The sequence below is a fragment of the Nocardiopsis quinghaiensis genome, from assembly GCF_008638365.1.
GTDB classification, from domain to species: Bacteria; Actinomycetota; Actinomycetes; order Streptosporangiales; family Streptosporangiaceae; genus Nocardiopsis; species Nocardiopsis quinghaiensis.
Genome location: NZ_VWVU01000008.1, coordinates 1 through 115,343 on the forward strand (window position 1 = coordinate 1; position 115,343 = coordinate 115,343).

Below are 115,343 nucleotides of genomic sequence, written 5' to 3' on the forward strand. Positions count from 1 at the left end.
ATCACGCGGGTGCTCCAGCGGATCCTGGCGCTGACCGCCGCGATCTGGCACAACGATCGCACCGGCCAGCCGGTCCTACGCTCTTTGACGGCCTACGACCACTGACCCCTTGGAATCACTCATCTAGGCGAGCCGGTGGACGCGCGTTCCCCCGCACGTCGGGCGACGGCCCCGGACCCGGCCGGAGGCGGACGTCCGGTCAGGGACGCCCCGACACGGGCGCGGTCACGGCGCGCCAGGGCACCGGGCTGGACATGACCATGGTGCTGGAGGGACGGCCGTGTTCGGCGAGTCTGTCGATGACCTCCTCGAAGTGCTCCATGGAGCGGACCGCGATGAGCAGTACGCAGCAGTCGTCCCCGGTCACCCGGTGGACCTGGAGGATCTCCGGAAGTTCCAGCGAGGAGCGTTCGCGCAGCAGGCAGTGCGCGCCGAAGCACTCCATGCGCACCAGCGCGGTCACCGGCAGTCCGGCTGCGGCCGGGTCCACGTGCGCGTGGTAGCCGGTGATCACCCCGCGGTCGGTGAGGCGGCGTACGCGGTCGGCCACGGCGGGCGCCGACAGGTTCACCCGGCGGGACAGCTCGTTGTAGGACAGCCGTCCGTCCTGTTGGAGCTCGGAGAGGATGCGCTGGTCAACACCGTCCAACGGGGTCGCCAAACGTGAGGCCATGCTTTGTGCTCCCAAGGTCGAGGGACGCTATCCCTTACGAATGCTAAACCAATGCCCGGAATGCGTGCCCAGTGGCCATTCCTTTCGAGGGCGCTGTTGTCCGATGATGTGACCTCACGCGTACGGTGCCGTGCGCGGGAGGGGATCCCTCCCGGCGGCGCCGTGACCGCGCGACCGTCCACGCGAGTCCGACAAGGGGTTTCCATGCTCTCCACCACCGCCCAGCAGTGCCCGTACGCCGAGGGGGCCGACGCGGCCGATGCGGCCGACGCGGCCCGGGCGCGGCGGGACGGAGCCGGGCAGGACGAGACCGGGCAGGACGGGCCGACCCTGTCCTTCGACCGGAACACCCCCTATGTCGACTACACCGGTATCGACACCCTGCTGGGCCTGCAGAGGCCGCGCACCGACGAGCCCGCCGAGTCCTCGTTCATCATCGCCACCCAGGTCATGGAGCTGCTGTTCGCCCTGGTGCAGGAACGCTGGGAGGCAGCCCGCGACGCGCTGGAGGCCGACGACGTGCCCGGTGCCCTGGCCTGGCTGCGCCGCGCGTGCAACGCCCAGGACGTGCTCAAGGACTCCTGGGGCCTGCTCGCCGACATGACGCCCACCGAGTTCAACCGGTTCCGGGACTCCTTCGGCGAGGCCTCGGGCTTCCAGTCCTATGGCTACCGCAAGCTGGAGTTCCTGCTCGGCAACAAGTCCGCCGCCATGATCCGCCCGCACAAGGCCATGAGCGGTGTCGTCGACCAGCTCACGGCCCTGCTGGAGCGTCCCAGCCTCTACGACGCCGCGCTGCGCCTGCTGCACCGCCGCGGCCTGCCGGTTCCCGACGACCGGGCCGAGCGCGACTGGACCCGGCCCTACGAGCCCAGTGCCGCGGTCGAGAAGGCCTGGGAGGCCGTCTACTCCGACGACCGGCCCGGGAACGACCTGTTCCTGCTGGCCGAGGCGTTGCTCGACGTCGCCGAGCGGGTGACCGGGTGGCGGCACCGCCATCTCGTCGCCGTCAAGCGCACGATGGGCGGCAAGACCGGCAGCGGCGGCTCCAACGGCCTGACCTGGCTGGCCCGCAACGCCGAGCAGGACGTCTTCCCCGAACTGTGGTCCCTCCGCAGCACCATCTGACCCGTTCGCCCGCCCTTTCCGTTCTCCCTCTCCGGGCCGTGGTTCCTCCTCGGCGCCGCCTGCCCGCTCCCGTGTCCCCGTCCGTACCGCTCTGAGGAAGCAGGACCCCATGATCCCCACCACCCGTGAGGACTGCGCCGCGCTCGACGAGGCCGACCCCCTCGCCGCCTTCCGGGAGGAGTTCGTCCTCCCGGAGGGTGTGATCTACCTGGACGGCAACTCGCTGGGCGCGTTGCCGCGCTCCACCCCCGGCCGGGTCGCCGACATGATCGAACGCGAGTGGGGGCGCGACCTCGTCCGCAGCTGGAACGACGCCGGGTGGTGGGACAAGCCGCGCACTCTGGGCGCCAAGATCGCACCGCTGGTCGGAGCCGGCCCCGACGAGGTGGTCGTCGGCGACGGCGCCTCGGCGAACCTGTTCAAGACCCTGGTCGCGGCGCTGCGCATGTCCGACCGCTCGGTCGTACTGGGTGAGGAGGGCAACTTCCCCACCGACCTGTACGTCACCGAGGGCGCGGCCGCACTCGCGGGCGCCACCCAGCGGCGCGTGGACCCCGACGGCCCCGGACTGGCCGGGGCGCTGGCCGCGGGGGACGTCGCGGTCCTGCTGCTCAGCCACGTGGACTACCGCAGCGGCATCCTGCGCGACATGCCGGGCATCACCCGCCTGGCCCACGAGCACGGCGCCCTGGTGATCTGGGACCTGTGCCACAGCGTGGGCGCGGTCCCCGTCGACCTGTCCGGCAGCGGCGCGGACTTCGCGGTGGGGTGCACCTACAAGTACCTCAACGCCGGCCCGGGCGCCCCGGCGTTCCTGTACGCCGCCCGGCGCCACCACGCCGTGGCCGACCAGCCGCTCAGCGGTTGGCACGGGCACGCACGCCCGTTCGACTTCAGTGCCGGCTACGAGCCCGCGCAGGGCGTGTCGCGGTTCCTGAGCGGTTCGCAGCCGCTGGTGGCCGACGCCGCGCTGGAGGCGAGCCTGGACGTGTGGGCCCGGGCGGACCTGGACCGGGTGCGCGCCAAGAGCCTGGCGATGACCGACCTGTTCCTGGACCGCGCGGCCAAGGCGGGGATCTCCTCGATCACGCCGTCGGAGCACGGGCGGCGCGGCAGCCAGGTCGCCCTGGTGCAGCCGGAGGAGGGCTCGGGGTACCCGATCGTGCGGGCACTCATCGAGCGCGGTGTGATCGGCGACTTCCGGGCCCCCGACGTCATGCGGTTCGGGTTCACGCCGCTGTACCTGCGCTACGTGGACGTGTGGGACGCCGCGGCGGCCCTGCTGGAGGTCGTGGAGACCGGTGAGTGGCGCCAGGAGCGCTTCGCCCTGCGCGCCCAGGTGACCTGACACCGGACGGCCGCCGGGGCCGGCCGGACATCGGCGTATGGCGAGGGCCACGCGCGGACCCGCCCGCCGTCTTCGGGCGGGTCCGTAAATCCCTCCTGACAAGGGATTCTCCGCTTTTTCGACCCCTTCTACGTCCCTGTTCGTAACGTATTGCGGCAGACACGCAAAGTCATTTTACCCGCAAGGTCGCACACTTTACCCAAAGGGTGGGTTAGGGTCCTCGTGATCGGTTCGTTATTACCTCTTGACGAACCGTTGCCGAGCCCTTGACCGGCTGTGCGCCGCAAGGGAGTCGAGACCTCTTCTCGGGACCAGGGCCGCACGAATCCACGTGCCTGTGCCAGCGGAGACACCTCCCGTTCCCGCCCGTCCTCGCCGCCAGCGACGCGGGAGAACCCTGCCATGACACGTCCCCCCGCCCCCGCGGGGGGCGCATCCAGCGTGCCCGCGTGGTGGACGCGTCGTGTCCGCGGTCTTCTCGGCCCTGTCGTCTACCCGGTCTTCACCTCATGAGCAACGAAACCCCGATTCAGTACGGCGGAGTCACCGCGACCTATTTCTGGGACGACGGTTCCGGTATCCAAGGAGACACGGGAGCCCCCGCAAGTGGGGAACCCATGCAGAAGGGCCTGTTCTCCAGTCCCAGTTGGCCGCTCGGCACCGAGGGCTACATCGTCTACGAGGGCAAGAAGGCCGAGTTCTTCATCGGCGACCGCGGTCCGGGCGCCCCCTCCCAGAACTGTGACGTGCTGCTCGACCTGGACGGCAAGACCTTCGCCGAGATCACCGGTGAGACCTGGGACGACTCCAGCTACACCGTCAGTGGCGGCAACGGCCACCTCGAGGTGGAGTACTACATCACCGAGTGGGGTGACGGAAACGGCACCGAGGGCGCCCCGCACCCCTTCCAGCAGCCCGGGAACACGTGCGAGGACGCGGTCTCCCCGATCCCTGAGGAGGCCCTGCCCCAGGAGGAGCAGAAGGCCGACGGGGAAGAGGAGCAGGAGTCCGCCGAGGAGCCCGAGGAGAAGCCCTCGGAGGAGGAAGAGGCTCCCGGGAAGGCCACCGACGACGGCTCCGGGCAGGAGGCCGCCAAGCGGGAGCGGTCCGAGGAGGGCGCCGCCACCGAAGGTGACGGCGGGGACGGCGGTGTGACCGCGGAGACCGCCGCCAACGACCTCTCCGGCTTCCAGCTCATGGGTTCGGACGGCGCCGTGGGCGGTACCGGGCTGCTGGCCATGGCCGTCGTCCCGGTCCTGCTGATCGCCCTGTTCCTCGTCTGGACCCGCCGCCCGTCCGGCGCGCACGCCGGTGCGAACGGCGGGGGCAGGGGCAGGGGCAGGGGTTTGACGGCCCAGAGCAGCGGCCGTCACAGCCTGGGCTCGCGCCGCAGCTCCGCGGTCGACAGGCTGCGCGGCGGATGACCGCGGACGGGCGGCCGGGGAGCCGTTCCCGGGGACCCCGCGGAACGGACGCGGGGCCGCGGCGACACCACGCGGACGCGTTCGGTCGGGGGTGTGGACGGGCCGGCGGTCGCCGTTGACCGCGCCGCCCCGTCCTCCCCGGCCATGCGCTCGCGCACGAGGGCGGCGACCCTCTCGGCGTCGGCGCCGAAGGCGGCCAGGGCCCGGTCCGCCTCCCCGTCGTTCCCGAGCGCGCCCTCCGCGCGCAGCAGGGCCTCCGTGCGCAGCAGCGGGTCGCGCTCGGTCCAGTAGGCGACCTCGGCGCCGTCCCGGTAGGCGCCGGAGCCGGTGTGCGGGTCCAGCCGGCAGGTGACCGCCTCGACGATGGCGGGCCCGCCTCCGGACCGCGCCTCGGCCAGCGCCCGGGAGACCACGGCGTACACCGCGGCCGCGTCGTTGCCGTCCACGTGGTAGCCCTTCACCCCGTAGCCGCTCGCCCCGGGATCCAGGGCAGGTGCGGCGGGCCGGTGCGGGGACACGCTGGTCGCCCAGTGGTCGTTCTGCACGAGGAAGACCACGGGGGCGTTCCACACGGCGGCGAAGTCGTAGGCCTCGCGGGCGTCGCCCCCGCTGGTGGCGCCGTCGCCCATCAGCGCGAGGGCGGCCACGTCGCGGCCCTCGCGGCGCGCGGCGTAGGTCAGTCCCACCGCCTGGGAGGCGTTCGTGGCCAGCGGGGTGCACTGCGGCGCGCAACGGTGGCGGCGGGGGTCGTACCCGGCGTGCCAGTCGCCGCGGAACAGGGTCAGGGTCTGCGCCGGGTCGACCCCGCGGGTGATGAGGGCGACGCTGTCGCGGTAGCTGGGAAAGAGCCAGTCCTGTTCCGACAGGGCCAGCACACCGCCGACCTGCGCGGCCTCCTGCCCCGTCGAGGACGGGTACACGGCGAGGCTGCCCCGGCGGGCGAGTGTGCCGGCCTGCTGGTTGAAGCGGCGTCCGATGACCATCGCGCGGTGGAGGTCGGCGAGCCGGGCGGGACCGGGAGCGGTGAACAACGGGTGTCCCACACGCCGGCCGTGCCGGTCCACGAGGCGTACGGGCTCCGTCGAGGGGAGTGGAGGAGCCTGAGATCGCCCATCGGTGTGCTTCATGTCTTGAATATGAGGTGAATAACCCCATATTGTCGATATCTCCACTCCGATGCTGGACGAACTGCCCAGTAGTGCGGCCCGGCGACCCGGATGTTCTCATTCGATCATCGCGCGAGCGGTATGAGGTAAGACACATGGCCGTACAGTTGGACGACACCGACCGTCGCATCATCTCCCTGCTCCGCGGCGACGGACGCATGTCCATCCGCGCGGTCGCCGAACAGGCGCACATCTCCCGCGCCAACGCCTACTCCCGACTCGAGCGCCTGCGCGGCGAGGGCGTCATCCGCGGGTTCACCGCCGTCATCGACCCCGAGAAGTACGGCACCGCCCTGTCCGCCTACGTGTCCGTGCGCATCGAACAGCACTCCTGGGAGCGTTTCCGCGGCTATCTGCGCGACATCCCCGAGGTCGACCACGCCGCCCTGGTCTCGGGGGACGTCGACCTGCTCCTGCTGGTCCGCGTGACCGACGCCGCGGCCCTGCGCACCTTCGTCCTCGAACGCCTCCAGCGCCTCCCCGAGGTGAAGAGCACGCAGACCATGTTCATCCTCGACGAGCCCCCCCTTTAGGAGGGGACCTCCGGGCGCCGCGGGAAAGGATCCACCGAGCCGCCGACTGGACCTTGGTGCGTCTTCGGGGCACTTCTAGTCTGGCCCCATGCCTGAGTACCGCGTGGTCGACGCCTTCACCGACCGGCCCCTGGCCGGGAACCCCGCCGCAGTCCTGGTCCTGGACGGGGACTACCCCGACAGCTGGGCGCAGGGGGTGGCCGCCGAGTTCAACCTGTCCGAGACCGCCTTCGTCCGCCCCGTGGACGAGGAGGGGGCCGACTACGAGCTGCGCTGGTTCACGCCCACCGTCGAGATCGACCTGTGCGGGCACGCGACCCTGGCCACCGCCCACACCCTCGCCGAGCGCGGCGTCCCCGGCCCCTACCGCTTCACCACCCGCAGCGGAGTCCTCACCGTGACCGAGCGCGACGGCCGGCTGTGGATGGACTTTCCCGCCAAACCCCCGAAGCGGGCCGAGGCGCCCGGGGGGCTGGCCCGGGCCCTCGGAGCCGAACCCCTGTGGGTGGGCCTGGGCGGGGAGGAGGACCTGCTGGTCGAGCTCGCCGACGAGGACACCGTGCGGGGCCTGGCCCCCGACACCGCCGCGCTCGCCCGGATGCCGTACCACCTGGTGATCGTCACCGCGCGGGCCGACGACGGGCCCGACTTCGTCTCCCGGGTCTTCGCACCCAACATCGGCGTATCCGAGGATCCGGTCACCGGCAGGGCGCACACCGTGCTCACCCCGTTCTGGGCCGAGCGCCTGGGCCGGAGCGCGCTGACCGCGCACCAGGCCTCCGCGCGCGGCGGCGACCTTCTCCTGGAGGACCGGGGCGAGCGCGTGCTGATCGGCGGCGAGGCGGTGTCCGTGGCCACGGGGACCCTGCACCTCCAGGTGGGGCGCGACCAGCCGGAGGAGCCCTCCGTGGAGCGGTGGACCACCAAGGAGGAGATCGCCGCCGTCCGCGAGCGCCTGGAGGCGGAGCACCCGGGCTGGAGGAGGCCCGCCGCCTACGGGGTCGGTCTCGTACGCGGTGGGGAGACCGTGTTCGCGCTGACCAACAAGGGCGGCAACTACCTGCCCGCGGTGGTCCTGGCCCGGGTGGCCGGCCACCGGCGCGGCACCGCCAGCCGTCCCGTCTCCACCGGCCAGTTGGAGGCGGCCGTGGCGGAGCTGGCCCCGGCCGAGGCGTGCACGGAGTTCGAGCACCCCAACCTGTACCACTGGCGGGAACTGCTCGGCAGGGTCGCCGACGGAGGAGGGGAGCTCGTCGCGGTGTTCGTCGACGACCTGGCCGACGAGCCCGTGGACGATCACGACCGGGCCCTGCGCGTCGCCCTGGAGGGATGAAGGGGCACGCGACCCGGAGGGCCGACCGGGTACGACGGCCGCCGGGAAGGTCCCGTTGACCGTCGAAAGCGCACCTGGGCCGACGAAATCCGGGTTTCCCCCGCGCACGGCCCCGACTTCCGGTAGAACTGAACCGAGGCACCTCCCCACCCCTCCCGGGGAGGTGCCCGCCGCACTCCCCGGCGCACCCCCTTGGTGCCGGAGGGGTCTGTGGCACACCCCCCGAGAGATCGGCCCCGGCGCCCCCCGGGGCCGATCTCGTCCCCGGACCCCTTTCCGGGCTGTCCACAGGCTCTCTGCGAGGAAACCGCGAAACGCCTAACCTGGCCGGAGCAGCGGATAGCGACACCCAGGGGGACAGCCATGACGGGACGGTACGGGGGCGGCCAGGGGCGCCGGCACGGCGGCGGTGGAGGCCGCGGCGGCGGGCGCGGGCCCGAGCCCGAGCCCATCGGCGGCGTCCGCGACGAAGCCAGGCTCTCCAGCGAGCTGCTGCGCATGGACGGGGCCTCATACGGGCGTTACAAGTCCCTCAAGGGGGACTGGGACTTCGGCGACTTCACCCTGACCGTGGAACGGGTCCAGGCCGACCCGTTCGCACCGCCCTCGCGCGTGCGGGTGCTCGTCCCGGACACCGGTATCCCCAAGAGCGCCTGGGGCGACCCGGTGCGCCGCCGCGCCACCGCCGACTACCTGGGGCGGCGAGCCCGCAGGCTGTTGCGGGGATCGCTGCTCAAGATCGACACCGGCGGCCAGGAGGTCATCGAGCGCTCCTCCTGTCAGCTCACCGACGGCGGTATCGACCTGCGCATCGGCATCGACCTGCCCGGGCACGGCCGCCGCATCGACGGCCGCACCGCCGAGCGCGAGCTGTGCCGGACCCTGCCCGACCTGGTCGACGACCTGGACTGGGAGGAGATCGACGTAGAGGAGGCCGTCGCCTTCGCCGACACCGTCGCCGACACGGTCGCCCTGCGCGCCCGGCTGGCGGAGAGGAACCTGGTCGCCTTCGTCGCCGAGGGAGCCGTCCTGCCCCGGCGCAGCGGCGTCAGCGACGAGCCCATGACCCGGGGCGCCGTGCCCTTCGACCCACCCGAGAGCCTGAGGGTGAGCGTCGACCTGCCGCACCGGGGCACCGTGAGCGGCATGGGAGTCCCCGAGGGCATCACCCTCATCGTCGGGGGCGGCTTCCACGGCAAGTCCACGCTGCTGCACGCCCTGGAGCGCGGTGTCTACGACCACGTGCCCGGTGACGGGCGCGAACTTGTGGTGACCAGGGACGACGCCGTCAAGATCCGCGCGGAGGAGGGACGCCGGGTCGAGCGCGTGGACGTCAGCCCCTTCGTGCGCAACCTGCCCACCGGCGCGGACACGAGCGACTTCCGCACCGAGAACGCCTCCGGATCCACCTCGCAGGCCGCCAACATCTGTGAGGCCGTGGAGGCGGGGTCGCACACGCTGCTGGTGGACGAGGACTCCACCGCCACCAACCTGATGATCCGGGACGAGCGCATGCAGGCCCTCGTCCACGGCGACCGCGAGCCCCTGATCCCCTTCATCGACCTCGTCCGGCCCCTGTACCGCGAGCACGGGGTCTCCACGGTCCTGGTCATGGGCGGTAGCGGCGACTACTTCGACGTCGCCGACCAGGTCATCATGCTCGACGCCTACCACCCGCACGACGTCACCGAGCGGGCACGGGAGCTGGCCCACGAGCGCGTCGACGCCGGCTTCGCCCTGCCCCGAGCCCGGGTGGTCGAACCCGCCTCCGTGGACGACACCACCGCGCGCGGCCGGGGCAGGATCAAGCGCCGCGACACGGACGTGCTGGTGTTCGGCGAGAACGACATCGACGTGCGCGCGATCGAGCAGTTCGCCGACCCCGGTCAGATCACCGGAGCCGGTCTCGCCCTTCGCGCACTCGTCGGCGGCCGTCACCTGGACGGCACCCGCACCCTCGCCGAGGCGCTCGACTCCCTGGACGAGGCCCTGGACAGAGGGGGCGTCACGCTGCTCGGCTCCGACTTCGGCGGCGACTACGTCCTGCCGCGCCGGTACGAGGTCGCCGCCGTCCTCAACCGGCTGCGCGCCCTGCGGGTGGCCGGGCAGCGCTGACGGGGAAGGGGTGCCCCGCCGCGTGGTGGGGCACCGGTCCGGTGTGGGGATGCTCCCGCGCTTCAGCTCCGGGGGGACCGGCTCCCACCGGTCCGGTGTGGGGATGCTCTCGCGCTTCAGCTCCGGGGGGACCGGCTCCCATCGGTCCGGTGTGGGGATGCTCTCGCGCTTCAGCTCCGGGGGGACCGGCTCCCACCGGTCCGGTGTGGGGATGCTCCCGCGCTTCAGCTCCGGGGGAACCGGATCGGTATTGTGGAAAAGCAGGGCACAACACCCCAGGCGGCACCAAGCCGGACCTGCCCGGCCGTGTCCCGACCGCCGGGTGAACGCGGGCCCTGTGACCCCGACCCTTTTGGAGACGAGAACCCGGTGCGTGATTCCGCAGACCTGTACGAACTCCACCCTGGCTTCGACGACGTCGCCGGGCTGGCGATGCTTGTCTGTCTGGACGGCTTCGTGGACGCCGGACACACCGGACGCCAGATGGTCACGTCGCTGTTCGATCGACTCACCGCGGAGGAGATCGCGACCTTCGACACCGACCGCCTCGTGGACTACCGGTCGCGCCGTCCGATGATGACCTTCGTCGAGAACACCTGGACCGCCTACGACACGCCCAAACTGGCTCTGTACCGGATGCACGACGAGGAGGACGCCCCCTTCCTGGTCCTGCACGGCCCGGAACCGGACCGTGAGTGGGAGGCCTTCGCCGCCGCCGTCGGCCGGCTCGTCGACCACTTCTCCGTCACGCTGTCCATCAGCACCCACGGCATCCCCATGGCGGTCCCGCACACCCGGCCGATCACGGTCACCCCGCACTCCACCCGCCCCGAGCTGGTCGAGGGACACACCCCGTGGATCGGCCGTGTCGAGGTGCCCGGCAGCGCCACCTCGATGCTGGAGTACCGGCTGGGCGAGGGAGGCCACGACTTCGTCGGCTACGCCGTCCACGTGCCCAGCTACCTGGCCCAGTCCCAGTACCCGCGCGCGGCCATCGCCGCCACCGAGTACGTGGCCGGGGCCACGGGTCTGGTCCTGCCCACCAGCGAGCTGGAGGAGACCGCCCGGACGACCGACGTCGACATCGCCGAACAGGTCGCGGCCTCCGAGGAGGTCCAGCGCGTCGTGGCCAACCTGGAGCGCCAGTACGACGACATCATGTCCGCGCGGACCGACCCCGAGGAACGTCCCACGCTGCCGCTGGCCGACGACGAGGCCAAACTGCCCACCGCCGAGGAACTCGGCGCGGAACTCGAACGCTACCTCGCAGAGCGCGAGGGCGACGGAAACGGATGACCGTGTTCTACCAGATTGTCTTCCGCTCGGTCCTGCGCCGCATGGACGCGGAGAAGGTCCACAAGCTCAGCTTCGCCGCGTTGCGCGGTGTGGCCGCCCTTCCCGGCGTCGCCGCCGCGATGGGCAGGGTCCTCGGGCCGCGTGAGCCGGAGCTGACCGTGCACGCCCTGGGCCGGGAGTTCCCCGGCCCGCTGGGGCTCGCGGCTGGCTTCGACAAGAACGCTGAGAGCCCCTCCGGCCTGGCCGCGCTCGGCTTCGGCTTCGTGGAGATCGGCACCGTCACCGCCCAACCCCAGCCGGGCAACCCCAAGCCGCGCCTGTTCCGGCTGGTGGGGGACCGTGCGATCGTCAACCGGATGGGCTTCAACAACGAGGGCTCGGCCCTGGTCGCCGAGCGCCTCCACCACCAGCTCGGCGGACGCCGTCCGGTACTGGGCGTCAACATCGGCAAGACCAAGGTGACCCCCGAGGCGGAGGCCCCCGCCGACTACGCCGTCAGCGCCCGGAGCCTGGCCCGCTACGCCGACTACCTGGTGGTCAACGTCAGCTCGCCGAACACGCCGGGGCTGCGCGACCTCCAGGGTGTGGAGCGGCTGCGCCCGCTCCTGGCCGCAGTGCGCGGGGCCCTCACCGAGGCCGGTCACCCGGATCTGCCCCTTCTGGTCAAGATCGCCCCCGACCTCGCCGACGAGGACATCGACGCCGTCGCCGACCTCGCCCTCGCCGAGGGGCTCGACGGCATCATCGCCACCAACACCACGATCTCCCGCGAGGGCCTCACCGCCTCCGCCGACCAGGTGGAGGCCGCCGGTGCGGGTGGCCTGTCCGGCGCCCCGCTCAAGCGGCGCTCCCTGGAGGTGCTGCGCCGCCTGCGCGCCCGCGTGGGCGACCGCGTCACCCTGGTCGCCGTCGGCGGTGTCGAGACCCCCCAGGACGCCTGGGCCCGCATCCGCGCCGGAGCCACACTCGTGCAGGGCTACACCGGTTTCGTCTACGGCGGCCCCTTCTGGCCCCGCCGCATCCACCGGGGCCTCGCCCGGCTGGTCCGCTCCGCCGGTTACCGCTCCATCGGCGAGGCCGTCGGCGCTGACGTTCCCGCACCGTCGGGTACCGGGAAACAGCCGGACTCCGTGTGAGGGGGAGCCCGCGCCCTCCTCCGTGCGGGTCGGCGGCGCCGGACCCGCCGGCTCCGGGGAGCGGGGGCAGGCGTTCACCCCGCGGCTGTCAGACCAGGCCCCCGGGCGGGTAGCTCTCGCCCACCTCCGGGCCGCCGTAGACCTGGCTGACGGTCGCGAACGCGTACCCCTGCCCACGTAGCCGCTCGATGATCTCCGGGGCCGCCGCCAGGGTCGGTGACAGGGTGTCGTGCAGCAGCACCACCGCGCCGGGCTCGGCCTGTCCCACCACGCTCTCCACGATCTCGTCGCGGTTCGTGTCGGTCCAGTCCTCGCTGTCCTGGCTCCACAGGATCTCGGCCATGCCCTGCCTGCCGATCTCCCCCAGCACCTCCGGCGAGCTGTCCCCGAACGGCGGCCGGAACAGCTCCACGGTGTGCCCCGTCTGGCGGCGTACCATCGCGCTCACCGCGGCCACCTGGCCGGTCAGCTCCTCGTCGGCGAAGTGCTTCGGCATGTGTTCGTGCAGGTCGTTGTGGCTGCCGATCTCGTGCCCCTCGGCGTAGGTGCGCCGCAGCACACCGGGCCGGGTCAGGGCCGGGTCGCCGTTCAGGAAGAACGACGCCGTCACGTCCTCCTCCGCCAGCAGGTCCAACAGGTGCGGTGTCGTCTCGGCCGGGCCGTCGTCGAAGGTCAGTGCGATGCACTTGTCCTTCGCGCAGTCCACGTCCGGGTCACCGGCCGAGACCACCCCCGGTGCCACCGGCGGAGAGCCCGGGCCGGTGGACGGAGGGGCCTCCACGGCCAGCACGGGCTCCTCGACCAGCGAGGCCCTCCGCGCCCGCTCACCCAGGTCGGACAGCAGCGGGAGGGCCTGCTCCGAGGGCACGACCGCGACCATCCGGCCCGGTTCCGACGTCGGCGGATGGCCCTCCACGACCGGGGACAGGTGCCCGTCGTCGAACTCCACGACCAGGTCCCCGTCGGTGTTGAACCCCATCGAGTCGTACGTGCGCATCACCGGGTGCAGGCCCTCCACGTCCACGTCCTCCTCGTGGGCGAACACCCCGCGGACGATTCCGTTGAGCTTCTCCAGCGCCGCGCCGTCGGCCAGCAGTTCCGTCGCGTACGCGGTGTGGCCGGTGGCCGTGTCGTACCAGTACGTCCCGTATCCCTGGCGCAGCCCGTGGTAGTCCTCCTCGGTCCGCACCAGGCGAACGCCCAGCACGCCGTGTCCCGCGGCGACCACCTCCCACCCGATGTCCAGGCTCACCGGGTTCCGGCTGGCGCCGCGGAAGTCCCGCACCTCCTGGTCCACCCGAGCCGCCAGCCCCTGGGAGAAGGACCCGGCCCCCGTGAACCGCGGGTAGGCGACGTTGATCTCCAGGCCCTCCGGCCGGTACGGGTGCTCTCCGAAGTCGTCCGCGTCACCGCGCCACTCGGTGACCTCCTCACCCGCCTCGTCCAGCAGGACCGTGATCAGCTCCGGATCCCCGACCCCGGAGGCGGCCTCCTGGACGTCGCAGGCCGCCAGCGGCAGGACCAGCGCCGCCAGCACGGCCGCGGGCCACCGTGGCCTGCGCTCCCGCGGTCCGCGCCCCCCGCCCACCGGACACCGGACGGCCTCACTCGGACGAACTCGGGTCGACGACAACACCGGACTCCCTCATCCTCGTGCGGATGCCAACGTGGCTGATGGGAGCAACATAGAGGACGTCGTGCCCGGTCCCGTGGAGGTGACCGCATGTGGTCACCTCCACGTGTCTGGGCGTTCTCCTACACGTCCTCCTCGGAGACGTCGGGGACCCTGTCGACGTAGACCTCGCCGGGGGTCGTGGTCCCGAGCAGCTGGGACACGGTGACCATGGTGTACCCGCGCGCGTCCAGCTCCCCGACGACCGTGTGGGTGGCGTCGATGGTGGTGCCGTGGATGTCGTGCATGAGGATGATCGCTCCGTCGGAGGCGCCCTTCAGCACCCGGTCGCGCACCACCGAGGCGTCCCGGTCCTTCCAGTCGAGGGTGTCCACGCTCCACAGGATCTGGGCCAGGCCCAGATCGGCGGTCACCGACGCCACGCCGTCGTCGGTGGAGCCGTACGGCGGACGCATCAGGTCCATGGTGTATCCCGTCTCGCGGTACACCAGCGCCTGCACGGTGTTCAGGTCCGAGCGCACCCGTCCCGTTCCCAGGCCGGCCAGGTCGGGGTGGTTCAGGGTGTGGTTGGCCAGCTCGTGCCCCTCGGCGTAGGCGCGCCGCACCGTGTGCGGGTGCTCCATGACCGGGTGTCCGGTGAGGAAGAACGTGGCCCGCGCGTCGTACTCGGCCAGGACGTCCAGTAGTTCGGAGGTGCGTCCGCCCGGGCCGTCGTCGAAGGTCAGCGCCACGCACTTGGTGCCGGGGTCGGAGCAGTCGACGCCGTCGTCGACCGGGTACAGCTCCCCGACCCCGGGGCCGTCGCCACCGCCGTTCCCGGCTGTCTGGGCCGGGGCGCTGACCTCGAAGTCCTCGACACCCACGGTCGCGGCGTCGCGCACGCGCGCGCCCAGTTCGGACAGCAGCGCCCCGGCCTCCTCGGCGTCGACCACCGCGTACGTGCGGCCCTCCGACACGGGTGCGACCTGTCCGGCGTCGAACTCCACGACCAGGTCACCGCCGGGGTTGAACCCCATCGAGTCGTACAGGGAGCTGATCGGGTGGATGACGTCGGGATCGGCGGAGCCGCCGTCCCCGTTCCCCACCGCCTCGCGCACCAGGGTGTTGAGCCTCTCCAACTCCTCCTGCCCGGCGACCAGGGCGGTGGAGGGATGGTGTTCGGCGGTGGCGGTGTCGTACCAGTAGGTGGTGTACCCCTCCTTGGGCCCCTCGGAGTCGGTCTCGACCCGTGTCATCCTGACCCCCACCAGGCCGCCGCCCGCCGCGGTCAGGTTCCACTCCGCCTCGAAGGAGACCGCGCCGGGGCTCGCGGCCTCGAAGGCGTGCGCCTCGTCGTTGAGCTCGCGCTCCAGGAAGTCGGCCAGTGGCTCGGCGTTGGGGATGACCGGGTAGGCCACCGAGGCGGGGATCCCGCCGTCGTAGGCCAGTTCGGCCTCCTCAACGCCCACCACGTCCGCCGCGTCCACCACGGTCAGCCCGTCGGGCTCGCCCTCGGCCGGGGGCGGTGCCTCCTCCTCGGCGGAGGACACCGATGTTCCGTCCGTGGACGGGTCGGCTTCACCGGAGGGCCGGATCGCCAGTAACACCATCCCCGCCAGGACCAGGAGCGCCACCAGAATCGTGATGAGGGGATGGTTAGGAGCCATGGTCGGATGGGACTGCTTGTTCACCAGGGGATCTCCACGTTCATCGTCAGACGAACGTCCGCGGGGAGCGACAGGGGGAGGCTCGCCCGCGCAACGCTTCACACCGGGTGTGACGCCGGTCGTGCGCCAGGAGTTCACGGACACAGGGGTGGAGTGCGCGCCGGATACAGGGGCGAACGACGCTCCCTATACTTGCAGCCGTGGAAGGTACACGTGCCACCCCGCGATCCGGGCGGTACCCGGTGGGGGAGGGGCGTGTCGCAAGAGGGAACCCGGTGCGACTCCGGGACTGCCCCGCAGCGGTATGGGGGAACGAGCGTCGCCACAAGCACTGGTGACCCGGCTGGAAGGGCCGGAGACCGGGAAGCGGCGGCCAGTAGGAGGAGCGGTGTCCGCACCGCCCGCGCCCCCGAGTCCGAAGACCTGCCTCCACCCGGCGGCGCGCACGTGCCGTCGGTGGTCCCGTGCCCCGAGGGAGGGCCGAGGGCGGTGGCGGGTGCGCGCGCTCACGGGCGCGTTCATCGGTGTGCCCGCTCCTCGCTCCGTCTCGCGGCCGGTACCCGGCTTTCGACGAGGGAGAGAAGCTCATGACCGAGACACCCAGGACTCCGGAGGCCGCCGCCTCCCCGGACGCGCCCCGACCCCTGGTGCGCTCCACCGTGCACGGCTACCCGCGCATCGGCCCCGACCGGGAGCTCAAGCGCGCCAGCGAGTCCTACTGGAGGGGTGAGACCAGCGCCCAGGAGTTGGACGCGGTCGCGGCCGACCTGCGCCGGGGCGTCTACGCCCGGCTGCGTGAGGCCGGCGTGGACGACATCCCGTCCAACACCTTCTCCTACTACGACCACGTCCTGGACACCGCGGTCCTGTTCGACCTCGTCCCCTCCCGCTTCGCTCCGCCCGCCGCCGCGGACCACCGGGACGAGGAGCTGCGCCGCTACTTCGCCCTCGCCCGCGGCGAGCAGGGGGCCCCGCCGCTGGAGATGACCAAGTGGTTCGACACCAACTACCACTACCTGGTCCCCGAGCTCTCACCGAGCACCCGCCCCCGCCTGGTCGGCGACAAGCCCGTCGCCGAGTTCCGTGAGGCCGCCGAGGCGGGGTTCCACACCCGTCCGGTCCTGGTCGGCCCGCTCACCTTCCTGATGCTGGCCAAGGCCGCCGACGACGCTCCCGGGGGATGGGAGCCCATCGGCCTGCTCGACCAGCTCCTGGACGCCTACGCCCGACTCCTCGGCGACCTGCGGGCCGCTGGCGCCACCGAGGTCCAACTGGACGAGCCGATCCTGGCCACCGACGAGGGCCGCGCCGCCGTCGACCGCCTGGAGCGCGTCTACCAGCGCCTGGGTTCCCTCTCCGACCGTCCCGCACTGCTGGTCTCCGCCTACTTCGGCTCCATCGGCGCGCCCGCCCTGCGCGTCCTCAAGGACTCCCCGGTCGAGGCCGTGGGCCTGGACCTGGTCACCGACGACGAGGGTGTGGACGACCTGGCGAAGGTCTCCGGTCTGGGCGCCACCCGCCTGGTCGCGGGCGTGGTGGAGGGCCGCAACGTCTGGCGCACCGACGTCCCGGCCGCCGTGGCCACGCTCGGTACGCTGCTCGCCCTCACCGACGAGCTGTCCGTGAGCACCTCCTGCTCCCTGCTGCACGTGCCCCTGGACCTGGACGCCGAGACCTCCCTGGCCCCCGAGCTGCGCGGAGCCCTGGCCTTCGCCGCGCAGAAGGCGGGAGAGGTGGCCCTGCTCGGCCGCGTGCTCTCCGAGGGGGCCGAGGCCGAGTACGCCGGAGAGGACGGCGTCCGTCCCCCGGCCTTCACCGACGCCCGCGTGCGCGCACGCCTCGACGCACTGGGACCGGAGGCCTACGAGCGGCCCCAGGACCGCGGCAGGCCCACGGAGACCCCGCTCACCACGACCACGATCGGATCGTTCCCGCAGACCCCGGAGCTGCGCCGGGCCCGCGCCGCGCACCGGCGGGGAGAGCTGGCCGAGGACGCCTACAAGCGGATCCTGCGCGCGGAGATCGACCGGGTCATCGCGCTCCAGGAGGAGATCGGCCTGGACGTGCTCGTGCACGGTGAGCCCGAGCGCAACGACATGGTGCAGTACTTCGCCGAGCAGCTGGAGGGCTACGCCACCACCTCCCACGGTTGGGTGCAGTCCTACGGTTCGCGGTGCGTGCGCCCGCCGATCCTGTTCGGCGACGTCTCGCGTCCCGAGCCGATGACGGTCGAGTGGACCACCTACGCCCAGTCGCGCACCGACAAGCCGGTCAAGGGCATGCTGACCGGCCCGGTGACCATGCTCGCCTGGTCGTTCGTGCGCACGGACCAGCCGTTGGGCGAGACCGCCCGCCAGGTGGGCCTCGCGCTGCGCGACGAGGTCGCCGACCTGGAGCGCGCCGGGATCCGCCACATCCAGGTGGACGAGGCGGCCCTGCGCGAGCTGCTGCCGCTGCGCGGGGAGCGGCGCGGGGAGTACCTGGACTGGGCGGTGAACTCCTTCCGCCTGGCCACCTCCGGGGTGTCGCCGTCCACGACCATCCACACGCACATGTGCTACTCGGAGTTCGGGCTGATCGTCGACGGGATCGAGGCCCTGGACGCCGACGTCACCAGTGTGGAGGCGGCCCGGTCGCGCATGGAGCTGGTACGTGACCTCGGCAGCCGCGGCTACAAGCGCGGGATCGGCCCGGGCGTGTACGACATCCACTCGCCGAGGGTGCCCTCGGCGGAGGAGGTCGAGGGTGCGCTGCGGCTGGCGGTCGCGCACATCGACGCCGGGAACCTGTGGGTCAACCCGGACTGCGGTCTCAAGACGCGCGGCTACGCCGAGGTCGAGCGGGCCCTGCGCAACATGGTGGAGGCGGCACGCCGGGTACGCGCCGATCTGCCCTAGTAGTACTTCGTCAGGTTGCTGCGTTCGCGCCGCGGGTGCGAACCAGGGGGTCCCCTTCGCGCTGATCTTGCTCCTGGCGTCACCGCGGAGCGCCGACAGTGCCCTCGGGGGCAAGATCACCGAGGTCCGGAGCTCTCTCCCCCCGCACCGGCGACGTTTCCGGTCAGCCACTGGGCCGGGCCGTACCCGGCCGGGGAGGGCGCCACGGGAGAGGGGGGCGCGGCGGCCCCCCCCGCCCCCCCCCCCCCGCCCCCCCCCCCCCCGCCCCGGCCCCCCACCCCCCCCGCCCGGGGGGCGGCCCCCCCGGGGGGGGGGGGGGCCGGGGGGGGGGGGGGGGGGGGGGGGGGGGGGGCCCGGGCCCCCCCCCCCCCCCCCCTCTCCCATGCCATGCCGTCCAGGGACCGGTCAGGTACCGACCACGGCCAGTGCGTCGGCGCCGGCGTTGAGCATGATCTCCTCGACGTTGTCGGGCATGACCAGGTCCTCCGAGGAGTCCTCCTCGCCGAAGGGCGGGTGCAGCTGGTACTCGATCCGGACGTTGAGGTTGGCGGTACGGATCATCAGCACGGCCTGGGGGACCTTGTCGCCCAGGAAGTCGTACTTCGTGAGGACGTAGTGGGCCTCGTCACCGAGGTCCACGTCCTTGCTCTCCTCCACGTCCTCGGCCTTGTAGTAGTCGATGTAGGGGTCCTCGCCGGTGGACTCCTGGACGTTGGCCTTGTAGTCGTTCTCGGCGGCCTCGACGGAGTCGGACGCGGAGTAGGGGGTCTCGTAGACGATCTCGAAGGCCGCGTAGCCCTCGGCCGGGTTGCCCTCGGGGAGCGAGGCCTCCAGGGTGTCGCAGTAGGAGTTCTCGTCCCGGACGGACTTGTTGCCGCCGTCCTGGATCAGGAAGTCGGAGATCACCTGGTCGGTGAAGGCGTCGCAGGGCTCGGCCGGCACGGCGTAGGGAGGCTCGCCCGCGGGGGCCGCGCCGGCGCCGGGCTCGGGCTCGGGCTCATCCCCGCCCTCACCGCCGCCGGCGGTGGTCTCCTCGGCGCTCTGGGAGGGACCGGGGTCGGGCTCCGGGGCGACCTGGTCGTTGCCGCCGCCGTTGGTGACGAGCATGACCACGACCGCGATCACCAGGACGATGATCACGGCGCCACCGCCGATCACGACCCACAGGCCGGCCTTGCCGCCGCCCGAGGGCTGCGGCGGCTGTGGGGGATAGCCGGGGCCGCCAGGGCCCATGGGGCCGCCGGGACCGACGGGGCCGCCGGGGTAGGGCGGCTGGCCGCCCGCGTACATCTGCTGTTCCGGAGAACCGGGGAAGCCCGCGGGAGCACCGTAGCCGGGCTGCCCGCCGGTGTTGGGAGCACCGTAGCCGGGCTGTCCACCGGTGTTGGGAGCACCGTAGCCGGGCTGTCCACCGGTGTTGGGAGCACCGTAGCCGGGCTGTCCACCGGTGTTGGGGTCGCCGTAGGGCTGGCCGAAGGGCGGCTGGCCCCCACTGTTGTCCCCGCCACCGTAAGGATTCTGCGGCGGCTGGTTGTAAGGTCCGTTTTCGCTCATGGCTCCCCTCGCCCGTGTGTGCTGACCGTGTTGTCTGGGACGCGTGTGCGCGCCGGTGGGTTCTCACGACTTCCCGCGCGGCCCTGCCGTGGGCGAAAGCGGGGGCGTGGGGCGGGGCTTTCCCGTGTCCGTGAGGAGGATTCCGGCAGACCGGGACACCGGCCACCAGGGTGGGGGACGGAGGGTCGAGGGATTCCTCGAGCCGGGCCGGAACGTGTGCATCCTAGCCGTGACCAAGGACTCGAGGGCAGGTCGGACGGGGGGCGGAGGGGTGAATCGTCACTGTTTTGTGTCGGTTGTGCGGGAGCTCGTCGCGCACGTGACGCAACCGTGATTCCGGGTGGTGGACGTACGTGCCCTGCCCGGGGTAGAGGGGGCGTCTCCGCGATCGGTGCTCCTGACCGCAGGTGTCCGCCGGTCCGTCGCCTCGCAGCCGGGCCCGGGGTCACCACATCGAGATGTGCACGTGGTCGAAGTGGTTCTCGGTGATGTTGCCGCGGTCGGCCATCGGACGCCAGTCCGTGTCACCCCGGCGCGTGTCCCAGATCTGCTGACGGTAGATGACGTACATGATCTCCAGGTCCTCGGCGTTCTCCCTCGCCCACTCCGCGATCGCCCAGCCCCGGTCGACCTGCTCCTGTGAGGGCATGCTCCCGTTGGGGTCCACCATGAAGTCGCAGGCCCGGCCCTTGGGGTGCTCACCGACGATCCAGCCGCCGACCTCCCGGTAGCAGCCCACGCCGCCCACGTTCTCGCCCTCGCCGAACTTCTCGATGACCAGTGCCCGCATCTGCTCGGTGCGCGGGGTGATGCTGTAGGGGCCGCCGATGGGCTGTTCGGGGTGGGCGGCGATCATCCGCTGCACCTCCAGACGGCGGTCCTCCAGTTCCTGGAGGTCCTCCTCGACCTGCTCCAGCCGCTCCTCGGCGGTCTCCTGGGCGGTCTCGTCACGGCTCAGCGCCTGGGAGAGACGGTCGATCTTGTCCTGGTTGCTGGTGGACAGGTAGTCGATCAGTACCGCCCGGTCGATGACCTCGTCGGGCTCGGTCCCGGCGAACAGCGACATCGACAGGTCGATCCCACCGCTGGTGTAGGTGGCCACGGCCAGGGACCGCACCTGCTCGCGCGAGGCCTCCACGTCCTCACGGGTGCCCTCGGCGCGCTTCTGGGCGAGCTCGGCCTCCTGGATGACGCCCTCCATGTCGCGTAGCTCGCCGTTGTACTCCGCGCTCAGGGTATCCGCGCGCTCCTTGAGGGAGCTCATGCTCTCGGGGTCCATCGGAACCGCTGAGGCGGCCGCCTGGGGAAGGAACAGGAAGGCCCCGAGCAGGGCCACCGCGAGGGCGGCGACCCGCGCGCGACCGGGGCGGAGGAGTGCGGGGAGGGCGGCGGCCATGGCCTCGGCCCGGTCGACCCAGGTGGGGTCGGTGGGATCGGGAGCCCAGAAGTCGGCGAAATCGTCCACTCGGCTCTGGTGGTCGGACTGCACGATGTGGTCGCTCCTTGAACCCGCTCGCGTCCTCCCGGCGGGCGGCGGGAGCGCGGCGGGTACTGTTTCTCGTCTTTCCCGGACGGAGGCCGCGGTCGTCGGTGCGTCCGGCAGCCCCGACCTCCCACGCACCTGCGGGTGGGAGGGCGGGAGGAATGGGACGGTCATGAGTGTAGGCACTCGCGCGGGGATCCGGGAGAGAGCAGGACGATTCCACCGTGCGACGAGAGCCTTGGTGTGGCCCACATAACTTAGCCATAAGGGGCAAATCCGGCGAACTGACTCATACACCCATGGTTGTGTTGGGGGCGTGATGGATCCCGCGTACGACCAAGCGCCCACCGCGCCCACCTGGGCGGACGCCACCGCTGAGACGTCGATGGGAAGACCGTGATTGACGCAGTGGGCCTGCACAAGGCCTACAGGTTGAAGAAGCACCGGGTGAACGCCCTGAACGGGATCGACCTGCACGTCGAACCCGGCGAGATCTTCGGTGTCGTGGGCCAGAGCGGCGCGGGCAAGAGCACCCTGCTGCGCTCGGTCAACCTCCTGGAGCGCCCCGACGCCGGAACGGTCCGCGTCGCGGGCGAGGAGCTCACCGCGCTGCGGGGCGCCCGCCTGCGCGCGGCCCGTCGCGGCATCGGCATGGTCCACCAGCACTTCGCCCTGCTGTCCTCGCGCACCGTCGCCGGCAATGTGGGATTTCCCCTGGAGGTCTCCGGCGTCGACCGCGCCCGCCGCCGGGCGCGCGTGGGCGAACTCCTCGACCTCGTGGGACTCGGCGACAAGGCGCGCGCCTATCCCTCCCAGCTCTCCGGCGGCCAGAAGCAGCGGGTCGGCATCGCCCGCGCGCTGGCCTCGCGCCCCGAGGTGCTGCTCAGCGACGAGGCCACCTCCGCTCTCGACCCCGACACCACCGAGTCCGTTCTCGACCTGCTGCGCCGCCTGCGCGACGAGCTCGGCCTGACCATCCTGCTGATCACCCACGAGATGAACGTGATCAAACGGATCTGCGACTCCGCGGCGATCATGGAAGCCGGTGGGTTCCGCGAGTCCGGCCGGGTCCTGGACCTCATCGGCACGCCCGGCTCGCTGCTGGCGCGGTCGCTCTTTCCGCTGCCCGCGCACAGTGGCCCGGACACGGTCTACGTCACCTACCCGCGCTCCTTCGACGAGCCGCTCATGTCCGAGCTCACCCGCCGTTTCGACGTGGACGTCAACATCCTCGGCGGCGGTGTGGAGGAGGTCGCCGGGCAGTCCGTGGGCCGCCTGAGCGTGGACCTGCGGGGAGCTCGCCGGGACCGGGCACTGACCTTCCTGTCCGATCACGGACTACTGGTCGAGGAGGCCGCGAAGTGAGCACCGATCCCTCCCCCCTCCTCGCCGCCGCGTCGGGGAACGCGAGCGCCTGGGACTCCGTCGCGGCCTTCGTCCGGGCATGGCCCGCCATGTGGCCCGACCTGTGGCTGGGTACCCTGGACACCGTCTACATGGTGGGGTGGGCGGTCGTCTTCAGCGTTCTCATCGGTCTGCCGCTGGGCGTGCTGCTGGTGACCACCGACAAGGGCGGCCTCACCCCCGCCCCGGCCGTGCGCAGCGTGCTCAGCGGGATCGTCAACATCGGCCGCTCACTGCCGTTCATCGTGCTGATGGTGGCGGTGCTGTCCCTGACCCGTTTCCTGGTGGGCACCACCCTGGGCCCCACGGCCGCGGTCGTGCCCCTGAGCATCGGCGCGATTCCCTTCTTCGCCCGACTGGTGGAGACCTCCCTGCGCGAGGTGGACCGCGGGGTCGTCGAGGCCGCGCACGCCATGGGCACCCGCCGCTCCACCATCGTGGGCAAGGTCATGCTGCCCGAGGCGCTCCCCGGCCTCATCGCGGGTCTGGTGATGACCGTGGTCACCCTCATCTCCTACTCGGCGATGGCCGGTGCCATCGGTGGCGGTGGTCTGGGCGACCTGGCCATCCGCGAGGGGTACCAGCGCTTCAACGACCACTACCTGTGGGCCACCGTCATCCTGCTCATCGCTGTCGTGCAGATCGTGCAGAGCCTGGGCGACCTGATGGTGCGCAGGCTGTCCCGGCGTTGACGGGAGCCGTCGGCCGGGGCGGCGGGGCGCTTCCCCCACGAGTGGTCCTGCCGGCACGGGGGGAGGACGTCGACGAACAGGACTCCCGTGAGGACTCCACCGAATGATGTCTGACAAAAACTCATATCGGTCGATGCTTCGCAGAAGCTCACGAAGGATACGATCTGGCGGGCGTCAGGGAGCGGCGCCACCACCACCGCTTTCGGCCCGTAACGGTTGGGTTGCGGTGCCAGTTGCTTTGATTGACATCAAGGTACTTCTCTGTTTCTTTTATGGGAGCGCTCCCAAACGATGTCCCCTCGTCATGGAAGGTGCGTACACAAGCAGTGAGCAACCGCAACGATTTCCCCGAGGGCTTCCTCTGGGGGGCGGCCACCGCCTCGTTCCAGATCGAAGGCGCCACGACCGCAGACGGCCGGGGCCGCAGTATCTGGGACACCTTCGCCGAGACCCCCGGCACGATCCTGGGCGGAGACACCGGCGACCCCGCCGACGACCACTACCACCGCTACGCCGAGGACGTCGCGCTCATGAGCCGGCTCAACCTGGGCGCGTACCGTTTCTCCGTCGCCTGGCCGCGGATCCTCCCCGAGGGTGCGGGCGCCGTGAACCAGGCCGGGATCGACTTCTACGACCGGCTGGTGGACGCCCTCCTGGAGGCCGGGATCCAGCCCTGGGCCACCCTCTACCACTGGGACCTGCCCCAGGCGCTGGAGGACGCGGGTGGCTGGCCCCACCGTGACACCGCCTACCGCTTCCGCGACTACGCCCAGGTCGTCGCCGACGCCCTCGGCGACCGCGTCAGCAACTGGATGACCATCAACGAGCCCTGGTGCTCGGCCTTCCTCGGCTACCACAACGGCCACCACGCGCCGGGCCACAAGGACGCGGCGGAGGCCCTGGCCGCCGCCCACCACCTGCTGCTCGGCCACGGCCTGGCGACCGAGGCGATCCGCTCCACCGGGAACACGGCCCGGGTCGGCCTGGCCCACAACCAGGCGGTCATCCGCCCCCACGGACCCAGCGCCGCCGACGCGCGCGCCGCCCGCCGCGCCGACGCCGTGCGCAACCGCGTCTTCACCGACCCCCTGCTCAAGGGCCGCTACCCGGCGGACCTGAGGGAGGACCTCGCCGACGTCAGCGACTTCTCCTTCCTCGTCGACGGGGACATGGACATCATCTCCGCCCCCATGGACTTCCTGGGCGTCAACTACTACTCGCCCGAGTTCGTCGCCGCCTCCGCCAAGGGCCTGGACCCGGCCCTGGTCAGCGGCGAGGGCGGTGCCTGGCTCGGCGCCGAGCCCGAGGAGGTGCACGTCTCCCAGGGGCTGCCCGTCACCCACATGGGCTGGGAGATCGACCCCACCGGCCTGTACGACGTGCTCATGCGCCTGGCCGGGGAGAGCGGCGGCATCGACCTCTACGTCACCGAGAACGGGTGTGCCTTCGAGGACACCGTCACCGAGGACGGCGAGGTCAACGACACCGACCGCGTCGACTACTACGAGGGCCACCTGAGGGCCGCCAAGGAGGCCGTCCAGGCCGGAGTGCCCCTGCGTGGATACTTCGCCTGGTCACTCCTGGATAATTTCGAGTGGGCGTGGGGATACTCCCGCCGGTTCGGGATCGTGCACGTCGACTACGAGACCCAGAAGCGGACGGTCAAGGACAGCGGGCACTGGTACGCCGAGCTGGCCAAGACGGGAAGTTTCCCCGAGCGCTAGAGCGGGTGGACCACGGACGACGGTGGGGTGCCTCACGGGGCGCCCCACGCGGTCGTTCCCGGCGGGTACGACAAGGGTGCCCGCCGAATACGCCGCGGCCCGGGGCAGGACGCCGGGCCGCGGTACAAGATCCCAGAGGGAGCCTCGAAGTGGCCAAGAGCGGTGATGGTCGGAAGCGTCCGACCCTGGAGATGGTGGCGCAGCGTGCCGGGGTCGGCCGCGGTACCGTCTCGCGTGTGATCAACGGCTCCGCCCAGGTGAGCCCGCGTACCCGGGAAGCCGTGCACAGCGCGGTCGCCGAACTCGGCTACAGCCCGAACCAGGCGGCTCGCACCCTGGTCACCAGGCGCACCGACACGATCGCGCTCGTCGTCTCCGAGCCCCGTGACCGGTTGTTCGCCGACCCCTTCTTCGCCGACATCATCCGCGGTGTGAGCTCGGTCCTGCACGAGCGCGACCTGCAGCTGATGCTCACCACGGCCCGCACCGAGTCCGAGCACAAGCGCGTGGGCGACTACCTCAGCGGCTTCCACGTGGACGGGGCGCTGCTGGTGTCCCTGCACCGCGACAACCCGCTCTCCGCCCGCCTGGCCGGTTCCGGTGTGCCCGTCGTGCACGGCGGACGCCCCCACTCGCCCGACCAGCCCGCGCCCTTCTGCGTCGACATCGACAACATCGGCGGCTCCAAGGAGGCCACCAAGCACCTCCTGGAGCGCGGATGCCGACGGGTGGCCACCATCACCGGCCCCCAGGACATGAACGCCGGTGTGGAGCGGCTGCGCGGCTACCGCGAGGTCATGTCCTCCGCAGGGATCGAGGTCGACGACAGCCTCGTCATCCAGGGCGACTTCAGCGTGGACGGGGGCGCGGCGGCGATGGAGCGGCTGCTGGACAGCGGCGCGAACCCCGACGGGGTGTTCGTGGCCTCCGACATGATGGCCATCGGCGGACTGCGCGTGCTGCGCTCCCGCGGCCTGCGCGTGCCCGAGGACATCGCCCTGATCGGTCACGACGACACCGTCATGGCCCAGCACAGCGATCCGCCGCTGACCACCATCCACCAGCCCACGGTGCAGATGGGCCAGGAGATGGCGCGGCTCCTGGTGGACGTGGCGATCCCGCGCGAGAAGGAGACCGAGACGATCATGCTCGACACCCACCTGGTGGTGCGCGCGTCCGGCTGAACGGGCCGTGGCGGACGGCCCGGAAGGGCTCTGACCCGCCCGTTCGCGCCGCTCCCCGCTGGACGCGCACGCGGCCGCTGTGCAAGGCTGGTCGCGATTTCGCGGGAGACGGTGGGAGCGCATGGACCCGATGCGGGAACCGACACACGCCCGGTGTGCGATTTCCTCGTGCGGATGGTGCGAGCAGGACGGCGTCGACTGCCGGTTCTGCTCCGGAACGGGCTGGTGGCGGCCGGAACAGCCGCACCGGGACGGCAGCGGGGTGATCGTCTGGCTCCGGATCGACGAGCCCTGCCGCGGTTGCGCGGGGACGGGCAAGGAGCACAGCCCGACCGCCGCCCACTAGCGAGGCCGCTCCCGCGGTGGACAAGGAGGCACACATGCGCTGGGTGACCTATCTGTCGCCGAGCGGCGGCGGCGAGCGCCTCGGCGCCCTGGACGAGGGCGACGTCCTGGGCAGCCCCGGTTCCGAGCGCCTCGCCGACCTGCTGGAGGCGGGCGACGACGCCCTCGGCGCGGCCCACGGGCGCGCCGTCGACGCGCCGATCGAGATCATCGTCGAACCGGAGGCGCGTATGTGCGCTCCGGTGGTGCCGACGGCCCCGGTGGCCGTACGGGCGGGCGACGACGTGTGGGAGGTCGCTCCCGGACTGGTGCGGGGCGCGGACGACGCCGTGTCGCCCGACGCGTGCTCGGCCAGGGTGGGCGTGGCCGCCGTCGCAGGGGGAGGGGGACCGGCGAGTGCCTACACGCCCGCCTGCCTGTGGCTGGACCGGACGGGGCGACCGGTGCAGCTGAGTCTGGGCCCGGTGCTGGTCACCGCCGACGAGGTTCCGGGGGAACCGCTGCGGATGAGCGCCTCGGTGGACGGTCGCGAGCTGGGCCGCGGACTGGTCGACCCCGGCCACGAGTGGCTGGTGTCCGGTCCCGCGGGCGTGCGCGCGCTGCTGCCGGTGGCCACCCCGCCGCTGGAGACCGACGACGAGTTGTTCGTGGACGCTGACGCGCTGGGCACCTTCGAGGTCCGGGTCGGCTCCCAGGTCTGAGCGGTGCCGTCCGTCCCTAGGCCGTGAACTCCCAGTGCCAGGGCTCGAAGCCGCCGCGGGCCCACGCGGGGTTGTTCCAGCCGTGGTCGGGGGCGTTGGCCAGCATCCACCCGTGTTCGGGCGTGCCCAGCCGGTTCACGCCACCGCACAGGTCCACGGCCACGCCCAGCCCGTGCTGGCTGCTCCCGGGCTCGGCGGCCATACCGGGCAGCATCTCCTGGAACAGGCGCACCTGTTCGTGGTAGGGCCGGTAGGAGTCGGCCACGCACATCGGCCGCCCGAACACCCGCCGGTAGGCGCCGTCGAGCTCGATGAAGGCCTCGGCGGCGTCGGCCCGCAGCCGCTCGCCGGGCTGGGGCAGGGGGCACAGCGCCGACTCCGGGATGCGTCCGTTGGCGTGGACGGCCACGTCGCCGCCAGTACATCCGCTGTCCGTATTCTCCGTTGTGAAGTGCGCCTCCCCGTCACTTTTCTTCTTTTTGTCATTGTGCCAATGATTATTGTCGCCTTTTGTGTTCCCCGACGCCGAGCGCGCGTCCAGTAGTGCCTCCTCGCGCCGTTTCTCCTCGGCCTCGGCGTCGCGCACCTCCGCGAGCCGTGCCTCCAGCCGGGTCTGCTCCTCCAGCATCTCCTCGACCGCGGCCTCCTGGTCGGCGACCGCCCGCACGGCCTCCTTCCGGGCGGCGGCCGCGGCCTCGACCGCCTCGGCCTGCTCCTGTTCGGCGGTCTCGGCGATTCCGGCGAGGGTGCCCGTGGCCACGCGCGCGGCCTCGGCCCGGTCCACGTCGGCCTCGCGGTGTTCGCCCAGCAGGGTCAGGTAGGCGCCGCGTTCGAGCATTCCGGCGGGGCCCTCCGGGCCGGCCCAGGCGTTCACCATGCCCAGGTCACCACCCTTGTAGGCGGTGGCGGCCTGACGGGCCGCGGCCAGGCGCGCCGTCTCGCCGCGCTCGTCGGCCCTCTCCGCGCGTTCGTAGGCCGCCTCCCTGCGCTCGGTCAGACCGTCCAGGCGCTCACGCTCGGCCTGGTAGCGCCCGATCTTGGCGGAGGCCTCCTGGCGCAGGGTCTCCATGTCCGCGCGCAGTACGGCCAGTTCCACCCGCACATCACCCAGCGTGGCCACCTCGGCGGAGTCGTCGGCGTCCCCGGGCACGGCGGTGGAGAGGGCCAGGAGCACCGCCATCCCCACCGGGAGCGCGGTGGTGACCGAAAAGGCGTGACGGGAACCCCTCCGGGTTCGTGCACGCGCGGAACCCTTCGCTTGTGCTCTATCACTGAGCGTGTCCGAGTCAGGGCATGACGAGGGACGCATTTTCGCTTCCTCCCCGGGACCTGCGTATACGTCTTGTCACGATGTCATGTCAGGGTGGTGTTGATGAGGAAGCTGGTGGTGTGTCCTAAAAGTTACCTCGGTGCCCCTTGGGGTTTCGGCCCCCATGTCTGACCTGGTGGATTGGTCATAATGCCGACATTGTGGGCATTATGGGGCTGGGCAAACGAAGATGATCTTGCCGATCGCCGTCAAACCGCCGAAGCGAGTCCTTCGCGCCCATTGATACGCTATCCACCGCACGCGCACCTACACGGAAACCTTGGGGTGTGCGGCTCTTCTCCTCCCAGGCGAGTCCGGCGGACAGTCTTCACATCTCCCCACATTCCCCACCGCTCCCGGTTCGGTGGACCTTGGTCTATACCGGCTTTCCCGAAGATTCTTCGGTCGGAGTGGTCGGCCCCTGGGGTCCAACCAGCCGCTCGAAGCGGTGACACGAAAGGTTGCGAGGGTCCGTGTCGACACGAGCGACGAAAAACGGGGCCAGCGCGCAGAGCGAGGCAGCGCAGGCCGAACATGCCGATGCCACGCCCCAGCGCAGAGCCGACTGGTGGCGGCCACGTAACTGGCGGGTGCGTTCCCGACTGGTGGCCCTCATCGTCATCCCCACCGCGGTAGCGCTCGCGCTCGGTGGTCTGCGGGTCTATGAGGCGGCGGTCTCCACCGTCACCCACGCCCACATCCAGGACCGCGCCGAGGTGGGCGTCCTCATCGTGCAGCTGGCCAACCAGCTGGGCCGTGAGCGCTCCGTCAGCGCGGTCTACATCTCCGACAACGCGGACCCCGAGCGGCGGTCGGACGAACTGCGCCAGCAGATGGAGGAGGAGCGCGACGCCTCCCGGGACCTCCAGCAGTCCCTCAACGCCAGACTGGAGGACATGGGCGAGGTCGACGGCAACGCCTCCGTCCGCCTGTCCACCATGCGCAGCCAGGTCTCCACACTGGACTCCCTGCGCACCGAGGTCGACGAGACACGCATCACCGTCCTGCCGGTCGTCACCAAGTACCGGACGATCACCCGCGCGCTGACCGAGTTCAACCAGACGATCGCGGACGCGACCGGAGACACCGCTCTACGTGAGAGCGTGCGCACGCTGACCGCGCTGTCCAACGCGCGGGACCAGCTCTCGTACGAGACCGCGCTGATGAGCCACGCCCTGTCCCGGAACACGATGACCGGCGGCATCGCCGAGGCCATCGACTCCAGCCGCGCGCGCTACGAGAACGAGATCTCCAACTTCGTCCAGGCCGCGGACGAGGAGCAGCGCACGCTCTTCGACGACAACTTCACCGGTCTGGAGGTCAGCCAGGTCTCCACGATGCGCATGCGCGTCATGTACCGCGCCGACCGCGAGGCCGACCTCACCGGTGTGACCGCCAACGACGGCCCCGAGGACTACAGGGACATCGCCGCCATCGCCCTGGAGCGCCTCCAGAACGTCGAGGAGGGAATCGCCGAGGGTATCGACGTCGAGGCCGACAAGCTGCGCGACGCGGCTATGGGCCGAGCCCTGATGGACCTCGTCGTCGTCGCGGGCGTGCTCCTCGCGGTCTTCATCCTCACCTCCCTCGTGGTCCGTTCCCTGGTGCGCCCGCTGCGCACCCTGGAGGACGGTGCCCGCCGGATCGCCGAGCGCGACCTGCCCGACGCGATCAACCGGATGCAGGAGGCGGGGACGGTTCCCGAGAACGTCAGGGTCGCACCGATCGAGGTCGACACCCATGACGAGATCGGTGAGGTGGCCCGGGCCTTCGACGACGTCCACCGCGTGGCCCTGACCCTGGCATCCGACGAGGCCGCCCTGCGCAGCAACGTCAACGCGATGTTCGTCAACCTGTCCCGCCGAAGCCAGACCCTGGTGGAGCGGCAGCTGCGCCTCATCGACGGTCTGGAGCAGTCCGAGCAGGACTCCGACCGCCTCTCCGACCTGTTCCAGCTGGACCACCTCGCCACGCGCATGCGCCGCAACAACGAGAACCTGCTGGTCCTGTCCGGTCAGGACAACACCCGCAAGTGGGCCCAGCCCATCCCGCTGGTCGACGTCCTGCGCGGCGCCGTCTCCGAGGTCGAGCAGTACGAGCGCGTCAACGTGCGCGCCCCCTCCCACATCTCGGTGCTCGGACGCCCGGTCAACGACGTCATCCACCTGGTCGCCGAGCTGGTGGAGAACGCCACCGCGTTCTCCCCGCACGACACCGAGGTCCTGGTCAGCGCCAAGAGCCTCGACAACGGCGGCGTCCAGGTCGACGTCACCGACAGCGGTATCGGCATGGCCGCCGACGACCTGGAGGCGATCAACGCCCGCCTGGCCGCCCCGCCGGTCATCGACGTCGCGGTCTCGCGCCGCATGGGCCTGTTCGTGGTCTCGCGCCTGGCCCACCGCCACGGCGTCAAGCTCCGGCTGGAGGAGGCGCACGGCGGCGGGACCACCGCCCACGTCACCTTCCCGCCGGACCTGCTGATCACCCCCGTCGAGGGACAGCACTCCCTGGGCGGTGCGGACAACCGCCCCGAGCTCACCTCGGGCGCGCCCAACACCTACGCCGACGCCGAGGCGGCCTTCGCCTCCACCCCGCCGCCCGCCGAACCGGGCGACCCCTGGCAGACACAGGAGGGCGGGGCCGGACCCGGCGAGCTGGGCGGACTGCCCAAGCGTCAGCCCGGCGGCGCCCGCGGCGAGGAGCACCCGCCCAGCGGACAGGACCTGTGGGGCAACCCGTCGGACTCCGGTTCGGTGTGGGACACCACGAGGGGGGCCGGGACCACCGGCGGCGCCGCTGACAGCGGCCGCACGGTCGTCGACCCCTACGACGTCCCCGAGGACGAGGAGCCGAAGCGCCCGCAGCCCGAGAGCGGCGGCCGCAGCCTCTTCGACCCGGCCCCCCGCTCCGACGCGGGCGGCGGATCGCCCTTCGGCGACAGCGGCTCCGTGGACCGCTCCGCCGACACCGGGTCCTTCAGCAGGCCCTCCGACACCGGCTCGTTCCGCCGTCCCACCACCGACACCGGCTCGTTCCGACGGCCGGTCACCGACACCAGCGCCTTCCGTCACCCGGTGGGGTCGCAGGACTCCTACGACGGCTTCGGCAAGACCGGAACGCCGCCCCAGGAGCACTCCGGCGCCGGCAGCGGTGCGGGCGACCTGTTCCGCCGGGACACCGGCGCCGCCGAGCGGCCCGCCGCTCCGGCCCGCGGCGACGAGACCGAGACCTTCCCGGCCGTCTCCTCCGACTGGAACAGCGGCGTCCCGCAGGCACCGCCGGCCCCGAAGGCTCCGTCGCCCTCCGACACGGGGAGCTGGCGCTCCGACGGCGGTGTCGACTCCCGTGAGGGTTACGGATCGACCGCCTACCTCTCCCGCCGCTACGGCGGCGCCCAGGGGCCGAACAACACGGTCGTGCCGCCGTCCCCGACGGGTGAGGACAGCGACTCGCTGCCGATCTTCGACGCGATCGAGTCCAACTGGTTCAAGCGCCGCAGCGGTGGTCCCACCGTGGACACCACCGAGACCGGCCCGATCCAGCAGGTCTCGGCGGAGCAGGGCCGGCGCCGGCAGGGCAACGGCGCCGACCGGGCTCCGGCACGCGCCGAGCAGAGCACCCCCTCCGAGCAGGAGTGGAACTCGGCCGCCGACCGGGGCTGGAAGGCCGCACGCACCGCGGCCGAGCCCCTCGCGGGCGGGCTGACCACCTCGGGCTTGCCAAAACGGGTTCCCAAGGCAAACCTTGTTCCGGGGACGGCACCAAAGCCGGAGAACTTCAAGCAGATGCCCACGCGCAGCGCGGACCGTGTCCGCAACCGCTTCTCGGGCTTCCAGAAGGGCGTCCGGGAGGGCCGGAACCGGCTCGGCGAAGGTCCGACGGAGGGATGACTCCAGTGAAACCTGGTGGGACGGGGTCCCTCTTATCCGCAGGGGCCGGATGCAATAGCATCGACCGAGCTTCTCGGACGCGCCACACCCGTAGCTTGACGAGAGCAGAACACCAGACTCCCGGTCACCCCCGCGGGAGGGACCGGGCAGTTCGTAGAGGCAGTGCTGTCACATGCTGTGCCGGCGGTAGCAGTGCCCACAGATCAGCCGGCGAATTTGGACAGGAGATCAGATGAGTCGACAGGTGAATGAACTCAACTGGTTGATCACTGACTTTGCCGACCGGGTCCCCGACGTAGCCCACGCGATCGTCGTCTCCTCTGACGGCCTTCCGCTGGCCTCGTCGGCGGGTTTCCCGGCTGACCGGGCCGACCAGCTGGCGGCGATCGCCTCCGGCCTGTCGAGTCTGACGCAGGGCGCGGCCCGGGTGTTCGAGGGTGGCGCGGTCGCCCAGACCGTCGTGGAGATGGAGCGGGGGCTGATGCTCATCATGGCCATCAGCGACGGCTCCTGTCTCGCGGTCCTGGCGGCGGCGGAAAGCGACCTGGGCCTGGTCGCGTACGAGATGACTCTGCTCGTCGAGCGGGCGGGGCGGGCGCTGACACCAACGGCGCGCACCTCGGGAATCCACTGAACCACCACCGACAGGAGGAAGTGGTGGCACCTCACAGTAGAGATGCCGGGAGCGCCTCGTGGTTCGGACAACAGCCGGGTGGTCCCCCCACGGGGGGAACGCCGGCGGTTCCGGGCGGCGGAGATGTTCCCCGACCAATCCAACAACCGTATGAACAACGACCCGCTATGGGGAGCGCGCCCAGTTCTCTGGTCCGCCCCTACGCGGTGACCAAGGGCCGCACCAAACCGAAGTCGCAGCTTCCCCTGGAAGCTCTGATCTCGGCCACCGCGGCGGCCCGTAACGAGTCTGGGACGCTGACGCCCGAATGGCAGGCGATCAGCGACCTGTGCCGGGAATGGCGCTCCGTGGCGGAGATCTCCGCGCTGTTGCGGATGCCGCTCGGTGTGGCGCGGGTGCTTGTGGCGGACATGTCCGAGCAGGGACTGGTCCAGATCAGGTCCTCGCTCAACAATGAAGCCCGTCCCAACACCAACCTGCTTGAAAGGGTGCTCAGTGGACTTCGCAAGCTCTAGCCCAGCCGAGGAAGGCGGTGCTGGGGGGAACGCGATGACGTCGGTCAAGATCGTCGTCGCCGGGGGCTTCGGTGTCGGGAAGACGACATTCGTTGGCTCTGTCTCCGAGATCGTGCCGCTGACCACCGAGGCGGTCATGACCAGCGCCAGTGTCGGGGTGGACGACCTCGCCAAGACGCCGGACAAGCAGACCACCACCGTGGCCATGGACTTCGGTCGTGTCTCCCTGGACTCGGACCTGATCCTGTACCTGTTCGGCACCCCCGGACAGCACCGGTTCTGGTTCATGTGGGACGACCTGGTCAAGGGTGCCATCGGTGCCGTCGTCCTGGTGGACACCCGCCGCCTGGCGGACTGCTTCCCCGCGATCGACTACTTCGAGGAGGCGCGTCTGCCCTTCATCGTGGCGATCAACGGCTTCGACGGCTACTACCCCCATGCCGCGAACGAGGTCCGGGACGCTCTGACACTCAGTCCCGAGATCCCGATCGTCCAGGTGGACGCCCGAGACCGGGCTTCCACCAAGTCGACGCTCATCACCCTCGTCGAGCACGCCATCACGGTGGGGGACCCCGAGGGCGCCGCCGGACAGCCCACATCCACGGGCGGCCAGAACTCCTGGCGCTAGGAGGGCCGCCCGGGCCGGGGTCCCGCACAGAGCACGGCCCGGTTCCCGCAAGTCGGGAACCGGGCGTCCGTGCTGGCATCATGGCGCAATGAGCTCTTCCCAGCCCGACGCAGAGGCGATGACCCGGCGGTTCCGCGAGGTGGCCGAGCGCGTGCTCGACTCCCTGCTCGACGACGCCCCGGAGTGGGCGCTGGACCTGGGTGACCCCCGGGGCGCCGCCCGCCTGTCCGACCACTCCGCCGAGGCGGACGCACGCCGCGCCGCCGTGCTCACCGACGCCCTCGGCTCCCTGGACGAGATCGACGCCGACCTGATCCCCGAGGGCGACCTGGTCGACCTGGAGGTACTGCGCGCCCGCGTCAGCGCCGACCTGTGGCACACCGCCGAACTGCGACCGCACACGTGGGACCCGCTCCTGCACTCGCCCGGTGAGGCCCTCCACACCCTCCTGGAACGCGACACCCTTCCCCTCCCCGAACGCCTCTCGGCGCTCGCCGCGCGCTGCGCCGCGCTCCCCGACTACCTCGCCACCGCGCGTTCGCGCCTGTCCGAGGGGCCCGGGATGTCCCGTGTGCACGTGGAGACGGCCCTGGCGCAGGCCGACGGGGCCCGCGCCATGCTCGTCTCCGGCGTGCCCGCCCTGGCCGCCGGAGAGCCGTCCGCGGCCTCCGAGGTGGAACCGGCCCGCGAGGCCGCCCTGACCGCCGTGGAGGACTACACGGCGTGGCTGCGCGGCCAGCTGGCGGGCGCCACCGCCGATCCCCGCATGGGGGAGCGCGACTTCGCCGCCCAGCTGTGGTACACGCTCGACTCCGAGCTGTCCCCCGAGGCGCTCCTGGTCCGCGCCGAGAGCGACCTGCTCGCCACCGAGGAGGCGATCGCCGAGGCCGCCGCCGAGTACCAGGGCGCACCGCGCCGCCGGGGGCAGGTGGCCGAGGCGCTCTCCGCGCTCGCCGACGAGAACGCCACCGGCGCCGACACCGTCCGCCCCGTCTGCGCCGACGCGCTCATGCACCTGAACGAGCGGGTGCGCGGACTCGACATGGTGACGGTCCACGACGACCCGGTGCGGATCGTTCCGATGCCCGAATCCCGCCGGGGAATCTCCGTGGCCTACTGCGAGCCCCCCGGTCCGCTCGACCCCCGGGCCAGGGAACAGCCGACCCTGGTCGCGGTGTCCCCGCCGCCGGCGGACTGGCCCGCCGAGCGGCGGGAGTCGTTCTTCCGCGAGTACAACGGGGGCATGCTGCGCAACCTCATGGCCCACGAGGCCGTGCCGGGCCACGCCCTGCAGCTGTCCCACGCGGCCCGCCACACCGGCGGCACCCGGGTGGGCAACGCACTGTGGAGCGGCACCTTCGTGGAGGGCTGGGCCGTCTACGCGGAGGAGGCGCTGGCCCGCCACGGCTGGTCGGGGAACCACCGCGAGGACCTCGCCCTGCGCCTGGTGCAGCTCAAGATGCGCCTGCGCATGATCCTCAACGCGATCCTGGACGTGCGCCTGCACACCGGCGACCTCACCGAGTCCGAGGCGATCTCCCTGCTCACCCAGCGCGGCCACCAGGAGGAGGGCGAGGCCGTCGGCAAGTGGCGCAGGGCCCAGCTCACCAGTGCCCAGCTGTCCACCTACTACGTCGGCTACGCCGAGGTCAGCGACATCTCCCGCGACCTGGCGGCGGCGCGCCCCTCGCTCACCGAGCGCCAGCGGCACGACGCGGTGCTCGCCCACGGCAGCCCGCCCCCGCGCCACCTGCGCACACTGCTGGGGCTGTGACCGGAGGACCGCAGCGGCCGCGGCCAGGCGGGCTCCCGGTCGAGCTGTGGGCGCACCGCCTTCGGCGCGCCCTCCCCTCCGCGCTTCTATGCTTGGTGACGCGAGAGAGTTACGGACAGGCGACGGAAACGGACGAGCCATGAGCGGTGCCGACAACGAGCACGGAAACGGTCCTGAGGACCCTCCCGGTGCGGGGACCGGGAGCCCCGACGGCTGGGAGCGGCTGTGGACGCCGCACCGCATGGCCTACATCAAGGGGGAGAACAAGCCCACCGGTTCCCGGCCCGAGGACGGCTGCCCCTTCTGCCGGGCCCCCGGGCTGCCCGACCCCGAGGGCCTCGTGGTCGCCCGGGGCAAGTCGGCCTACGCGGTGCTCAACCTCTACCCCTACAACAGCGGCCACCTGCTGGTGTGCCCCTACCGCCACGCCGCGGACTACACCTCCCTGGACGAGGACGAGACCGCCGAGGTGGCCGCGCTCACCCAGGCGGGTATCCGTGCGCTGAGCGACGCCTACGGCCCGCAGGGCTTCAACGTCGGCATGAACCTCGGTACCGTGGCGGGTGCGGGGATCGCCGCGCACCTGCACCAGCACATCGTCCCCCGCTGGGGCGGCGACACCAACTTCATGCCCGTCGTCGGCCAGACCAAGGTCCTGCCCGAGATGCTGGAGCAGACCCGGGCCAAACTGGCCGAGTACTGGCCCAGGGACTGAGGAGTCCGGGGCCGGAACCGGCGCCGCCTCCCACCCCACCCGGACGGCGTCCGGCGGCACGCCACCCCCACCGGTGCGGTTCCCACCTCCGCGACCGTTCCCGCCCTACGATCCCAAGAAGACATGCTGAGAATCCTTCGCCCCATCACCTCCCGGGTCACCGCTCCGCTCGGCCGGAGCATGGCCCGCATCGGCCTCACCCCGAACCTCGTCACGATCATCGGCGCCACCGGCGTCGTCGTCAGCGCCCTGTACTTCTATCCGCGCGGCCAGCTGTACGCGGGCTCGGTGGTCATCACCGTCTTCGCCCTCTTCGACATGCTCGACGGCGCCGTGGCCAGGGCCGGGAACAGCGCCAGCGCGTTCGGCGCCTTCCTCGACTCCACCCTGGACCGGGTGGCCGACGCCGCCATCCTGGCCGGACTCCTGTGGTGGTTCATCGGGGAGGGCGACGACCCCCTGCTCGCCGGGCTCACCCTCTTCTGCCTCATCACCGGATTCATGGTGTCCTACGTCAAGGCCCGGGCAGAGGGACTGGGGGTCAACTGCGACGTCGGCGTCGCCGAGCGCACCGAGCGCCTGGTGGTCATCCTGGTCGCCGTCGGACTCAGTGAGATGGGCGTGCCCTACATCCTCGCCGGGGGCCTGTGGCTGCTCGCCGTGATGAGCCTGACCACGGTCCTGCAGCGCCTGGTGGAGACCCGGGCCCGACTCAACGACCCCGCCGACGCCGCCGAGGCCGGGGACGTCGGCGGCGAGGCCTGACAGCGACAGGGAGGACGGGGGAGACGAACGTGGACGAGCGCATGGCCGACCTGGCCTACTCCGCGGGCTGGGCGATGGTCCGCCACGCGCCGGAGAGCGCGGGAAGGGCGGTGTTCCAACGCCTGGCCGACCGCTCCTGGCGCGCCCGCGACGCCGGGACCCGCGGTCTGGAGCGCAACCTGCGGCGCCTGCTCGGCCCGGGCGCCACCGACGCCCGGACGCGTGCGCTGTCGCGCGCGGGTATGCGTTCCTATATGCGCTACTACTACGAGATGTTCCGCCTCCCCGCGATGGGCGAGGAGTACATCCTCGACCGCACCCGCGCCACCGGGATCGACGTGCTGGAGAAGCACATCCGGTCCGGCCGCGGCGTGGTCGCCGCCCTGCCGCACATGGGCAACTGGGACCACGCCGGTGCCTGGATCACCCTCAACGGCATCCCCCTGACCACCGTCGCCCAGAGGCTGCGCCCCGAGAGCCTGTTCCAGCGCTTCACCGCCTACCGGGAGTCCCTGGGCATGGAGGTGCTGCCGTTGACCGGGGGCGGCTCCAGCACCGTGGGCACCCTGGCCCGGCGGCTGCGCGGCGGAGGACTGGTGTGCCTGCTCGCCGACCGCGACGTCAACGGCGGCGGCCTGGAGGTGGAGTTCTTCGGGGAGAGCGCGCGCGTGCCCTCCGGACCCGCCGCCCTGGCCCTGAACACCGGCGCCGCCCTGATGCCGGTCTCGCTCTGGTACGACGGTCCGTACTGGAACATCCGCGTACACGAGGAGATCCCCGTCGCCGGAGGGGGCACCCGCTCCGAGCGCGTCCAGGCCACCACCCAGGAGCTGGTCCGCGTCTTCGAGGGGGCGATCGCCGAACACCCCGAGGACTGGCACATGCTCCAGCCGGTGTTCAGCTCCGACCACGAACGCGACCGAGCCTCCCGCGGGCGGGCCGGGGCGACCGCGGCACCCGGGGCCGCGGAGCGCGGCGGTGCGGGGACCCCCGCACGGAACGAACGGAACGGGTGACCGTGGTCATGCGTGTCGGTCTGGTCTGCCCCTACGCCTGGGACGTCCCCGGCGGGGTACAGCAGCACGTCGGAGACCTCGCCGAGGCACTCATCGGCATGGGCCACGAGGTGTCGGTCCTGGCGCCGGTGGGCGACGCCCAGGGGGGCCGCCTGCCCGAATACCTGGTTCCCGCCGGGAAGCCGGTCCCCGTGCCCTACAACGGTTCGGTGGCCCGGCTCAGCTTCGGACCCCGGATCGCCTCGCGGGTGCGTCGGTGGATCGCCGAGGGCGGCTTTGACGTCCTGCACATCCACGAGCCCTCCTCGCCGAGCGTCTCGCTGCTGGCGTGCTGGGCGGCCGACGGGCCGCTGGTGGCCACCTTCCACACCTCCAACCCGCGCTCGCGGGCGATGGCGGTCAGCTCCCCGGCGCTGCGCTCGGCGATGGAGAAGATCAACGGGCGCATCGCGGTGTCCGAGGCGGCCCGGCGCACCCTGGTCGAGCACCTCGGCGGGGACGCCGTACTCATCCCCAACGGGGTGGCGGTGCGCAGGTTCGCCCGGGCCGAGCCGCTGCCCGGATGGCCGGGCGAGGGCGGTTCGATCGGCTTCCTGGGCCGCCTGGACGAACCCCGCAAGGGCCTGGGCGTCCTGCTGGAGGCCTTCACGCTGATGGCGCCCGCACGCCCGTCCCTGCGCCTGTTGGTGGCCGGCCCCGGAGATCCCTCGACGGCCATGGCCGTCGTCCCCGAGCACCTGCGCGAACGCGTCGTGCTCCTGGGCCGCCTGGACGACGCCGACAAGGTGCGCGCCTACCATTCCGCCGACGTGTTCTGCGCGCCCAACCTGGGCGGGGAGAGCTTCGGCATCGTCCTGACCGAGGCGATGGCGGCCGGCGCGTCCATCGTGGCCAGCGACATCCCGGCCTTCTCCGCGGTCCTGGACGGCGGTGCCGCCGGGGAGCTGTTCACCGTGGGCGACCCCGTCCACATGGCCGAACGCGCCGGGGCACTGCTGGACGCTCCCGAGCGGCGCGCCGAGCTGTCCGTGGCCGCGCGCCGGGCGGTACACGCCTACGACTGGGACACGGTCGCCGCCGACGTCGCCCACGTGTACCAGACCGTCCTGATGTGGGACGGGGCCGGACACGGCCGCCCCGAGGGGGTGCGCCTGGACACCGGTCCCCGCGCCACCGCACTGCTGCACCGGGGGACACCGTGACCACCACCGCCCACCTGCCCGGACGCGTGCGCGTCCCGCCCGAGCGGGGTGAACGGCCCTGATCGAGGACGTCCTCTTCGCCATCGCGGTGGTCGGGACCCTCCTGGCGCTGGCGCTGTTCGGGTTCTACCTGTCGTGGCGGGTGACCCGCCTGCACCGCCTGCACCACCGGGTCGACACCGCCCGCGCCGGTCTGGAGGCCGCCCTGCTCCGGCGCCGCACCGCCGCGCTCGACCTGGCCGCCGCCGGCACCGGTGCGTTCGACGAGCTGTCCGAGGCGGCCGAGGCCGCGCACGAGGCGGGGGAGGGCCAGCGCGACCTGGCCGAGAGCACGCTCTCCCGAGCGCTGCGCACCTCCCTGGAATCCCACGGCGCCACCGAGCGTTGGGAGTTGCTGCGGCCTCAGCTGGCGGAGGTGGAGGCGGCGGCCAAGGGCGTCCACATGGCCCGCACGTTCTACAACGGTGCCGTCTCCGACACACACCGCGCCCGCCGCTCCAGACTCGTGCGGGCGTTCCGGTTGGCGGGCACGGCGCCGCTGCCGGACTTCTTCGAGATCGACGACCAGCCGCCGCGCATACCGGTCCTGCCCGTCGGGCCCGACATCCCGTAGGGGGAGGGCCCCGCAAACACCCATCTGGCCCAAACCTCCGAAAGGGGGTGGAAGTAGGATGGGAGGCTGGTCGACCAGGGTGCGCGGCGCCGACGGTGTCCGCGTACCGCCGCGTGAGGCCGCCGACTCCGCTGCCCGCGACCGCGGCGCCGCCCGCAGGGCCCGGCACGGCCGGGAGGAAGCGGCGCCGTCCGGGAACCGCAGCCCTTCAGCAGAACAACACAACGGGAGTCCACAACCGTGGCCAACAACGCATCGAACACCTCCGACAACGCCGTCGGTACCGAGCGTGTCAAGCGCGGCATGGCCGAGCAGCTCAAGAACGGCGTCATCATGGACGTCGTCACGCCCGAGCAGGCCAAGATCGCCGAGGACGCCGGTGCCGTCGCGGTCATGGCCCTGGAGCGCGTCCCGGCCGACATCCGCAAGGACGGCGGCGTCGCCCGCATGTCCGACCCCGACATGATCGACGGCATCGTCGGGGCCGTGTCCATCCCCGTCATGGCCAAGGTCCGCATCGGCCACTTCGTCGAGGCACAGGTCCTGGAGTCGCTCGGCGTCGACTTCATCGACGAGTCCGAGGTCCTCACACCCGCCGACGAGGCCTACCACATCGACAAGTGGGCGTTCACCGTCCCCTTCGTGTGCGGTGCGACGAACCTGGGCGAGGCGCTGCGCCGCATCGCCGAGGGCGCGGCCATGATCCGCTCCAAGGGTGAGGCCGGGACCGGGAACGTCGTCGAGGCCACACGCCACATGCGGTCCATCCGCTCCGAGATCAAGCGCCTGGGCACGCTGGACGAGGCCGAGCTGTTCGGCGCCGCCAAGGAGCTGCGCGCCCCGTTCGAGGTCGTCAAGGAGGTCGCGACACTGGGCAAGCTCCCGGTCCCGCTGTTCTCCGCGGGAGGCGTGGCCACCCCGGCCGACGCCGCGCTCATGCGCCAGCTCGGCGCCGAGAGCGTGTTCGTGGGCTCGGGCATCTTCAAGTCCGGCGACCCGGCCGGGCGCGCCGACGCCATCGTGCAGGCCACCCTGCACTACGAGGACCCCGCCGTGATCGCGCGCGTGTCCCGCGGGCTGGGCGACGCCATGGTCGGCATCAACCTGGACGACCTGTCCGACGCCCAGCGCTACGCCGGTCGCGGCTGGTAGCCGACACCCTCGGCGCGCCCGCGCGCACCGGGACGGCGCGTCCGCCGGCGCCGACCGGCGGACGCTCTCGGGGGCGGGGCCGCGCGGGTCCCGCCCCCGCCCAGCCAGTACGCGAGCCAAACGAGTGAGGCCGTTCTTGACCGCAAGACCCACCATCGGTGTCCTCGCCCTGCAGGGTGACGTCGCCGAGCATCTGCGCGTCCTCGACGCCCTGGACGCGCACACCGTCAAGGTGCTCTCCCCCGACCAGCTCGACACCCTGGACGGACTGGTCGTCCCCGGCGGGGAGTCCACCACCATGTCCAAGCTGGCCGTCCGGTACGGCCTGCTGGAGCCGCTGCGCAAGCGGATCGCGGCGGGGATGCCCGCCTACGGCACGTGCGCCGGGATGATCATGCTCGCCGACCGGCTCCTGGGCGGGACCGCCGACCAGCAGACCGTCGGCGGGATCGACATGTCGGTGCGCCGCAACGCGTTCGGGCGCCAGACCGAGTCGTTCGAGGCTGCCGTGCGCATCGACGGCCTGGAGGGCGACCCCTTCGACGCGGTGTTCATCCGCGCCCCCTGGGTGGAGTCGGTGGGGCCCGGGGTCACCGTGCTCGGCGAAGTCCCCGGCCCGGACGAGGCCGGTAGGATCGTCGCCGTACGGCAGGGCGGCCTGATGGCCACGTCCTTCCATCCCGAACTGACCGGCGACACGCGCATCCACCGCCTCTTCGTCGACGTTGTGAAAGGACATTCATGAGCGGCCACTCGAAGTGGGCCACCACGAAGCACAAGAAAGCCGTCATCGATGCCAAGCGCGGCAAGCTCTTCGCCAAGCTGATCAAGAACATCGAGGTGGCAGCGCGTACCGGTGGTGGGGATCCCGAAGGCAACCCGACGCTCTACGACGCCATCCAGAAGGCGCGCAAGAACTCGGTTCCCGCCGACAACATCGAGCGCGCCCGCAAGCGCGGCTCCGGTGAGGAGGCCGGCGGAGCCGAGTGGCAGACCATCATGTACGAGGGCTACGCTCCCGGCGGCGTGGCCCTGCTGGTGGAGTGCCTGACCGACAACCGCAACCGCGCCGCCTCCGAGGTGCGGGTGGCCGTGACCCGCAACGGCGGAAACATGGCCGACGCCGGCTCGGTGTCCTACCTGTTCAACCGCAAGGGCGTCGTGATCGTGCCCAAGGAGGGCATCACCGAGGACGACGTGACCCTGGCGGTGCTGGAGGCCGGCGCCGAGGACGTCGAGGACCTGGGCGAGTCCTTCGAGATCGTGTGCGAGGCCACCGACCTGGTGCAGGTGCGCACCGCGCTCCAGGAGGCGGGGATCGAGTACGACTCCGCCGAGTCCAGCTTCCTGCCGACCATGGAGATCCCGGTCGACGCCGACGCCGCCAAGAAGGTCCTGCGGGTGGTGGACGTGCTGGAGGACTCCGACGACGTGCAGAACGTCTACACCAACGCCGACATCCCCGACGAGGTTATGGCCGAGATCGGCTGATCCCCGTATCCGACGCCTGTGGCCGCGCCCCCTTCCGGGGCCGCGGCCACAGGCGTTCGCGGCGGGGAGGCCGCCCGCACGTCGGTCCGGGCGGCGGTCAGTCGGTCATGTCGAAGGCGGCGATCACCTTGGTCGGGCGTACCCGCACCACGAGCTCGCCGGGAATGCCGTTGCGCCGACCGAACTCCTCGGCCTGCTCCGGGCCCACGTAGCGGCGGGCGATCGCGGTCGCGGTGCGCACCAGCTCGTCGGTGTCCTCGGAGACGCGGGCCTCGCCCTGCACCTGGACGAAGGCGTAGGGAGGCTCGGGCAGGTCGGCGGTGAGCGCCACGCGCGGGTCGCGGGCGATCGAGCGGCCCTTCGCGGTCTCCTTGCCGGTGTTGAGGACGATCTCGTCGTCCTCGACGGTGAACCACACCGGCGCCGCCAGCGGCCGCCCGTCCGAGGCGGTGTAGGCGAGCATGCCGGTGCGGGTGCCCTGGAGCAGGAAGTCGCGGACCCGGGGATCGGAGATGGAAGCCACAGGTTCACGTTAGTGCGAGGCGGAGGCTTCCTCCAGCGGGACACGGCGGTCCTCAGGACACCGCGGTCCGCACGGGCGGGTCCGCGCGTCCGTGCGGCGTCCACGCGCGCGGCGGTTGTCGTGCGCTGACACGGGCGTCGGCGCGGGTCGGTCCGCCGAACACCGCCTCCAGCGGCAGCCCCAGCGCCTCGCCGACCGCCTCGGCGGGGGAGGCGGGCATCGCCGACAGCACGGGCCGGGCCGCCAGCAGGGCCCGGGCGAGCCGCTCCTGACGTGCGAGGTGGGAGGCGCCGTCCACGGCGGTACCCGGGCGGGTGGGGGCCGGGGCCTCGGCGGGGGACGGCTCCAGGGGCGACCCGTCCGGGGCGGTGTAGCCCGCGCACCAGCGCAGCCTCCCGCCCGCCCGGACGGACGAGTCGGTGTGCGTGACCACCAGGGAGTCCACTCCGCCGGTGGCCGCGACCGCGTACCGGTGGGCCACCGCGTCGAAGTGCCCCACCCGGAACGCCCCCTGCCAGGGGTGCGTGCCGTTGTGCGGCTCGGCCAGCACCGCGCCCAGCGCCGGGTCCTCGGCCACCAGCGGACCCGCGCCGTGCCGGGTGGTGTAGGTGCGCACCACCCCGATCCTGCGGGCGTCGCCGGGCCGACCGGCCTCGGCCAGGAGTGTGAGCGGGTTCGCGGTGGTCGTCGTGGACCAGGTCGTGTAGGGGTGGAAGCCGTGCCACTCGTCCAGCAGCACACCCTGCGCGCCCTCGAACACCACGGGGGAACGGGCGAGCAGCCGGGGCAGGTACCCCTCGTCCACCAGCCGCACCCCTCGGGTGAAGGCGAGGTAGGCCTCCACGCACTCCTCGACGTCGGGGTCCGCGGGGCCGCTCACGGGTCCGCTCCCTCCCGGCGGCCCCGACGACCCGGTCCCGGTGCGGGTGAGCTGTCGGCGTACGGCGTCCAGGTGGTCGGCCAGGCGGCGCAGCTTGCGGCGCAGCCGCGCCGGGTGCGCACAGTCGCCGACGGTCGGAGCGTCCTCCGGGCGGGCCAGGGCATAGGCCATGGCCTCGCCCACCCCCATCCCGCAGGAACCGTGCCGTCCGCCTCCGCGCGCACGCTCCCGCGCCTGGTTGGCGGCGCGGTGCCACGGTGTGCTGATCAGCGCCCGCCGGTCCACGGTGACCAGCGAGAACGGGTCGGGGACGCCGAGCGCGGCCAGGTGCCCGGCCTCGGCGGCCAGGGCGAGGGGGTCCACCACCACGAACCGCGACAGGTGCGTGGGCACGGGGCCGTCGGGAGCCAGCGTGCCCGCGCCGAACTGCGCGAACGTGTGGTGGCGGCCGTCGGGGGCCACCACGTTGTGCGCCGCCTGGGCGCCCCCGTTGGCGCGCACGACGGCGCCGAAGCGCCGCCGCGCGCACAGCAGGTCGACCGTCACGCCCTTGCCCGCGTCACCGAAGCCCAGGTCGACGACGGCGGCGTGCCCGTCGGCCCACGGTGGGGGAGCGGCGGTCACAGCCGGCTCACCCCGCCGCCGTCCTCGCCCGCCCCGCCCGGGGTCTCGGCGACGACCACGGAGCCGCGCGTGCGCGACAGCGGCCGCAGCGCCTTGCCGACCGCCGCGCCCGCTCCGGAGCCCGCCTCGGCGAGGTCCGCCAGCCCCTCCTCCAGGTCGATGGCCTCCTCGGCCAACCCGACGGTGACCGCGATGGTCTCCGACACGGCGTCGAGGTCGTCCAGGTAGATGACGTTCTGGCCCAGGTGCGTGTCCCAGAAGCCGCGGACCTCCGGGTTGTGGAAGTGCCCGCTGCCGGTCGGCATGACGAAGTACACCTCGAAGCTGCGCCGCAGTTCGGCGAGGATCCGCGGGAAGGGGATGTCCTCGGTGAGGTCGTCGCCGATCTCCTCGCGCACCTCCTCGGCCTTGACCGCCCCGTAGGCCATCTCGTCGCCGATGACGAACAGGTGGCCGCGCCGTCCGCGCTTCTCCAGGCAGTCCATGGCGGTGTGCCGGGCCATGAAGTACATGGCCAGCTCGTAGGACTCGGTGACCTGGCCGCCGCCGCCGCCCTCCAGCAGGATGTTGCCCAGGTCGTCCTCCAGTTCGTTGCCGGACTCGAACTGGCCGACCTGGAGCGGGGCCTGGTCGCATGTGGCGTCGCCGATCGCTCCGAACAGGATCTGCGGGTCCTCCACGTAGCCCTTGCGCAGCAGCAGGCCGAACAGGTCCGGCAGTTTGGTCTGGAGCACGCGCGGCACGTCGCGCATGGACCCGGTGACGTCGAACAGCACGGAGATGGCGAGCGAGTTCGGGTGCTCGGCGGAGTCGCGGCTCTCGCGCGTGGTCACCCCCTTGGGGTCAAGGGCCGGGTGCGTCCTCCACGAGCTGCGCGGGGCGGAGGCGAGCACGTCGTCGGTGTAGCCGAAGCTGCTGGAGCCGACGGAGGAGTTGTAGGCCTGTCGTGCGTGGTAGGCGTCGGTGGACCAACTGCTGCTTCCCATGGGATGTCTCCTTCGTGAGGGTGCGGTTTCGTGAGGGTGCGGGGTGGACGGCGGCCGGGTCGTGGCCGGTCGGGGTCAGGGGTGGGCGGCCGGGTCCGGCATGGAGAAGGGGCGGAACCGGCGCGGCCCGTAGAGGCGTTCCAGCACCTCGTCGAGTTCGCGGAGCAGGGCGAGGCCGTCGCGTGGCCGCCGTTCGGGCGCGGGCAGGGTGCAGCCGCGCGCGAAGGCCCTCAGCCGCCGGGGCAGGCGGCCCGCGGTGACGTACTCCACGCACCGGGTCGCCATGTGGACGTCGGTCTGGGGCAGGGCGGGGCGGCGGGCGGCGACCTCGGGCGGATACAGGTCCTCGCGGCCGGGCACCATCGCCGGGACGTGCGGCGCGGTGCCCGGGGCGTGCGCGGTCACCGAGTAGCACCAGTCGACCAGCACCAGGCCGTGCTCGCCCGGATGGATCATCACGTGCTCGGGTACGACCGCGCCGTGCACCACCCCGGCGTGGGCGGCGTTGCCGACCGCGACCAGGAGCCGCCGCCACATCCACGCCGCGTCGCGGGGGTCGACGCCGTCGGGATGGGCGCGGCGCACCTCGTCGAGGGTGTGGAACCCGCGCAGCCGCCCGAGGACGTTGGCGCGCCGTTCCGCGCCGGTCGCGGCGTCGCGGTGCCTGAACGACTCCACCAGGTCGGGGACGAACGACCGGTAGCGCTCGTGCCCCCGCTCGCGGATACGGCGCAGGGCGGACGCCTCGGCCTCCATGAGGTCGTTGTCCCGCGGGGAGCGGGGCAGCTTGAGCACCGCCTCGCGCCACTCCGGTGCCCGGTGGCGCAGCGGATGCAGGTCGGCGACGTGTCCCTTGGCCAGCCGCGGGCCGTCGACCCGGTAGACGCGCGTGCGGGTGGCCAGGGCGGGTCCGGTGAAGCCCGGGCCGCCCGCGGCCATCTCCCGGTACAGGCTCCACAGCCCGGTGAGGCGGGTGAAGGACGCGGCGCCCTTCCCTCGCGGCGCGGTGTCGGGGTGCAGCGCGCGGGCGAGCCGGCGGTACCGGGCGGTCGCGGCCGGGGGTATCGCGCCGTCCTCGGGCAGCGGGCCGAACAGTTCGACGGGGCCCGAGGCCGTGGCGACGTCGCGCTCGGCGTCCTCAAGGGTCGGTGCCCCGTTTCGGCGGTCGGTCATCGGGGGGTTCCTCGCGTGGCTGACTGGGTGCTCCGCAGCAGGGGCGGGTGCAGCAGGGCCGCGCCGCCCGCCCGGTACAGCCGGGCGCGCCGTCCGCCGCCCGCGCCGCCGCGCTCGGCGAGCTCCCCGGTGTCCTCCACGAACCCGGGGGTGGCCAGGATCTTGCGGTGGAAGTTGGCGGCGTGCAGGGGCTGTCCCCACACGGCCTGGTAGACCTCGCGCAGCGCGGTGATGGTGAAGGCGGGGGGCAGGAACGCCGTGGCCAGCGCGGTGTACTCCAGCTTGGAGCGGGCGCGCTCGACGGCGTCGGTGAGGACGCGGCCGTGGTCGAAGGCCAGCTCGCGGCTGGCGTGTGCGCCGTCTCCGTGGCCGAGTTCGCGCCAGGGGACCCAGGCGGCCTCCTCGGTGTCGCGGCCGGTGCGGGGGTCGGGCAGGCCGGGGGCCAGGAGCATGTAGGCGACCGAGAAGACGCGCATGCGCGGGTCCCGGCCCCGGGCGCCGTAGGTGCCCAGCTGTTCCAGGTGCAGCTCGGTGGGCAGGAGGGTCTTCTCCGACAGCACCCGCAGGGCGGCGTCGGGCAGGTCGGGGTCCGCGGGCCCGTCCGGTCCGTCCTGTGCCCGGACGAATCCGCCCGGCAGGGCCCACCAGCCGCGCTGCGGGTGGGCGGCGCGCCGTGTCAGCAGCACGTGCGGGTCTCCCGACCGGATCGTGAGGGCGACGACGTCGACGGTGACCGCGGCCGGCGCGAAGGCATGCGGGTCGTAGTCGGCGAGGAACCGGCCCTCGCCCTCCTCCTGTCGCGGTTCTTCGTCGGTCATGTGCACCGCCTAGTTATTCTCAGAATGAGTTTCTCTCTTGCTGAGTGCAACATAGCACGTCCCTCCGGCGGCGTCCATTCCTTTTCCGGGGCCCGGAGGCGGGGCCGGGCCGTGCGCGTACCGGAGCCCGGGGCGGATACTGTCCTCAGGGGCCGCCCGGGGTGAAAGGCTGGCCCGGGGGCGGATGCCCGGACCCGCACCGGTCGGCGGCCGGCCGCGCGCCGACACGCGGGCGGGTCGACGGCGAGGGTCGGTGCCCACCGCTAGCATGGTGCGAACTGACGTTCGAGAAGATGAGGGTGAAACGCGTGCGCGTGTTGGGGATCGACCCGGGACTGACCCGGTGCGGCATCGGCGCCGTCGAGGGTGCCATCGGCCGACCGCTCACCCTGCTCGGCGCCGACGCCGTCCGCACCAGCTCCGACGCCGACCTGCCCCAGCGGCTCGTCGGCATCGAGCGCGGCATCGAGGAGTGGCTGGACCACTACCGGCCCGACGCCGTCGCGGTCGAGCGCGTCTTCGCCCAGCACAACCTCAGCACCGTCATGGGTACCGCCCAGGCGAGCGGCATCGCGCTGGTCTGCGCCGCCCGCCGCGGCCTGCCCGTGGCCATGCACACCCCCAGCGAGGCCAAGGCCGCCATCACCGGCAACGGCCGTGCCGACAAGGCGCAGGTCGGCACCATGGTGGCGCGTATCCTCGGACTCGACGGACCTCCCAAGCCCGCCGACGCGGCCGACGCCGTCGCCCTGGCCATCTGCCACATCTGGCGCGGCGGGGCCCAGGCCCGTGTCGCCCAGGCCCAGCAGGACTTCGCCCGCAAGGTGGAACTGGCCCGCCGCACCCGCGGCCGGTAGCGCCGCGCCCCCAGGAAGGAGAAGGGCACCGTCCCCGGTGTCCACACGAGATGATCGCGTTCCTCACCGGCCGGGTGGCCGCACGTGGCGCGGGCAGCGCCGTGATCGACGTCGGCGGGGTCGGAATGACCGTGCAGTGCACCCCCTCCGCCCTGTCCCGCCTGCACGTGGGCGAGACCGGCACCGTCGCCACCAGCCTCGTCGTCCGCGAGGAGTCCCTGACCCTGTTCGGGTTCGCCGACGACGACGAGAAGCACCTGTTCGAGCAGGTGCAGACCGCCTCGGGCGTCGGGCCCCGCCTGGCCCTGGCCATGCTCTCCGTGCACAGCCCCTCCAGCCTGCGCCACGCCGTGTCCACCGAGGACACCGCCGCGCTCACCCGCGTGCCCGGCATCGGCAAGAAGGGCGCCCAGCGCATCGTCCTGGAACTGCGCGGCAAGCTCGAAACACCCGTGCTCACCGACGGCACCCTCCCCGGTGCCGACGCGGCCGGCCCCGCGGGCGGGCCCGACGGCGCCTGGCGCGGGCAGGTCGTGTCCGGCCTGGTCAACCTGGGCTGGCCCGCCAAGGACGCCGAGGCCGCGGCCGCCGCCGTGGCCGATGAGGCCGAGGAGACCGAAGACGTCGCCGTCCTGCTGCGCAGCGCGCTGCGCAGGCTCAGCCGCGCCTAGGAGGGACGAGGAACTCCCGTGTACGACTCCCACGAGGAATCCCACCGCGGATTCGCCGCCGAGGAGGCCTCCGCCTACGAGCGCGGAGCGGTCTCACCCGACGCCAGCATGGACGACTACCAGGTCGAGGGCGCGCTGCGCCCCCGCGCGCTGGACGAGTTCGTCGGCCAGGAACGCGTGCGGGAACAGCTGTCCCTGGTGCTGCACAGCGCCCAGCGGCGCAACCGGGCCCCCGACCACATCCTGATGTCCGGCGGCCCGGGCCTGGGCAAGACCACGCTGGCCATGATCATCGCCGCCGAGATCGGCGCCCCGCTGCGCATCTCCTCCGGCCCGGCCATCGAACGCTCCGGCGACCTGGCCGCGGTGCTCTCCAGCCTCCAGGAGGGCGAGGTGCTCTTCCTGGACGAGATCCACCGGATGGCCCGCCCCGCCGAGGAGATGCTCTACGTCGCCATGGAGGACTTCCGGGTCGACGTCATGGTCGGCAAGGGCCCCGGAGCCACCGCCATCCCGCTGGACATCGCCCCGTTCACCCTGGTCGGGGCCACCACACGGGCGGGCATGCTGCCCGCGCCTCTGCGCGACCGCTTCGGGTTCACCGCGCACATGGACTTCTACACACCCGCGGAGCTGGAGCTGATCCTGTACCGCTCGGCCGGTCTGCTCGGCGCGCCCCTGGACGAGGACGCCGCCCGGGAGATCGCCGGGCGCTCGCGCGGCACGCCCCGGATCGCCAACCGGCTGCTGCGCCGGGTGCGCGACTACGCCGAGGTGCGTGGTGACGGCAGGCTGTCGCTGGCCACCGCCCGCGCCGCGCTCGAACTGTACGAGGTGGACAGCCTGGGCCTGGACCGGCTGGACCGGGCCATCCTCGACGTGCTGATGAACCGCTTCCGCGGAGGTCCGGTCGGCCTGTCCACGCTGGCGGTCTCGGTGGGGGAGGAGTCCGAGACCGTGGAGGTCGTCGCCGAGCCCTTCCTCGTCCGGTCCGGCTTCCTGGCCCGCACTCCGCGCGGCCGGGTGGCCACCCCGCAGGCCTGGGCGCACATGGGGCTCACGCCTCCGCCGGACGCGGCCTTCGGCGCGGCGGCCGCCAACGGCAACTCCTCCTCCGCGGGCGGCTCCGGGACCAGCGGCGCGTCGGCTCCCTGACCGGGAGCGCTGACACGGGGCACCGGTGCGGGCACAATGGGTGGTGCGCGCGAGGAGTTCGGGGCCGAACCGTTAACACTCCGATCTCAACCGGTGGGATACCGGTGACCGGCGCCACGTAAGCTGGGACGAACCAGCCGATACGGGGCAACGCTCCGTACGTGTCGTTCGACACCGGCGGAACGAGTCGGTCCTCCAGCGCGTTGTACGTGCCGGGTACGGCTCGGATCGCGACGGTCCGAACCGGCGCGAATAAGGTGGCCGTGGCGGTGTCCGAGCCGACAGCCGTCGGCCACACGACGAAACGTCAGGAAGGACGCCCCGTGCAGGGCCTTTACCACCTCGCAGCCGAAGGAGAGCCCACGGGCGGTCTCCTCGGCATGCTGTTCCCTTTCCTGCTGATCCTTGTGGTGTTCTGGCTGCTGTTCTGGCGCCCGAACCAGAAGCGCCGTCAGCAGGAGACGCAGATGCAGAGCTCCCTGGTCCCCGGTGTCGAGGTGATGACCAAGGCCGGCATCTTCGCCACCCTCGTCGAGATCCACGAGCAGGACGTCGTGCTGGAGATCGCGCCCGGTACCCGCATCCGCATGCTCAAGGCCGGTATCGGTGAGGTCATCACCCCGACCACCGACGACACACCGGTGGAGGACCGCCCCGACTTCGGCGACGACGACAACCCCAAGGGCTGAGCCGCCCGGCCACCGGACGGCGCCCGCGCACGCGCGCGGGTGGCAGAGTCCGCCGCGGGCCGCCACGGCCCGACAGACTTCGGTACCGACCCCCGCTCGGGGGTCGGTACCGCCGTGTCGGGCCCGAACGGGGCTCCAGTGCCCCGGGGCCCGCGACACGGGTGGCCCGCTTCCGGCGCCCTCCGGGTCCGACGGTCCAGGCCCCGCCCGTCAAGCCCCGCCCGACAGCTCTCCAGCAAAGGTCCCACCGCACATGCCCGACGACACCGTGACCGTGGACGACGCTCCGAGTCCGGAGTTCCTCCAGGCCTACATCCGCGACATCCCGGACTTCCCGCACCCCGGCATCCTGTTCAAGGACATCACGCCACTGCTCAACCACCGGGAGGCCTTCGCCGCCGCCGTGAACGGCCTCGCCGCGCCCTTCCGCGGCGCCGGGGTGGACCACGTGGTCGGCCTGGAGGCGCGCGGGTTCATCTTCGGGGCCCCGGTCGCCATGGCGCTGGGCGCCGGTTTCGTTCCCGTGCGCAAAGCCGGGAAACTGCCCGCGAACACCATCGGTCAGGCCTATGATCTGGAGTACGGCACCGCGACCGTCGAGATCCACGCCGACGCCGTCACCCCGGGCAGCCGTGTGCTGATCGTCGACGACGTGCTCGCCACCGGCGGCACCGGCAGAGCCGCGGTGGACCTGATCCGCAGAGCGGGTGGTACGGTCGTGGGATTCTCCGTCCTGATGGAGCTCTCCGCGCTCCGGGGGCACGAGAAGATGCCCGACGTGGAGCTGCACACCCTCCTTTCGGTCTGACCCCGCCAACCCGAGCCACGAGCGGCGCCCCTCCCGCAGGGGAATGCGCGACGGTTCGTCATCGTTGACATACTCCACCACCAGGAGTGACGCTCCTGGTGGCCTGTGTCACACCCGCCGGTCGCGGCGGACGCGGGGAAGGCCCGGACCGTTTCCCCGTACCCGTGGGAACGGTCCCCCTAGACTGGTGGGAGAGGTACCGCGGCGGCCACGTCACGACTGGCCCTGATGACACGCACGTGCACCGGTGGAGCCGGGCGGCGCCGACGGCGCCCGCGCGACCCGGGCGGATCCGCGGGAGGTAGGCATGCCAAGCGAAGTGGTTTCGACCGGGGCGGTAGCGGCGAGCGAAACGCGGCGGAACACCCCCGGAGAGTCGCGGCCGGCCATACCAGGAGGGCACGCTGACGGCACCGGTGCGCCGAACGCCGCCACAAGACCACAGGAGGACCGTCCGGAGGGCGCCGCGAGTGGAGCGGCGCCCTCCGACGTCTCCGGAGCGGGGGCCACGCGGCAGCCGCCCCCCTCCACCACGCCCTCCACGGTGCGAGTACGCAGAAGGCTCGCCCGACTCGGCGCCCAGCGGGGAGTGACGATGAACCCGGTGCTCGAACCACTGATCAAGACGGTGCGTGCCACCCATCCGAAGGTGGACGTACGGCTGATCGAGCGCGCCTACGAGGTCGCCGCCCACCACCACCGCGACCAGAAGCGCAAGAGCGGCGACCCCTACATCACCCATCCGCTCGCCGTCGCCACGATCCTCGCCGAGCTGGGCATGCAGGAGGCCACCCTGGCCGCCGCCCTGCTGCACGACACCGTCGAGGACACCGAGTACTCCCTGGAGGAGCTGCGCGCCGACTTCGGCGACGAGATCACCGAACTGGTCGACGGCGTCACCAAGCTCGACAAGGTCAAGTACGGCGAGGCCACCCAGGCCGAGACCGTCCGCAAGATGGTCGTGGCCATGGCCCGCGACATCCGGGTACTGGTCATCAAGCTGTGCGACCGCCTGCACAACATGCGCACTCTGCGCTACCTGCCATCCCGTGCCAAACGGGAGAAGAAGGCCCGCGAAACCCTGGAGATCTTCGCCCCCCTCGCCCATCGACTGGGCATGAACACCATCAAGTGGGAGTTGGAGGACCTGGCCTTCGCCACCCTCTACCCCAAGCGCTTCGACGAGATCGCCCGTCTGGTGTCCGAGCGCGCCCCGCGCCGCGACGTCTACCTCCAGGAGGTCATCGAGGCGGTGTCGGCCGACCTGCGCGAGTCCAAACTCAAGGCCACCGTGCGCGGGCGCCCCAAGCACTACTACTCGATCTACCAGAAGATGATCGCCCGCAACTGCGGCTTCGACGAGATCTACGACCTCATCGCCGTGCGGGTCCTGGTGGACAGCGTCCGCGACTGCTACGCGGCCCTGGGAACCATCCACGCGCGGTGGAACCCGGTGCCGGGGCGGTTCAAGGACTACATCGCGATGCCCAAGTTCAACATGTACCAGTCGCTGCACACGACGGTCATAGGGCCCTCGGGCAACCCGGTCGAGCTGCAGATCCGGACCCGGGCGATGCACCGGCGCGCCGAGTACGGCATCGCCGCGCACTGGAAGTACAAGGAGGACCGCACCAGCGGAGGCGAGAGCAAGCCCAGGGGCAGCTCCGACATGCAGTGGCTGCGCCAGCTCATCGACTGGCAGCAGGAGACCAAGGACCCGGGCGAGTTCCTGGAGTCGCTGCGCTTCGACCTGTCGGTGCAGGAGGTGTTCGTCTTCACCCCGGGCGGCGACGTCATCTCCCTGCCGCAGGGCGCCACCGCCGTCGACTTCGCGTACGCGGTGCACACCGAGGTCGGCCACCGCACCGTGGGCGCACGTATCAACGGCCGCCTGGTGCCGCTGGAGAACGAGCTGCACAACGGCGAGACGGTGGAGATCCTCACCTCCAAGACGCCCGACGCCGGGCCCAGCCGGGACTGGCTGAACTTCGTCAAGAGCGCCCGTGCCCGCAACAAGATCCGCCACTGGTTCACCAAGGAGCGCCGCGAGGCCGCCATCGACCAGGGCAAGGACGAGATCGCCAAGATCATGCGCAAACAGGAGCTGCCGGTCAAGCGCCTGTTCAGCGGCGAGACGATCATCGCCCTGGCCCGCGACCTGCGCTATCCCGACGTGGACTCCCTGTACGCGGCCGTGGGCGAGCGCCAGGTCAGCGCGCAGCACGTGGTGGGCAAGCTCGTCGACTCGATGGGCGGGCTGGAGAGCCACACCGAGGACATCGCCGAGTCGGCCCTGCCCACCAAGGCGGCGCTCCGCCAGCACCAGTCCGGCAACCCGGGCGTGGTCGTGGAGGGCGACGCCGACGTGTGGGCGCGCCTGTCCAAGTGCTGTACGCCCGTGCCGGGAGACGAGATCGTCGGCTTCGTGACGCGGGGCAACGGGGTGTCCGTGCACCGCAGGGACTGCGTGAACACCGCGACCCTGGACACCGAGCGCATGGTGAAGGTGGACTGGTCGCCCACCGAGGACTCCATGTTCCTGGTGGCGCTGCACGTGGAGGCCCTGGACCGGTCCCGGCTGCTGTCGGACATCACCCGGGTGCTGTCGGACCAGCACGTCAACATCCTGTCCGCCACCGTCCAGACCAGCCGCGACCGGGTGGCGCAGAGCCGCTTCACCTTCGAGATGGCCGACCCCGCCCACCTGGGCAGCGTGCTGCGAGCGGTCCGGGGCGTGGACGGCGTCTACGACGTCTACCGCGTCCGCAACTGACTCCGGGCTCCGGACGTCCTGGGTGCCCGGAGCCCGTGCGGACCCCTCCGGTCAGATGCGGATCGTGGTGGAACGCACGATCTCGAAGACCGGGTGGCGCTCGGCCTCGGCGACGAACGCCTCGTCCGGTGCGTCCGGCGGGGTCTCGAAGTACAGCCCCACCACGGCGGCCCGCGGGTGGTTCAGGTACTCCTTCAACAGCGGGGCGGACTCCTCGGCGCCCAGTTCGCGCACGCTGACCAGTTCGATCCAGCCCCCCTGGCGCAGCGTCGCGAAACCGTCCCCGCGCAGGTTGCGGACCCAGTCGGCCTCCCCGTAGGGGGAGACCAGGAACCGGCCGCGGTCGCTGTCCAGCACACTGAGCGGGATGGTGCGCAGGAAGCCCGTCTTGCGCCCACGCGTGGTGAGCAGGTGCAACTCGGGCAGGCACACCCCGTACTTGACGAAGCCGCTGACGCAGGCGTTGACCGTCCGCCGCAACCGCGTCATCTCGAACCGCTTCGTCGGTTCGTTCCCCATCTCGGCAACTCCCTCGCTCGGATGCTCCCCATTCTGGCGGTTGTGCGCGGCCGACGACACCGGGGAGCGGGGAACGCGCCCGCGCGCCCCCTCGCGGCCTTCCTACCCCGGCCCTCTAGCGGAACGCGGAGACCCCCGTCACGGCCTGGCCGATGCTGAGCGCGTGGATCTCCTCGGTGCCCTCGTAGGTGGCGACCGTCTCCAGGTTCATCATGTGCCGCATCACCGGGTACTCCAGGGTGATGCCGTTGGCGCCGTGCACCGAACGCGCGGCCCCGGCCACCCGCTGGGCGGCGGCCACGCACGAGAACTTGCCGAAGCTCACGTGGTTGTGGTGGCAGTTCCCCTCGTCCTTCAGGCGGCCGATCCGCAGCGCCGTCATGCTGGCGTGGTTGACGTCCACCACCATGTCGGCGAGTTTGCGCTGGGTGAGCTGGAACCCGGCGATGGGCCGGCCGAACTGCTCGCGGCTCAGCGCGTACTCCAGTGCCGCCTCGTAGCAGGCGCGGGCGGCACCGGCCGCGCCCCACACGATGCCGTAGCGGGCCTCGTTCAGGCACGACAGCGGCGAGCCCAGCCCCCGGGACAGGGGCAGCAGCGCGTCGGCGGGCAGCCGCACGTCCTCCAGCACCAGCTCGGAGGTGATGGACGCGCGCAGCGACAGCTTCCTGTGGATGGTGTTGGCCGAGAACCCCGGGGTCCCGGTGGGCACCACGAATCCGCGGACCCCCTCGTCGGTGACGGCCCAGACCACCGCCACGTCGGCCACCGAGCCGTTGGTGATCCACATCTTGGTGCCGTTGAGCACCCAGTCCGACCCGTCCCTGCGGGCGCGGGTGCGCATGGAGCCCGGGTCGGAGCCGGAGTCGGGCTCGGTCAGGCCGAAGCACCCGATCGCCTCACCCGCGGCCATCCTCGGCAGCCACGCGTTCTTCTGCTCCTCGGAGCCGAACTTGTGGAGGGCCGCCATCGCCAGCGAGCCCTGCACCGACACGAAGCTGCGCAGGCCCGAGTCGACGGCCTCCAGCTCACGGCAGGCCAGGCCGTAGGCGACCGCGCTGGATCCGCCGCAGCCGTACCCCTCCAGGTGCATGCCCAGCACGCCGAGGTCGCCGAAGGCCCTGGCCAGCCCGCGCGGGTCGGGCAGGGTGCCCGCGTCGAACCAGTCGGCCACGTTCGGCAGCAGCTCGTGCTCGGCGAAGCCGCGCACGGCGTCGCGGACGTCCCGCTCGGTGTCGGACAGCTCGGCGTCCACGGCCAGGAAGTCGCGCGGGTCCGGGGCGGCGGGCTTGCGGGGGTCGCTCATGGTGGTGTCCCTTCGTGGTGCGTTCGGCCCGTGGGGCCGGCGGTGAGGCGGATTCGGGGTTCTCGTGTCGTGCGGTCGTGCGGACGGTCCCGGTTCAGGGGAGATCGGACTGCTGGACGGCGCCGCGCCCGACCATCCCGTCCACGGTCGCCCCGTCCACGCCCAGCTCGGTGAGGACCTGCCGGGAGTGCTGGCCCAGCAGCGGCGGCGCGGTGAGCGGCGGAGGGCTGTTCTCCAGCCGGAACCCCGCGCGGACCTGTTCGACCAGCCCGGCGGTGGGGTGCTCCACGGAGCGAAGGACGTCGTCGCCGCTGGCGTCGGCGGTGCGCAGCGCGTCCAGCACCCCGCGCACCCGTCCCACCGGTACCCCGGCCTCCACCAGGACCTCCATCCAGTGGTCGGCGGACCGGGTGCGCAGGGTCGCCGACAGCTCCGCGACCAGCTCCTCCCGGTGCGCGACCCGTTCCGGGTTGGTGGCGTAGCGGGGGTCCCCGCCCAGGTCGGGGCGGTCCAGGGCCGCGCACAGCCGCTGGTACAGGGCGTCGTTCCCGGCGGCGACGACGATCTCCGCGTCCGCCGTGGGAAAGGTCTGGTAGGGCACGATCGTGGTGTGCGCGTTGCCGACCCGGGCGGGTTCCGTCCCCGTCACCAGTGCCTGCTGGGTGAGGTTGACCAGTCCGGACAGGGTGGAGTTGATCAGCGACACGCTGACGTTCTCGCCCCTGCCGGTCACGCGGGCCCGCATGAGCGCGCCGAGGACGCCCACGGCCGCGTTCAGCCCGGTGAGCACGTCGGTCAGGGCCACGCCCACCTTGCTCGCCGGCCCCTCGGCCGGTCCGGTGGTGGCCATCAGGCCGCTCTCGGCCTGCACCACGATGTCGAAACCGGGGCGCGTGCTCGGCTCGTGCTCGGGCCCGAACCCGCTCACCGAGCAGTACACGACGGCCGGGTTGCGGGCGCTGACCGCCTCGTAGCCGAGCCCGAGCCGGTCGATCACCCCCGGCCGGAAGTTCTGGATCACCACGTCGGAGGCCGCGCACAGATCCTGTACGGCGGCCAGGCCCTCGGGGTCCTTCAGGTCCACGGCCAGGCTGCGCTTGTTGCGGTTCACCGACAGGAAGTAGGCGGCCTCTCCCGGGCCGCGCCCGCCGGAACCGGGTCCGCCGGGAGAGGCCTCCGGGGCCCCGGCCCACGGCGGCCCCCAGGAGCGGGTGTCGTCACCGCGCCCGGGCTGTTCCACCTTGACGACCTCGGCGCCCATGTCCGCGAGCAGCATGGTGGCGTACGGGCCCGCCAGGACCCGGGACAGGTCGGTGACGCGCACCCCCGCCAGCGGCAGCGGAGCGGGGGAGCCGGGTTCGGACTCGGAACGGGTGTCGGTCACGGGGTGCTCACTCCTCGCCGTCGGGGCCGCCGGGCAGCTGGTCGCCCTCCCGCAGCTGGCCGTAGGTCTCCAGGCACCTGCGCAGGGCGGTGGTCAGCGCGGCACCGGACTGGCCCGCGTACCGCGTCTGTACCCGGCGCACGAGCTCGGCGATGTCCTCGGTCACCGAGGAGCCCTCGACCAGGGCGCGGAAGAAGTCCTTGGCCAGGTCGGTGAGCAGTGTGGTGTCCGCGGCGACGATGCGGCCGTCCGCGGTGTCCACGGCGAGGACGACGCCGAGGCGCTGGTACTGGGAATGGCTCGCCACGGAGTCGGGAAGACGGGCGTAGCCGGAGACCAGGACGACCCTGGGATTACGGAAGACCTGCTGAATACGGTCGTTGCCCTGCAACATGCACACCTCTCGCTCGCGGGCACGCGAAAACTCCAACGCTCTGGAGTCTCGCGCCTGGAGGGCGGCCGGGGAGAACCGGACACCCGCGGCGTGAGGGCAGGCAGTGACAAGTATGTCCCCACCGCGTTCGCGGCTGTCAAGCGGGGCGGTGGTTCGGGCCACACGTCCTCGCACCGTCCACCGAGGGACGGCTGTGTTAACCTGCGTCGCAGGTCACGAGTGCCAGCGCCAAGCCCCGGCTCGCTGGCCGGCAACCCTCCTTCCGCGGTGGGGTGCCCCGGGTGAGGACCAGGTCCCGACACGACCGTGTCGGACAAGCGCGGACCCCGAGGCGTCGCCGTGACGGCACCCCCGTGGGTCCCACGACCCACAGGCGAGGTGCCCCATGACCACCGTCAGTTCCATCCACACCGCCCGTTCCGCCCGTTCGGCGCGTTCGTCCGACACCGACCGGTGCACGGTCGTCGCCTCCGAGGAGGGCGTCCCCCTGGCCACCGGTGAGCGGGTCGAGTACGCCAACTTCGACTACGCGGCCAGCGCCCCCTGCCTGACCCCGGCGGCCGAGGCCCTGTCCGAGGCGCTGCCCCACTACGCCAGCGTGCACCGCGGCGCGGGCCACCACTCCCAGGTCAGCACCGACGCCTACGAGCGCGCACGCCGCAGCGTGGCCCGCTTCGTGGGCACCCGCTCCCGGCCCGCGGACGCCGTGGTGTTCGTGCGCGGAACCACCGACGCCCTCAACCTGCTGGCCCGCTCGGTGCCCGAGGGCTGCACGGTGGTCGTGTTCGCGTCCGAGCACCACGCCGGCCTGCTGCCCTGGAAGCACCCCGCCGCCCGCGCCGGCCGCGTGGTGTGCCTGCCGCTGCCCGCCACCCCCGAGGCCGCGGTGGAGGCCGCCCGCGCCGCGCTGCGCGAGGCACCCGAGGGACCCCGACTGCTGTGCGTGACCGCCGCCTCCAACGTCACGGGTGAGATCTGGCCGGTGGAGGAGCTGGTGGAGGCGGCGCACGCCGAGGGCGCACGCGTGGTCGTGGACGCCGCCCAGTACGTGCCCCACCTGCCCTTCAGCCTGGAGGAGTCCGGCGCCGACTACGTCGCCCTGTCCGCCCACAAGCTCTACGCCCCCTTCGGCTCCGGTGCGCTGGCCGGACGCGCCGACTGGCTGCGCGAGGCCGCCCCCTACCTGTCCGGGGGCGGCGCCACCCGGCTGGTCACCGAGCACGAGGTGGTGTGGAACGACCTGCCCGCGCGGCACGAGGCGGGCAGCCCCAACGTGCTGGGCGCCGTGGCGCTGGCCGCCGCCTGCGACACCCTCACCCCCGACACGCAGGGGCTGCTGCACATCCGCGAGTCGGTGCTGCTGGAGCGGTTGCGCGCGGGGCTGGCCGGGACCGACGGTGTCACCGAGCTGGCCCTGTGGGGCGAGGAGCACCCCCGGGTGGGCATCGTGTCGTTCACCGTGGACGGCCTGCCCGCCGACCTGCTGGCCGCCGTCCTGTCCGCCGAGTACGGGATCGGCGTGCGCGACGGGCTGTTCTGCGCGCACCCGCTCACCCGCCACCTGCTGCCCCAGGGCCACGACCAGGCGGTGCGGGCGAGCCTGGGCGTGGGCACCACACGGGAGCACGTGGACCGGCTCGTCGGCGCGGTCGCCGACCTGGTCGCACGCGGGCCGCGCTGGGAGTACGCCGACTGCGACGGTCGCCTGGCCCCGGTGCCCGGTCCCGACCGGGTGCTCTGACAAGCTGTTGCGATCCGGGGGAGGGGGTCCACCCCGCCGGGCCCCCTGCGGCGGGGTGGACCCCCTTGGGTACAGCTGGCTGTAGTAGGGGCCGGCCAGTACGCGGGATGTTCCGGTGGACCGCCGTTCCGTAGCGTCGGAGGCGACACGGCGGACGATCCGTCGGCCGTGGTCGTCCGCCCCATCCGACCACCGGGAGCAGGCCCCATGTCCGAAGACCCCTACCGCATCGACGCCGCGCACAGCGAGACACGGCCCTCCCCCTCCGCCCCGGCTCCGCGGTCCTCGCGCACGCCCGGCCGCAAGGCCCTGCTGGTTCTGCTCGGAGTCCTGTTCGTCGTGCTCGCCGCCGCCAACGCCACCCTGTCCCTGAGCGGTGAGGAGCTGGTCGGTTCGGCCTTCGGCGTCGCCGCCCTGGTATCGCTGGTCCTCCTGATCGTGTCGGCGCGGAGGGGCGACCGATGATCCGGACGGGTACGGCGTCCACCGGACCGGCTCCCGACGCGACCGACACGGGCGGCGACGCCGTGCGGCTCACCGACGTCCACCGCGTCTACTCCGACGGCGAGGGCACGGTCTCCGCGCTGGCCGGAGTGTCGCTCCGAGCGGCGCGCGGAACGTTCCTCGCCGTCATGGGACCGTCCGGATCGGGCAAGAGCACCCTGCTCAACTGCGCGTCCGGCATGGACAGGCCCACGTCCGGCTCGGTGGTGGTGGGCGGTACCGACATCGGCGCCCTGCGGGAGCCCCGCCGCACCGAGTTCCGCCGGGAGCGGGTCGGTTTCGTCTTCCAGTCCTACAACCTGGTGCCCACCCTCACCGCGGAGGAGAACATCACCCTGCCACTGCGCCTGGCGGGACGGGTCCCCGACCAGGACTGGCTGCGCGGACTCGTCGACCGGATGGGGGTCGGGGAACGGCTGCGCCACCGGCCCACGGAGCTGTCGGGCGGCCAGCAGCAGCGGATCGCGATCGTGCGCGCCCTGGCCTCGCGCCCCGACATCGTCTTCGCCGACGAACCCACCGGAGCGCTCGACGGCGCGACCGCCGACGGTGTCCTGGGCCTGCTGCGGGAGGTCGTGGACGACCTCGGGCAGACGGTCGTCATGGTGACCCACGACCCCAAGGCCGCCGCCCGGGCGCACGCCACCGCGGTCATGGCCGACGGTCGCGTCGCCGACGTGCTGCGGGAGCCCTCCGCGGTGGACCTGGCCGGATACCTGGCCCTCCTGGAGACGACCGGGGCGGGGGCGGGCCGATGACGTCCGGAACGGGCACGCGTCCGGCCCCCATCGGTGGACGCGGGCCGCTCGCGTTGAAACTGTCGCGCGGACGCGCCGGCGTGCTGGTCGCCGTCGCCGTGGCGGTCCTGGGCGGATCGGCGTTCGTCACCGTCGGCGGGGTGCTCGCCGACACCGGGCTGCGCTCGGTCGTCCCGGCCGAGCGCCTCCTGGGCGCCGACGCCGTGGTCACCGCGCCCCAGACGGTGGAGCGGCCGGAGGACCTGGACGTACCCCTGCCCGAGCGGGCCGCGCTGCCCGAGGGACTCGTCGGCCGCCTGGCCGCCCTGCCCGAGGTCGGCGCCGCCGTGGGCGACGTCGGATTCCCGGCCGCCGTCCACACCGGCGACGGGATCGTCACGGGGGCCGACCCCCGCGCCACCGGCCACGGGTGGTCCTCCGCCGCGCTGTTGGAGGAGGCCGCCCTGGAGGGGGAGGGACCGCGGGGGCCGGGCGAGGTGGTCCTGGACGCGGCCACGGCCGCCGCCGCGGGAGCGGCCGTCGGTGACGAGGTCCGGATCACCGCGGCGGGCCGCACCGCCGACCACACGCTCTCGGGTGTGCTCGACACCGGCGGCACCGCGGTCCTGTTCGCCGACGACACCGCCGCCGAGTCGGCGGGACGGACCTCCGGGCCCCGCGAGGGCACCGTGGACATGGTCGGGCTGCGCGCCGCCCCCGGTGTCGGGGAGGACCGGCTCACCGAGGCGGTGGAGGAGGCCCTGGCCGGCGAGAACGCCCTCGTGCGGACCGGGGACCGGATCGGCGAGGCCGAGTCCCCCGCCGCCGGTGCCGCACGCGGCCTCCTGCTCATGGTCTCCGGCTCGCTCGGTGGCGTCCTGGCCATGACCGTCGGCCTCACCGTCGCGGGCACGCTTTCGGTCTCCGTCGCCGCCCAGCGGCGCGACCTGGCGCTGCTGCGGGCGGTGGGCGCCACACCCCGGCAGGTCCGCCGTCTGGTCGCCGTACCCAACCTCCTGGTCACCCTGGCGGTCCTGCCCTTCGGCGTGGGCGCGGGCTACCTGCTGGCGGGACGCACGCTGGAGTGGTTCGCGGCCCTGGGCCTCGTCCCGCCGAACCTGCCACCGGTCCTCGGTCCGCTGCCCGCCCTGGCCACGGCCGTGCTGCTGCCGCTCGCCGTGTGGCTGGCCGTGTTCACCGCCTCCCGCGGGGCCGCCGCCGCGCCGCCGACCGACGCCCTCGCCGAGTCCGTCGCCGAGCCGCGCGCGCCGGGCCGGGGGCGGGCCTGGGCCGGGGCGCTGCTGCTACTGGCGTCGGTGGCCGCGTCGGTGCCCGCGCTGGTACTGAGCAACGAGATGGCCGCCGTCGGCCCGGCCACGGCGAGCCTGACCGCGGTGATCGGCCTCGCCCTGGTCGGTCCCGCCCTCCTGCGGGAGGTGAGCGGGAGACTCGGTCGCCTCCTGCCCGCGCGCACCTCCGCGGTGACCTGGCTGGCGGTGCGCAACCTGCACGGCCACTCCCACCGGGTGGCGGGAGCGGTCAGCGCGCTGGCCATGCTGGTGGCCTTCGCCCTCAGCCAGGGCTACGTCAACACCACGCTGCTGTCCGCGCAGACGGCGCAGCGCGGAGACGGCGAGATCGCCGACCACACGGTGACCGCGCCCGCGCTCGGCGGCCTCCCGGAAGGCCTGGCCGAGACCGTGCGGGGCGAGCCGTCCGTCGCCGCCGCCGTCACCGGTACGCCGACCACGCTCGTGTGGGGCGCCCAGAGCCGGTTCGGGGAGGAGCCGCTGCTGGAGGAGGTGCCCGCTCTGGTCCTGGGGCCGGGAGCGGAGGAGGTCCTCGACGTCGGAGTCACCGAGGGCGGTCTGGACGCGCTGACCGGGGACACGGTCGCACTGGGAACGGAGGCCGCGCGGTCCCTCGGAGCGGGGCCGGGGCAGACGCTCACGTTCAGGATGGGGGACGGCGCCGAGGTCGCCGCCGAGGTGGTCGCGCTGTACGAACGCGAACTCGGCTTCGGAGGGGCCCTGGTCTCACGTGACCTGGCGCGGGGACACCTGACCGGCGGTCTGGACGCCGAGCTGCGGGTGCTCGCCGCACCCGGCCGGGAGACCGGGGCCCGGGAGGCACTCGAACGGGTGGTGCTGGACCGTCCGGGGGTGGAGGTCGCCGACACCGCGGGAGAGGGTGCGGCGGGCGAGCTCGGGGCGAACGCGGTGCTCAACTTCGCGGTGCTGCTCTGTCTGGCCGGATACGTGCTGCTCTCGGTGGCCAACCGCCTCTCCGCCCAGACCCTGCGGCGGCGCGCGGAGACCGACGCCCTGCACGCCGTCGGGATGACCCCGCCGCAGATCCGGTCGCTGCTGCGCCGGGAGGCCGCCATGATCGCGGTCGGTGCCGTCGTCGCCGGTGTCCTGGCCTCGGCGGTGCCCCTGGTCTTCGCCGGGATGGGGCTCCTGGGGCGCCCATGGCCCGACGGGCCGCTGTGGCTGCTGCCCGCGACCGTGCTGGTGGTCGCCGTCGTGGCCTGGTTGTGCGCGGAGCTGCCCGCACGCAGGCTGACCGGCGGCGGGGCGGCTCCCCCGGACCACGGGACTCCGCAAACGGCGAAATAGGGCACATACCACTCAACCATGTGCTGAGGATCACTCTCCCAGGCGGTACCATCGGGCCCTGACGGCATGGCGCGACGCTACCCGGGCCCGACCGGCCCTCCCGTGGCGCGTCCTGCCTCCCGCGAGCGAACCGGCTGGGGGAGCGTGATCGTGACCAACGTCCGAGGACCCAAGACAGGTCCGCTCAGGGCCGTGTTCCGCGGGCGCGGACCCGTACCGGTCCCCGGCCGGCGGTCGCGCGTGGTCAGCCTCGACGCACGAGGGGGCGACCCGGCCGATCCGCCGCACACCGGACACACTCGTCTGCACCAGGCCTTCCTGGGGCGGGTGATCGACTACCTGTGCGCCGACGCGGGCGTGCGCCAGTTCGTCGACTGGGGATGTCCCGTGCCCGGCACCGCGGAGCGCGTCCACACCGCCGGCCCCGAGGCCTCGGTGGTCCACGTCGCCCCGTCCGGCGCGGCGGGCATGCTCTCCGGTGCGGGCACGACGGTGCTCTCCGGGGACGGCTCGGGATCCGACACGCTCCTGCGCCGCCTCAGCACCTCCGGGCTCGTCGACTTCGACGAGCCCGTCGCCGTTCTGATGACCCGGCCCTTCCCCGCCGACGACCCACCCGCCGGGATCGGGGACCTGCACGCCCTCATGCGCGGCGGCGGCTACCTCGCACTCGCCTCCCCGGCGCCGCGGGCGGTGGTCGAGCGCGCCTTCTCCCCCTTCCACCCGGTCGAACCGGGGGTCGCCGACATCGGGTGGTGGCCCTACCCTGACGAGGACGTGTCCGGCCAGGGCACCGGAATCCTGGCGGGACTCGGCCGACGGGCACCCGAACGGGGGAGGGAAACGCGCCGATGGCGGTGAACTGGACCGGTGAGGTCCTGGCTCAGCTCCAGTTCTACTGGGAGTACTCCCTGTGGCCCCGGCTGGAGGGGCTCACCGACGAGGAGTTCCTCTGGAAGCCGGTGCCCGACGCCTGGACCGTCCGCGAGGTGCGGGACGGACGGCACCAGCCCGACTCGACCGTCCCCGAACCGGATCCGCCGCCGGCGACCACCATCGCCTGGCGGCTCGGACACATCGTCGTGGACGTGCTGGAGACCCGCATCAACTGGCACTTCGGCGACCGCACCGTCACGAGCCGGGGCGTCGACTGGCCCGCGACCGCCACCGACGCCAAGCAGCGGCTGCGCCACGCCTACGAGACCTGGTCCGAGCACGTCCAGGCGCTGGACGAGGACGGCCTGGCCGCTCCCGTGGGCGGCGCCGAGTCGTCCCAGTGGGGCGACCTCCCGATGGTCGCGCTGGTGCTCCACCTCAACCGGGAGGTCATCCACCACGGGGCCGAGGTGGCGGTGCTGCGCGACCTGTACCGCGCCGGATACGGGCGCTGAGCACAGCGTCGCGGGAGCGGTCGGGAAGGTCGAGCGCGGCGGCGTCCATGACGCGGGCCCGCAGTCCGGGGACCGGCAGCGCCGCCAGGGCGTCGACCATCCGGGGTGAGGCGTCCACGGCCAGGACCGCGTACGAGGGACCCAGCGCCTCGGCGGCGGCGAGGGACACGGCTCCGCGCCCGGCGCCCGGGTCCAGCAGCCGTGCCCCGGGCGGCGGCCCGGCCCAGGCCGTCAGCCGTCGCGCGAAGGCGGCGAAGAAGGGCACCGACTCGTCGTAGACGTCGGCCACCGAGTCGAGGAGGTCCGCGGCGGAGTCTGCCATGGCGGACAGTCTCCACGCGCTCCGGCGGTTTCTCCACCGGTTTCCCCGGGGAGCGCACCGCACGGGCTCTAGACCACGTGCAACGGGTCCACCCTCACCTGTGCCAGGTGCTCGTCCCGGCGCGCGCTGCGGGCCGAGGCCGCCGCCTTCAGCGCCCGGGTCAGCGCCCCCACCCCGGTGCGGGGCACCCGCAGCAGCGCGCGCTCCGTCTGGTGGGTGCCGTCCGGGCCGACCGCGCGGTCCGAGCCCACCGGCACCGGTCCCAGCAGTTCGGTGTCCTCGGGCAGCCGGATCTGGTCGAGCAGCTCGCGCACGTGCTCCGGGCCGCCGGTGACCGATGCCATCGACACAGCGGGGGGAAAGCCCAGTTCGCGGCGTTCCGCCAGCTCGCGCTCGGCGAAGCCCGCCGGATCCCAGCGTACGAACGACTGCACCACCGGCAGCGAGACGTCGGCCGACACCACCACCGTGCCGCCCGGCCGCACCAGCGCCGCAGCGTTCAACCAGCGCCGCAGCGCCTCCTCCGAGGCGCGCAGGTCCATCCGGTTCAGCAGCGCCCAGCCGTCCAGCAGCACCGCCGCCGCGTACCCCTCCTCCGCCACCGGTTCGGCGCCCGGGGTCGCCACCACCAGCGACGGAGCGTCCGCCACCCGCGACAGGACCTCCTCGCGGCCCGAGGTGCGCACGGTCAGCGAGGGGAAGGCCCGGCCCAGCTCCTCGGCGGTGCGGCGGGCGCCCACCACCACGGCGCGCATTCGGGTGAGGCCGCACTCCGGGCACGCCCACTGGCCGGCCACGCGGCCGCACCAGCCGCACGAGGGCATGGCGTGCGAGCCGCGCACCGCGAGCGGGCCCCGGCAGGAGTCGCAGCGGGCGGGTTCGCGGCATCCGGCGCACGCCAGCGTGTTCAGGTAGCCCCGGCGCGGCACCTGGAAGAGCACGGGCCCGGTGCGGGCGGCCTCGCGCGCCGCGCGCAGGGCCAGGCTCGGCATCCGCGCCGACCGCGCCGCCTCGTCACGGGCCAGCTCCCGGTCGTCCCCGGCCGCACGCACCACCGGCGCGCGGCGGCGCAGGGTGGCGCGGTCGGCGGTCAGGGGGTGGGCCCACCCCGACTCGACGAGCAGTTGGGCGTCGGTGGTGCGGGTGTGCCCACCGATCAGGGCACCTGCCCCCGCGCGGTGCGCGCGCATCGACAGCACCGTGCGCGCGTGCGGGTAGGGGGCGTGCGGGTCGACGTGCACGTCGTCGCCGTCGTCCCACAGCACCACCAGCCCCAGGTCGCGGACGGGCGCGAACACCGCCGCGCGCGTGCCGACCACCACCCGGACCCGCCCGCGCAGCACCGAGAGCCACCGCCGGTACCGCTCGGCGGGTCCCAGGTCGGCGGTGAGCGCCACGTGCCGGCCCTCGCCGAGGTGGAGGTCCAGCGCGGTGTCGACGGCCTCGACGTCGCGGCCGTCGGGCACCACGACCACCGTGCCGTGCCCCGCGGCCAGGGTCTCCCGCGCGGCGACCGCCACCGCCTGCACCCAGTCCGTGCCGGGCAGGGCGTTCCACACCGCACGGGCGGGCTGGCCCTCGCGGAGCGCCCGCAGGAAGGAGGGGCCCTCGGGGTAGTCCGCCCAGGGCCCGGGCCCGGCACCGTCGGGTTCGACCCCCTCCGGGCCCGCCCCGGCGGTCTCCCGGCCGGAGGGCCCGTCCACCGCGGCCGCCGGCTCATCGGACCCCTCCGGAGCGGCGCCGGCGCCGGAGGCTTCCGCGGCTTCGGCGGCCTTGGCCTCCTCCTTCTCCACGCGGGCGTGGCGGGGCGGCACGGCCAGGCGCAGTACGTCGCTCAGCGTGCCCGCGTACCGGTCGGCGACCGCGCGGGCCAGTTCCAGGATCTCGGGGGTCAGCACCGGCTCCGGCGAGACGACCGCCTCAAGGTAGGCCAGCCTTCCCGCGAACTCCGAGGCCTCCGCCCGTTCGGCCAGGAAGCCGTTCAGACGGCGGTTGTTGAACCGCACCCGCACCCGGCAGCCGGGCACCGCCGCCTCGTCCATGTCGGCGGGCACCCGGTAGTCGAAGTACCGGTCCAGGTGGGGCAGCGGGGTGTCCACGACCACGCGCGCGACCGGCAGCCGCTCGGCGGGCCTGCGCGGGGCCGGGCGGCGGGACCTCCTGGCCGCCGGGGCCTCGCTCTTCTCCGGAAGGTCGAAGAGGACCCCGTCGGGCTGGCCGGGCTGCGTCGTCATCGCTCTTCTGTCTACCAGAGGCCTGTGACACCGACCCGCGCACGCCCCCGCGCGCCGCGGTCCCGGCGCCTCCACGGGTGCGGCGACACCGCTCCCTCGCGGGCGGGCCCCGCTCCCGGCGACTGGTAGAACTGGGAACCCGACAGACCGTGCTCGGGGGCTCTTCGCCTCCCGGCCGGGGCCCGCGCACGGGGCCTTCCGGCCGCGGACGCCGGTGAGCGGTCCCGGGCCAGCGGAGGGGATAGCACACATGAAGCTTGTCTTTGCCGGAACACCGCAGGTGGCGGTGCCGTCCCTGCGGGCGCTGATCGACTCCGGCCACGAGGTCGCGGCCGTGGTCACCCGCCCCGACGCCCGCTCCGGACGCGGCCGGAGGGTCTCCGCCAGCCCGGTCGGCGAACTCGCCGCGAGCGAGGGCATCGAGGTCCTCAAACCCGCCAAGGCGGGCGACCCCGAGTTCCTGGAACGGCTCGCCGAGATCGCCCCCGACTGCTGTCCCGTCGTCGCCTACGGCGCCCTCCTGCCGCAGGCCGCGCTCGACGTCCCCCGCCACGGCTGGGTCAACCTGCACTTCTCCCTGCTGCCCGCCTGGCGCGGCGCGGCGCCCGTCCAGCACGCGATCCTGCACGGAGACGACGTCACCGGCGCCTCCACCTTCCAGATCGTCAGGGAACTCGACGCCGGACCGGTCTACGGCACCCTCACCGAGAGCGTGCGCCCCACCGACACCAGCGGTGAACTCCTCGAACGGCTCTCGGTCTCCGGCGCCGAACTCCTCGTGCGCACCGTCGACGGCATCGCCGCCGGGCGGCTCACCCCCGTCGAGCAGCCCGCCGACGGCGTCTCCCACGCCGCCAAGCTCACCCCGCAGGACGCCGAGCTCGACTTCACCGCCCCCGCCCTGCGCGTGGACAGGGTGGCCCGCGCCTGCACCCCCGCACCCGGCGCCTGGACCACCTTCCGCGGCGGCCGCCTCAAGCTCGGACCCGTCACCCCCCTTCCCGACGCCGACACCCCGGCGCTCGACCCCGGCCAGCTGCACGCCGACAAGAAGCGCGTCGTCGTCGGCACCAGCACCCACCCGGTCGCCCTGGGCGAGGTGCAGCCCCAGGGCAAGCGCGCCATGGCCGCGGTCGACTGGGCGCGTGGCGTGCGTCCCACCGAGGACGACCGACTGGGCCGCTGAGCTGCCGTAGTCTCGACCTGGCGGGCCGGAGCCCGCCAGGACCCGTCCCCGGTTTGTTGAGGCACACACGTTGAGCGAGCAGTCCCGATCCCCGTACCGCCGTCCCCGCAGGGGCGGCAGGCCCGGTCAGGGCGGTCAGGGCGGGTCCGGATCACCGCCCGCGCCCCGCGACCCCGCGCGCAGGGCCGCCTACGACGTGCTGCGCGCGGTCGACCAGCGCGACGCCTACGCCAACCTGCTGCTGCCCTCCCTGCTCACCGAGCGCGGTATCAGCGGCCGCGACGCCGCCCTGGCCACCGAGCTGACCTACGGGACCCTGCGCCTCCAGGGCACCTACGACGCCGTCCTGGAGCGCTGTGTGGACCGCACGCTCGCCTCCGTGGACGTCGAGGTCCTGCCGCTGCTGCGCCTGGGAGCCCACCAGCTGCTGTCCACCAAGATCCCGCCGCACGCCGCCGTCAGCGCGACCGTGGACCTGGCCCGCAGGGCCGTCGGCCACCACCGCGGCCGGTTCGTCAACGCGGTGCTGCGCAAGGTCTCCGCCCGCGACCTGGACGGATGGGTGTCCGTGGTCGCCCCCGACCGCGCCGTCGACCCCAGCGGGTACCTGTCGGTCGCGCACAGCCACCCGCGCTGGGCGGTCAAGGAACTGGCCCGCGCACTGGGGGAGAGGTCCAAGGACGGCCTGGTCGAGACCGAGCGCCTGCTCGCCGCGCACAACGAGCGCCCCCGGGTGACACTCGTGGCCAAGCCGGGCCGCGCCACCGTCGCCGACCTGGTGGCCGCCGGCGCCGAGGAGGCCCGCTACTCGCCGTTCGCCGCCTACCTGCCCGAGGGCGATCCCGCCTCGATCCGCGAGGTGCACCAGAACCGCGCCGCGGTGCAGGACGAGGCCAGCCAGCTGGTCGCCCTGGCCCTGACCAGGGTCGACCTCCACGGTGACGACTCCCGCTGGCTGGACATGTGCGCCGGTCCGGGCGGCAAGGCCGGTCTGCTGGCGTCTCTGGCGGGGCAGCGTGACGCCCGCCTGCTGGCCGCCGAGGTGCAGCCCGCGCGCGCCGGCCTGGTGGCCGGGGCGGTACGCCGCGCCCCGCGCGACGCGGGACGGGTCGTGGCCGCCGACGGCACCGCGCCCGCGTGGCGCCCGGGGTCCTTCGACCGGGTGCTGGTGGACGCGCCGTGCACCGGTCTGGGCGCGCTGCGCCGCCGTCCGGAGTCGCGCTGGCGGCGCACCGAGTCCTCGGCCGCCGATCTGTCGACCCTGCAGCACTCCCTGCTGAACAGCGCCGCCGAGGCCGTCCGTCCCGGCGGGGTGGTCGCCTACGTGACGTGCTCGCCGCACCTGGACGAGACCGACGCGATCGTCCGCGGGATCCTCTCCGAGCGCGGCGACCTCACGCCGCTGCGCGCCGCCGACTACCTGGACGAGGTGCCCGACCTCGCGACCGGCCCGGAGGGAAGGTACGTCCAGTTCTGGCCGCACGTCCACGGGACCGACGCGATGTTCCTGGCGCTGCTCCGCAGGAGCGAGGAGGCCTGAACTCCGGCCGCCGCGGCCCTCGGTCCGCGTCCGGAGGGGAACCATGGCGAATCTACGTCGTAAAGGCGAAGAGTGGATCCTTTCGTCCCGTGAGGGGGAACGGGCCCCGTCCCACCTCGTACACGCAGCTGGGAGCCACGTGGCTACACTGCACGCGTGGCCATCCAGATCTCACCCAGCATCCTGAGCGCCGACTTCGCGCACCTCGCCGACGAAGCGGCCGCCGTGTCCCCGTCCGCCGACTGGCTCCACGTCGACGTGATGGACAACCACTTCGTCCCCAACCTGACCTTGGGCCTGCCGATCGTGGAGTCCCTGCTCAAGGCGACCGACACCCCGCTGGACTGCCACCTGATGATCGAGGAGCCCGACCGGTGGGCCCCGGCCTACGCCGAGGCGGGTGCGGGCAGCGTCACCATCCACGCCAAGGCCGCCAGCGCCCCCGTGCGCACCCTGCGTGAGATCCGCCGCCTCGGTGCCCGCGCGGGACTGGCCCTCAACCCCGCCGAGGCGGTCGAGCCCTACGCCGACCTCATCGGCGAGATGGACATGCTCCTGCTCATGACCGTCGAGCCCGGCTTCGGCGGCCAGAAGTTCCTCGACATGGTCCTGCCCAAGATCCGTCGGGCGCGCGAACTCCTCGACAGCCGCGACGCCTCCGTCTGGCTCCAGGTCGACGGCGGTGTCAGCGCCGAGACCATCGAGCGCGCCGCCGAGGCGGGAGCAGACGTCTTCGTCGCCGGTTCGGCCGTCTACGGAGCCCAGGACCCGTCCGGGGCCGTCGAGTCCCTGCGCTCCCTGGCCGCGGAGGCATCCGGACGGAAGTGACCCCGTCCGGGACCCGGCCGGTCCGCGTCCGCCTCCCAGGCCACCCGTGCGCAACGATCCCGACACGGCCGTGCGCGCGGGTGGTGCACGTGCGGCCCGCGGCCCTAGGCTGTGCGACTCGTAGTCGTTGATTCCGCTTGGTCGCGGCTCCGTCTTCCCCTCCGGGTCCACGCGTGCGGGGGAGCGGCGCGGCGTGAGCGCGTTGCCAGGCGCGGACCCGTGAGGAGTGCGCGTTGAACGCTTGGACGGCCGAGCACGTGGCCCTGGACGTGTTGTGGGAGGCGGAGACCGCCCCCGTCCAGTGGCTCCAGGGGCTGGGGGACTGGCTCGCCCACCCGATGGGGGTGGTCACCCATCTCGGCTCCCACACCGTCGTCATCGTCGTGCTCACCCTGGTCTTCTGGTGCGTCAGCCCCGGGCTGGGCGCCCGGCTCTTCCTCGTGGTCGCCTCCTCCGGCGCGCTGAACTACCTGTTCAAGTCGGTGCTCTACGGTGCCCGCCCCTCCTGGTTCGACGCCCATATCAAGGCCCACGCGAGCCACGGCAGCTTCGGTGTCCCCTCCGGGCACGCCCAGGGCGCCATGGTCACCTGGGGCTACCTCGGACTCCGGTCCGGCCGCCGTGCCGTGCTGTGGGCGGCCGTCGCCGTCATCGCGCTCGTCTCCCTCTCGCGGATCTATCTGGGCGCGCACTTCATCAGCGACGTCCTGGTCGGCCTGCTGCTGGGCGCGGCCGTGCTGTGGGCGGCCCTGCGCTGGGAGGAGCGGATCGCCGCCTGGTGGCTGGGACTGAGCACGGTCCGCTGGGTGGGCTGCGCCCTCGCCGTCACCCTGCTGCCCTGCCTGGCCGCGACCCTGTGGCAGCTGCTGGTGCGCGACGGCTGGGCGGTGCCCGTCGAGTGGAACGGCGCCACCCCCATCGATCCGGCGGGGGAGACCCTCACCGGCCTGTACACCGTCTGCGGCGCCCTGCTCGGCGGAATCGTCGGCTTCACCCTGCTCGCCGGACGCGGCTGGTACAGCGCCGGGGGCACCCTCGTCTCGCGGGCCGCCCGCTTCGTCCTCGGCATCTCGGTGGTCGTGCTCGTCCAGGTGGTCGTCGACATGGCCTTCGGCGGCCTGTCCGGGCTGGCCGAATCCGCCGCGGCGTTCGTCGCCTACGCCGGGATCGCCCTCTGGGCCTCCTACCTCGCCCCGGAGATGTTCGTGCGCAGCGGCCTGGCCGAACGGCCCCGGGCCCCGGTCCCGGCCGAGGGCCCCGCCCGGAGAACCGGGGGAGACGGTGACCGCGCCGACGCCGACACACCCGACACCGACACGCCCGACGACTCCTCTGACAGGGGCGAAATCGGATGATTCGTGTCACACCGACTATGTGTTCCGGCTGACGAGGGGTTAGGATCCGAATCGTTGAGACAACAGTCAAACACGTGCTCCGGGGTCGGTGTAATTCCGAACCGGCGGTGACAGTCCGCGACCCGGCCGAATCCATCGGCCGGTTGAACCGGTGAAATTCCGGTACCGACGGTGAAAGTCCGGATGGGAGGCAGTACGTGTCGGGACGGTCCGCCTGTCGCAGCGCCCCTCGCGCGCGGTAGAGCCGGTGCCGCCTTGCCGTGGACCCGTTCCACACCCCTGACGCCCCGGAGCCGACCAGGCGAAGGGAAGGCAAGGGCGTGTTCACCGGAATCGTGGAAGAACTCGGCGAGATCGTCTCCATCGAACCAGCGGGCGGCGAGGCCCTGCTCCTGACCGTGCGCGGACCCCTGGTCGGCTCCGACGTCGGCCACGGCGACTCCATCGCGGTCAACGGCGTGTGCCTGACCGTCGTCGGCCGCGACGGGGACACCTTCACCGCCGACGTGATGAAGGAGTCGGTGGACCGCTCCAGCCTCGGTTCGCTCACCGTGGGCTCCCCGGTCAACCTCGAACGCGCCGCCCGCGTGGACGGCCGCCTCGGCGGCCACATCGTCCAGGGCCACGTCGACGGCACCGCCTGCCTGCTCTCCCGGAATCCCGGCGACAACTGGGACGTTCTGCGTTTCGGGCTGTCCTCCCACCTCTCCCCGTACGTGGTCGAGAAGGGTTCCATCACCGTCGACGGCACCAGCCTCACCGTCTCCGCGGTCAGCGACCCCGGAGCGCGGGAGGAGTTCTTCGAGGTCAGCCTGATCCCCGAGACCCTGCGGGCCACCACCCTGGGGGGCCTCACCGCCGGAACCACCGTGAACATCGAGGTGGACGTCATCGCCAAGTACGTCGAGCGGATCACCGCCGTGGCTTCGACCCGTCCACGGGCGTGAGCCCCGGCCCGGCACACGGCACCGGGGGGCGGACCCGCGCGGGCGGGCCGCCACCCGGCACACCATCTCCACCCACGAGTCACCCCAGGGAGCGGCCATGACCGTCACCGACGCCACCCCGGCCACCACCGAGATCGACCAGGCCGTCGTCCTCGACTCCGTCGAGGAGGCCATCGCCGAGTTCGCCGCCGGGCGGGCCATCGTGGTGGTGGACGACGAGGACCGCGAGAACGAGGGCGACATCATCTTCGCCGCCGAACTCGCCACACCCGAACTCCTGGCGTTCATGATCCGCCACACCTCCGGAGTGGTGTGCGTACCGATGGAGGGCGAGGACCTGGACCGCCTCGACCTGCCCCTGATGACCGCGCGCAACGAGGAGAGCCTGCGCACCGCCTACACGGTCACCGTCGACGCCCGCGAGGGTGTCACCACCGGCATCTCCGCCGCCGACCGCGCCCGCACCATCCGCCTGCTGGCCTCGGCCGGAACCCGTCCCACCGACTTCGTGCGTCCCGGCCACATCCTGCCGCTGCGCGCCCGCCCGGGCGGCGTCCTGGCCCGGCGCGGACACACCGAGGCCTCCGTCGACTTCGCCCGGCTGGCGGGTCTGCGCCCCGCGGGCGTGCTCGCCGAGGTCGTCAACGACGACGGCACCATGGCGCGCCTGCCGCGGCTGCGCGAGTTCGCCGACGAGTACGGGCTCAAGCTGGTGTCGGTGGAGCAGCTGGCCGCCCACCGCGCCGCTCTCGGCGAGGTCCTCACCGACGACGAGGCCCACCCGCCGCTGGTCACCCGCATGGTCGAGACCCGGATGCCCAACAAGTACGGGCAGTGGCGCGCGATCGGTTTCAGGGGCACCACCGACGGCGCCGAGCACGTCGCGCTGGTCTACGGCGACCTGTCCGACGGCACCGACGTCCTGGCCCGCCTGCACTCGGAGTGCCTCACCGGCGACGCCTTCGGCTCCCACCGCTGCGACTGCGGTGCCCAGCTGGACGCCGCCATGGCCGACATCGCCGAGGAGGGGCGCGGCGTGGTGGTCTACCTGGGCGGACACGAGGGCCGCGGGATCGGACTGCTGCACAAGCTGCGCGCCTACAGCCTCCAGGACCAGGGCGTGGACACCGTCGACGCCAACCTGCGCCTGGGACTGCCCGCCGACGCCCGCGAGTTCGGCGCCGGCGCCCAGATCCTCACCGACCTGGGCGTGTCCTCGGTACGGCTGCTGACCAACAACCCCGACAAGGCCGAGGGGCTGGAACGCCACGGCGTGCGGGTCGGTGAGCGGGTGGGCATGCCCTCCTTCGTCACCGAGGACAACCTCACCTACCTGCGCACCAAGCGCGACCGTATGGGCCACGACCTGACCGGCTTCGCCGGTTGAGGCCGGCCCCCGGGACGGGCGGGATCCCGCGAGGCGGCCCGGGGGCGGGACCACGGCCGACGGCCCGGGCGGTCCCCTCCACAGCACAGACAGAAAGCAGGACCCATGAGTGGTGAAGGACGTCCGGACGGACGGGCCGTGGACGCCTCCGGGATGTCGGTGGGCATCGTCGTGACCCGATGGAACGCCCCCGTCGTCCAGCCGATGCTCGCCAACGCCCTGGACGTGGTGAGGGCCTCGGGGGCGGCGGCGCCCGCCGTGGTGGAGGTCGCGGGGGCGGTCGAGATCCCCGTGGTCGCCCAGGAGCTGGCCCGACAGCACGACGTCGTGATCGCCCTGGGCGCGGTCATCCGCGGCGGCACGCCCCACTTCGACTACGTGTGCCAGTCGGTCACCCACGGTCTGACCGAGGTGGCCCTGCGCCACTCCACCCCCGTGGGCAACGGTGTGCTCACCTGTGACACCCTGGAACAGGCGCGTGACCGTGCCGGCCTGCCGGGGAGCGTCGAGAACAAGGGCGCCGAGGCCGCGCTGGCCGCCCTGGACACGGCGGTGGTCCTGCGCGGTCTGCGCCGCTGACCGGACCGGGCCGCGCGGGGGAGCAGTGTTCCCGGTGGTCGGGCGGTCGCTCCGAGCAGGCGGGCCGGTCAGGAGTGGAGTAGTCGGTGCGGACGAGGGAACAACCCGTGGACGAGGCGTCGAAGCAGCCGGTTCTGCCCAGGACGTGGCGGCCCCGGGCGGTGCGGTGGGTCGCCTACGGCCTTGCCCTGCTGATCGTGGCCACCCTGGCGGTGCTCGCCGTGATCATGCCGGGGGACTGGGGCCCCGTGGACCGGTTCCTGATGGCGGGAACGGGCCTGGCCATCGCCGCCGCGCTGCACCTGCTCGCCCGGCCCCGGCTGGTGGCCGCGGAGGAGGGTGTGACGGTGGTCAACAGCATCCGCACCCATGTCTTGTCGTGGGCCGAGGTGGTGGACATCCGGATGCCGGTCGGTGAGCCCTGGCCCTCGGTGGACCTGTCCGACGGGACCACCCTGGCGGTGATGGGCGTCCAGAGCGCCGACGGCGAGTTCGCCCACCGCGGCCTGGCGGAGTTCCGTGCGCTGCTGCACGACCACGGAGAGGCCCCGGAACCCGGGCACTCGTAGGAACCTCCCGAGGGAGCCGCCGGATTCCTGAGGATCGGGGGCTCCCGCGGTGTTGCCCGGGACACGTAGTTTGGTACTGGGAGCCACCTGACGGAACGTGGAAGAGGGTACCGCGTGCGCGACATCCGAGCGGCCGTGTCCGACCTGTACGCATCAGGCGAGACGTTCGCGCTGGCCACGGTGATCGACACCTACAAGAGCGCCCCACGCGACGCCGGCGCGGCGATGCTGGTCAGCGCCTCCGGCGAGGTCGTGGGAAGCGTGTCCGGCGGCTGCGTGGAGGGCGCGGTCTACGAGGAGGCCCTGGAGGTCATCCGCACGGGCGTGCCGGTGCGCCGCACCTACGGGGTCAGCGACGACGACGCCTTCAGCGTGGGACTGACCTGCGGCGGGACCCTGCACATGTTCGTCGAGCCGATCAGCCGGGCCACCTACGCCCAGCTCGGCTCGGTGATCGGCGCCGTCGACGAGCACCAGCCCGTCGCCGTGGCCACCATCGTCTCCGACCCCTCCGACGAGGACCGGGTGGGGCGGCGCCGCGTGGTGTGGCCCGGCCACGCCGAGGGCGGTCTGGGCAGCGACCGGCTGGCCGACGCGCTGGACGACGACGTGCGGGGCATGCTCGCCCAGGGCAGCACCGGCCTGCTGCGCTACGGGAGCGACGGGCAGCGGCGCGGCGACGAACTGGAGGTCTTCGTCCAGTCGTTCGCGCCCGCGCCGCGCATGCTGGTGTTCGGCGCGATCGACTTCGCGGCGGCCGTGGCCGACCTCGGCACCTATCTGGGCTACCGGGTGACGGTGTGCGACGCCCGGCCGGTGTTCGCCACCGCCAAGCGGTTCCCCACCGCCGAGGAGGTGGTGGTCAAGTGGCCGCACGTGTTCCTGGACGAGATCGCCGACGAGATCGACGGGCGCACCGCCGTCTGCGTGCTCACCCACGACCCCAAGTTCGACGTGCCGGTGCTCAGGGCCGCCCTCGGAACCCGCGCGGGCTACATCGGCGCGATGGGATCGCGGCGCACCCACGAGGACCGGCTGGAGCGGCTGCGCGAGGCGGGGGTGGAGGAGGCGGCCCTGGAGCGCCTGCACTCGCCGATCGGCCTGGACCTGGGGGCGCGTACCCCGGAGGAGACGGCGGTGTCGATCGCCGCGGAGCTGGTGCGCGACCGGTGGGGCGGCAGCGGCCGCGCGCTGCGCGAGACCAGCGGCCGGATCCACCACGACACGCCGAGGTCATCCCTGATCCCGGCCGGATTCGGTCACTCCGCGGAGTGAACCGAAACCCGCCTCGGACCGAAGCGCCTGGTCACGGCGAGGATGTGGGAACCGTCACGTGAGGAGCCCGGACCGGCTGTGTCAGACGGCTCACCCGGCGCGTCCCCGCGTGGCATCATCTCGTCATGGGTACTGGGGACGCGGAGGACCGGAAGTGGACGCGTGCTGGCCGGGTGGCGGGCCTGCTGTTGGCGGCGGGTTCGGGGAGCAGACTCGGGCGACCCAAGGCGCTGGTCGAGGTGGGCGGTGAACGCCTGGTCGACCGGGGCGTGCGCACCCTGACCGAGGGCGGATGCGCTCCCGTGATGGTGGTGCTGGGCGCGGCCGACACGGCGGTCGACGGCGCCCACACGGTGCACAACCCCGACTGGCGGACCGGTATGGGGTCGTCGGTGCGCGCCGGGATCGACGCCCTTCCCGGCACGGTGGACGCCGTGCTGATCGCGCTGGCCGACCAACCCCTGGTCACCCCCGAGGCGGTGCGCCGCCTGGTGCGCGCGCACGAGCAGGGCGCCCGAGCCGCGGTGGCCACCTATCACGGCAACCAGCGCAACCCGGTGCTGCTGGGCCGCGAACACTGGTCGACCGCCTACACCATGGCCGTGCACGACGTGGGAGCGCGCCCGTTCCTGCGGGCGTACTCGCACCTGGTCACCGCCGTGGCCTGCGACGACATCGCCAGCCCGGAGGACATCGACACCGCGGAGGACCTGGAGCGGCTCAGCGGCGTACTGGGCCGTGAGCCCTCCGGATCGGGGTGAGGCGCGGCCGGCCGGCGACGGTCAGCCCAGGGCCTCGGCGGTGATGCCGAACGTGTGTTCGGTCGACTCGCCCGGCGCGAGCACGATCAGGTCGGTTCCGGTCGCCAGCGCGTTGGGCGGGCAGGTCATCGGCTCGGCCGCCAGGTGGGCCCGGTGGTCGGCCCCGCCGAGGGTGTCGGCGCTGAACAGCTGCAACCAGCCGAAGCTGGCGTCACACCACAGTGACACCCGGTGCTCCGGGCCGCTCGCCCGCACCCACGCGCGCCCGTCGCCGTCCCGCTCCAGCGCGGAGAAGGCGGTGTCCAGGACCGTGTCGCCGAGCTCGCGGCCCGGCGGGCGGAAGTCGAGCGGGCCGCCGTCCACCGGGACGGGCGCGCCCGACGGCAGCATCTGCCCGTCGACCGGTTGCCGGGCGCCCGCGGTGACCTCCAGCGTGAACTCGCCGCGCTCGGCCAGCGCCGACAGGGGTTCGCCCAGGGTCAGGTAGGGGTGGAAGCCCAGCCCGAACGGGGCGGGCGAGCCGCCCCGGTTGCGGGCGGTGGTGGTGACCTCCAGCCCCTCCCCGGTGAGCCGGTGGGTGACGGCCAGTTCCAGGGGGAAGGGGAAGCCGGGCGTGCCGTCGAAGTCCAGGCGCAGCGTGGCCGCGTCCGCGGACACCGCCTCCGGAGACCACGTCCGGTCGTGGACCAGGCCGTGGATGGCCGTGCCCGTGGCCGGGTCGTCGGGTTCCAGGTGGTACTCGGCGCCGCCGAACCGGTAGCCCTTCTCGGTCACCCGGTTCGGCCACGGCGCCAGCACCTGGCCCTGGAAGGCCGTGGGGCCGTCCTCACCGTAGGGCCAGACCACGTCACGGCCGCGCCAGGTGAGCGACCGCAGAGCCGCTCCCGTGTGGTCGATGCCCGCCCGGTACTCTCCGGCGTGCAGTTCGATCACGTCACCCACCTGTCACCCGCTTCTCCGTCGTGTCCTTCCGGCCGTACGCCGAACCGGGTGATCATAGCCCACCACCGCCCCCGACGGTCGCACCCCGCACGCGGCCCCGGGCCTCCCGCGCCCGCGCCTAGCCGAGGAGCCCGTCCAGGGGGATCAGCACACCCGAGCCCAGTGCCACCAGGCCCGTGGACAACAGCACCACCACCATGAACAACGACCCCGCCACGGCCAGGCGGAACGCCCCCAGGCGGCGGCGGGCCCGGGAGGCGGGCTTCTTGTTGGCCGCCGCGCGCCCCAGCGCCAGCAGCGCCACCGACAACAGCACCGGGAACCACCACGCGGCGCCCATGCCGCCCGGCAGCAGCCCGGTCACCGAACCGGTCACCTCCGACAGCCAGCCCAGGACGGCGCCGTCGCCGGCGTCCAACAGGCCGGTGTAGGCCGAGGTCACGAACTCGCTCTCGGGGTAGAAGCCCTCCTGCGGGCGTACCACCCGGCCCAGCCCGTCCACCAGGCCCAGCAGCGCCGCCGGATAGGCGAAGCGACGGCACCTGCCCGCCGTCATCGCCCGCTGGATCTGACCCATGGTCCGATCGGCCCTGCGCCTCCGGCGCTCCTGCTCGCGGGGGCTCAGCTCGGGCTCCCGCGCGCCCGGGGGGCCGTAGGGGCGCGGTACGGCCGGGTGGTCCGGCCTGGTCGGCGCCACGGCGGCCTCGGTCCCGCGCCGTCTGACGGTGGAGAGCCTCTCCCGGGCCTGTGCCCAGCGCTCATGGGCCGAACCGGCCAACGACGCCCACCGGTCCTGACGGCGTGCCCTGCCGTCGGCGCGCTCGCGTTCGGCGATCCCGCCGCCGACCCGGACCGCCTCGGGCAGCAGGAGCACGGCGGTGACCAGAGCGCCCCTGGTGGCCAGGGCGTCGCGTCCGGTGCCGTCGCGCAGTGCCAGGCGCCGCTGCTCCGCCCACCAGGGGGCGTGCGGAGCGGTGCTGCGCTGACGGGGGTGCCAGGACTGGCGCCGCAGCAGCGAGCGGTACCGGGACGCGGTATCGGGGACCAGCACCAGCTCGACCGCCCGTGCCCACGCGGTGTCCGTCTCGTGGGTGTCCGGGCTCCGCGGGGCGTCCGGCCCCGAGCCGACCAGCCGGTCGACGGTCTCGGACACCCGCCGCATGATCAGGGGCACCTCGTGCTGGACGCGCTCCAGCAGGGCGCACCGGCCCGAGCCGCCGGAACGGCAGCCCGGGTGCGGGCACCAGTGCTGGGCGCCCAGCCCGACCGCGCCCGAGGCCACGGCCTCGCGTACCACCGCGTGCCGGCTGGCCTCGCCGGTGGACAGGGCCAGCAGCCCGTCGGCGCTGATCCCGTGCCCCCGGAAGCGCGGCGGCATCCCCGGCACGTACCGGGCGGCCAGTGCGCTGATCGCCACGTGCGCCCGTTCTGGGTACTCGTCCAGGCCGGTCAGGTAGGCGCGGTCGAAGGTGTAGTCGTTGACCTCGCGGTCCAGCCAGGTGCGCAGCTGCGGCCAGTGGCTGAGCAGCCACATGGCGCCGGTCTCGGAGCGGTCGAGCAGGTCGAAGGCCAGGCTCGGCGGGTCCTCGTGGTTGGCCCCCGCGAAGTCGATGGGGCGCATGCGGCGCGCCGTGCGGATCTGCGGACGCTCACCGGCCAGCCACTGGAGGACCTCGTCGTAGCCCCAGCGCGCGGACGGGGCGGGCGCGAGCAGGCCGCGGACCAGCAGCCGCCAGCGCTCGTCGGTGACCGCGGAGATGTCCACCTCGGTGTTGCGGGCGGTCAGCCAGTTGCCGCCGCGCTCGGGGCGCCGGCCGGCCACCAGCTCGTGCGCGATCACGCCCAGGGACCACCAGGCGGCGGGCGCCTCGCGGCGGCCCTCGACTACCTCGGGCGCCGCGTAGTCCTCGGTGATGGCCAGCCCGCCGTAGACACGGCTCATGGTGGCGCGCACGGCGCCGCCGAAGTCGGTGAGCGCCACGACCGGCGGGTCCGGGGACCGCACCAGCAGGTTCTCCGGTTTGACGTCGGTGTGGTTGTGCTGGAGGTCGCTCTGCCAGTGGTGCAGGCACTCGGCGACCGCGCGGACCACGGCGCGGGCCCGCTCCTCCTCCAGGGGAGCCTGGTCGATGAGCGCGCGCAGCGACCCCTGGGAGAAGTACTCCTGCGCCTCCCAGGCCAGGTCCTCGCCCCAGGCGCTGGCCGCGGTGCCGTAGCCGTGGATGGCGGGGGCGTGCGGCGACGCGGTGCCGCGGGCGCGGAGCCGGTCGAGGAGTTCGCGGTTGATGTCGTGCCCGGGCCGGTAGACCTTGAGCGCGAGCCGGCGTCCGGGGGAGCCGGTGGGTTCGGTCAGGTAGACGACGGCCTCACCGCCCGCGCCGATGTGGTCGAGCACCCGGTATCTGCGGCGCAGCTCGGCGGGGACCGCGTAGTCGAGGTCGCCCGCGGGACCGACCACCACGCGCGAGACGAGGCGGGCCATCCAGTCCAGGAGCGGGCCGAACAGGGTCCGCCACCAGGGGGTGCGGCCCTCGCCGCGGCCGTTGCCGGGGACGGCGGGACCGGACTGTGGGGCGCCGGCCCTCGCCGTCGGGGCGGCGGAGGCGGAGCGGTCCGGCCGGGCGGAGCCGGGCAGGACGCTGGTGCGCTCCGCGCCGGGGGCGGTGACGCGGGTGGGCTCCGTGTCACCCTGCCGTGTGGATCCCGGACGCAGGACGCGCGTGACCCAGCGTGTGGCTCCCGCACGGGTGGAGCCCTCACCGGGGCCGGTTCGCGTGGTCGGCGCGGTGGGTTCGATCCGTTGGGTCGGCGCGTTGTCGTCGCCGGAGTCGGGCATGACCATGGAGGCCGGGGCCGTCCTTCGGATAGGCGTTGGTGTCGTGTACGGGTGGGGGACCGACGGTTCTTCCAGGGTAGGCCGGAGCGGCCCGCCGCGCGCGTTGTCGGCGGCACCGGCTCGGGATGTGTCGTCCCCCGCTCTCCGTTCGACTCCTCACGGCTCCGTGGAGTTCCGCCGAACACGTGTGATCTGGAGGCCGGTGGCGCTGAGGTGGTTCAGCGCCGTCAGTGCTGTTCGCGCGGGGCCGTGCCGAGTTTCTCGCATGCCTCCTGGTACATGCGCACGACCTCGGTCCGGATCTGGGCGCGCTCGGTCAGCGGCCGGGCCCAGGGGATGCGGACGGCGTGCTCGGTGCCGTCCGCGGTGACCGCGTAGTCGCCGCCGTCGCCGTCCAGGCCCGTCATACGGGCGGCGGTGGCCTCGGGAAGGCCGCCCAGGGCGCGGCAGATGAGCAGGGTGTCCTCGGGGTGGTCGCCGTTCATGTGGGCGGTGACGGCGGCGACGGTCTCGGGGGGGAAGGGGTGGGGCGAGGGCACGGAACCTCCTGGCCGACGGGTGGGCGCTCACGGAGAACGCGAACGGGGGAAGGGTGCGTGGCCCTTCCCCCGCCGACGATATCCGAGGGGTTCCGGAGATGGTGACGGTGTGTCGTCAACGCTCCGGGGCGGATGCCGCCCCGACGCCGCGGTCCCGCCCGGTCCCGCTCAGTCCTGGCGGGTGAACTCGGCGTCGATGTCGATGGTGATCCTGTCGCCGACGACCACGCCGCCGCCGTCCATCGGCATCTCGATGTCCACGCCGAACTCCTTGCGGCTGATCTGCGTGGTACCGGTGAAGCCGGCGCGGGTCATGCCGTAGGGGTCGATGGTGGAGCCGTTGAACTCCAGCGCGATCTCGACCGGCCGGGTGTTGCCCTTGACGCTCAGGTCGCCCTTGAGGACGAAGTCCTCGCCCTTGGCCTCGATGCCGGTGGAGCGGAAGGTGAACTGCGGGTTCTGCTCGACGTCGAAGAAGTCGGCCGAGCGGATGTGGGTGTCGCGGTCACCGCTGTCCGTGTTGATGGAGCCCGCGTCGATGGTGGCCTCGACGGAGGACCGCATGGGGTCCTCGGGGACCGTCAGGGTGGCGTCGAACTTCTCGAAGCGGCCGCGTACCTTGCTGACCATCATGTGCCGTACGGAGAAGCCGATGACACTGTGGGTGGCGTCGATCGTCCAGGTGCCGGGCTTCAGTTCCTGCTCTGCCATGGTGTCTTCCTCGTCGGGTCGGCGGGCCCGGAGTCGGGCCCTGCTCACTGCTGAGTAACAAAGCAGCTTAGAAGTATCTTCCTTGGAAGAGTTTAAGTGCTCCGACGCGCTCGTGCAAGGTCGGACACGGGGCCGCCACTACGATGGGCCCCATGGACAAGGCCACGTGGCTCGACGGCGAGGAACAGCACGTCTGGCGTGGTTTCCTCAGGATGAACGCCTGGATCTACGACGAGCTGGAGAAGGACCTTCGCGCACGCACGGGGCTCTCGCTCATCGAGTACGGCATCCTCGTGCACCTGTCGGAGGCGCACGACCAGCGCATGCGGATGCGGGTGCTCGCCGACAGCGTCATCGTCTCCAAGAGCAGGCTCTCCCACCAGGTCGCCCGGCTCGAACGCGACGGCTACGTGCACCGGGAGCACTGCGACGACGACCGGCGCGGGCTGTGGGCCGTACTCACGGAGAAGGGCTCCCTGCTCCTGGACCAGGCAGCGCCCGGACACGCCACGTGCGTGCGCTCCCTGATGTTCGACAGGCTCACGGGCGAACAGGTCTCCCAGCTCAGCGCGATCATCGCCGCCCTGGAGAGTGACGGGGCCCTTCCCCGCGTGTAGACCGTGCGAGTTCGGGACACACCGCCCCGCCGGCCCCCGGTAGAGTCGGTGCCCGTGAGCAGACCATCCATCACCGGCGCCCAGGACTTCCGTGACGACGACGGCGGCACCGACCCCGAGGTCGGGGCGCGCCTGCGCGAACACGCGTCGGGAGAGGCCGGTGACCGCCAGGTGCTGGCCGCGCTCAGCGGGTCCCGTGTGCTCATCCCGGTGGTCGCCACGGCCACCGAGACGGGGAAGGGCGCCGGCGGGCTCACCAAGGACAAGCACAGCGAGGTCGCCGTCCCGATCATGACGGGCAAGGACGGGCGCCGGGGCATGCTCGCCTTCACCTCGGTGGACGCGGTCCGCCGCTGGCGCCCGGACGCGCGTCCGGTGCCCTTCAGCACCCAGGACGCCTGCCAGGCGGCCGTGGAGGAGGGCGCGGACGCCCTGGTGGTCGACGTGGCCGGCCCGACGCCCTACACCGTCCAGGGCCGTTTCCTCACCATGCTCGCCGAGACCGGCGCCGTCCCCGAGCCCAGGAACGACCCGCAGGTCCTCGCACTCGTCTACCGGGTCACACACACCGAGTTCGGCATCGAGCGCGTGCGCATCCACCCCTCCGAGCGCGGTGACATCGGCATCCGCCTCGAACTGGACGAGCGCGACGACGAGGCCCTGCGGCGCGTGGCCGAGCGGCTCACCGCCGAACTGCGGTACGTACTGCCCGGAGGCATCGAGCTGAGCGCCGTCGTGCGCGCCCGGCGGGACGACGGCAGGGAGCCCGGCCCGAAGGCGGCCGACGGGGAGTAGGTCCGGCGGAGGGGCGCCGGCGCCGCCCGCGTGTGCCGGAACCGCCTGGTCCGCGTCCCGAGTTGTCCACAGGCAGGACCTGGCGGTGTCGCCGCGGGGACCGAAACGGTAGCTTCCCAACATGCCCATTCCCTCGGCATTCGCGCTCCACCCGTACCTGTGGACGGCCGCCACCGCGGTCCTCCTCGTCCTGCTCGGTGCGGCGACGGGCCAGCTCAACGGCCGCCTGGTCCGCCTCTTCGGACCGGCGTGGACGCCGCGGACCCCCGGACCCCGGGGCACGCTCGCGGGACGCCGGGACCTGCCACTCCCGGCGGAGCGGCAGGACGACGCCACGACGGTCCCCGTGGACGCCGAGGGCGTACCCGGCGAGCGTCCGCCGCCGGACGACGAGGGACCGCCGCCTCCCCGCTGCCCCCACTGCTGTGCCGAACTCCGCTTCCTGCGCTGCTTTCCCGTCGTGGAGGCGCGTGCGTTCCGAAAACGCGGGGCCTGCCCCCACTGCGAGCAGGTCATCCGCCCCGACCTCGCGGTCCCCGTCACGACCGCCCTCCTCTTCGGCGCCGTCGGGCTCTGGGTCCTGGCACGGCCCCCCTGGTGCCCGTTCGACCTTCCCGCCGTGCTCTGGCTGGTCGCCGTCGGCGTGCTGCTGTCCGTCGTCGACCTGCGGGTCATGCGCCTGCCCGACGCCATCGTCGCCCCCGCCTACCCGGTGGCCGTGGTGCTGGTCGGGGCGGCCGCGCTTCTGCCGCCCGGCGCTCCCGACACCGACCGGTTCGCCGAGGCACTGGCCAGCATGGTCCTGGTGACGGTGCTGTACTGGCTGTTGTGGCGGGTGCACCGCACGGGGATCGGGTTCGGCGACGTCAAACTGTCCGGGCTCACCGGACTGTACGCGGGCTGGGCTGCGGGCCCCTTCGGGGCGCTGGTCTCCGTCTTCTGGGCCTTCGCCGCCTTCTCGCTCGTGGGCGTCGCCCTCATGGCGCTCCGGCGGCTCACCCGCAGGGATCCGCTGCCGCTCGGCCCGTTCATGCTCGCCGCCGCCCTCGCCACCGTCCTGGTCGGAGGACCCCTGGCACCGCAACCCTGAGCCCGGGTGCGCCGCCGTGCACCGGTCCGTGGGAAGATCGTGCACATGTTGCGTTGGCTGACCGCGGGGGAGTCCCACGGACCCGCACTCGTCGCGATTCTGGAGGGCCTCCCGGCCGGTGTGTCCGTCACCTCTGACGACATCGCCGCCGCGCTGCTCCGCCGTCGCGCCGGGTACGGACGTGGTGCCCGGATGAAGTTCGAGAAGGACCAGGTCTCCGTTGTCGGAGGCATTCGCCACGGCCGTACCCAGGGGGGACCGGTCGCGATCGAGGTCGGGAACACCGAGTGGCCCAAGTGGGAGAAGGTGATGTCGCCCGATCCGGTCCCCGACGAGGAGCTGGAGGGCGTGGCGCGCAACGCGCCGCTCACCCGGCCCCGTCCCGGGCACGCCGACCTGGTCGGTATGCAGAAGTACGGGCACGAGGAGTCACGGCCCATCCTGGAGCGCGCCAGCGCCCGTGAGACCGCGGCCCGCGTCGCGATCGGTGAGGTGGCCCGCCAGTTCTGCCGCCAGGCGCTGGGCGCGGAGATCCTCAGCCACGTGGTGTCCATGGGGCCCGTGGCGGTGCCCGAGGACGCGCCCGAGCCGCGCCCGGAGGACCTGGAGGCGGTCGACGCCGACCCGGTGCGCTGCTTCGACCCCCGGACCAGCGCCCGCATGGTCGAGGAGATCGACGACACCAGGAAGTCCGGCGACACCCTCGGCGGCGTGGTCGAGGTGCTGGTCTACGGCCTGCCGCCCGGTCTGGGCAGCCACGTGCACTGGGACCGGCGCATGGACGCGCGCCTGGCCGGCGCGCTCATGGGCATCCAGGCGATCAAGGGCGTCGAGGTCGGCGACGGGTTCCGTACCGCCGCCCGCCGGGGCTCGGCCGCGCACGACGAGATCGAGCCCGGCCCGGAGGGCGTGCGCCGCCGCACGAACCGCGCCGGCGGTGTCGAGGGCGGTATGACCACCGGCGACCCGCTGCGGGTGCGCGCCGCGATGAAGCCGATCGCGACGGTGCCCAAGTCGCTGGACACCGTCGACACCGAGACCGGCGAACCCGCGCGGGCCCACCACCAGCGCAGCGACGTCACGGCGGTCCCGGCCGCCGGTGTGGTCGCCGAGGCGATGGTCGCCCTGGTGATCGCCGAGGCCGCCGTGGAGAAGTTCGGCGGCGACTCGGTCCCCGAGACCGCGCGCAACCTCAGGGGCTACCTGGACTCGCTGACCATCCGGTGAGCCCGTGCCCTCCGGCCCGTCCTCCCGGGACGGGCCGGGGCTCTCCCACGGGCTTTCGAGGCCCCCTGCCCTGGATGCGGAACATCCCCCGGCGAAGGCGGTCCCCATGTCAGTGACGCGCGGGCTCCTACTGTGCGGGGCCGTCGCGGGCCCCCTCTTCGTCCTGGTGTTCACCGTCGCCGGAGCGGTGCGGTCCGACTACCTGCCGCTGCGCCATCCCGTCAGCTCACTGGCGCTGACCGGGGCCGGATGGACCCAGACCGCGAACTTCCTGGTCACGGGGGCGCTCCTGGTGGCCTTCGCGGTGGGCGTGCGGCGGCTTCTGGGACGGTCCTCACGGGCGGGTGTGAAGCCGTGGCCTCTGGCCGTCGCCGGCGCCGGGCTGACCGGCGCCGGACTGTTCCCGGCCGATCCCGTGAGCGGCTACCCGCCGGGCACACCGGACGAGCTGGTGTACACCCCGGTCGGCGTCCTCCACGATGCCGCGTCGGCACTGTTCTTCCTCGGGCTGCCGCTGGCCTGCCTCGCCTTCGCCCCGTGGTTCGCGCGCACCCGCAGGCGGGCCCTGGCCGCGTACTCCGTGCTCAGCGGGGCCGTCTTCCTCGGACTGTTCATCCTGGCGGGCATCGGGTTCTCGCAGGTGCCGGAGTTCGTGGAGCTGGGCGGTCTCCACCAGCGGCTCTCGCTCGTCGTGGGACTGGCGTGGACGACGGTGCTCGCCCTCGTCCTGCTGCGCACGGACGACGGACCCCCGCCGTGACCCGGTGGGCCCCGCGCCGGGCCGGACGCCCGTGTGCCGGGACGTCCCACACGCGGGAGCGGCGGGTCTGCTAGACAGAGAGGAGCACGTAACACGGTGCCGCCCCCGCGCGTGCGGGGTCGGACCCACGGATCCCCTAGGCAGGCAGAGCGTGGCAAAAGCGATCGCGGTGCTCATCGGTTCGCCCGGATCGGGCAAGTCCACCGTCGGCGAGGCCCTGGCCGAGCGGCTGGGCGCGGACCTGCTGTGCACCGACACCGAGATCGAGAGGCGCGCGGGCAAGCCCGTCGGCGACATCTTCATCGAGGACGGCGAGGAGCACTTCCGCGCACTGGAACGCGAGGTGGTCGCGGAGGGCCTGCGCGCCTGGGAGGGCGTGGTCGCCGTCGGCGGCGGCGCGGTCCTCGACGAGGACACGCAGAGGGACCTGGAGGGACACCACGTGGTCTACCTCCACGTGGAGTTCGGCGAGGCCGCCAAGCGTGTGGGCATGGACGTCGCCCGCCCCCTGCTCGCGGGCAACCCGCGCACCCGGCTCCGCCAGCTGCTCAACGAGCGCCTTCCCGTCTACGAGCGCCTGGCCACCGTCACCGTGGAGACGACCGGCTACCACCCCGAAGAGATCGTTGACGCCATCCTGCCCTCGCTGGCCGGACAGGGCGCGGGAAGGGCTCAGCAGTGACCGTGACCCGGATCGGTGTGGGCGACTCCACCGGCCGCTACGACGTGGTGGTCGGCAGCGGTGTCCTCTCCGAGCTTCCCTCGTTGGTCGGCGACGCCGCACAGGTCGCCGTCATCCACCCCGAGGGCCTGGGCGCGATCGCCCGCCCCGTGCTCGGTGCCCTGGAGGCCGCCGGGTACCGGATCCACGCCATGCCCGTCCCGGACGGCGAGGCCGCCAAGACCGCCGCCGTCGCCGCCGACCTGTGGTCGCGGCTCGGACAGCGGGGCTTCACCCGCAGCGACGCCGTCGTCGGCGTCGGCGGGGGAGCGGCCACCGACCTGGCCGGGTTCGTCGCGGCGACCTGGCTGCGGGGTGTGCGCTCGGTCCTGGTCCCCACCACCCTGCTGGGCATGGTCGACGCAGCCGTCGGCGGCAAGACCGGCGTCAACACCCCCGAGGGCAAGAACCTCGTCGGCGCGTTCCACCCCCCGGCCGGGGTCCTGTGCGACCTGTCCACCCTGCCGAGCCTGCCCCGGGCCGACTACGTCGGGGGCCTCGCCGAGATCATCAAGGCGGGGTTCATCGACGACCCCGTCATCTGCGACCTGGTCGAGGACGACCCCGAGGGCGCCGCCACCCCCGAGGGCAGGCACACCCGCGAGCTCATCGAGCGCGCCGTCCGGGTCAAGGCCGACGTCGTCTCCGGCGACCTGCGCGAGAGCGGCCGCCGCGAGATCCTCAACTACGGACACACCCTGGGACACGCGATCGAACGCGCCGAGAACTACACCTTCCGGCACGGCTACGCGGTCTCCATCGGCATGGTCTACGCCGCCGAACTCGCCCGCCTGGACGGCCGCGTGGGCGCCGACCTGGTCCGGCGACACCGCTCCCTGCTGTCGTCGGTGGGCCTGCCCACCTCCTACGCCCGGGAGGCGTGGCCCGAGCTGCGCGCCGCCATGACCGTGGACAAGAAGGCACGCGGGGCCACCCTGCGCTTCGTCGTCCTGGACGGTCTGGCCCGGCCCGCCATCCTCAGCGGTCCCGCCCCCGAGCTGCTCGACGAGGCGTACCGCGCGGTCACGGGCGACGCCCGTGTTCCGCAAAGCCACTAGACTGCACACAGGCGACATGCGCGCCGGCGCACCCGGGGACGCTTCCCGAGGTGCCCGCGCCCAGCCCCACCGACCACCGACCGGACCCCCGGGCCCGGTTCCCGACGTGTCAGACCCCTTGGAGAGACGACCGACGTGGCCTCGACGAACGACATCAAGAACGGCACGACCCTGCGGCTCGAGAACGGCGTTCTCTGGAACGTCCTGGAGTTCCAGCACGTCAAGCCGGGCAAGGGCGGCGCGTTCGTCCGTACCAAGCTGAAGAACGTCCTCACGGGCAAGATCGTCGACAAGACCTTCAACGCCGGCGCCAAGGTCGAGTTCGCCAACGTCGACCGCCGCGAGATGGAGTACCTCTACAACGACGGGGAGTCCTTCATCTTCATGGACACCCAGACCTACGACCAGATCCCGGTCCAGGACACCGTCGTCGGTGACGCCAAGAACTTCCTGCTGGAGAACACCAGGGCCACGGTGGCCACCTACGAGGACAACCCGCTCTACATCGAGCTGCCCGCCGCCGTCGAGCTGGAGATCACCCAGACCGACCCGGGCGTGCAGGGCGACCGCTCCACCGGCGGCACCAAGCCCGCCACCGTCCAGACCGGCGCCACCATCCAGGTGCCCCTGTTCATCACCACCGGCGAGCGCATCAAGGTCGACACCCGCACGGGCGACTACCTCGGACGAGTCAACTGATGAGCGGAGCACGGCGCAAGGCACGGCGGCGCGCGGTCGAGGTCCTCTACGAGTCGGAGGTGCGCGGCATCTCGGTGGAGGATGTCATCAGACGCCGCCGGGCCCAGACCGAGCCGCCGATCAACGAGTTCACCGAGAGCCTGGCCCGCTCGGTCGACGAGCGGCGTGAACGCATCGACGGGCTCCTGAGCACCTACGCCATCGGCTGGACCCTGGAGCGCATGCCCGTCGTGGACCGCAACATCCTCCGGATGGGCGCCTACGAGCTGCTCTGGAACGACGACATCCCGGACGGTGTGGCGATCGCCGAAGCGGTCGGCGTCGCCAAGGAGCTGTCCACCGACGAGTCGCCCAACTTCGTCAGCGGACTCCTGTCCAGGCTGATGGAGAACAAGTCGACGCTCTCGCTCTGAGGGTGGCGAGCGGGGACCGTCGGGGCAACCTGGATTGAGGGGACGCAGGTGACTGACAGGACCAGCGCGACCGCCGTCGGCGGTCCCGGCGCGGGTGGGACGACCGGACCGTCGAGGGCGGCCAACGCGGCGCGGACCGCGGTCGTGTGGGACGCCCTGGTGCAGCTGCTGTCCCGGCTCGGGCACGGCGGCCCCCTGGAGATCGTCGACGCGGGCGGCGGTACCGGCGGTGTCGCCGTTCCGCTCGCCGAACTCGGCCACCGGGTCACCGTGGTCGAGCCCAGCCCCGACTCGCTCGCGGCCCTGGAGCGCCGTGCCGCGGAACGTGACGTGGCCGTGCGCGGAGTCCAGGGCGAGACCCGCGACCTGGCTTCCATGTTCGAACCCGGCAGCGCCGACCTCGTGTTGGTGCACAACGTGCTGGAGTACGTGGACGAGCCGGCGGCGGCGCTGCGCGACGTGGTCGGTATCACCCGCGAGGGCGGTGCGGTGAGCCTGTTGGTCACCAACGCGGTCGCGGGAGCCCTGCACCGCGCGCTGGCCGGGCACCTCGCCGAGGCGCACCACCTGCTCGGCGACCCCGACGGCCGTTGGGGCGGGGGCGACCCCATGCCGCGCCGGTTCACCCGCCAGCAGGTCCTGGAACTGATCGGCGGTGCGGGACTGACCGGGGACAGCGTCCGCGGCGTCCGGGTGTTCGCCGACCTCGTGCCCGGGCACGCCTGGGAGGGCGACGCCCACGCCGGGCAGCGCCTGGTGGAGCTGGAGAGGGCCGCCGCCGAGTACCCCGAGCTGATCGGGATCGCCACCCAGTTGCACGTCGTCGCCCACCGCGGCTGACCCCCGCCATCGCGCCGGGAGGTGTACGGGAGTGCGGTCAGCGGTTCCCGGTCCGGAGAGGCGCACGTACCAGCAGGACATAGCCTGACATCATGAGCCGACGCCAACTGGAACGCGGTGCCGCGATGCGGGGCATGGTCTCCCCGGGCGGGATCGTGCCGTTGGGCGCCGACTTCCCCGCGGACGGGTCCGGTCCGGACGCCGACTGCCACATCCTGCACCTGGACATGGACGCGTTCTTCGCGAGCGTGGAGCAGCTGCGCCACCCCGAGGCCCGCGGCCGTCCCGTCATCGTGGGCGGTACCGGTCCGCGCGGCGTGGTCTCCTCCGCCGACTACCTCGCCCGCGCGCGGGGAGTGCACTCGGCGATGCCCATGGCGCGGGCCACGCGCCTGTGCCCGGACGCCCTGGTCTTCCCGCCCGACGGCCGTGCCTACCGGCAGGTGTCGGAGGCCGTCATGGACATCCTGCGCTCGGTGACCCCGCTGGTGCAGCCGCTCTCCCTGGACGAGGCCTTCCTGGACGTGTCCGGCGCGCGCCGCCGCCTGGGCGGACCGGTGCGGATCGCCGCGATGATCCGGGAACGGGTGCGTGCGGAGCAGCGCCTCACCTGTTCCGTGGGGGTGGCCGCCACCCGCTTCACCGCAAAACTCGGTTCCACGCACTGCAAGCCCGACGGCCTGCTGCTGGTGCCCACCGCCCGCGTGCGGGGCTTCCTGGACCCTCTCCCGGTCGGAGCGCTGCCCGGGGTGGGGGACCGGACCGAGCGGACCCTGGCCAGGCTGGGCGTGCGCACGGTCGGCCAGCTGGCCCGCTACGAGCCGGACATGCTGCGCATGGAGCTGGGCGACAAGGCCGGGGGCAGGCTGACCGAGCTGGCCCGGGGCGTGGACGAGAGCCCGGTGGTGCCCGAGACCCCCGACAAGAGCGTCGGCGCGGAGGAGACCTTCGACGAGGACGTCGCCGCCCCGGACGTGGTGGACCGGGAGCTGTTGAGGCTGGCGGAGAAGGTGGGGCGCCGTCTGCGTGCATCGGGTCAGGCGGGGCGCACGGTGAGCGTGAAGCTGCGCCGTGGGGACTTCTCCACGATCACCCGGTCGCGGACCCTGCCCGAGAGCACCGACGTGGCCCGTGAGATCAGCGCCCTCGCCCGCGAGCTGTACACCGCCTCCGGACTTCGCGGGGTGCCGCTGCGCCTGGTGGGAGTGCGGGTCGAGGGGGTCGTTCCGGTGGAGCGGGCGCACCACCAACTGGCACTGGGGGAGGAGGAATCGGGTTGGAGGGATGTGGAACGGGTTATGGACCGCGTAACGGCACGTTTCGGCCCAGGGGCGATACAGTCGGCCGTGCTGGCCAAGCGTGACGAAAACGACGTATGATGCGGCAACTTCCGGGGCCCACGGAGCGTTCCAAGGGTAGGACCGGAGTCAGGGTAGAAGAGAGGCATGGAAGCCGGTGTTTCCGATACAGGGCGAGGGTATCGTGGCCGTTGTGGGTCAGGTACGCACGCAGCTTTTCTTTCCACCGGGCGCTAGCGCACCGTATTCTGGGCATACCACTGACCAAGAGAATGTTCATCAGTACCCGTCACCCCACCCGGGGACTGCCGTAGGGAGGCGCCGTGCCGCTCTCTGAACACGAGCAGCGCATGCTCGACCAGATCGAGCGGGCGCTGTATGCCGAGGACCCGAAGTTCGCGAACACTGTTCGGCAAACGAACCCCGCGGTCCATTACAAGCGCTGGATCATCAAGGCCGGACTCGGATTCGTCGTCGGTGTCGTTCTGCTGATGACGGGGCTGATGCTCCAGTCCACAGTCGCCCAGGTCGCCATCAGCGTCCTCGGCTTCCTCGTCATGCTGCTGTGCTTCCTGTGGGGGGCCAGTGCCTGGCGCAGGTCCTCGGGAGGCGGAGCCGAGGCCGTCGCCGAGGCGGAGCCCAAACAGAAGCGCAGGGGCGGGAACCGCCCCGGTATGATGAACCGCTTCGAGGAGCGCTGGCGTCGCCGCCAGGAGGGCGAGGAATAGTCCTCCGACCGCCTCCCGGTCGCCCCCAGCGGACTTGGTCACGGCCCTGCCGGTGGATACCTGGAGCGAATCCCGCCGGACACGGAGCATCACGTGGTGGGGTCCCGCACGATCACGCGGGACCCCACCACGTTTTCGTGCTCCAGGCCCCCGCCCAGCTCGCTCAGGGGGTCACGGTTCCGGGGACCGGAGCCGGGCGCGGACGGCGCCACGGGGCCAGCGAGCGGGGCAGCAGCACCGCGCGGACGCGTGCTCCCGGGCCGACCACCGCGGCCAGTCCGGCGAGGGCCGTCCGCAGGTCCTCGCGCAGCCCCTCCGGGGAGTCCGGCGAGGGCGCGTAGCGCGCCGACTCCTCGGCCAGGGCCAGGCGCCACAGCGCCTCCGCGGTCTCCGGCGACACCGGCCCCGGCGGCGCCCCAGACATCAGCCCTCCGGGCTCCGGCTCCGCCGTCTCCGGTGCCGCTCCCGAGCGGGCCAGACGCCCGGCCGCGGCCCGCGGGCTCTCCGTCAGCGTCCACGTGCCGCCCAGGTCCAGGCACGTGTCCCGTAGTTCCCGCCAGGCGGTGTGCGCCTGCGACGCCCCGGCGGCACCCGCCGACAGCGCGGCCGTCCGGGACCAGCGCACCAGGGCGCGGACCAGCGCGGGCAGCGCCAACAGCAGCAGTCCGACCGCCGCGGCACCCGCCACGGGCAGCCACGCCAGGCCCGTACCGGTCCGGGAACCGTCGCCGGGAGCCGCCACCGACGAGGTCGGCTCGTCCTCGGGTTCCTCGCTCTCCTCGGGCGCCCGGCTCGGCTCCTCCCCGGGTGCCCCGCCCTCCTCGGACCGCTCCGAAGCCTCGTCGGCCGGTGCCTCCGGCTCCTCCGGGACGGTACCCGGAGCGTCCGCGCCGTCCTCCTCGGAGCCCCGCGAGTAGTCGGGCACCGACGCCGAGCCCTGCCCGTCGGCCGCCGCCGGGGTGGGCTCGAACCGCACCCATCCCGCGCCCTCGAAGTACAGCTCCGGCCAGGCGTGGGCGTCGCCCGACGACACCGCCCACCGGCCGTCGCCCATGCGCTCGCCCGCGGTGTAGCCCACCGCCACCCGCGCGGGGACGCCGGCCTGCCGGGCCATGACCGTCATGGCCCCCGCGAACTGCTCGCAGTAGCCCACGCGGTCCCCCAGCAGGAAGTGGACGAGCGGGTCGGTGCCGTCGGGGACCGCGGGCGGGTCCAGGTCGTAGGTGAACGCTCCCCCCGTGAAGTACTCCTGTAGCGCCACCGCCCGCTCGTAGGGGGTCTGCGCACCCTCGGTCAACGAGTCGGTCAGCTCCTGCACACGCGGGTCCAGCCCACGCGGCAGGTTCCGGTAGTCGCCCGGCAGCGACCGCGGGTTCCCGGTGTCGGCCAGTTCCTCGGCCGTCGGCACCCGGTCCACGGTCTCCACGGTGAAGTTCAGGCCCGTGGGGGCGCTGTCGGTGGTGAACACCACGTGGCTCCGGGGGTCGACGTACCACTCACCGGTCGCCCTCACCGCGCGCGCCCAGTACGGCAGCGGAAGGAAGTCCATCCGCGGTGTCTCCGAGTCCAGCGAGATCCGGGTGGTCACCACGTCCTCGGAGGGGGCCGAGCCCCACCCCGTCGGCAGCGGCAGCTCCCCGGCGACCCTGCTGTCGGCCGAGGCGTTCACCGGGGTCATCGTCCAGTTCACGCCGTCGAACTCGTCCAGCACGTACGTGCGCAGGTAGTCGGGCTGGTCGGTGTCGGTTCGGTAGGTCAGCACCGTGCGGTCGGAGAAGGCCAGTTCACGGCGCAGGGACACCAGCGGGTGCGTGGTGGTGATGAGGTCCCCGCCCGTGCCGACGTAGGTTCCGTCGGCCATCGTGTGGAGCGCGTCGGTGCGCAGCGAGGGCAGCGCCAGCGGCACCGTCAGCGCCAACAGCACCGCGACCGCCGAGGCCAGCGACACCGCCACCCCGCTGCGGACCGCTCCCAGCACCCTCTCCCGGGAACCGTGCCCGCCGGCGACGCGCGTTCCCCACTCGTGGCCGCGCACCCACATGTCCATCGCGAGCAGCATCAGGAAGCCGATCGCACAGGCGGCCGCGGGCAGCCAGCCCAGCCCGGAGCCGTCCACGAGCAGCGGCACCGACACCAGTGCCAGCAGCAGACAGCCGACCATGCCGGGACAGCGTGCCGTCACCGCCAGGAAGTCCGCGGCGAAGGTGAGGACCGTGAAGGCCAGCGCGATGATCAGCATGACCCCGGCGGAGGACGAGACCGGCGGCGCGTTGCCGTTGACGGTGTTCGCGCCCTGCTCGAACACCATCACCAGGTGCGCCAGCACGCGGTCCGTGGGCAGCAGTCCCAGGGGGGCGATGTGTCCGGCGAACAACGGGGTGACCAGGAAAGCCGCCGCGAACGCCTGTAGGAACGGCACCGGGAACGCGTTCCATCCGCTCAACCGGTACAGCGCGGACACACCGGCCACCGCCACCATCATGACGAAGGCCGGGACCCACCACGTTCCACCGCGTACGAGTGAACCCAGCAGGGGCAGCGCCATCAGCATGCAGGCCAGGGAGCCCAGGGGCATCAGTGCTCTCAACGCGGTCCTCTCCCGGGGGTGTGCGAACCGGCGTGCGCGGTCCTCGCGGTGGACGCCGCCGTGGCGGACCCGGTCGCGTGGCTCCACAGCGGCGGCAGTTCGGTGGTGGAGGACAGGACGATGACACGCCACCCGGCGGTGGCCAGTACGTCACGGACCCTGCCCAGGACGCCCTGGTCGGGCCAGGCCGCGTGCGCGCACAGCACGGCCGCGCGGACTCCGCCGACTCCCGTCCGGGACAGTGCGGCGGCCTCCTCCGGGACGACCGCGCCCAGTACCGCCACCACCAGGCTGGTGGACCCCCGGCTGTCGGCCAGCGTGCCGATCCCGCCGAGGAGCCCCGTGGTGTCGGAGGGTTCCGTGACGGCCAGGCCGTCCAGAACACCAGCCGGGGTCGCGGTCCGTACCCGGCCCCGCTCGGTGTGGAAGCGCAGGTCGTGTCCGCTGCCGAGCAGGTTCACCGCCACGGAGGCGGCCACGCTCACCGCGGTCTCCAGGGACCCGGCGGGGCCCGCGGGGCCGTGCGCGCGGCGCCGCGTGTCCAGCAGGACCGCACTGTTCTCGCGCCAGTGCTGCTCCTCCCGGCGCACCATCAGCTCACCGTGCTTGGCGGTGGACCGCCAGTGCACCCGGCGCAGGTCGTCGCCGTACCGGTACTCGCGCGGAACCGGGTCCTGGTCCCCGGCGCCGCTCACCGAACGGCGCGGTGAGTCATCGCCCTTGGCGCCGTCGGCGGCGCCAAGGGCGCCCAACGGGACGGTCGCCGGGGTCACGAGCAGGGGTGAGGGCGCGCCCACGCGGCGGCTGATCCGCACGCACCCCAGCGGATCGGTCACCCCGACCTGCAGCGGACCGAGGAGGTAGCTTCCGCGTACGGCGGGCCGTACCAGGTAGCTGACGTCGCGTACGGCGCGAGGCCCCAGGTAACCCACCGTGTAGCGGGGTTCGGCGCCCAGCGGAACGGGCAGCGTGTCCGACACCGATACCGAGGCCACCGGCCAGGTCGGCGAGGAGTTGCCCACGCGCACCTGTACCCGGGCGTCGTGTCCCGCCCGGACCCGGGCGGGGGTCACGGTACGACTGTGCGCGAGGCGTGAGACGGCGCCCAGGACCGTCAGCGCCGACAGCGGCGGGACGGTGACCAGCAGTACGCCCACGCCCACGATCTCGCGCTGTCCCACGATGAGACCGGCCACCAGGGCGACCAGGCCGAAGGCGAGCATGCAGGCGCCTCGTGCGGTGAGGGTTCGGTGCGGGCGCATGGACCCTCTCTCGGGGCGGATGCGAACAGGTAACGAGGGGATGAGGGGGCGGTGGTGGTGGGGGAGTGGGCTACTGGGGACCGGGGACGGGCAGGCGCGCGACCAGTTTGGCCACGATCTGCTCGGGGGAGAGGTTCTCCATCTGCGCCTCCGGGCCGGGCAGGAGGCGGTGCGCGAGCACCGGCACGGCCAGGGCCTGCACGTCGTCGGGAACGACGTAGTGCCGTCCGTCCAGGGCGGCGTAGGCGCGGGCGGCCTGCACCAGGTGCAGGGTCGCGCGGGGGGAGGCGCCCAGGCGCAGTTCGGGGCTGGTCCGGGTGGCGTTGACCAGGTCCACGACGTAGCGGCGCATGCCCGGGGCCACGTGCACCGAGCGCACCCGGTCGGCGAGGTCGCGGACCTGGGCGGCGCTGGTGACGGGCACCAGGTCTTCCAGCGGCGACCGGGAACTGTGCGAGTCGATCATGTCGAGTTCGGACTGGGGCGCCGGGTAGCCGACCGAGACACGGGCCATGAACCGGTCGCGCTGGGCCTCGGGCAGGGCGTAGGTGCCCTCCATGTCGGCGGGGTTCTGGGTGGCCACCACCATGAACGGCCGTTCCAGGGCACGGGTCCGGCCGTCGACGCTGACCTGCCGCTCGGCCATGCACTCCAGCAGGGCGGCCTGGGTCTTGGGCGAGGCCCGGTTGATCTCGTCGCCCAGCACGATGTTGGCGAACACCGGCCCGGGGTTGAACTCGAACTCGCGCCGGTCCTGGTGGTAGACGCTGACGCCGGTGATGTCGCTGGGCAGCAGGTCCGGGGTGAACTGGACGCGCTGCACGGAGCAGTCCACGGCCCGGCCCAGGGCCTTGGCCAACATGGTCTTGCCGACGCCGGGGACGTCCTCGATGAGGAGGTGGCCCTCGGCGAGCAGGACCGTCAACGCCAGTCGCAGTACCTCCGGCTTGCCCTCGATGACGGTCTCGATGGCGCCGCGGACGCGGTCGGCCACGGCGACGACCTCACCGACGTCCTCCCGGACGCCGCCCCCGCGATCGCCGTGGTGTGTGCCGAGTGACACCAGACCCCTCCCGCTCCCTGTGGCTCCGTGTATCGGTCCCCGGAACCGAGGTTTGACAGTCTTCTCAGTCGTTCCCGGGTTTCCTCGACCCTGGCCGGGTGACCCAAGCAGGATCACCAGGATACGCACCAGACGCCCGCGAGGGCACAGTATGCGCCAATCCGGGTCACTCTTCCCGCCGCACGGGAACCGGGACGCTGGTCAGCACACCGCCGGGTCGTGGCGTTCCCCCTTCCGGGGCACCGCGGGTTCCCGTGCCGGGAGCCGCCGGAACGGAACGTTCGGACCGAGACGACACTCCACGCGCCCCACCCCGCGCCCCACTCTCCCCCACCCCTACTTCCAACGCTGTGACCTGCGCATTTGTCAATGCTTCAGCGGCCGAATCCTGATTGGAGCTGTTGACGGTGGGGAAGAGTGGAGTAAGGTGGAGCAGCGTGGAGAGGGTGAATTCTCCACTTCGAGGGAGAGGGAGGTGGAAGTGTGTTCCTCGGCACCCACACGCCCCGCCTCGATCAGAAGGGGCGGCTCTTTCTTCCCGCGAAGTACCGCGACGAGCTGTCGGGGGGGTTGGTGATCACCAAGGGCCAGGAACGCTGCCTCTACGTCTTTCCGACGGAGGAGTTCCGGCGCATCACCGACGCGCTCGCCAGCACCCCGGTCACCGCCAAGGCGGTCCGCGACTACAGCAGGGTCCTCTTCGCCAGCGCCTCGGACGAAAGCTGCGACAGGCAGGGCAGGGTCACCATTCCGGCCAAGCTGCGCGACTACGCGGGCCTGGACCGCGAATGCGTCGTGATCGGCGCCAACACACGCCTGGAGATCTGGGACGCCGAGGCGTGGTCGGACTACGAGGCCGAGCAGGAGCCCGCGTTCGCGCAACTGTCGGAGGAGGTGCTGCCCGGGGTGCTGTGATCCCGGCGGAGCCACCGCCGGTCCGACCAGCACGCGGTCCACACCCTCGCAAGCCGGAGTCCGGCAACGGCCTCCGGACGCGGTACCCACGAGCTGGCGCGACTTCCCCGGCGCCAGGTCGTGAACGTGAGTTCACCGGAAGGTGGACAATGGCGGCCGTGTCCGGAGGCCCGCCGGAATCCGACGGGCCACGCGGGGACACCGCGCAGCGCACCGATCCCGGTGCGGCCGCGGCGACTCGGGGGAAGACGGTGACAGCGTGGAGGAACAGCAGCGCATGGGGGACATCCGGCAGCACGGCCAGCCAGGGGACGACGGCGTCCGCCCGGACGGGGAACAGGGCATCGGGGCGCGCATCGCGGCGGCCCGCGCCGGACTCGACCCCCTGCACGTACCCGTGATGCTCGACCGGATCGTGGAACTGCTCGCCCCCGTCCTCAGCAGGCCCGGCGCCGTGCTCGTCGACGGCACCCTGGGCCTGGGCGGCCACTCCGAGGCACTGCTCAAGGCGTGCCCCGAGACGCGCCTGGTCGGCGTCGACCGCGACACCACCGCCCTGGAGCGCAGCGCCAGGCGGCTGGCCCCCTACGCCGACCGCACCCACTTCGTGCACGCGGTCTACTCCGACATCCCGCGCGCCCTGGACGAGGCGGGCGCCACCGAGGCCGACGCGGTCCTGCTCGACCTCGGAGTGTCCTCGCCGCAGCTGGACGAGACCGACCGCGGTTTCGCCTACGCCCACGACGCGCCCCTGGACATGCGCATGGACCGCACCCAGTCCCTCACCGCGGCCGATGTGGTCAACACCTACCCGTTCGCCGAGCTCACCCGTGTCCTGCGCTCCTACGGCGAGGAGCGCTTCGCCTCGCGCGTGGCCAGGGCCATCGAACGCCAGCGCGCCCAGGCGCCCATCGAGTCCACCCGGGCGCTGGCCGAGCTGGTGCGCGAGGCCATCCCCGCGGCCACCCGCCGCACCGGGGGCCACCCCGCCAAGCGCACCTTCCAGGGCCTGCGCATCGAGGTCAACGCCGAACTGTCCATCCTCGAACGCGCCCTGCCCGCGGCCGTCGCGTGCCTGGGCATGGGCGGGCGCATCGCCGTGCTGTCCTACCACTCCCTGGAGGACAGGAGGACCAAGAGGGCCCTGGCCGCTCTGTCCACCGACACCACCCCCGCGGACCTGCCCGTCCCCCTCCCCGACCGGCAGCCCGAACTCCGGCTTCTCACCAGGGGGGCCGAACTCCCCACGGACGAAGAGAACGAACGCAATCCGCGCGCCCAGTCGGCCCGCCTCCGGGCGGCCGAACGCGTGCGGCCGCCGCGGCAGTAGGGAGAACAGATGAGCACGAGGACGGACACGCGCCGCGCACCAGCCCGCGGCGGGAGGACCGCTGCGAGGACCGCCGCTCCCGCGCCCCCGGGGCGCGCCCCCGCGCGCCCGACCGCGGAGCGCTCACGCGCCGGGGCGGGCACGCCGGCGCGGGCGCCGCGTATCCCCTTCGTCCTGCTCATCCTCTGCCTGCTCGGTGGCGCCCTGGTCAGCCTGCTCGTGCTGCGCAGCGTCGTGGCCGAGGGGGCCTTCACCATCGAGAGCCTCCAGGACCAGAACCAGCAGATGTCCCAGGAGGAGCAGCAGTTGCGCAATGCCGTCGCCCGCATGGAGACCCCCGAGCGCATCGCCGAGGAGGCCGAGTCCATGGGCATGGAGCAGGGCGAGGCCCCGCTCTTCCTCGACCCTGAGCGCGGTGAGGTCACCGGGAGCGCGGGGAGTGGTGAGTGAGCACCCCCAGGGACCGACGTCCCCGCGATCCCCGCAGGCCCGGAGCGACCAGCCGCTCGGGTTCCCGGCCCAGTAAGCGCCCCCAGCGCGAACCGCGCCGCCCCGACACCGGGGCGCGCACCCGCGCACCGGCGAGCTCCCGGGGGCGGGCGCCGCGCGGGGGCGAGCGCGTCCGCCGCCGTCCGGCGTCCCCGCCTCCGCCACCGCCGCTGCTGCGCCGCACCTTCCGCCGGGGCGAACCGCACGGGCGCATCAAGGTCGGCGGGGCACTGGTCCTGGTGGTCCTGCTGCTCTTCGCCGGGCGCCTGGTGCAGATCCAGGTCCTGGAGGCCGAGCACTACGCCGAGGCGGCCTCCAACACGCGCCTGCAGACCATCGACATCCCCACCCTGCGCGGTCAGATCACCGACGTGAACGGCAAGCCGTTCGCGCTGTCGCTGGAGGTGCGCACCGTCTTCGTCGACCCCGAGGTGGTCGAGGCGGACGAGCGCACCCGGGTCGTCGACGAGCTCGCCACCCGGTTCGACCTCGGGAAGGACGAGGTCGCGGCCAAGGTGGACGCCAAGCCCGGCCGCTACGAGGTGATCGCCCGTGAGGTCCTGCCCCAGGACTGGAAGGAGCTGGACGACCTGGGCCTGGCCGGGGTGGGCTCGGAGGTCGCCTACGAGCGCGTCTACCCCGAGGAGACCGGAGCCGCCGACCTGGTCGGCTTCGTCGGCTCCGAGGGCCACGGCCTGGAGGGGCTGGAGGGCTACCTCGACGACACCCTGGCGGGGGAGGCGGGCAAGCGCCGGGTCGAGGTGGGCAAGGACGGTACCCAGATCCCGATGGCGGGCGGCCTGGTGCAGGAGCCCGTGCCCGGCCAGGACGTGCGGCTGACCCTGGACCAGGACATCCAGTGGTACGCCGCCCAGACCCTCGCCGACAGGGTGGAGAAGCTGGAGGCCGAGGCGGGCAGCGTCCTCGTGCAGCGGGTCGGCACCGGCGAGGTCCTCGCGATGGCCGACTACCCGACCTACTCACCGGGCGACATCTCCACCAGCGGGTCGGAGGAGTGGCTCAACGGCGCGGTGGCCGAGATCTTCGAGCCGGGCAGCACCAACAAGGTCATCACCCTGGGTGCCGCGCTGGAGGAGGGGATCACCGCCCCGGAGACGGTGTACACCGTGCCCTACAGCATCGAGTACTACGACCAGACCTTCCGCAACTCCACCGACCACGGCACCCAGCGCCTCACGACAAACGGCATCATGGCCCAGTCCAGCAACGTCGGCACCATCAAGATCGCCGACCAGGTGGGCGCCGGGATCCTGCACTCCTACATGAAGGACTTCGGGCTCGGCCAGCCGACCGGGTTGCAGCTGCCCGGCGAGGAGGCCGGTGTGCTGACCGATCCCGAGGAGTGGTGGGGTACCCAGCTGCCGTCGGTCTCCATAGGCCACGGCCTGTCGGTGAACGCCGTGCAGATGGCGTCGGTGTACTCCACCATCGCCAACGGCGGCGTGCGGGTGGACCCCCGGGTGGTCGCCGGGACCGTGGACACCGACGGCGAGTTCACCCCGGCGGAGGAGCCCGAGCGGCGGCGCGTGGTCGGCGAGGAGACCGCCGAGCAGCTCGCGCTGATGCTGGAGGCGGTCACCAGCGACCAGGGCACCGCGCCGGAGGCCCGCATCGACGGGTACCGGGTCGCGGGGAAGACCGGCACCGCCAACCGGATCAACCCGGAGACGGGGAGCTACGAGGGCGGCGGCTACACGGCCACCTTCGCCGGCTTCGCGCCCGCCGACGACCCGCAGGTCGTGGTCCAGGTGGTCCTGCACAACCCGCAGGAGACCTACTACGGCGGCCAGGCCGCCGGTCCGGTGTTCAACGACATCATGTCCTTCGCCCTGAAGTCGCTGGAGGTACCGCCGACGGAGACGGACCCGCCCGCCATCCGCCTGTTCGAGGACACGCCCTAGCCGGCGGCGCGGTCCAGGTGGGCGCGCACGGAGCGGACGTGCTCGGGGCCGGTGCGGCAGCACCCGCCCACGAGCACCGCTCCGGCCGCGTGCCAGTCCACGGCGGCCCTGCCGAACTCCTCGGGCTCGCTCGTGCCCGTCCAGCGCCGGTGCACCGCGTCCCAGGCCTCACCCGAGTTGGGGTAGGCCACCGCCGGGACGCCGGCCCCGCCGACAGCACGCACCAGCGCCGGGACGTGCCGGGGAGCGGTGCAGTTCACACCCACCGCCACCAGCCGCCCGGCGGCGTGCGACGGGGCGAGCTCGGCGGCGGCCTCGCGCAGGGGGGTGCCGTCGCTGACGCGCTCGCCGTCCCGGCAGGAGAAGCTGATCCACGCGCGGGCGCCGGGGGACTCCTCCAGCAGCCGGGCCAGGGCCCGCGCCTCGGGCATCGACGGGATGGTCTCGCAGGCGATCAGGTCCGCCCCGGCGCCGGCGAGGAGCCGCCACCGCTCCCGGTGCCAGGAGTACAGGCCGTCCTCGTCCAGGTCGTAGTCGCCGGTGTACTCCGAGCCGTCCGCCCGCGCCGCGCCGTAGGGGCCCACCCCGGCCGCGACCAGACCCGCGCCGAAGGCGTCGCGCTCGGCCCGCGCCAGCTCCACCGACCGGGCGATCAGCGCGCGTGCCTCGGTCTCGGCGGCTCCCCGGGCGGTGAACGCCGGGACGCTCGCCTGGTACCCGGCGGCGATCGCCACGTCCGCGCCCGCCTCGAAGTAGTCGCGGTGCGCCCGGCGGACCAGCTCGGGCGCCTCGGCCAGCAGCCGTGCCGACCAGAGCCCGCCGCCCAGGTCGCAGCCGTAGGATTCCAGACGGGTCGCCAACCCGCCGTCGAGCACCAGCGGACGCCCGCCGGGAGCGGTTCCGAGCATGCCGAACCTCCACGCGCGAAGATCCCCTCCAGACTAGGGCGCGACGGATCCGCCCACGATCCGCCCACAGGACACCGGACGGTCATCGACGCATTCGGTGCGGCACGCGTAACCTGGGACGAACACCCGGTTCGGGAAACTCCTGCGAACGCAGCGTGGAAATTACCGACCGGTCGTCCGCAACGGTTAACCTCCACACGTGCCACCGGTAATGCGACCTGAACACACGCCACTTCGTCCCCTGTCCGCGCTCGCGGCGCTGCTCGGGCCGGACGCCGCCCTCCTGCGCCCGGATCTCGGCGCGGACCGACCCCCCGAGATGCCCGACAGGGAGGTACACGTACGGGGCATCACCCACGACTCCCGGAAGGTGGGGCCCGGCGACCTGTACGCCGCGCTGCCCGGGACCCGCGCGCACGGCGCCGACTTCGCCGCGCAGGCGGCCCAGACGGGCGCGGCCGCGATCCTCACCGACCCCGCCGGGGCGGAGAGGGCCGCCGCCACCGGGCTGCCCGTGATCGTGGTCCCCGACGCGCGCGCCACGCTCGGCAGGGCGGCCTCGTGGATCTTCAAGGACCCCGCGCAGGACCTGCTGCTGATCGGCACCACCGGTACCAGCGGCAAGACCACCATCACCTACCTGGTCGAGTCCGGTCTGCGCCACGCCGGAATGCACACCGGCCTGGTCGGCACGGTGGAGATGCGTGTGGGCGACGAGCGCGTCGTGTCCTCGCTCACCACCCCCGAGGCCACCGACCTGCACGGCCTGTTCGCCCTCATGCGCGAACGGGGCGTCACCGCCGCCGCCATGGAGGTCTCCAGCCACGCCCTGGCGCTGGGCCGGGTCGGCGGCACGCGCTACGACGTCGCGGTCTTCACCAACCTGTCGCAGGACCACCTGGACTTCCACTCCGACCTGCGTGACTACTTCGACGCCAAGGCCCGCCTGTTCACCCCCGAGTACTGCGACATCGCGGTGATCAACGCCGACGACCGGTTCGGCCGGGCCCTCGTGGACATGGTGGAGGCCGAGGGCAGCGTTCCCGTCACCACCTTCTCCGTGGACGGCCACACCGACGCCGACCCCGCCACCGCCATGGAGGCCGACTGGCAGGCCGTGGACGTGCGCCTGGGCGCCACCGGCAGCACCTTCCGCATCGTCGGCCCCGGCGGCATGGAGGCGGCCGCCTCCGTCGCCCTGCCCGGCCCCTTCAACGTGTCCAACGCGATGGCCGCCATCGTCGGCCTGGTCGAGGCGGGACTGCCGCTGGAGACCGCGATCGCCGGGGTGGCCGCCGCACCCGGCGTGCCCGGCCGCATGGAGCCGGTGGTGGCGCGTGAGGTCCCCCACGCCTTCCAGGACTTCACCGCGCTCGTCGACTACTCCCACAAGCCCGGCGCCATCGAGGCGGTCCTGACCGCCCTGCGCGCCACCACCGAGGGCGCCGTGACCATGGTGGTCGGCTGCGGCGGTGACCGCGACCGGGCCAAACGCCCGCTCATGGGCGAGGCCGCCGCACGTCTGGCCGACCAGCTGATCATCACCAACGACAACCCGCGCACCGAGGACCCCCTCACCATCGCCACGTCGATGCTCGAAGGGGTCGCCAAGGTCCCCGAGGACCAGCGGGCCCGTGTCACGGTGGAGTTCGACCGGGCCGAGGCCATCCGCCTGGCCGTCGAGCGCACACAGCCGGGCGACGTGGTGGTCGTCGCCGGCAAGGGCCACGAGACCGGCCAGTACGTCAAGGGCGAGATCCTGCCCTTCGACGACCGCGAGGTGCTGCGCGCGATGATCGAGGAGCACCTCGGCATGAGCGCCCGCGAGCGGCTGGGCGTCGCCCTCCAGGACGTCCACCGGGTGCCTGACGGGGGATGACACGTCGAGGCTCTCCGGGCGGAGCCGCCCGGAGGAGGGGGCGCGGGCACGGCTCGCGCCCCCTTCCTCGCGTCGGGCCGCCCCGGCGTGTGACGCGGACGCCGGGGCGGCCCGACGGTTACGAAGCGGAGCATATTGCTGCACACGGGCCCTGGAGGGACCCCGGACTCCCCAATATGTTCTAAGGTAGGTCCGGCAATCGCAGCCCGACACGTGCCGCCCACGGTGGCGCCCACGACGCGGCCCATGCCGACACCGTGGTGAGGCCCGGCGCGGCGGCGCACGGCTTCCGCGGTGCCATCCCCTGACCTGACTCCGGCCGGGTGGCCAGCCGCCCCTGTGGCGCCGTGGACCGGGCCTGACATGAGGAGTGGATTTGATCGCGCTCACGCTCGATCGGATCGCTGAGATCACCCAAACCGCCATAGGCGGATCAGCGCGCCCCGACACCGTCGCCGACGGCCCCGTCGTCATCGATTCGCGGCAGGCAGCGCCCGGCGCTCTCTTCGCCGCCCTGGGCGGTGAGCGCGTCGACGGGCACGACTTCGTCGCCTCCGCGGTCGAAGCCGGAGCGGTGGCCGCACTGGTCTCCCGCCCCGTCGACGCACCACACCTCCTCGCAGACGGAGGGGACGACGGGGTGGTCGACGCGCTGGCCCGGCTCGCCCTGTACACGGCCCAGGAGCTCAGCGACCCCCGGCGCGGGGTGGAGCGGACCGAGATCGTCGCGGTCACCGGCTCCTCCGGCAAGACCACCACCAAGGACCTCATCGCGCAGGTCGTGGGCCGCGCGGGCCCGACCGTCGCTCCGGCGGGCTCGTTCAACAACGAGATCGGCCACCCCCTCACCGTGCTCCGCGCCGACACCGGCACCCGGCACCTGGTCCTGGAGGTCGCCGCCCGGGGCATCGGGCACATCGCCCACCTGTGCCGCGTGGCCCCGCCCAGGGTCGGTGTGGTCCTCAACGTCGGCAGCGCCCACATGGGCGAGTTCGGCGACCGGGACACCATCGCCAGGGCCAAGGGCGAACTGGTCGAGTCGCTTCCCCCCGGTTCCGGGGACAAGGGCTCCGGAGGAGTCGCCGTCCTCAACGCCGACGACCCGAGGGTGAACGCGATGGCCTCGCGGACCCGGGCGCGCGTGGTCACCTACGGCCTGGCGGAGGACGCGCACGTGCGCGCCACCGACGTGGTCCTGCGGGCGTCGGGCGCACCCTCCTTCACCCTCCACCTGGGCGGGAGCCGGACCCGGGTGGACCTGGCGCTCGTGGGCGCCCACCAGGTCTCCAACGCGCTGGCCGCCGCGGCGGTCGCCGACGAGCTCGGTATGGACATCGCCGGTGTCGCCGAGGCGCTCGCCGAGGCCACCCCGGTCAGCCGGTGGCGCATGGAGGTCACCGAGCACGCGGGCGCCACACTCGTCAACGACGCCTACAACGCCAACCCCGAGTCCATGAAGGCGGCGCTGACGACTCTGGGAGCGCTCGCCCGGGAACGCCGTTCGATCGCCGTCCTCGCCCACATGGCCGAGCTCGGTGAGGACGGCCGGGCCGAGCACGAGGGGATCGGTGAGCTGGCCGCCCGCACGGGCGTGGCCCACCTGATCGTGGTCGGGGAAGCCGCCGAGGGCATCGCCGCCGGTGCCGAGAGCGCCGCACGGCAGGGGCTGTGGCGGGGCGAGAGCGTCCGTGTGGCGGACGCTCCGGAAGCCGCAGCGGCGCTGCGCGAACGGTTGCGCACAGGAGACGTCGTCATTGTGAAGGGATCGCGCGTGGCAGCTCTCGAAAAGGTCATCGACCTCATCACCGAAGGTGATGCCCAGTGATCGGCATCTCCATCGCGTCAGCGCTGGCACTGGTCGTCTCCATGGCGCTGATGCCGTCGCTGATCAAGCTCCTGTACCGGTTCAAGTTCGGCCAGGAGGTGCGCGACGACGGTCCCGAGGGACACAAGACCAAGCAGGGCACGCCCACCATGGGCGGCATCGTCGTCATCCTCGGCGCGGTGGTGGGCTACTTCGGCTCCCATCTGGTGCTGTGGCTGGTGCAGCCCTCCTCCACCGGGCCCACCGCCTCCGGCCTGCTGGTGATGTTCCTGTTCGTCGGCATGGGCTGCGTCGGTTTCCTCGACGACTTCATCAAGATCTACAAACGCCGCAGCCTGGGCCTGCGCAGCGGCGCCAAGATGGTCGGGCAGGCCGTCATCGGCGTGGGGTTCGCCTACGGCGTCACCCAGTTCCCCAACGGGTACGGCTACACCCCCGCGGCCCCCAGCCTCTCCTTCCTCCGCGACTTCGGCCCCCCGCTGATGATCGGCCTGTTCGTCCTCTGGGCGCTGTTCCTCATCGTCGGCTTCTCCAACGCGGTCAACCTCACCGACGGCCTCGACGGACTGGCCACCGGCGCGACCATCCTCTCCCTGTGCGCCTACGTCATCATCGGCAACTGGCAGCTGCGGCAGTCCTGCGTGTCCTACCTGTCGGACAGCTGCTACACGGTCCGCGACCCCCTGGACCTGGCCGTGGTGGCCGCCGCCGTGCTCGGCGCCTGCATCGCCTTCCTGTGGTTCAACGCCCCGCCCGCCAAGATCTTCATGGGCGACACCGGATCCCTGGCGCTGGGCGGCCTGATCGTGGGCCTGGCCATCACCACCCGCACCCAGCTCCTGCTGCTGCTCATCGGCGGCCTGTTCGTCATCATCACCATGTCGGTGATGATCCAGATCACCTCCTTCCGCCTCACCGGCAAGCGCGTGTTCCGCATGGCGCCGCTGCAGCACCACTTCGAGCTCAGGGGCTGGGCCGAACCCACCATCGTGATCCGGTTCTGGATCATCCAGGGCCTGTTCGTGGCGATCGCCATCGGACTCTTCTACCTGGAATGGATGCCGAGGTAGACATGGCGCACCACGCTTCCGAGACACCGAACGACCCGGCTCCCGGCTCGGACGAGCTGGAGGGGCGGCTGGTCTGTGTCGCCGGTCTGGGAGTGTCCGGGCCCCCGGTGGCCCGGGTGCTCCTGGCCCGCGGGGCCCGCGTGACCGTCGTCGACGGCCGTGACGACGACACCGTCCGCCCCGTCGCGGCCGCACTGCGGGAGGCCGGGGCCGAGGTGGTCCTGGGCGGGACCCCGCTGCCCGAGGGCTGCGACCTGGTCGTCACCTCGCCCGGCTGGCGCCCGGACTCACCTCTGCTGGTCCGGGCCGCCGGGGCCGGGGTCGAGGTCATCGGGGACGTCGAGCTCGCCTGGCGGCTCAAGCCCGCCGACCAGGTGTGGCTGGCCGTCACCGGAACCAACGGCAAGACCACCACCGTGCGGATGCTGGAGGCCATGCTCCGCGCCGACGGCCGCGACGCCCTGGCCGTCGGCAACGTCGGCACCTCCGTCATCGACGCCGTGCTGCCCGGCGCCGACGGCCGCGTCCACGACATCCTGGCCGTGGAGCTGTCCAGCTTCCAGCTGCACTGGTCCTCCAGCGTGCGCCCGCACGCCGCCACCGTGCTCAACATCGCCTCCGACCACCTGGACTGGCACGGCGGGCTCGACCCCTACGCCCGCGCCAAGGGCCGGGTGTTCGCGCCCGGCACCATCCGCGTGGCCAACACCGCCGACGCCTGGTCCACGCGCCTGGCGGAGGAGGACGGCGACCCGCACACGCCCCTGGTGGGCTTTCGCCTGGACACCCCCCGCGCGGGCGAGGTCGGTGTGGTCGAGGACCTGCTGGTGGACAGGGCCTTCGTCGCCGAGCCGCACAGCAGCGCCGAGGAGTTGGCCGCGCTCGCCGACGTGCGCCCGGCCGCGCCGCACAACGTCGCCAACGCCCTGGCCGCCGCCGCGCTGGCCCGGTCGGTGGGCGTGGCGCCCGCGTCGGTCCGGGCGGGACTGGCCGCCTTCGAGCCGGAGCCGCACCGCATCGCGTTCGTGGCCACGGCGGGGGGCGTGGACTACGTCGACGACTCCAAGGCCACCAACCCGCACGCCGCCGCCGCGTCACTGGGCGCCTACCCCTCCGTGGTCTGGATCGCGGGCGGCCTGCTCAAGGGGGCCGAGGTCGACGAGCTGGTGACGATGGCCGCCGACCGGCTGCGCGGAGCCGTGCTCATCGGTGCCGACCGGGCCCGTCTGCGCGAGGCCCTGGCCGAGCACGCGCCCGAGGTGCCCGTGGTCGAGGTCGAGGGGCCCGCCGAGGACGCCCCGGAGGGCCACACGGTCATGGACGCGGTGGTCGCCGCCGCCGCGTCCCTGGCCGAGGCGGGGGACACCGTGCTGCTGGCACCGGCGGCCGCCTCCATGGACATGTTCACCAACTACCCCGAGCGGGGACGGCTCTTCGCCGAGGCCGTCGGCCGACTGCTCTGAGTGGCGTTCGCCCGCCCGTGCGTGACCGAAGGCGCGCGGGCGGGCTCGACCATGCCCTCCACGGCCCTCCCGGCGGTCAAAGATGGCCAACACGCGGAAAATGTCCACGGTTCCCTACCCGCCCGTACGCCAGTATTGAGGCGCTGAATCGTGCGGAGGGTGTGGATGGCGGCGACGACGGCGGTTCCCCGGACGGCCCGGCCCAAGGGGCGCGCGGCGACAACGAGGCGCGTGGCGACGGAAGGGCGTGAGCGTGCCCTGTGGCGTGAGTGGGCACGGTCCCTGGACCGGCCGCTCACCTCCTACTACCTGATCCTGGGCACCGGGGTGCTGCTCATCGCCCTGGGCCTGGTCATGGTGCTCTCGTCCACGATGGTCGACTCCATCGCCGAGACCGGCTCGGCCTTCTCCATGTTCCAGAAGCAGCTGGTCTCGGCCGTCGTCGGCCTGCCCCTGATGCTCCTGGCCTCCCACATGCCCCAGCGGCTCTTCCGGCTGGTCGGCTACCCGGCGATGATCGTGTCGGCGGCGCTGCTGCTGCTCACCGTCTTCCAGGGCGTGGAGATCAACGGGGCCACCCGCTGGCTCGACGTCGGCGGCCTGCTCGTGCAGCCCTCCGAACCCGCCAAGCTCGCCTTCGCCCTGTGGGGCGCCAACATCCTGGCCCGCAAGGACGAGCTGCGCGAGCTCACCGAGTGGCGACACCTGCTCATCCCGCTGCTGCCCGGCTGCGGCCTGCTGGTCCTGCTGGTGATGCTGGGTTCCAACCTGTCCACCGCCCTGGTGTTCCTGGTCACCTTCCTGGGCCTGCTGTGGGTGGTCGGCGCGCCGGGCAAGCTCTTCGTGGCCATGTTCGGACTGGTCCTGGGCCTGGCCGTCATCGCCATCGCGATCGAGCCCTACCGCATGGCGCGCGTCACCAGCTTCCTGGACCCGGGCGCCGACCCCCTGGGCTCGGGCATGCAGTCCCTGCACGGGCTCTACGCGCTGGGCACCGGCGGGGTCCTCGGCGTGGGCATCGGCGCCAGCCGCGAGAAGTGGGGCTTCCTGCCCTTCGCCGAGTCCGACTTCGTCTTCGCCATCATCGGCGAGGAGTTCGGCCTGCTCGGCACCCTGCTCGTACTCGCCCTGTTCGGCGTGCTGGGCTACGCCGGACTGCGCGTGGCCTTCCGCGTCAAGGAGCCCTTCCCTCGTCTGGCCGCCTTCGCCATCGTCACCTGGATCATGGGCCAGGCCATGATCAACGTGGGCGCCGTCATCGGGCTGCTGCCCGTCACCGGCGTCCCGCTGCCCCTGGTCTCCTACGGGGGCTCGTCGCTGATCTCCACCATGGTGGCCCTCGGTGTGCTCCTGGCACTGGCCAAGACCGAGCCCCAGGCGCAGAAGGCCCTGGGCGCCCGAGGTCCCAGCCGGGCCCAAAGGGCTCTAAGCTGGCTGGGCCTGGAGAATGCCGCTGCCTCGGCGAACAACCGCGGCGCCGTGCCCTCCAGGCGCGCCACCACGGCACGCGACCCGCGGACGACGGGTCCCCGCGGTGGCGGGACAACGGCCAAGCACAGGAGCGGACCGGTCCCGTCGGGTGACCGGCCAAGGAGGAATCGGCGACGGTAACGGGTTCCTCTTCCTGAAGGAGGGGGCTTGCGGCTCTCGTGGTTGGAAGCCTGCCGTTGCCAGCGCGAGCCGACACCAGGGAGGTGATCCGTTGGCTACGTTTCGCACAGGACCGAGGACCCGCCAGGCCGTGCTCCCCCAGCGGCCTGCCCTGGAATCCGCGTCAGCGGACACCCCCGGGAACAGGGACGAAACGGGACGCGGAGGCCATGCTCGCGTGGCACCCGGTGTGGAACGTCTGCGAGGGGAGACCACCGATGGTTCACCTGCCACCGGTGGCGTTACCCCGATCCGCAAGGGTCGGGGACAGGCCCGTGAAGGCCGTCCGCCCCGCGAGGGGACGCCGCCCCGCCAGGGGCGTCCGTGCGTGTTCGTCCTGGACGCCCACGGCACCCCGCTCCAACCCGCCCACCCCGCAAGGGCACGTCAGTTCCTCCACCAAGGCCGGGCGGTCGTGGTCCGACACACCCCGTTCACCATTCGGCTCAAGGACCGCACCGCTGCCGAATCCGAGGTCGACGGAGTCGAGGCCGGCATCGACCCGGGCAGTGAACACGCCGGTACCGCGGTATTCACCGCTCGGGCAGGTGAGCGCCGGGGGCGCTGTGCAGTGCGACCGGACCACCGGAGCGGCTCCGATCGGATTTCCAACCTGGCTTTGGCCTGCCTCGGGTGCAACCAGGCCGAAAGCAACCGGCCCGTCGAAGAATTCGTCACCAACCCACGAACCCTCACCGGGGTCAGAGCCCGGGCGAAGGCCCCGTTGCGGGACGCCACCGCGGTCAGCGCCCCCCGATGGGCCCTGCGGAAGGCTCTGGACGAGCACTCTCCGACCCATGTGGGTTCGGGTGGGCGCACCGAGCGGAACCGTACCCCTAGTGGCTTGCCGAAGTCCCACACTCTGGACGCTTCGGCTGTGGGTAAACTCGACACCATGACCGAGACCGTTTCCACGGTCCTGGTCGTCGAGGCTGCGGGACGTGGCTCCTATGCACGCACGCGTACCGGCAAGCACGGTCCTCCCCGGTTGCGCCTTCCCAGGCGTAAGGCGTTCTTCGGGTTCCAGACCGGGGACCTGGCCCAGGCCGTGCTCCCTTTCGGTAAGTACGCCGGGACGCACAGGGGTCGAGTGGCGGTGCGCGGCAGCGGTAGTCACACTCTGCGCGCCACGAACGGACTGATGGCGACCTCGTGGAAGAACCTGCGTCCGCTCCAACGGGCGGACGGTTACGCCTACACCACACAGAAGGAGGAAGGGGCTTCCTCCTCCGCCTGAAGGCGGGGGTGTCCGCCCCAAACACCAGATGAGGGTAGCCCTCGCCGGAGGCGGCACGGCCGGGCATATCGAGCCCGCGCTCTCCCTTGCGGACGCGCTGCGGCGCGCCGACCCCAGTACGGAGATCCTCTGTCTGGGCACCGAGCGGGGCCTGGAGACCCGCCTGGTGCCCATGCGCGGCTACGAGCTGGGTCTGATCCCGGCCGTTCCCCTGCCGCGCAGGCTCACCCCCCAGCTGCTCACCGTGCCGGGCAAGCTCGCGGGTGCGCTCAGCGCTGCGGGCGAGCAGCTGGACCGGCTGCAGGCCGACGTCATCGTCGGCTTCGGCGGATACGTGGCCACCCCTGGCTACCTGGCCGCGCGGCGCAGACGCATCCCCATCGTCGTGCACGAGGCCAACCCCCTGCCGGGCCTGGCCAACCGGCTGGGCGCGCGCATGACCCCGCACGTGTACACCGGGCACCCCCACACCCAGATCCGCAACGGCCGCTTCATCGGCATCCCGCTGCGTCAGCAGATCACCACGCTCGACCGCCTGGCCATGGGGGACAAGGCGCGCGCCTACTTCGGCCTGCGCCCCGACCTGCCCACCCTGCTGATCTTCGGCGGGTCCCAGGGCGCCCAGCGCATCAACGAGACCGCGTTCGCCGCCCGTGACGCCTTCCGCGACAGCGGTGTGCAGGTCCTGCACGTCGTCGGCCCCAAGAACGCCGAGGAACCCGAGGACCTCACCCAGGAGGGCATCCCCTACGTCGCCGTGCCCTACGTGGACCGTATGGACATGGCCTACGCCGCCGCCGACATGGCCATGTGCCGTTCCGGCGCCATGACCTGCTCCGAGCTGACCGCCGTCGGCCTGCCCGGTGCCTTCGTGCCCCTGGCCATCGGCAACGGTGAGCAGGCCCTGAACGCCGAACCCATCGTCCAGGCGGGCGGCGGCCTGATGGTCGACAACGCCGACGTCTCCGTCGAGTGGATCGTGCGCCAGCTCATCCCGGTGCTCACCGACACCGACCGGGTCGTGGCCATGTCCGAGGCGGCGGCCCGGATGGGCCGCCGCGACGCCGACACGGAGCTGGCCCGCGAGGTCACGGCCATCGCCCGCGGTGACAAGCCCACCCCCGAACTGCCGATACCCGACGACGACGGCGACGAGGTCCTCTACGACGACGGGAAGGACACCCGATGAGCCTGGTGCGGCCGACCGAGCCGGTTCCCGTCGACAAGCTGGGGCGTACCCACTTCATCGGCCTGGGCGGTGCGGGCATGTCCGGTATCGCCCGCGTACTGCTGCAGTCCGGGGTGGAGGTCTCCGGCAGCGACGCCCGCGACAGCGACACCCTGCGCGAGCTGGAGGAGATGGGCGCCGACGTCCACGTGGGGCACGCCGCCGAGAACCTCGGCGCGGCCGAGACCCTCGTGGTCTCCTCCGCCATCCGCGAGGACAACCCCGAACTGGCCGAGGCGGTCCGCCGGGACCTGCGCGTGCTGCCCCGGGCCGCCGCCCTGGGCGCGCTGCTGCTGGGCCGTGAGGGCATCGCCGTCTCCGGCACCCACGGCAAGACCACCACCACCTCCATGGTCACGGTCGTGCTCCAGCACCTGGGCGTCGACCCCGGCTACGTGATCGGCGGCAGGCTGGTCACCACCGGCCTGGGCGCCGACGCCGGTATGGGCGAGGTCATCGCGGTGGAGGCCGACGAGAGCGACGGCTCCTTCCTCATGCTCTCCCCGAAGATCGCCGTGGTAACCAACGTCGAGGCCGACCACCTGGACAACTACAGCGGCATCGAGGAGATCCACGCCAACTTCGCCT

Annotated in this window: 99 protein-coding genes, 3 pseudogenes and 3 riboswitches (1 of these 105 running past the window's edge); of the genes and pseudogenes, 76 read left to right on the plus strand and 26 right to left on the minus strand. The window is 72.6% G+C overall.

Annotation, left to right across the window (positions count from 1 at the left end):
• Positions 1-105, plus strand: a pseudogene (locus tag FYX01_RS27360) (IS982 family transposase); the annotation flags it as partial.
• A gap of 94 nt (positions 106-199) precedes the next feature.
• Here FYX01_RS27360 and FYX01_RS16510 read toward each other — a convergent pair.
• Positions 200-673 (minus strand): Lrp/AsnC family transcriptional regulator, encoded by a 474-nt coding sequence (locus tag FYX01_RS16510; RefSeq protein ID WP_150242347.1) that lies wholly within the window; start codon positions 671-673, stop codon positions 200-202.
• A 204-nt stretch (positions 674-877) separates the two neighbouring features.
• Between FYX01_RS16510 and FYX01_RS16515 the strand changes: the two genes are divergently transcribed.
• The 3 genes from FYX01_RS16515 to FYX01_RS16525 all read left to right on the plus strand — a co-directional run bounded on the left by FYX01_RS16515 (position 878) and on the right by FYX01_RS16525 (position 4,573).
• Entirely contained in the window at positions 878-1,801 is a 924-nt protein-coding gene (locus FYX01_RS16515) for a tryptophan 2,3-dioxygenase (protein WP_150242349.1), read from the plus strand.
• Positions 1,802-1,910: 109 nt separating this feature from the next.
• A complete protein-coding gene (gene kynU / locus FYX01_RS16520) occupies positions 1,911-3,149 on the plus strand; it encodes a kynureninase (RefSeq protein WP_150242350.1) in 1,239 nt (412 codons plus the stop codon).
• Between the two features lie 509 nt (positions 3,150-3,658).
• Entirely contained in the window at positions 3,659-4,573 is a 915-nt protein-coding gene (locus FYX01_RS16525) for a hypothetical protein (protein ID WP_150242352.1), read from the plus strand.
• Here the strand turns inward: FYX01_RS16525 and FYX01_RS16530 are convergent.
• Positions 4,519-5,700, minus strand: a complete 1,182-nt coding sequence (locus tag FYX01_RS16530) for a thiamine pyrophosphate-dependent enzyme (protein ID WP_150242354.1) — start codon at positions 5,698-5,700, stop codon at positions 4,519-4,521. The genes FYX01_RS16525 and FYX01_RS16530 overlap by 55 nt on opposite strands.
• Positions 5,701-5,834: 134 nt before the next feature.
• On the opposite strand from FYX01_RS16530, the gene FYX01_RS16535 reads away from it, so the two are divergent.
• The 5 genes and pseudogenes from FYX01_RS16535 (at position 5,835) to FYX01_RS16555 (ending at position 12,152) form a co-directional block, all read left to right on the plus strand.
• The gene (locus FYX01_RS16535) at positions 5,835-6,272 is read left to right on the plus strand and encodes an Lrp/AsnC family transcriptional regulator (protein WP_150242356.1); all 438 of its coding nucleotides are present in this window, start codon (positions 5,835-5,837) and stop codon (positions 6,270-6,272) included.
• A gap of 88 nt (positions 6,273-6,360) precedes the next feature.
• Positions 6,361-7,146, plus strand: a pseudogene (locus FYX01_RS16540) (PhzF family phenazine biosynthesis protein); the annotation flags it as partial.
• An 822-nt stretch (positions 7,147-7,968) separates the two neighbouring features.
• Positions 7,969-9,720 carry an ABC-ATPase domain-containing protein gene (locus FYX01_RS16545; protein WP_150242358.1) on the plus strand — a complete coding sequence of 584 codons (1,752 nt, stop codon included), beginning with the start codon at positions 7,969-7,971 and terminating at the stop codon, positions 9,718-9,720.
• A 369-nt stretch (positions 9,721-10,089) separates the two neighbouring features.
• Positions 10,090-11,016: a proteasome assembly chaperone family protein gene (locus FYX01_RS16550; RefSeq protein WP_150242360.1), complete on the plus strand. Its 927-nt coding sequence runs from the start codon at positions 10,090-10,092 to the stop codon at positions 11,014-11,016.
• Positions 11,013-12,152 carry a quinone-dependent dihydroorotate dehydrogenase gene (locus tag FYX01_RS16555; protein WP_150242362.1) on the plus strand — a complete coding sequence of 380 codons (1,140 nt, stop codon included), beginning with the start codon at positions 11,013-11,015 and terminating at the stop codon, positions 12,150-12,152. Before FYX01_RS16550 ends, FYX01_RS16555 begins: the two co-directional genes overlap by 4 nt.
• 88 nt (positions 12,153-12,240) lie before the next feature.
• Here the strand turns inward: FYX01_RS16555 and FYX01_RS16560 are convergent, their stop codons facing one another.
• Positions 12,241-13,785 carry a polysaccharide deacetylase family protein gene (locus tag FYX01_RS16560; protein ID WP_150242364.1) on the minus strand — a complete coding sequence of 515 codons (1,545 nt, stop codon included), beginning with the start codon at positions 13,783-13,785 and terminating at the stop codon, positions 12,241-12,243.
• A 122-nt stretch (positions 13,786-13,907) separates the two neighbouring features.
• On the minus strand, positions 13,908-15,431 hold the full coding sequence (locus FYX01_RS16565) for a polysaccharide deacetylase family protein (RefSeq protein ID WP_150242366.1): 1,524 nt from the start codon (positions 15,429-15,431) through the stop codon (positions 13,908-13,910).
• A 265-nt stretch (positions 15,432-15,696) separates the two neighbouring features.
• A riboswitch (cobalamin riboswitch) is annotated at positions 15,697-15,856 on the plus strand.
• 162 nt (positions 15,857-16,018) lie between these two features.
• Between FYX01_RS16565 and metE the strand changes: the two genes are divergently transcribed.
• Complete coding sequence (metE, locus tag FYX01_RS16570) at positions 16,019-18,328, plus strand: 5-methyltetrahydropteroyltriglutamate--homocysteine S-methyltransferase (protein WP_150242368.1); 2,310 nt, start codon at positions 16,019-16,021, stop codon at positions 18,326-18,328.
• 405 nt (positions 18,329-18,733) lie between these two features.
• On the opposite strand, the gene FYX01_RS16575 is transcribed toward metE, so the two are convergent.
• Both FYX01_RS16575 and FYX01_RS16580 read right to left on the minus strand, forming a co-directional pair.
• Entirely contained in the window at positions 18,734-19,882 is a 1,149-nt protein-coding gene (locus FYX01_RS16575; RefSeq protein WP_150242370.1) for a DUF3558 domain-containing protein, read from the minus strand.
• A gap of 445 nt (positions 19,883-20,327) precedes the next feature.
• Positions 20,328-21,371: a coiled-coil domain-containing protein gene (locus tag FYX01_RS16580; protein ID WP_150242372.1), complete on the minus strand. Its 1,044-nt coding sequence runs from the start codon at positions 21,369-21,371 to the stop codon at positions 20,328-20,330.
• 402 nt (positions 21,372-21,773) lie between these two features.
• On the opposite strand from FYX01_RS16580, the gene FYX01_RS16585 reads away from it, so the two are divergent.
• From FYX01_RS16585 to FYX01_RS16610, 6 genes are all read left to right on the plus strand, one after another.
• A complete protein-coding gene (locus FYX01_RS16585) occupies positions 21,774-22,730 on the plus strand; it encodes a methionine ABC transporter ATP-binding protein (RefSeq protein WP_150242701.1) in 957 nt (318 codons plus the stop codon).
• An 89-nt stretch (positions 22,731-22,819) separates the two neighbouring features.
• A complete protein-coding gene (locus FYX01_RS16590) occupies positions 22,820-23,461 on the plus strand; it encodes a methionine ABC transporter permease (protein WP_394350480.1) in 642 nt (213 codons plus the stop codon).
• Positions 23,462-23,787: 326 nt separating this feature from the next.
• Positions 23,788-25,185 (plus strand): GH1 family beta-glucosidase, encoded by a 1,398-nt coding sequence (locus FYX01_RS16595; RefSeq protein ID WP_150242375.1) that lies wholly within the window; start codon positions 23,788-23,790, stop codon positions 25,183-25,185.
• A 149-nt stretch (positions 25,186-25,334) separates the two neighbouring features.
• The gene (locus FYX01_RS16600) at positions 25,335-26,369 is read left to right on the plus strand and encodes a LacI family DNA-binding transcriptional regulator (protein WP_150242376.1); all 1,035 of its coding nucleotides are present in this window, start codon (positions 25,335-25,337) and stop codon (positions 26,367-26,369) included.
• A gap of 121 nt (positions 26,370-26,490) precedes the next feature.
• On the plus strand, positions 26,491-26,715 hold the full coding sequence (locus tag FYX01_RS26710; protein ID WP_150242377.1) for a hypothetical protein: 225 nt from the start codon (positions 26,491-26,493) through the stop codon (positions 26,713-26,715).
• A gap of 34 nt (positions 26,716-26,749) precedes the next feature.
• On the plus strand, positions 26,750-27,415 hold the full coding sequence (locus FYX01_RS16610) for a hypothetical protein (protein WP_150242379.1): 666 nt from the start codon (positions 26,750-26,752) through the stop codon (positions 27,413-27,415).
• A gap of 16 nt (positions 27,416-27,431) precedes the next feature.
• On the opposite strand, the gene FYX01_RS16615 is transcribed toward FYX01_RS16610, so the two are convergent.
• Positions 27,432-28,595: a M15 family metallopeptidase gene (locus FYX01_RS16615; RefSeq protein ID WP_223830503.1), complete on the minus strand. Its 1,164-nt coding sequence runs from the start codon at positions 28,593-28,595 to the stop codon at positions 27,432-27,434.
• A 719-nt stretch (positions 28,596-29,314) separates the two neighbouring features.
• On the opposite strand from FYX01_RS16615, the gene FYX01_RS16620 reads away from it, so the two are divergent.
• The 13 genes from FYX01_RS16620 (at position 29,315) to FYX01_RS16680 (ending at position 43,119) form a co-directional block, all read left to right on the plus strand.
• Positions 29,315-32,614 (plus strand): sensor histidine kinase, encoded by a 3,300-nt coding sequence (locus tag FYX01_RS16620; protein ID WP_150242703.1) that lies wholly within the window; start codon positions 29,315-29,317, stop codon positions 32,612-32,614.
• A 232-nt stretch (positions 32,615-32,846) separates the two neighbouring features.
• Positions 32,847-33,248, plus strand: coding sequence for a roadblock/LC7 domain-containing protein (locus FYX01_RS16625; RefSeq protein ID WP_014909276.1), 402 nt, complete (start codon positions 32,847-32,849; stop codon positions 33,246-33,248).
• Positions 33,249-33,415: 167 nt separating this feature from the next.
• Positions 33,416-33,763, plus strand: a complete 348-nt coding sequence (locus tag FYX01_RS16630; RefSeq protein ID WP_150242383.1) for a DUF742 domain-containing protein — start codon at positions 33,416-33,418, stop codon at positions 33,761-33,763.
• A gap of 34 nt (positions 33,764-33,797) precedes the next feature.
• Entirely contained in the window at positions 33,798-34,391 is a 594-nt protein-coding gene (locus FYX01_RS16635) for a GTP-binding protein (protein WP_077689445.1), read from the plus strand.
• A 118-nt stretch (positions 34,392-34,509) separates the two neighbouring features.
• Entirely contained in the window at positions 34,510-36,165 is a 1,656-nt protein-coding gene (locus tag FYX01_RS16640; protein WP_150242705.1) for a DUF885 domain-containing protein, read from the plus strand.
• A gap of 139 nt (positions 36,166-36,304) precedes the next feature.
• Positions 36,305-36,880, plus strand: a complete 576-nt coding sequence (locus FYX01_RS16645; protein ID WP_150242386.1) for an HIT family protein — start codon at positions 36,305-36,307, stop codon at positions 36,878-36,880.
• 144 nt (positions 36,881-37,024) lie between these two features.
• Positions 37,025-37,645, plus strand: a complete 621-nt coding sequence (pgsA, locus tag FYX01_RS16650) for a phosphatidylinositol phosphate synthase (RefSeq protein WP_150242707.1) — start codon at positions 37,025-37,027, stop codon at positions 37,643-37,645.
• Between the two features lie 29 nt (positions 37,646-37,674).
• The gene (locus FYX01_RS16655; protein WP_150242388.1) at positions 37,675-38,661 is read left to right on the plus strand and encodes a phosphatidylinositol mannoside acyltransferase; all 987 of its coding nucleotides are present in this window, start codon (positions 37,675-37,677) and stop codon (positions 38,659-38,661) included.
• Between the two features lie 8 nt (positions 38,662-38,669).
• Positions 38,670-39,863: a glycosyltransferase family 4 protein gene (locus tag FYX01_RS16660; RefSeq protein ID WP_150242709.1), complete on the plus strand. Its 1,194-nt coding sequence runs from the start codon at positions 38,670-38,672 to the stop codon at positions 39,861-39,863.
• A gap of 88 nt (positions 39,864-39,951) precedes the next feature.
• Positions 39,952-40,476: a hypothetical protein gene (locus FYX01_RS16665; RefSeq protein WP_223830504.1), complete on the plus strand. Its 525-nt coding sequence runs from the start codon at positions 39,952-39,954 to the stop codon at positions 40,474-40,476.
• A gap of 240 nt (positions 40,477-40,716) precedes the next feature.
• A complete protein-coding gene (gene pdxS, locus FYX01_RS16670; RefSeq protein ID WP_150242390.1) occupies positions 40,717-41,628 on the plus strand; it encodes a pyridoxal 5'-phosphate synthase lyase subunit PdxS in 912 nt (303 codons plus the stop codon).
• Positions 41,629-41,764: 136 nt separating this feature from the next.
• Positions 41,765-42,373 carry a pyridoxal 5'-phosphate synthase glutaminase subunit PdxT gene (gene pdxT, locus FYX01_RS16675; RefSeq protein ID WP_150242393.1) on the plus strand — a complete coding sequence of 203 codons (609 nt, stop codon included), beginning with the start codon at positions 41,765-41,767 and terminating at the stop codon, positions 42,371-42,373.
• Positions 42,370-43,119: a YebC/PmpR family DNA-binding transcriptional regulator gene (locus tag FYX01_RS16680; protein WP_150242395.1), complete on the plus strand. Its 750-nt coding sequence runs from the start codon at positions 42,370-42,372 to the stop codon at positions 43,117-43,119. Before pdxT ends, FYX01_RS16680 begins: the two co-directional genes overlap by 4 nt.
• 97 nt (positions 43,120-43,216) lie before the next feature.
• On the opposite strand, the gene FYX01_RS16685 is transcribed toward FYX01_RS16680, so the two are convergent.
• The 5 genes from FYX01_RS16685 to FYX01_RS16705 form a co-directional block, all read right to left on the minus strand.
• Positions 43,217-43,642: a PPOX class F420-dependent oxidoreductase gene (locus FYX01_RS16685; protein ID WP_150242397.1), complete on the minus strand. Its 426-nt coding sequence runs from the start codon at positions 43,640-43,642 to the stop codon at positions 43,217-43,219.
• Positions 43,643-43,694: 52 nt separating this feature from the next.
• Entirely contained in the window at positions 43,695-45,146 is a 1,452-nt protein-coding gene (locus tag FYX01_RS16690) for an adenylosuccinate synthetase (RefSeq protein WP_150242400.1), read from the minus strand.
• Complete coding sequence (locus FYX01_RS16695) at positions 45,143-46,132, minus strand: hypothetical protein (RefSeq protein WP_150242402.1); 990 nt, start codon at positions 46,130-46,132, stop codon at positions 45,143-45,145. The genes FYX01_RS16690 and FYX01_RS16695 overlap by 4 nt, the downstream gene beginning before the upstream one ends.
• A gap of 75 nt (positions 46,133-46,207) precedes the next feature.
• Positions 46,208-47,305: a molecular chaperone DnaJ gene (locus FYX01_RS16700; RefSeq protein WP_150242404.1), complete on the minus strand. Its 1,098-nt coding sequence runs from the start codon at positions 47,303-47,305 to the stop codon at positions 46,208-46,210.
• Entirely contained in the window at positions 47,302-48,123 is an 822-nt protein-coding gene (locus FYX01_RS16705; protein ID WP_150242406.1) for an NUDIX hydrolase, read from the minus strand. The genes FYX01_RS16700 and FYX01_RS16705 overlap by 4 nt, the downstream gene beginning before the upstream one ends.
• A gap of 308 nt (positions 48,124-48,431) precedes the next feature.
• Between FYX01_RS16705 and ruvC the strand changes: the two genes are divergently transcribed.
• From ruvC to FYX01_RS16735, 6 genes are all read left to right on the plus strand, one after another.
• Complete coding sequence (gene ruvC / locus FYX01_RS16710) at positions 48,432-48,980, plus strand: crossover junction endodeoxyribonuclease RuvC (RefSeq protein WP_150242713.1); 549 nt, start codon at positions 48,432-48,434, stop codon at positions 48,978-48,980.
• A 50-nt stretch (positions 48,981-49,030) separates the two neighbouring features.
• Positions 49,031-49,651, plus strand: coding sequence for a Holliday junction branch migration protein RuvA (gene ruvA, locus FYX01_RS16715; protein ID WP_150242408.1), 621 nt, complete (start codon positions 49,031-49,033; stop codon positions 49,649-49,651).
• Positions 49,652-49,759: 108 nt separating this feature from the next.
• Entirely contained in the window at positions 49,760-50,806 is a 1,047-nt protein-coding gene (gene ruvB / locus FYX01_RS16720) for a Holliday junction branch migration DNA helicase RuvB (protein ID WP_190394368.1), read from the plus strand.
• A 323-nt stretch (positions 50,807-51,129) separates the two neighbouring features.
• A complete protein-coding gene (gene yajC / locus FYX01_RS16725; RefSeq protein WP_394350477.1) occupies positions 51,130-51,495 on the plus strand; it encodes a preprotein translocase subunit YajC in 366 nt (121 codons plus the stop codon).
• 253 nt (positions 51,496-51,748) lie between these two features.
• Positions 51,749-52,303: an adenine phosphoribosyltransferase gene (locus FYX01_RS16730; RefSeq protein WP_150242414.1), complete on the plus strand. Its 555-nt coding sequence runs from the start codon at positions 51,749-51,751 to the stop codon at positions 52,301-52,303.
• Positions 52,304-52,898: 595 nt separating this feature from the next.
• Positions 52,899-55,076, plus strand: a complete 2,178-nt coding sequence (locus tag FYX01_RS16735; protein WP_150242416.1) for a RelA/SpoT family protein — start codon at positions 52,899-52,901, stop codon at positions 55,074-55,076.
• Between the two features lie 51 nt (positions 55,077-55,127).
• Here the strand turns inward: FYX01_RS16735 and FYX01_RS16740 are convergent, their stop codons facing one another.
• The 4 genes from FYX01_RS16740 to FYX01_RS16755 form a co-directional block, all read right to left on the minus strand.
• Positions 55,128-55,595 (minus strand): nitroreductase/quinone reductase family protein, encoded by a 468-nt coding sequence (locus FYX01_RS16740; protein WP_150242418.1) that lies wholly within the window; start codon positions 55,593-55,595, stop codon positions 55,128-55,130.
• 115 nt (positions 55,596-55,710) lie between these two features.
• Entirely contained in the window at positions 55,711-56,901 is a 1,191-nt protein-coding gene (locus tag FYX01_RS16745) for an acyl-CoA dehydrogenase family protein (RefSeq protein WP_150242421.1), read from the minus strand.
• 94 nt (positions 56,902-56,995) lie between these two features.
• The gene (locus FYX01_RS16750; RefSeq protein WP_150242423.1) at positions 56,996-58,285 is read right to left on the minus strand and encodes a CaiB/BaiF CoA transferase family protein; all 1,290 of its coding nucleotides are present in this window, start codon (positions 58,283-58,285) and stop codon (positions 56,996-56,998) included.
• Between the two features lie 7 nt (positions 58,286-58,292).
• The gene (locus FYX01_RS16755) at positions 58,293-58,676 is read right to left on the minus strand and encodes a DUF3870 domain-containing protein (RefSeq protein WP_073702780.1); all 384 of its coding nucleotides are present in this window, start codon (positions 58,674-58,676) and stop codon (positions 58,293-58,295) included.
• A gap of 214 nt (positions 58,677-58,890) precedes the next feature.
• Positions 58,891-59,005, plus strand: a riboswitch (SAM riboswitch).
• Positions 59,006-59,064: 59 nt separating this feature from the next.
• Between FYX01_RS16755 and FYX01_RS16760 the strand changes: the two genes are divergently transcribed.
• From FYX01_RS16760 to FYX01_RS16785, 6 genes are all read left to right on the plus strand, one after another.
• Complete coding sequence (locus FYX01_RS16760) at positions 59,065-60,420, plus strand: aminotransferase class V-fold PLP-dependent enzyme (protein WP_150242425.1); 1,356 nt, start codon at positions 59,065-59,067, stop codon at positions 60,418-60,420.
• A 207-nt stretch (positions 60,421-60,627) separates the two neighbouring features.
• Positions 60,628-60,885 carry a hypothetical protein gene (locus FYX01_RS16765; RefSeq protein ID WP_150242427.1) on the plus strand — a complete coding sequence of 86 codons (258 nt, stop codon included), beginning with the start codon at positions 60,628-60,630 and terminating at the stop codon, positions 60,883-60,885.
• The gene (locus FYX01_RS16770) at positions 60,882-61,682 is read left to right on the plus strand and encodes an ABC transporter ATP-binding protein (protein WP_150242429.1); all 801 of its coding nucleotides are present in this window, start codon (positions 60,882-60,884) and stop codon (positions 61,680-61,682) included. The genes FYX01_RS16765 and FYX01_RS16770 overlap by 4 nt, the downstream gene beginning before the upstream one ends.
• On the plus strand, positions 61,679-64,279 hold the full coding sequence (locus FYX01_RS16775; protein ID WP_190394358.1) for an ABC transporter permease: 2,601 nt from the start codon (positions 61,679-61,681) through the stop codon (positions 64,277-64,279). The genes FYX01_RS16770 and FYX01_RS16775 overlap by 4 nt, the downstream gene beginning before the upstream one ends.
• 150 nt (positions 64,280-64,429) lie before the next feature.
• On the plus strand, positions 64,430-65,140 hold the full coding sequence (locus FYX01_RS16780; protein ID WP_190394359.1) for an SAM-dependent methyltransferase: 711 nt from the start codon (positions 64,430-64,432) through the stop codon (positions 65,138-65,140).
• A complete protein-coding gene (locus FYX01_RS16785; RefSeq protein WP_150242433.1) occupies positions 65,131-65,670 on the plus strand; it encodes a DinB family protein in 540 nt (179 codons plus the stop codon). The genes FYX01_RS16780 and FYX01_RS16785 overlap by 10 nt, the downstream gene beginning before the upstream one ends.
• Here FYX01_RS16785 and FYX01_RS16790 read toward each other — a convergent pair.
• Both FYX01_RS16790 and FYX01_RS16795 read right to left on the minus strand, forming a co-directional pair.
• Entirely contained in the window at positions 65,606-65,992 is a 387-nt protein-coding gene (locus tag FYX01_RS16790; protein WP_150242435.1) for a class I SAM-dependent methyltransferase, read from the minus strand. The genes FYX01_RS16785 and FYX01_RS16790 overlap by 65 nt on opposite strands.
• A 68-nt stretch (positions 65,993-66,060) precedes the next feature.
• Positions 66,061-68,226, minus strand: a complete 2,166-nt coding sequence (locus tag FYX01_RS16795; RefSeq protein WP_150242437.1) for a primosomal protein N' — start codon at positions 68,224-68,226, stop codon at positions 66,061-66,063.
• Positions 68,227-68,476: 250 nt separating this feature from the next.
• Here FYX01_RS16795 and fmt point away from each other — a divergent pair, with 250 nt between their 5' ends.
• From fmt to FYX01_RS16845, 10 genes are all read left to right on the plus strand, one after another.
• A complete protein-coding gene (gene fmt, locus FYX01_RS16800) occupies positions 68,477-69,412 on the plus strand; it encodes a methionyl-tRNA formyltransferase (RefSeq protein WP_150242439.1) in 936 nt (311 codons plus the stop codon).
• A gap of 70 nt (positions 69,413-69,482) precedes the next feature.
• Complete coding sequence (locus tag FYX01_RS16805) at positions 69,483-70,952, plus strand: RsmB/NOP family class I SAM-dependent RNA methyltransferase (protein ID WP_150242441.1); 1,470 nt, start codon at positions 69,483-69,485, stop codon at positions 70,950-70,952.
• A gap of 156 nt (positions 70,953-71,108) precedes the next feature.
• Complete coding sequence (rpe, locus tag FYX01_RS16810; RefSeq protein WP_150242443.1) at positions 71,109-71,780, plus strand: ribulose-phosphate 3-epimerase; 672 nt, start codon at positions 71,109-71,111, stop codon at positions 71,778-71,780.
• Positions 71,781-72,013: 233 nt separating this feature from the next.
• Positions 72,014-73,135, plus strand: coding sequence for a phosphatase PAP2 family protein (locus FYX01_RS16815; protein WP_223830505.1), 1,122 nt, complete (start codon positions 72,014-72,016; stop codon positions 73,133-73,135).
• Positions 73,136-73,205: 70 nt separating this feature from the next.
• A riboswitch (FMN riboswitch) is annotated at positions 73,206-73,336 on the plus strand.
• Between the two features lie 119 nt (positions 73,337-73,455).
• Positions 73,456-74,082 (plus strand): riboflavin synthase, encoded by a 627-nt coding sequence (locus tag FYX01_RS16820; RefSeq protein ID WP_150242445.1) that lies wholly within the window; start codon positions 73,456-73,458, stop codon positions 74,080-74,082.
• 97 nt (positions 74,083-74,179) lie between these two features.
• A complete protein-coding gene (locus FYX01_RS16825) occupies positions 74,180-75,469 on the plus strand; it encodes a bifunctional 3,4-dihydroxy-2-butanone-4-phosphate synthase/GTP cyclohydrolase II (RefSeq protein ID WP_150242447.1) in 1,290 nt (429 codons plus the stop codon).
• 105 nt (positions 75,470-75,574) lie between these two features.
• Positions 75,575-76,048 (plus strand): 6,7-dimethyl-8-ribityllumazine synthase, encoded by a 474-nt coding sequence (gene ribH / locus FYX01_RS16830; protein WP_150242449.1) that lies wholly within the window; start codon positions 75,575-75,577, stop codon positions 76,046-76,048.
• Between the two features lie 107 nt (positions 76,049-76,155).
• Entirely contained in the window at positions 76,156-76,617 is a 462-nt protein-coding gene (locus FYX01_RS16835) for a PH domain-containing protein (protein ID WP_150242451.1), read from the plus strand.
• 114 nt (positions 76,618-76,731) lie between these two features.
• Complete coding sequence (locus tag FYX01_RS16840; RefSeq protein ID WP_150242453.1) at positions 76,732-77,892, plus strand: XdhC family protein; 1,161 nt, start codon at positions 76,732-76,734, stop codon at positions 77,890-77,892.
• Between the two features lie 173 nt (positions 77,893-78,065).
• Complete coding sequence (locus FYX01_RS16845; protein ID WP_150242719.1) at positions 78,066-78,653, plus strand: nucleotidyltransferase family protein; 588 nt, start codon at positions 78,066-78,068, stop codon at positions 78,651-78,653.
• Between the two features lie 21 nt (positions 78,654-78,674).
• Here FYX01_RS16845 and FYX01_RS16850 read toward each other — a convergent pair whose 3' ends face one another.
• The 4 genes from FYX01_RS16850 to FYX01_RS16865 all read right to left on the minus strand — a co-directional run bounded on the left by FYX01_RS16850 (position 78,675) and on the right by FYX01_RS16865 (position 83,681).
• Complete coding sequence (locus FYX01_RS16850; protein WP_150242455.1) at positions 78,675-79,595, minus strand: aldose 1-epimerase family protein; 921 nt, start codon at positions 79,593-79,595, stop codon at positions 78,675-78,677.
• A gap of 118 nt (positions 79,596-79,713) precedes the next feature.
• The gene (locus tag FYX01_RS16855) at positions 79,714-82,437 is read right to left on the minus strand and encodes a protein kinase domain-containing protein (RefSeq protein WP_150242457.1); all 2,724 of its coding nucleotides are present in this window, start codon (positions 82,435-82,437) and stop codon (positions 79,714-79,716) included.
• Positions 82,438-82,658: 221 nt separating this feature from the next.
• Positions 82,659-82,970 carry a DUF2470 domain-containing protein gene (locus FYX01_RS16860; protein WP_150242459.1) on the minus strand — a complete coding sequence of 104 codons (312 nt, stop codon included), beginning with the start codon at positions 82,968-82,970 and terminating at the stop codon, positions 82,659-82,661.
• Positions 82,971-83,138: 168 nt separating this feature from the next.
• Entirely contained in the window at positions 83,139-83,681 is a 543-nt protein-coding gene (locus tag FYX01_RS16865) for a YceI family protein (RefSeq protein WP_150242461.1), read from the minus strand.
• Between the two features lie 152 nt (positions 83,682-83,833).
• Here FYX01_RS16865 and FYX01_RS16870 point away from each other — a divergent pair, with 152 nt between their 5' ends.
• The 12 genes from FYX01_RS16870 (at position 83,834) to FYX01_RS16925 (ending at position 93,927) form a co-directional block, all read left to right on the plus strand.
• Entirely contained in the window at positions 83,834-84,298 is a 465-nt protein-coding gene (locus FYX01_RS16870) for a MarR family winged helix-turn-helix transcriptional regulator (RefSeq protein ID WP_150242463.1), read from the plus strand.
• Between the two features lie 54 nt (positions 84,299-84,352).
• A complete protein-coding gene (locus FYX01_RS16875) occupies positions 84,353-85,093 on the plus strand; it encodes an SseB family protein (RefSeq protein ID WP_150242465.1) in 741 nt (246 codons plus the stop codon).
• A gap of 121 nt (positions 85,094-85,214) precedes the next feature.
• Positions 85,215-86,183, plus strand: coding sequence for a prepilin peptidase (locus FYX01_RS16880; RefSeq protein WP_150242467.1), 969 nt, complete (start codon positions 85,215-85,217; stop codon positions 86,181-86,183).
• A gap of 45 nt (positions 86,184-86,228) precedes the next feature.
• Positions 86,229-87,410 carry a chorismate synthase gene (gene aroC, locus FYX01_RS16885; RefSeq protein WP_150242469.1) on the plus strand — a complete coding sequence of 394 codons (1,182 nt, stop codon included), beginning with the start codon at positions 86,229-86,231 and terminating at the stop codon, positions 87,408-87,410.
• A 106-nt stretch (positions 87,411-87,516) separates the two neighbouring features.
• Positions 87,517-88,170: a DUF998 domain-containing protein gene (locus FYX01_RS16890; RefSeq protein WP_150242471.1), complete on the plus strand. Its 654-nt coding sequence runs from the start codon at positions 87,517-87,519 to the stop codon at positions 88,168-88,170.
• Between the two features lie 169 nt (positions 88,171-88,339).
• Positions 88,340-88,852, plus strand: a complete 513-nt coding sequence (locus FYX01_RS16895) for a shikimate kinase (protein ID WP_150242722.1) — start codon at positions 88,340-88,342, stop codon at positions 88,850-88,852.
• The gene (gene aroB / locus FYX01_RS16900) at positions 88,849-89,949 is read left to right on the plus strand and encodes a 3-dehydroquinate synthase (protein ID WP_150242473.1); all 1,101 of its coding nucleotides are present in this window, start codon (positions 88,849-88,851) and stop codon (positions 89,947-89,949) included. The genes FYX01_RS16895 and aroB overlap by 4 nt, the downstream gene beginning before the upstream one ends.
• Positions 89,950-90,084: 135 nt before the next feature.
• Positions 90,085-90,648: an elongation factor P gene (gene efp, locus FYX01_RS16905; protein WP_150242475.1), complete on the plus strand. Its 564-nt coding sequence runs from the start codon at positions 90,085-90,087 to the stop codon at positions 90,646-90,648.
• Positions 90,648-91,061, plus strand: a complete 414-nt coding sequence (gene nusB, locus FYX01_RS16910; RefSeq protein ID WP_150242477.1) for a transcription antitermination factor NusB — start codon at positions 90,648-90,650, stop codon at positions 91,059-91,061. Before efp ends, nusB begins: the two co-directional genes overlap by 1 nt.
• A gap of 48 nt (positions 91,062-91,109) precedes the next feature.
• Entirely contained in the window at positions 91,110-91,901 is a 792-nt protein-coding gene (locus tag FYX01_RS16915) for a methyltransferase domain-containing protein (RefSeq protein ID WP_150242479.1), read from the plus strand.
• A gap of 125 nt (positions 91,902-92,026) precedes the next feature.
• Positions 92,027-93,280 (plus strand): DNA polymerase IV, encoded by a 1,254-nt coding sequence (gene dinB / locus FYX01_RS16920; RefSeq protein ID WP_150242723.1) that lies wholly within the window; start codon positions 92,027-92,029, stop codon positions 93,278-93,280.
• A 242-nt stretch (positions 93,281-93,522) separates the two neighbouring features.
• Complete coding sequence (locus tag FYX01_RS16925) at positions 93,523-93,927, plus strand: DUF3040 domain-containing protein (RefSeq protein ID WP_150242482.1); 405 nt, start codon at positions 93,523-93,525, stop codon at positions 93,925-93,927.
• 163 nt (positions 93,928-94,090) lie between these two features.
• On the opposite strand, the gene FYX01_RS16930 is transcribed toward FYX01_RS16925, so the two are convergent.
• The 3 genes from FYX01_RS16930 to FYX01_RS16940 all read right to left on the minus strand — a co-directional run bounded on the left by FYX01_RS16930 (position 94,091) and on the right by FYX01_RS16940 (position 98,839).
• Positions 94,091-96,502, minus strand: a complete 2,412-nt coding sequence (locus FYX01_RS16930; RefSeq protein ID WP_150242725.1) for a transglutaminase TgpA family protein — start codon at positions 96,500-96,502, stop codon at positions 94,091-94,093.
• Between the two features lie 8 nt (positions 96,503-96,510).
• Positions 96,511-97,776, minus strand: a complete 1,266-nt coding sequence (locus FYX01_RS16935) for a DUF58 domain-containing protein (RefSeq protein WP_150242484.1) — start codon at positions 97,774-97,776, stop codon at positions 96,511-96,513.
• Positions 97,777-97,846: 70 nt separating this feature from the next.
• Positions 97,847-98,839: an AAA family ATPase gene (locus FYX01_RS16940; protein WP_150242486.1), complete on the minus strand. Its 993-nt coding sequence runs from the start codon at positions 98,837-98,839 to the stop codon at positions 97,847-97,849.
• 483 nt (positions 98,840-99,322) lie between these two features.
• Between FYX01_RS16940 and mraZ the strand changes: the two genes are divergently transcribed.
• From mraZ to FYX01_RS16960, 4 genes are all read left to right on the plus strand, one after another.
• Positions 99,323-99,754 carry a division/cell wall cluster transcriptional repressor MraZ gene (gene mraZ, locus FYX01_RS16945; protein ID WP_150242488.1) on the plus strand — a complete coding sequence of 144 codons (432 nt, stop codon included), beginning with the start codon at positions 99,323-99,325 and terminating at the stop codon, positions 99,752-99,754.
• A gap of 277 nt (positions 99,755-100,031) precedes the next feature.
• Complete coding sequence (gene rsmH, locus FYX01_RS16950) at positions 100,032-101,084, plus strand: 16S rRNA (cytosine(1402)-N(4))-methyltransferase RsmH (protein WP_150242727.1); 1,053 nt, start codon at positions 100,032-100,034, stop codon at positions 101,082-101,084.
• A gap of 9 nt (positions 101,085-101,093) precedes the next feature.
• Positions 101,094-101,534 carry a cell division protein FtsL gene (locus tag FYX01_RS16955; protein WP_150242490.1) on the plus strand — a complete coding sequence of 147 codons (441 nt, stop codon included), beginning with the start codon at positions 101,094-101,096 and terminating at the stop codon, positions 101,532-101,534.
• Positions 101,531-103,495, plus strand: coding sequence for a peptidoglycan D,D-transpeptidase FtsI family protein (locus FYX01_RS16960; protein WP_150242492.1), 1,965 nt, complete (start codon positions 101,531-101,533; stop codon positions 103,493-103,495). The genes FYX01_RS16955 and FYX01_RS16960 overlap by 4 nt, the downstream gene beginning before the upstream one ends.
• On the opposite strand, the gene mmuM is transcribed toward FYX01_RS16960, so the two are convergent.
• Positions 103,492-104,403 (minus strand): homocysteine S-methyltransferase, encoded by a 912-nt coding sequence (gene mmuM / locus FYX01_RS16965; RefSeq protein WP_150242494.1) that lies wholly within the window; start codon positions 104,401-104,403, stop codon positions 103,492-103,494. The two genes, FYX01_RS16960 and mmuM, sit on opposite strands and share 4 nt — an antisense overlap.
• A 211-nt stretch (positions 104,404-104,614) precedes the next feature.
• On the opposite strand from mmuM, the gene FYX01_RS16970 reads away from it, so the two are divergent.
• The 9 genes and pseudogenes from FYX01_RS16970 to murC all read left to right on the plus strand — a co-directional run.
• Complete coding sequence (locus tag FYX01_RS16970; RefSeq protein ID WP_150242496.1) at positions 104,615-106,282, plus strand: UDP-N-acetylmuramoyl-L-alanyl-D-glutamate--2,6-diaminopimelate ligase; 1,668 nt, start codon at positions 104,615-104,617, stop codon at positions 106,280-106,282.
• 376 nt (positions 106,283-106,658) lie between these two features.
• Entirely contained in the window at positions 106,659-108,107 is a 1,449-nt protein-coding gene (locus FYX01_RS16975) for a UDP-N-acetylmuramoyl-tripeptide--D-alanyl-D-alanine ligase (protein WP_150242498.1), read from the plus strand.
• 41 nt (positions 108,108-108,148) lie between these two features.
• The gene (mraY, locus tag FYX01_RS16980; RefSeq protein WP_394350481.1) at positions 108,149-109,177 is read left to right on the plus strand and encodes a phospho-N-acetylmuramoyl-pentapeptide-transferase; all 1,029 of its coding nucleotides are present in this window, start codon (positions 108,149-108,151) and stop codon (positions 109,175-109,177) included.
• A 2-nt stretch (positions 109,178-109,179) separates the two neighbouring features.
• Positions 109,180-110,640, plus strand: coding sequence for a UDP-N-acetylmuramoyl-L-alanine--D-glutamate ligase (murD, locus tag FYX01_RS16985; protein WP_150242502.1), 1,461 nt, complete (start codon positions 109,180-109,182; stop codon positions 110,638-110,640).
• Between the two features lie 165 nt (positions 110,641-110,805).
• On the plus strand, positions 110,806-112,251 hold the full coding sequence (gene ftsW, locus FYX01_RS16990; RefSeq protein WP_150242504.1) for a putative lipid II flippase FtsW: 1,446 nt from the start codon (positions 110,806-110,808) through the stop codon (positions 112,249-112,251).
• A 367-nt stretch (positions 112,252-112,618) separates the two neighbouring features.
• Positions 112,619-112,936: pseudogene (locus FYX01_RS27275) on the plus strand (RRXRR domain-containing protein); the annotation flags it as partial.
• A gap of 249 nt (positions 112,937-113,185) precedes the next feature.
• On the plus strand, positions 113,186-113,527 hold the full coding sequence (locus FYX01_RS26720) for a hypothetical protein (RefSeq protein ID WP_223830521.1): 342 nt from the start codon (positions 113,186-113,188) through the stop codon (positions 113,525-113,527).
• A 28-nt stretch (positions 113,528-113,555) separates the two neighbouring features.
• Positions 113,556-114,716 carry an undecaprenyldiphospho-muramoylpentapeptide beta-N-acetylglucosaminyltransferase gene (gene murG, locus FYX01_RS17000; RefSeq protein ID WP_150242508.1) on the plus strand — a complete coding sequence of 387 codons (1,161 nt, stop codon included), beginning with the start codon at positions 113,556-113,558 and terminating at the stop codon, positions 114,714-114,716.
• Positions 114,713-115,343, plus strand: partial view of a UDP-N-acetylmuramate--L-alanine ligase gene (gene murC, locus FYX01_RS17005; protein WP_150242510.1) — the start only. It continues 839 nt past the right edge of the window; 631 of the gene's 1,470 nt are visible here — the first part of the coding sequence; it begins with the start codon at positions 114,713-114,715; its stop codon lies beyond the right edge, outside the window. The genes murG and murC overlap by 4 nt, the downstream gene beginning before the upstream one ends.

What these genes read in the sequence shown, in the direction of transcription:
- murG (WP_150242508.1), top strand. Translation starts at nt 113,556, where the DNA reads ATGAGGGTAGCCCTCGCCGGAGGCGGCACGGCCGGGCATATCGAGCCC.
- FYX01_RS16535 (WP_150242356.1), top strand. Translation starts at nt 5,835, where the DNA reads ATGGCCGTACAGTTGGACGACACCGACCGTCGCATCATCTCCCTGCTC.
- metE (WP_150242368.1), top strand. Translation starts at nt 16,019, where the DNA reads ATGACCGAGACACCCAGGACTCCGGAGGCCGCCGCCTCCCCGGACGCG.
- FYX01_RS16575 (WP_150242370.1), bottom strand. Translation starts at nt 19,882, where the DNA reads ATGAGCGAAAACGGACCTTACAACCAGCCGCCGCAGAATCCTTACGGT.
- nusB (WP_150242477.1), top strand. Translation starts at nt 90,648, where the DNA reads ATGAGCGGAGCACGGCGCAAGGCACGGCGGCGCGCGGTCGAGGTCCTC.
- FYX01_RS26710 (WP_150242377.1), top strand. Translation starts at nt 26,491, where the DNA reads ATGGACCCGATGCGGGAACCGACACACGCCCGGTGTGCGATTTCCTCG.
- FYX01_RS16680 (WP_150242395.1), top strand. Translation starts at nt 42,370, where the DNA reads ATGAGCGGCCACTCGAAGTGGGCCACCACGAAGCACAAGAAAGCCGTC.
- FYX01_RS16930 (WP_150242725.1), bottom strand. Translation starts at nt 96,502, where the DNA reads ATGCCCCTGGGCTCCCTGGCCTGCATGCTGATGGCGCTGCCCCTGCTG.
- ruvB (WP_190394368.1), top strand. Translation starts at nt 49,760, where the DNA reads ATGGACGACTACCAGGTCGAGGGCGCGCTGCGCCCCCGCGCGCTGGAC.
- FYX01_RS16775 (WP_190394358.1), top strand. Translation starts at nt 61,679, where the DNA reads ATGACGTCCGGAACGGGCACGCGTCCGGCCCCCATCGGTGGACGCGGG.
- aroC (WP_150242469.1), top strand. Translation starts at nt 86,229, where the DNA reads ATGTTGCGTTGGCTGACCGCGGGGGAGTCCCACGGACCCGCACTCGTC.
- FYX01_RS16700 (WP_150242404.1), bottom strand. Translation starts at nt 47,305, where the DNA reads ATGACCGACCGCCGAAACGGGGCACCGACCCTTGAGGACGCCGAGCGC.
- FYX01_RS16935 (WP_150242484.1), bottom strand. Translation starts at nt 97,776, where the DNA reads ATGCGCCCGCACCGAACCCTCACCGCACGAGGCGCCTGCATGCTCGCC.
- FYX01_RS16510 (WP_150242347.1), bottom strand. Translation starts at nt 673, where the DNA reads ATGGCCTCACGTTTGGCGACCCCGTTGGACGGTGTTGACCAGCGCATC.
- FYX01_RS16825 (WP_150242447.1), top strand. Translation starts at nt 74,180, where the DNA reads ATGACCGTCACCGACGCCACCCCGGCCACCACCGAGATCGACCAGGCC.
- FYX01_RS16630 (WP_150242383.1), top strand. Translation starts at nt 33,416, where the DNA reads ATGGGGAGCGCGCCCAGTTCTCTGGTCCGCCCCTACGCGGTGACCAAG.
- fmt (WP_150242439.1), top strand. Translation starts at nt 68,477, where the DNA reads ATGAAGCTTGTCTTTGCCGGAACACCGCAGGTGGCGGTGCCGTCCCTG.
- FYX01_RS16610 (WP_150242379.1), top strand. Translation starts at nt 26,750, where the DNA reads ATGCGCTGGGTGACCTATCTGTCGCCGAGCGGCGGCGGCGAGCGCCTC.
- murD (WP_150242502.1), top strand. Translation starts at nt 109,180, where the DNA reads ATGGCGCACCACGCTTCCGAGACACCGAACGACCCGGCTCCCGGCTCG.
- FYX01_RS16625 (WP_014909276.1), top strand. Translation starts at nt 32,847, where the DNA reads ATGAGTCGACAGGTGAATGAACTCAACTGGTTGATCACTGACTTTGCC.
- FYX01_RS26720 (WP_223830521.1), top strand. Translation starts at nt 113,186, where the DNA reads ATGACCGAGACCGTTTCCACGGTCCTGGTCGTCGAGGCTGCGGGACGT.
- FYX01_RS16955 (WP_150242490.1), top strand. Translation starts at nt 101,094, where the DNA reads ATGAGCACGAGGACGGACACGCGCCGCGCACCAGCCCGCGGCGGGAGG.
- kynU (WP_150242350.1), top strand. Translation starts at nt 1,911, where the DNA reads ATGATCCCCACCACCCGTGAGGACTGCGCCGCGCTCGACGAGGCCGAC.
- mmuM (WP_150242494.1), bottom strand. Translation starts at nt 104,403, where the DNA reads ATGCTCGGAACCGCTCCCGGCGGGCGTCCGCTGGTGCTCGACGGCGGG.
- FYX01_RS16645 (WP_150242386.1), top strand. Translation starts at nt 36,305, where the DNA reads ATGAGCGGTGCCGACAACGAGCACGGAAACGGTCCTGAGGACCCTCCC.
- FYX01_RS16615 (WP_223830503.1), bottom strand. Translation starts at nt 28,595, where the DNA reads ATGGCGGTGCTCCTGGCCCTCTCCACCGCCGTGCCCGGGGACGCCGAC.
- FYX01_RS16890 (WP_150242471.1), top strand. Translation starts at nt 87,517, where the DNA reads ATGTCAGTGACGCGCGGGCTCCTACTGTGCGGGGCCGTCGCGGGCCCC.
- FYX01_RS16730 (WP_150242414.1), top strand. Translation starts at nt 51,749, where the DNA reads ATGCCCGACGACACCGTGACCGTGGACGACGCTCCGAGTCCGGAGTTC.
- FYX01_RS16515 (WP_150242349.1), top strand. Translation starts at nt 878, where the DNA reads ATGCTCTCCACCACCGCCCAGCAGTGCCCGTACGCCGAGGGGGCCGAC.
- FYX01_RS16555 (WP_150242362.1), top strand. Translation starts at nt 11,013, where the DNA reads ATGACCGTGTTCTACCAGATTGTCTTCCGCTCGGTCCTGCGCCGCATG.
- FYX01_RS16705 (WP_150242406.1), bottom strand. Translation starts at nt 48,123, where the DNA reads ATGACCGACGAAGAACCGCGACAGGAGGAGGGCGAGGGCCGGTTCCTC.
- ribH (WP_150242449.1), top strand. Translation starts at nt 75,575, where the DNA reads ATGAGTGGTGAAGGACGTCCGGACGGACGGGCCGTGGACGCCTCCGGG.
- FYX01_RS16880 (WP_150242467.1), top strand. Translation starts at nt 85,215, where the DNA reads ATGCCCATTCCCTCGGCATTCGCGCTCCACCCGTACCTGTGGACGGCC.
- mraY (WP_394350481.1), top strand. Translation starts at nt 108,149, where the DNA reads ATGGCGCTGATGCCGTCGCTGATCAAGCTCCTGTACCGGTTCAAGTTC.
- FYX01_RS16770 (WP_150242429.1), top strand. Translation starts at nt 60,882, where the DNA reads ATGATCCGGACGGGTACGGCGTCCACCGGACCGGCTCCCGACGCGACC.
- FYX01_RS16855 (WP_150242457.1), bottom strand. Translation starts at nt 82,437, where the DNA reads ATGGTCATGCCCGACTCCGGCGACGACAACGCGCCGACCCAACGGATC.
- FYX01_RS16870 (WP_150242463.1), top strand. Translation starts at nt 83,834, where the DNA reads ATGGACAAGGCCACGTGGCTCGACGGCGAGGAACAGCACGTCTGGCGT.
- FYX01_RS16765 (WP_150242427.1), top strand. Translation starts at nt 60,628, where the DNA reads ATGTCCGAAGACCCCTACCGCATCGACGCCGCGCACAGCGAGACACGG.
- FYX01_RS16640 (WP_150242705.1), top strand. Translation starts at nt 34,510, where the DNA reads ATGACCCGGCGGTTCCGCGAGGTGGCCGAGCGCGTGCTCGACTCCCTG.
- FYX01_RS16795 (WP_150242437.1), bottom strand. Translation starts at nt 68,226, where the DNA reads ATGACGACGCAGCCCGGCCAGCCCGACGGGGTCCTCTTCGACCTTCCG.
- ruvA (WP_150242408.1), top strand. Translation starts at nt 49,031, where the DNA reads ATGATCGCGTTCCTCACCGGCCGGGTGGCCGCACGTGGCGCGGGCAGC.
- FYX01_RS16735 (WP_150242416.1), top strand. Translation starts at nt 52,899, where the DNA reads ATGAACCCGGTGCTCGAACCACTGATCAAGACGGTGCGTGCCACCCAT.
- FYX01_RS16530 (WP_150242354.1), bottom strand. Translation starts at nt 5,700, where the DNA reads ATGAAGCACACCGATGGGCGATCTCAGGCTCCTCCACTCCCCTCGACG.
- FYX01_RS16590 (WP_394350480.1), top strand. Translation starts at nt 22,820, where the DNA reads ATGTGGCCCGACCTGTGGCTGGGTACCCTGGACACCGTCTACATGGTG.
- FYX01_RS16785 (WP_150242433.1), top strand. Translation starts at nt 65,131, where the DNA reads ATGGCGGTGAACTGGACCGGTGAGGTCCTGGCTCAGCTCCAGTTCTAC.
- FYX01_RS16660 (WP_150242709.1), top strand. Translation starts at nt 38,670, where the DNA reads ATGCGTGTCGGTCTGGTCTGCCCCTACGCCTGGGACGTCCCCGGCGGG.
- FYX01_RS16865 (WP_150242461.1), bottom strand. Translation starts at nt 83,681, where the DNA reads ATGGCAGAGCAGGAACTGAAGCCCGGCACCTGGACGATCGACGCCACC.
- FYX01_RS16525 (WP_150242352.1), top strand. Translation starts at nt 3,659, where the DNA reads ATGAGCAACGAAACCCCGATTCAGTACGGCGGAGTCACCGCGACCTAT.
- rsmH (WP_150242727.1), top strand. Translation starts at nt 100,032, where the DNA reads ATGGGGGACATCCGGCAGCACGGCCAGCCAGGGGACGACGGCGTCCGC.
- FYX01_RS16745 (WP_150242421.1), bottom strand. Translation starts at nt 56,901, where the DNA reads ATGAGCGACCCCCGCAAGCCCGCCGCCCCGGACCCGCGCGACTTCCTG.
- FYX01_RS16695 (WP_150242402.1), bottom strand. Translation starts at nt 46,132, where the DNA reads ATGGGAAGCAGCAGTTGGTCCACCGACGCCTACCACGCACGACAGGCC.
- FYX01_RS16970 (WP_150242496.1), top strand. Translation starts at nt 104,615, where the DNA reads ATGCGACCTGAACACACGCCACTTCGTCCCCTGTCCGCGCTCGCGGCG.
- FYX01_RS16790 (WP_150242435.1), bottom strand. Translation starts at nt 65,992, where the DNA reads ATGGCAGACTCCGCCGCGGACCTCCTCGACTCGGTGGCCGACGTCTAC.
- FYX01_RS16760 (WP_150242425.1), top strand. Translation starts at nt 59,065, where the DNA reads ATGACCACCGTCAGTTCCATCCACACCGCCCGTTCCGCCCGTTCGGCG.
- FYX01_RS16740 (WP_150242418.1), bottom strand. Translation starts at nt 55,595, where the DNA reads ATGGGGAACGAACCGACGAAGCGGTTCGAGATGACGCGGTTGCGGCGG.
- ftsW (WP_150242504.1), top strand. Translation starts at nt 110,806, where the DNA reads ATGGCGGCGACGACGGCGGTTCCCCGGACGGCCCGGCCCAAGGGGCGC.
- FYX01_RS16565 (WP_150242366.1), bottom strand. Translation starts at nt 15,431, where the DNA reads ATGGCTCCTAACCATCCCCTCATCACGATTCTGGTGGCGCTCCTGGTC.
- FYX01_RS16635 (WP_077689445.1), top strand. Translation starts at nt 33,798, where the DNA reads ATGACGTCGGTCAAGATCGTCGTCGCCGGGGGCTTCGGTGTCGGGAAG.
- FYX01_RS16545 (WP_150242358.1), top strand. Translation starts at nt 7,969, where the DNA reads ATGACGGGACGGTACGGGGGCGGCCAGGGGCGCCGGCACGGCGGCGGT.
- dinB (WP_150242723.1), top strand. Translation starts at nt 92,027, where the DNA reads ATGCGGGGCATGGTCTCCCCGGGCGGGATCGTGCCGTTGGGCGCCGAC.